The organism is Agrobacterium sp. ST15.13.015 (assembly GCF_027871645.1).
Classification (GTDB): domain Bacteria; phylum Pseudomonadota; class Alphaproteobacteria; order Rhizobiales; family Rhizobiaceae; genus Agrobacterium; species Agrobacterium leguminum.
The window spans coordinates 279,676-393,068 of record NZ_JAQAHF010000002.1; the positions used below are offsets into that span (position 1 = coordinate 279,676).

General features: G+C 60.2%; 109 protein-coding genes (2 of these 109 only partly in view). 67 read left to right on the forward strand and 42 right to left on the reverse strand.

Features of this window, described 5'->3' with window-relative positions; genetic code table 11:
- The 6 genes from PIB16_RS04610 to dnaE all read left to right on the forward strand — a co-directional run.
- Nucleotides 1–358, forward strand: the 3' end of a protein-coding gene (locus PIB16_RS04610; RefSeq protein WP_003521510.1) for a ribonuclease J. 1,310 nt of this gene lie to the left of the window's left edge; only the last 358 of its 1,668 coding nucleotides appear in the window; its start codon lies beyond the left edge, outside the window; it ends in the stop codon at nt 356–358.
- A gap of 132 nt (nt 359–490) precedes the next feature.
- Nucleotides 491–796, forward strand: a complete 306-nt coding sequence (locus PIB16_RS04615; RefSeq protein WP_065653980.1) for a DUF1467 family protein — start codon at nt 491–493, stop codon at nt 794–796.
- Nucleotides 797–1,453: 657 nt separating this feature from the next.
- Nucleotides 1,454–2,776: a proline--tRNA ligase gene (proS, locus tag PIB16_RS04620; RefSeq protein WP_271045079.1), complete on the forward strand. Its 1,323-nt coding sequence runs from the start codon at nt 1,454–1,456 to the stop codon at nt 2,774–2,776.
- Between the two features lie 124 nt (nt 2,777–2,900).
- Nucleotides 2,901–4,208 carry a lipoprotein-releasing ABC transporter permease subunit gene (locus PIB16_RS04625; RefSeq protein WP_003521507.1) on the forward strand — a complete coding sequence of 436 codons (1,308 nt, stop codon included), beginning with the start codon at nt 2,901–2,903 and terminating at the stop codon, nt 4,206–4,208.
- 15 nt (nt 4,209–4,223) lie between these two features.
- Nucleotides 4,224–4,907: an ABC transporter ATP-binding protein gene (locus tag PIB16_RS04630; RefSeq protein ID WP_003521506.1), complete on the forward strand. Its 684-nt coding sequence runs from the start codon at nt 4,224–4,226 to the stop codon at nt 4,905–4,907.
- Between the two features lie 540 nt (nt 4,908–5,447).
- The gene (dnaE, locus tag PIB16_RS04635; protein WP_271045080.1) at nt 5,448–8,948 is read left to right on the forward strand and encodes a DNA polymerase III subunit alpha; all 3,501 of its coding nucleotides are present in this window, start codon (nt 5,448–5,450) and stop codon (nt 8,946–8,948) included.
- Between the two features lie 22 nt (nt 8,949–8,970).
- Here the strand turns inward: dnaE and PIB16_RS04640 are convergent, their stop codons facing one another.
- The 3 genes from PIB16_RS04640 to PIB16_RS04650 all read right to left on the reverse strand — a co-directional run bounded on the left by PIB16_RS04640 (nt 8,971) and on the right by PIB16_RS04650 (nt 12,041).
- Complete coding sequence (locus tag PIB16_RS04640; RefSeq protein WP_271045081.1) at nt 8,971–10,209, reverse strand: L,D-transpeptidase family protein; 1,239 nt, start codon at nt 10,207–10,209, stop codon at nt 8,971–8,973.
- 169 nt (nt 10,210–10,378) lie between these two features.
- Nucleotides 10,379–11,662, reverse strand: a complete 1,284-nt coding sequence (locus tag PIB16_RS04645; RefSeq protein ID WP_104679371.1) for a DNA polymerase IV — start codon at nt 11,660–11,662, stop codon at nt 10,379–10,381.
- A gap of 70 nt (nt 11,663–11,732) precedes the next feature.
- Nucleotides 11,733–12,041, reverse strand: coding sequence for a DUF3572 domain-containing protein (locus PIB16_RS04650; RefSeq protein ID WP_003521499.1), 309 nt, complete (start codon nt 12,039–12,041; stop codon nt 11,733–11,735).
- Nucleotides 12,042–12,172: 131 nt separating this feature from the next.
- Here PIB16_RS04650 and PIB16_RS04655 point away from each other — a divergent pair, with 131 nt between their 5' ends.
- Both PIB16_RS04655 and PIB16_RS04660 read left to right on the forward strand, forming a co-directional pair.
- The gene (locus tag PIB16_RS04655; RefSeq protein ID WP_003521498.1) at nt 12,173–12,544 is read left to right on the forward strand and encodes a response regulator; all 372 of its coding nucleotides are present in this window, start codon (nt 12,173–12,175) and stop codon (nt 12,542–12,544) included.
- Nucleotides 12,545–12,562: 18 nt separating this feature from the next.
- Complete coding sequence (locus tag PIB16_RS04660; protein ID WP_020810655.1) at nt 12,563–13,933, forward strand: PleD family two-component system response regulator; 1,371 nt, start codon at nt 12,563–12,565, stop codon at nt 13,931–13,933.
- 892 nt (nt 13,934–14,825) lie between these two features.
- On the opposite strand, the gene rpmG is transcribed toward PIB16_RS04660, so the two are convergent.
- The 6 genes from rpmG to topA form a co-directional block, all read right to left on the reverse strand.
- Nucleotides 14,826–14,993: a 50S ribosomal protein L33 gene (gene rpmG / locus PIB16_RS04665; RefSeq protein WP_003496403.1), complete on the reverse strand. Its 168-nt coding sequence runs from the start codon at nt 14,991–14,993 to the stop codon at nt 14,826–14,828.
- A gap of 89 nt (nt 14,994–15,082) precedes the next feature.
- Nucleotides 15,083–16,249 (reverse strand): MFS transporter, encoded by a 1,167-nt coding sequence (locus PIB16_RS04670; protein ID WP_271045123.1) that lies wholly within the window; start codon nt 16,247–16,249, stop codon nt 15,083–15,085.
- Between the two features lie 17 nt (nt 16,250–16,266).
- A complete protein-coding gene (locus tag PIB16_RS04675; protein ID WP_271045124.1) occupies nt 16,267–16,893 on the reverse strand; it encodes an NUDIX hydrolase in 627 nt (208 codons plus the stop codon).
- 62 nt (nt 16,894–16,955) lie between these two features.
- Entirely contained in the window at nt 16,956–17,399 is a 444-nt protein-coding gene (locus tag PIB16_RS04680; RefSeq protein WP_059752697.1) for a DUF983 domain-containing protein, read from the reverse strand.
- Between the two features lie 44 nt (nt 17,400–17,443).
- Nucleotides 17,444–19,798: a ribonuclease R gene (gene rnr, locus PIB16_RS04685; RefSeq protein WP_271045082.1), complete on the reverse strand. Its 2,355-nt coding sequence runs from the start codon at nt 19,796–19,798 to the stop codon at nt 17,444–17,446.
- Entirely contained in the window at nt 19,795–22,479 is a 2,685-nt protein-coding gene (topA, locus tag PIB16_RS04690) for a type I DNA topoisomerase (RefSeq protein WP_174039080.1), read from the reverse strand. Before topA ends, rnr begins: the two co-directional genes overlap by 4 nt.
- Before the next feature lie 258 nt (nt 22,480–22,737).
- Here topA and PIB16_RS04695 point away from each other — a divergent pair, with 258 nt between their 5' ends.
- Nucleotides 22,738–22,971, forward strand: a complete 234-nt coding sequence (locus PIB16_RS04695; protein ID WP_271045083.1) for a hypothetical protein — start codon at nt 22,738–22,740, stop codon at nt 22,969–22,971.
- Here the strand turns inward: PIB16_RS04695 and dprA are convergent.
- The 5 genes from dprA to PIB16_RS04720 all read right to left on the reverse strand — a co-directional run bounded on the left by dprA (nt 22,924) and on the right by PIB16_RS04720 (nt 27,653).
- Nucleotides 22,924–24,066 carry a DNA-processing protein DprA gene (dprA, locus tag PIB16_RS04700; protein ID WP_271045084.1) on the reverse strand — a complete coding sequence of 381 codons (1,143 nt, stop codon included), beginning with the start codon at nt 24,064–24,066 and terminating at the stop codon, nt 22,924–22,926. The two genes, PIB16_RS04695 and dprA, sit on opposite strands and share 48 nt — an antisense overlap.
- 20 nt (nt 24,067–24,086) lie before the next feature.
- Nucleotides 24,087–24,704, reverse strand: a complete 618-nt coding sequence (gene plsY / locus PIB16_RS04705; protein ID WP_020808929.1) for a glycerol-3-phosphate 1-O-acyltransferase PlsY — start codon at nt 24,702–24,704, stop codon at nt 24,087–24,089.
- A 48-nt stretch (nt 24,705–24,752) separates the two neighbouring features.
- The gene (locus tag PIB16_RS04710) at nt 24,753–26,045 is read right to left on the reverse strand and encodes a dihydroorotase (protein WP_271045085.1); all 1,293 of its coding nucleotides are present in this window, start codon (nt 26,043–26,045) and stop codon (nt 24,753–24,755) included.
- Nucleotides 26,042–26,983, reverse strand: coding sequence for an aspartate carbamoyltransferase catalytic subunit (locus PIB16_RS04715; protein WP_003521487.1), 942 nt, complete (start codon nt 26,981–26,983; stop codon nt 26,042–26,044). The genes PIB16_RS04710 and PIB16_RS04715 overlap by 4 nt, the downstream gene beginning before the upstream one ends.
- Before the next feature lie 238 nt (nt 26,984–27,221).
- The gene (locus PIB16_RS04720) at nt 27,222–27,653 is read right to left on the reverse strand and encodes a hypothetical protein (RefSeq protein WP_031233434.1); all 432 of its coding nucleotides are present in this window, start codon (nt 27,651–27,653) and stop codon (nt 27,222–27,224) included.
- 324 nt (nt 27,654–27,977) lie between these two features.
- Between PIB16_RS04720 and PIB16_RS04725 the strand changes: the two genes are divergently transcribed.
- From PIB16_RS04725 to PIB16_RS04755, 7 genes are all read left to right on the forward strand, one after another.
- Nucleotides 27,978–29,630 carry an acyl-CoA dehydrogenase family protein gene (locus tag PIB16_RS04725; RefSeq protein ID WP_020808932.1) on the forward strand — a complete coding sequence of 551 codons (1,653 nt, stop codon included), beginning with the start codon at nt 27,978–27,980 and terminating at the stop codon, nt 29,628–29,630.
- Between the two features lie 137 nt (nt 29,631–29,767).
- Nucleotides 29,768–30,379, forward strand: coding sequence for a GNAT family N-acetyltransferase (locus tag PIB16_RS04730; protein ID WP_020808933.1), 612 nt, complete (start codon nt 29,768–29,770; stop codon nt 30,377–30,379).
- A 63-nt stretch (nt 30,380–30,442) separates the two neighbouring features.
- Nucleotides 30,443–30,739: a type II toxin-antitoxin system ParD family antitoxin gene (locus PIB16_RS04735; RefSeq protein WP_271045086.1), complete on the forward strand. Its 297-nt coding sequence runs from the start codon at nt 30,443–30,445 to the stop codon at nt 30,737–30,739.
- On the forward strand, nt 30,736–31,110 hold the full coding sequence (locus PIB16_RS04740) for a type II toxin-antitoxin system RelE/ParE family toxin (RefSeq protein ID WP_220318430.1): 375 nt from the start codon (nt 30,736–30,738) through the stop codon (nt 31,108–31,110). Before PIB16_RS04735 ends, PIB16_RS04740 begins: the two co-directional genes overlap by 4 nt.
- A gap of 121 nt (nt 31,111–31,231) precedes the next feature.
- On the forward strand, nt 31,232–31,876 hold the full coding sequence (locus tag PIB16_RS04745) for a TetR/AcrR family transcriptional regulator (protein WP_125145948.1): 645 nt from the start codon (nt 31,232–31,234) through the stop codon (nt 31,874–31,876).
- A gap of 272 nt (nt 31,877–32,148) precedes the next feature.
- Entirely contained in the window at nt 32,149–32,283 is a 135-nt protein-coding gene (locus tag PIB16_RS04750) for a hypothetical protein (protein ID WP_256366667.1), read from the forward strand.
- Nucleotides 32,280–32,597 (forward strand): DUF6105 family protein, encoded by a 318-nt coding sequence (locus tag PIB16_RS04755; RefSeq protein WP_003521478.1) that lies wholly within the window; start codon nt 32,280–32,282, stop codon nt 32,595–32,597. The genes PIB16_RS04750 and PIB16_RS04755 overlap by 4 nt, the downstream gene beginning before the upstream one ends.
- Here PIB16_RS04755 and ruvX read toward each other — a convergent pair.
- Both ruvX and PIB16_RS04765 read right to left on the reverse strand, forming a co-directional pair.
- Entirely contained in the window at nt 32,549–33,028 is a 480-nt protein-coding gene (gene ruvX, locus PIB16_RS04760) for a Holliday junction resolvase RuvX (RefSeq protein WP_065653965.1), read from the reverse strand. The genes PIB16_RS04755 and ruvX overlap by 49 nt on opposite strands.
- Nucleotides 33,029–33,042: 14 nt before the next feature.
- Nucleotides 33,043–33,345 (reverse strand): alkylphosphonate utilization protein, encoded by a 303-nt coding sequence (locus tag PIB16_RS04765; protein ID WP_065653964.1) that lies wholly within the window; start codon nt 33,343–33,345, stop codon nt 33,043–33,045.
- 83 nt (nt 33,346–33,428) lie between these two features.
- Here PIB16_RS04765 and PIB16_RS04770 point away from each other — a divergent pair, with 83 nt between their 5' ends.
- The 3 genes from PIB16_RS04770 (at nt 33,429) to gatA (ending at nt 36,081) form a co-directional block, all read left to right on the forward strand.
- Nucleotides 33,429–34,133, forward strand: coding sequence for a metal-dependent hydrolase (locus PIB16_RS04770; RefSeq protein WP_065653963.1), 705 nt, complete (start codon nt 33,429–33,431; stop codon nt 34,131–34,133).
- A gap of 124 nt (nt 34,134–34,257) precedes the next feature.
- Nucleotides 34,258–34,545: an Asp-tRNA(Asn)/Glu-tRNA(Gln) amidotransferase subunit GatC gene (gene gatC, locus PIB16_RS04775; protein WP_003521472.1), complete on the forward strand. Its 288-nt coding sequence runs from the start codon at nt 34,258–34,260 to the stop codon at nt 34,543–34,545.
- A gap of 54 nt (nt 34,546–34,599) precedes the next feature.
- Entirely contained in the window at nt 34,600–36,081 is a 1,482-nt protein-coding gene (gene gatA / locus PIB16_RS04780; protein WP_080856272.1) for an Asp-tRNA(Asn)/Glu-tRNA(Gln) amidotransferase subunit GatA, read from the forward strand.
- 58 nt (nt 36,082–36,139) lie between these two features.
- Here gatA and PIB16_RS04785 read toward each other — a convergent pair whose 3' ends face one another.
- On the reverse strand, nt 36,140–36,397 hold the full coding sequence (locus tag PIB16_RS04785; protein WP_003521470.1) for a YjhX family toxin: 258 nt from the start codon (nt 36,395–36,397) through the stop codon (nt 36,140–36,142).
- 274 nt (nt 36,398–36,671) lie between these two features.
- Between PIB16_RS04785 and PIB16_RS04790 the strand changes: the two genes are divergently transcribed.
- Nucleotides 36,672–37,181 carry a GNAT family N-acetyltransferase gene (locus PIB16_RS04790; protein WP_271045125.1) on the forward strand — a complete coding sequence of 170 codons (510 nt, stop codon included), beginning with the start codon at nt 36,672–36,674 and terminating at the stop codon, nt 37,179–37,181.
- Here PIB16_RS04790 and PIB16_RS04795 read toward each other — a convergent pair.
- Nucleotides 37,163–37,495, reverse strand: a complete 333-nt coding sequence (locus tag PIB16_RS04795; RefSeq protein ID WP_271045087.1) for a DUF1294 domain-containing protein — start codon at nt 37,493–37,495, stop codon at nt 37,163–37,165. The genes PIB16_RS04790 and PIB16_RS04795 overlap by 19 nt on opposite strands.
- Before the next feature lie 151 nt (nt 37,496–37,646).
- On the opposite strand from PIB16_RS04795, the gene gatB reads away from it, so the two are divergent.
- The 5 genes from gatB (at nt 37,647) to PIB16_RS04820 (ending at nt 41,404) form a co-directional block, all read left to right on the forward strand.
- Nucleotides 37,647–39,152 carry an Asp-tRNA(Asn)/Glu-tRNA(Gln) amidotransferase subunit GatB gene (gene gatB / locus PIB16_RS04800; RefSeq protein WP_078054000.1) on the forward strand — a complete coding sequence of 502 codons (1,506 nt, stop codon included), beginning with the start codon at nt 37,647–37,649 and terminating at the stop codon, nt 39,150–39,152.
- A gap of 206 nt (nt 39,153–39,358) precedes the next feature.
- The gene (locus PIB16_RS04805) at nt 39,359–39,856 is read left to right on the forward strand and encodes a GNAT family N-acetyltransferase (RefSeq protein ID WP_080856275.1); all 498 of its coding nucleotides are present in this window, start codon (nt 39,359–39,361) and stop codon (nt 39,854–39,856) included.
- Nucleotides 39,853–40,326, forward strand: a complete 474-nt coding sequence (locus tag PIB16_RS04810; protein WP_271045088.1) for a GNAT family N-acetyltransferase — start codon at nt 39,853–39,855, stop codon at nt 40,324–40,326. The genes PIB16_RS04805 and PIB16_RS04810 overlap by 4 nt, the downstream gene beginning before the upstream one ends.
- A 109-nt stretch (nt 40,327–40,435) precedes the next feature.
- Complete coding sequence (locus tag PIB16_RS04815; RefSeq protein WP_003521463.1) at nt 40,436–40,834, forward strand: NADH:ubiquinone oxidoreductase subunit NDUFA12; 399 nt, start codon at nt 40,436–40,438, stop codon at nt 40,832–40,834.
- Nucleotides 40,835–40,966: 132 nt separating this feature from the next.
- On the forward strand, nt 40,967–41,404 hold the full coding sequence (locus PIB16_RS04820) for a DUF2155 domain-containing protein (RefSeq protein WP_065653957.1): 438 nt from the start codon (nt 40,967–40,969) through the stop codon (nt 41,402–41,404).
- A 17-nt stretch (nt 41,405–41,421) separates the two neighbouring features.
- Here the strand turns inward: PIB16_RS04820 and PIB16_RS04825 are convergent, their stop codons facing one another.
- From PIB16_RS04825 to PIB16_RS04850, 6 genes are all read right to left on the reverse strand, one after another.
- On the reverse strand, nt 41,422–41,865 hold the full coding sequence (locus PIB16_RS04825; RefSeq protein WP_236780843.1) for a hypothetical protein: 444 nt from the start codon (nt 41,863–41,865) through the stop codon (nt 41,422–41,424).
- A gap of 79 nt (nt 41,866–41,944) precedes the next feature.
- Nucleotides 41,945–42,589, reverse strand: coding sequence for a leucyl/phenylalanyl-tRNA--protein transferase (gene aat, locus PIB16_RS04830; RefSeq protein ID WP_271045089.1), 645 nt, complete (start codon nt 42,587–42,589; stop codon nt 41,945–41,947).
- A 6-nt stretch (nt 42,590–42,595) separates the two neighbouring features.
- Nucleotides 42,596–43,942: an acetyl-CoA carboxylase biotin carboxylase subunit gene (gene accC, locus PIB16_RS04835; RefSeq protein WP_065653954.1), complete on the reverse strand. Its 1,347-nt coding sequence runs from the start codon at nt 43,940–43,942 to the stop codon at nt 42,596–42,598.
- Between the two features lie 12 nt (nt 43,943–43,954).
- Entirely contained in the window at nt 43,955–44,446 is a 492-nt protein-coding gene (gene accB / locus PIB16_RS04840) for an acetyl-CoA carboxylase biotin carboxyl carrier protein (RefSeq protein WP_059752742.1), read from the reverse strand.
- A gap of 25 nt (nt 44,447–44,471) precedes the next feature.
- Nucleotides 44,472–44,909, reverse strand: coding sequence for a type II 3-dehydroquinate dehydratase (gene aroQ / locus PIB16_RS04845; protein WP_065653953.1), 438 nt, complete (start codon nt 44,907–44,909; stop codon nt 44,472–44,474).
- A 125-nt stretch (nt 44,910–45,034) separates the two neighbouring features.
- Nucleotides 45,035–45,802 carry a DsbA family protein gene (locus PIB16_RS04850; protein ID WP_271045090.1) on the reverse strand — a complete coding sequence of 256 codons (768 nt, stop codon included), beginning with the start codon at nt 45,800–45,802 and terminating at the stop codon, nt 45,035–45,037.
- A gap of 173 nt (nt 45,803–45,975) precedes the next feature.
- Here PIB16_RS04850 and PIB16_RS04855 point away from each other — a divergent pair, with 173 nt between their 5' ends.
- On the forward strand, nt 45,976–47,133 hold the full coding sequence (locus PIB16_RS04855) for a pyridoxal phosphate-dependent aminotransferase (RefSeq protein ID WP_003521454.1): 1,158 nt from the start codon (nt 45,976–45,978) through the stop codon (nt 47,131–47,133).
- A gap of 38 nt (nt 47,134–47,171) precedes the next feature.
- On the opposite strand, the gene PIB16_RS04860 is transcribed toward PIB16_RS04855, so the two are convergent.
- Nucleotides 47,172–47,855 (reverse strand): ArsR/SmtB family transcription factor, encoded by a 684-nt coding sequence (locus PIB16_RS04860; protein ID WP_065653952.1) that lies wholly within the window; start codon nt 47,853–47,855, stop codon nt 47,172–47,174.
- Nucleotides 47,856–47,929: 74 nt separating this feature from the next.
- Here PIB16_RS04860 and PIB16_RS04865 point away from each other — a divergent pair, with 74 nt between their 5' ends.
- The 3 genes from PIB16_RS04865 (at nt 47,930) to PIB16_RS04875 (ending at nt 49,449) form a co-directional block, all read left to right on the forward strand.
- Nucleotides 47,930–48,256 (forward strand): NIPSNAP family protein, encoded by a 327-nt coding sequence (locus tag PIB16_RS04865; RefSeq protein WP_003521451.1) that lies wholly within the window; start codon nt 47,930–47,932, stop codon nt 48,254–48,256.
- Nucleotides 48,253–48,612 carry an antibiotic biosynthesis monooxygenase family protein gene (locus PIB16_RS04870; RefSeq protein ID WP_125145943.1) on the forward strand — a complete coding sequence of 120 codons (360 nt, stop codon included), beginning with the start codon at nt 48,253–48,255 and terminating at the stop codon, nt 48,610–48,612. The genes PIB16_RS04865 and PIB16_RS04870 overlap by 4 nt, the downstream gene beginning before the upstream one ends.
- A gap of 132 nt (nt 48,613–48,744) precedes the next feature.
- On the forward strand, nt 48,745–49,449 hold the full coding sequence (locus tag PIB16_RS04875; RefSeq protein WP_065653950.1) for an SDR family oxidoreductase: 705 nt from the start codon (nt 48,745–48,747) through the stop codon (nt 49,447–49,449).
- Nucleotides 49,450–49,594: 145 nt separating this feature from the next.
- Here the strand turns inward: PIB16_RS04875 and PIB16_RS04880 are convergent, their stop codons facing one another.
- Nucleotides 49,595–52,489, reverse strand: a complete 2,895-nt coding sequence (locus PIB16_RS04880; RefSeq protein ID WP_078053989.1) for an Rne/Rng family ribonuclease — start codon at nt 52,487–52,489, stop codon at nt 49,595–49,597.
- Between the two features lie 645 nt (nt 52,490–53,134).
- Here PIB16_RS04880 and PIB16_RS04885 point away from each other — a divergent pair.
- The 4 genes from PIB16_RS04885 to PIB16_RS04900 all read left to right on the forward strand — a co-directional run bounded on the left by PIB16_RS04885 (nt 53,135) and on the right by PIB16_RS04900 (nt 58,946).
- On the forward strand, nt 53,135–54,394 hold the full coding sequence (locus PIB16_RS04885) for an N-acetylmuramoyl-L-alanine amidase (protein WP_271045091.1): 1,260 nt from the start codon (nt 53,135–53,137) through the stop codon (nt 54,392–54,394).
- Nucleotides 54,395–54,722: 328 nt separating this feature from the next.
- Nucleotides 54,723–57,170, forward strand: a complete 2,448-nt coding sequence (locus tag PIB16_RS04890; RefSeq protein ID WP_065653947.1) for a penicillin-binding protein 1A — start codon at nt 54,723–54,725, stop codon at nt 57,168–57,170.
- 98 nt (nt 57,171–57,268) lie between these two features.
- Nucleotides 57,269–58,400, forward strand: a protein-coding gene (gene prfB, locus PIB16_RS04895; RefSeq protein WP_173999815.1) for a peptide chain release factor 2 whose coding sequence is annotated in 2 segments (ribosomal slippage) — nt 57,269–57,337 and nt 57,339–58,400 — 1,131 coding nt in all. Because the reading frame shifts where the segments join, the coding sequence is not laid out codon by codon here.
- 75 nt (nt 58,401–58,475) lie between these two features.
- Nucleotides 58,476–58,946: a cysteine hydrolase family protein gene (locus tag PIB16_RS04900; RefSeq protein WP_125145941.1), complete on the forward strand. Its 471-nt coding sequence runs from the start codon at nt 58,476–58,478 to the stop codon at nt 58,944–58,946.
- A 27-nt stretch (nt 58,947–58,973) separates the two neighbouring features.
- Here the strand turns inward: PIB16_RS04900 and PIB16_RS04905 are convergent, their stop codons facing one another.
- A complete protein-coding gene (locus PIB16_RS04905; protein ID WP_271045092.1) occupies nt 58,974–59,474 on the reverse strand; it encodes a hypothetical protein in 501 nt (166 codons plus the stop codon).
- Nucleotides 59,475–59,495: 21 nt separating this feature from the next.
- Nucleotides 59,496–60,269, reverse strand: a complete 774-nt coding sequence (locus tag PIB16_RS04910; protein WP_271045093.1) for an NAD kinase — start codon at nt 60,267–60,269, stop codon at nt 59,496–59,498.
- 303 nt (nt 60,270–60,572) lie between these two features.
- Here PIB16_RS04910 and PIB16_RS04915 point away from each other — a divergent pair, with 303 nt between their 5' ends.
- The gene (locus PIB16_RS04915) at nt 60,573–61,490 is read left to right on the forward strand and encodes a PhzF family phenazine biosynthesis protein (protein ID WP_065653944.1); all 918 of its coding nucleotides are present in this window, start codon (nt 60,573–60,575) and stop codon (nt 61,488–61,490) included.
- A 113-nt stretch (nt 61,491–61,603) separates the two neighbouring features.
- Here PIB16_RS04915 and PIB16_RS04920 read toward each other — a convergent pair whose 3' ends face one another.
- Nucleotides 61,604–67,957 carry a hypothetical protein gene (locus PIB16_RS04920; protein ID WP_271045094.1) on the reverse strand — a complete coding sequence of 2,118 codons (6,354 nt, stop codon included), beginning with the start codon at nt 67,955–67,957 and terminating at the stop codon, nt 61,604–61,606.
- Between the two features lie 479 nt (nt 67,958–68,436).
- Between PIB16_RS04920 and PIB16_RS04925 the strand changes: the two genes are divergently transcribed.
- Nucleotides 68,437–68,805 carry an Hpt domain-containing protein gene (locus tag PIB16_RS04925; protein ID WP_271045095.1) on the forward strand — a complete coding sequence of 123 codons (369 nt, stop codon included), beginning with the start codon at nt 68,437–68,439 and terminating at the stop codon, nt 68,803–68,805.
- Between the two features lie 130 nt (nt 68,806–68,935).
- On the forward strand, nt 68,936–69,256 hold the full coding sequence (locus PIB16_RS04930; RefSeq protein WP_003502527.1) for a 2Fe-2S iron-sulfur cluster-binding protein: 321 nt from the start codon (nt 68,936–68,938) through the stop codon (nt 69,254–69,256).
- A 303-nt stretch (nt 69,257–69,559) separates the two neighbouring features.
- Here the strand turns inward: PIB16_RS04930 and PIB16_RS04935 are convergent, their stop codons facing one another.
- The gene (locus PIB16_RS04935; RefSeq protein ID WP_003521431.1) at nt 69,560–70,186 is read right to left on the reverse strand and encodes a DUF922 domain-containing Zn-dependent protease; all 627 of its coding nucleotides are present in this window, start codon (nt 70,184–70,186) and stop codon (nt 69,560–69,562) included.
- A gap of 179 nt (nt 70,187–70,365) precedes the next feature.
- Here PIB16_RS04935 and folP point away from each other — a divergent pair, with 179 nt between their 5' ends.
- From folP to folK, 3 genes are all read left to right on the forward strand, one after another.
- Nucleotides 70,366–71,151 (forward strand): dihydropteroate synthase, encoded by a 786-nt coding sequence (folP, locus tag PIB16_RS04940; RefSeq protein ID WP_142845802.1) that lies wholly within the window; start codon nt 70,366–70,368, stop codon nt 71,149–71,151.
- 78 nt (nt 71,152–71,229) lie between these two features.
- The gene (gene folB / locus PIB16_RS04945) at nt 71,230–71,595 is read left to right on the forward strand and encodes a dihydroneopterin aldolase (protein ID WP_003502532.1); all 366 of its coding nucleotides are present in this window, start codon (nt 71,230–71,232) and stop codon (nt 71,593–71,595) included.
- A gap of 4 nt (nt 71,596–71,599) precedes the next feature.
- Entirely contained in the window at nt 71,600–72,115 is a 516-nt protein-coding gene (folK, locus tag PIB16_RS04950) for a 2-amino-4-hydroxy-6-hydroxymethyldihydropteridine diphosphokinase (RefSeq protein WP_271045126.1), read from the forward strand.
- A 14-nt stretch (nt 72,116–72,129) separates the two neighbouring features.
- Here the strand turns inward: folK and PIB16_RS04955 are convergent, their stop codons facing one another.
- From PIB16_RS04955 to PIB16_RS04970, 4 genes are all read right to left on the reverse strand, one after another.
- On the reverse strand, nt 72,130–72,690 hold the full coding sequence (locus PIB16_RS04955) for a hypothetical protein (protein WP_003521427.1): 561 nt from the start codon (nt 72,688–72,690) through the stop codon (nt 72,130–72,132).
- A 129-nt stretch (nt 72,691–72,819) separates the two neighbouring features.
- Nucleotides 72,820–73,899 carry a YcjF family protein gene (locus tag PIB16_RS04960; protein WP_271045096.1) on the reverse strand — a complete coding sequence of 360 codons (1,080 nt, stop codon included), beginning with the start codon at nt 73,897–73,899 and terminating at the stop codon, nt 72,820–72,822.
- Nucleotides 73,896–75,374, reverse strand: coding sequence for a YcjX family protein (locus PIB16_RS04965; RefSeq protein ID WP_271045097.1), 1,479 nt, complete (start codon nt 75,372–75,374; stop codon nt 73,896–73,898). The genes PIB16_RS04960 and PIB16_RS04965 overlap by 4 nt, the downstream gene beginning before the upstream one ends.
- A 129-nt stretch (nt 75,375–75,503) precedes the next feature.
- The gene (locus PIB16_RS04970) at nt 75,504–75,980 is read right to left on the reverse strand and encodes a SixA phosphatase family protein (protein WP_059753198.1); all 477 of its coding nucleotides are present in this window, start codon (nt 75,978–75,980) and stop codon (nt 75,504–75,506) included.
- A gap of 302 nt (nt 75,981–76,282) precedes the next feature.
- Between PIB16_RS04970 and dksA the strand changes: the two genes are divergently transcribed.
- Complete coding sequence (gene dksA / locus PIB16_RS04975) at nt 76,283–76,702, forward strand: RNA polymerase-binding protein DksA (protein ID WP_003496274.1); 420 nt, start codon at nt 76,283–76,285, stop codon at nt 76,700–76,702.
- A 109-nt stretch (nt 76,703–76,811) separates the two neighbouring features.
- Here dksA and PIB16_RS04980 read toward each other — a convergent pair whose 3' ends face one another.
- Both PIB16_RS04980 and PIB16_RS04985 read right to left on the reverse strand, forming a co-directional pair.
- Nucleotides 76,812–78,068, reverse strand: coding sequence for a flagellar biosynthetic protein FliO (locus PIB16_RS04980; protein ID WP_271045098.1), 1,257 nt, complete (start codon nt 78,066–78,068; stop codon nt 76,812–76,814).
- Nucleotides 78,069–78,248: 180 nt separating this feature from the next.
- Entirely contained in the window at nt 78,249–78,542 is a 294-nt protein-coding gene (locus PIB16_RS04985; protein WP_271045099.1) for a hypothetical protein, read from the reverse strand.
- 214 nt (nt 78,543–78,756) lie between these two features.
- Here PIB16_RS04985 and cckA point away from each other — a divergent pair, with 214 nt between their 5' ends.
- The 6 genes from cckA to PIB16_RS05015 all read left to right on the forward strand — a co-directional run bounded on the left by cckA (nt 78,757) and on the right by PIB16_RS05015 (nt 86,793).
- Nucleotides 78,757–81,342 carry a cell cycle histidine kinase CckA gene (gene cckA / locus PIB16_RS04990; RefSeq protein WP_271045100.1) on the forward strand — a complete coding sequence of 862 codons (2,586 nt, stop codon included), beginning with the start codon at nt 78,757–78,759 and terminating at the stop codon, nt 81,340–81,342.
- Between the two features lie 280 nt (nt 81,343–81,622).
- Nucleotides 81,623–81,979, forward strand: a complete 357-nt coding sequence (gene clpS, locus PIB16_RS04995; RefSeq protein WP_003521420.1) for an ATP-dependent Clp protease adapter ClpS — start codon at nt 81,623–81,625, stop codon at nt 81,977–81,979.
- 10 nt (nt 81,980–81,989) lie between these two features.
- Entirely contained in the window at nt 81,990–84,503 is a 2,514-nt protein-coding gene (gene clpA / locus PIB16_RS05000; protein ID WP_065653936.1) for an ATP-dependent Clp protease ATP-binding subunit ClpA, read from the forward strand.
- A gap of 169 nt (nt 84,504–84,672) precedes the next feature.
- Nucleotides 84,673–85,431, forward strand: a complete 759-nt coding sequence (locus PIB16_RS05005; protein ID WP_065653935.1) for an AzlC family ABC transporter permease — start codon at nt 84,673–84,675, stop codon at nt 85,429–85,431.
- Entirely contained in the window at nt 85,428–85,772 is a 345-nt protein-coding gene (locus PIB16_RS05010) for an AzlD domain-containing protein (RefSeq protein ID WP_198939204.1), read from the forward strand. Before PIB16_RS05005 ends, PIB16_RS05010 begins: the two co-directional genes overlap by 4 nt.
- Nucleotides 85,773–85,842: 70 nt before the next feature.
- A complete protein-coding gene (locus PIB16_RS05015; protein ID WP_271045101.1) occupies nt 85,843–86,793 on the forward strand; it encodes a phosphatase PAP2 family protein in 951 nt (316 codons plus the stop codon).
- Here PIB16_RS05015 and PIB16_RS05020 read toward each other — a convergent pair.
- Nucleotides 86,772–87,662 (reverse strand): LysR substrate-binding domain-containing protein, encoded by an 891-nt coding sequence (locus PIB16_RS05020; protein ID WP_271045102.1) that lies wholly within the window; start codon nt 87,660–87,662, stop codon nt 86,772–86,774. The two genes, PIB16_RS05015 and PIB16_RS05020, sit on opposite strands and share 22 nt — an antisense overlap.
- 110 nt (nt 87,663–87,772) lie before the next feature.
- Here PIB16_RS05020 and PIB16_RS05025 point away from each other — a divergent pair, with 110 nt between their 5' ends.
- Nucleotides 87,773–88,624: an urea carboxylase-associated family protein gene (locus PIB16_RS05025; RefSeq protein WP_271045103.1), complete on the forward strand. Its 852-nt coding sequence runs from the start codon at nt 87,773–87,775 to the stop codon at nt 88,622–88,624.
- A gap of 170 nt (nt 88,625–88,794) precedes the next feature.
- On the opposite strand, the gene PIB16_RS05030 is transcribed toward PIB16_RS05025, so the two are convergent.
- The 4 genes from PIB16_RS05030 to PIB16_RS05045 are packed head-to-tail and all read right to left on the reverse strand — an operon-like array spanning nt 88,795 to nt 91,646.
- Entirely contained in the window at nt 88,795–89,226 is a 432-nt protein-coding gene (locus PIB16_RS05030; protein WP_003496252.1) for an HIT family protein, read from the reverse strand.
- Between the two features lie 22 nt (nt 89,227–89,248).
- On the reverse strand, nt 89,249–90,442 hold the full coding sequence (locus PIB16_RS05035) for a GNAT family N-acetyltransferase (RefSeq protein ID WP_271045104.1): 1,194 nt from the start codon (nt 90,440–90,442) through the stop codon (nt 89,249–89,251).
- Nucleotides 90,439–91,179 carry a glycerophosphodiester phosphodiesterase gene (locus tag PIB16_RS05040; protein ID WP_065653930.1) on the reverse strand — a complete coding sequence of 247 codons (741 nt, stop codon included), beginning with the start codon at nt 91,177–91,179 and terminating at the stop codon, nt 90,439–90,441. The genes PIB16_RS05035 and PIB16_RS05040 overlap by 4 nt, the downstream gene beginning before the upstream one ends.
- Entirely contained in the window at nt 91,176–91,646 is a 471-nt protein-coding gene (locus PIB16_RS05045) for a RidA family protein (RefSeq protein WP_065653929.1), read from the reverse strand. The genes PIB16_RS05040 and PIB16_RS05045 overlap by 4 nt, the downstream gene beginning before the upstream one ends.
- A gap of 116 nt (nt 91,647–91,762) precedes the next feature.
- Between PIB16_RS05045 and PIB16_RS05050 the strand changes: the two genes are divergently transcribed.
- From PIB16_RS05050 to PIB16_RS05140, 19 genes are all read left to right on the forward strand, one after another.
- Complete coding sequence (locus tag PIB16_RS05050; protein WP_003521409.1) at nt 91,763–92,605, forward strand: cell envelope integrity EipB family protein; 843 nt, start codon at nt 91,763–91,765, stop codon at nt 92,603–92,605.
- A 192-nt stretch (nt 92,606–92,797) separates the two neighbouring features.
- Nucleotides 92,798–93,565 carry a 30S ribosomal protein S2 gene (gene rpsB, locus PIB16_RS05055; RefSeq protein ID WP_003496241.1) on the forward strand — a complete coding sequence of 256 codons (768 nt, stop codon included), beginning with the start codon at nt 92,798–92,800 and terminating at the stop codon, nt 93,563–93,565.
- A 358-nt stretch (nt 93,566–93,923) separates the two neighbouring features.
- Nucleotides 93,924–94,850, forward strand: coding sequence for a translation elongation factor Ts (tsf, locus tag PIB16_RS05060; protein ID WP_003521408.1), 927 nt, complete (start codon nt 93,924–93,926; stop codon nt 94,848–94,850).
- A gap of 97 nt (nt 94,851–94,947) precedes the next feature.
- Nucleotides 94,948–95,670 carry a UMP kinase gene (gene pyrH, locus PIB16_RS05065; protein WP_003502561.1) on the forward strand — a complete coding sequence of 241 codons (723 nt, stop codon included), beginning with the start codon at nt 94,948–94,950 and terminating at the stop codon, nt 95,668–95,670.
- A gap of 63 nt (nt 95,671–95,733) precedes the next feature.
- Nucleotides 95,734–96,291: a ribosome recycling factor gene (gene frr, locus PIB16_RS05070; RefSeq protein ID WP_003521407.1), complete on the forward strand. Its 558-nt coding sequence runs from the start codon at nt 95,734–95,736 to the stop codon at nt 96,289–96,291.
- 65 nt (nt 96,292–96,356) lie between these two features.
- Nucleotides 96,357–97,100, forward strand: coding sequence for an isoprenyl transferase (locus tag PIB16_RS05075; protein ID WP_065653927.1), 744 nt, complete (start codon nt 96,357–96,359; stop codon nt 97,098–97,100).
- On the forward strand, nt 97,100–97,933 hold the full coding sequence (locus PIB16_RS05080) for a phosphatidate cytidylyltransferase (protein WP_271045105.1): 834 nt from the start codon (nt 97,100–97,102) through the stop codon (nt 97,931–97,933). The genes PIB16_RS05075 and PIB16_RS05080 overlap by 1 nt, the downstream gene beginning before the upstream one ends.
- 49 nt (nt 97,934–97,982) lie before the next feature.
- Nucleotides 97,983–99,104 carry an RIP metalloprotease RseP gene (gene rseP, locus PIB16_RS05085; RefSeq protein WP_003521404.1) on the forward strand — a complete coding sequence of 374 codons (1,122 nt, stop codon included), beginning with the start codon at nt 97,983–97,985 and terminating at the stop codon, nt 99,102–99,104.
- Nucleotides 99,105–99,303: 199 nt separating this feature from the next.
- Complete coding sequence (gene bamA / locus PIB16_RS05090; RefSeq protein WP_125146968.1) at nt 99,304–101,628, forward strand: outer membrane protein assembly factor BamA; 2,325 nt, start codon at nt 99,304–99,306, stop codon at nt 101,626–101,628.
- Nucleotides 101,629–101,677: 49 nt separating this feature from the next.
- Nucleotides 101,678–102,745: a UDP-3-O-(3-hydroxymyristoyl)glucosamine N-acyltransferase gene (gene lpxD, locus PIB16_RS05095; protein ID WP_003521402.1), complete on the forward strand. Its 1,068-nt coding sequence runs from the start codon at nt 101,678–101,680 to the stop codon at nt 102,743–102,745.
- Nucleotides 102,738–103,205, forward strand: a complete 468-nt coding sequence (fabZ, locus tag PIB16_RS05100) for a 3-hydroxyacyl-ACP dehydratase FabZ (RefSeq protein WP_065653924.1) — start codon at nt 102,738–102,740, stop codon at nt 103,203–103,205. Before lpxD ends, fabZ begins: the two co-directional genes overlap by 8 nt.
- On the forward strand, nt 103,202–104,017 hold the full coding sequence (gene lpxA / locus PIB16_RS05105; RefSeq protein WP_003521399.1) for an acyl-ACP--UDP-N-acetylglucosamine O-acyltransferase: 816 nt from the start codon (nt 103,202–103,204) through the stop codon (nt 104,015–104,017). Before fabZ ends, lpxA begins: the two co-directional genes overlap by 4 nt.
- Before the next feature lie 3 nt (nt 104,018–104,020).
- On the forward strand, nt 104,021–104,887 hold the full coding sequence (locus PIB16_RS05110) for an LpxI family protein (RefSeq protein WP_161987963.1): 867 nt from the start codon (nt 104,021–104,023) through the stop codon (nt 104,885–104,887).
- Nucleotides 104,884–106,068: a lipid-A-disaccharide synthase gene (lpxB, locus tag PIB16_RS05115; RefSeq protein WP_271045106.1), complete on the forward strand. Its 1,185-nt coding sequence runs from the start codon at nt 104,884–104,886 to the stop codon at nt 106,066–106,068. Before PIB16_RS05110 ends, lpxB begins: the two co-directional genes overlap by 4 nt.
- Nucleotides 106,069–106,231: 163 nt before the next feature.
- On the forward strand, nt 106,232–106,942 hold the full coding sequence (locus tag PIB16_RS05120) for a GntR family transcriptional regulator (RefSeq protein ID WP_065653922.1): 711 nt from the start codon (nt 106,232–106,234) through the stop codon (nt 106,940–106,942).
- Nucleotides 106,943–106,948: 6 nt separating this feature from the next.
- Nucleotides 106,949–107,734: a transporter substrate-binding domain-containing protein gene (locus PIB16_RS05125; RefSeq protein WP_271045107.1), complete on the forward strand. Its 786-nt coding sequence runs from the start codon at nt 106,949–106,951 to the stop codon at nt 107,732–107,734.
- 82 nt (nt 107,735–107,816) lie between these two features.
- Nucleotides 107,817–108,488: an amino acid ABC transporter permease gene (locus tag PIB16_RS05130; RefSeq protein ID WP_035261720.1), complete on the forward strand. Its 672-nt coding sequence runs from the start codon at nt 107,817–107,819 to the stop codon at nt 108,486–108,488.
- Entirely contained in the window at nt 108,485–109,144 is a 660-nt protein-coding gene (locus PIB16_RS05135; protein ID WP_271045108.1) for an amino acid ABC transporter permease, read from the forward strand. The genes PIB16_RS05130 and PIB16_RS05135 overlap by 4 nt, the downstream gene beginning before the upstream one ends.
- Nucleotides 109,122–109,856 (forward strand): amino acid ABC transporter ATP-binding protein, encoded by a 735-nt coding sequence (locus PIB16_RS05140; protein WP_035217484.1) that lies wholly within the window; start codon nt 109,122–109,124, stop codon nt 109,854–109,856. Before PIB16_RS05135 ends, PIB16_RS05140 begins: the two co-directional genes overlap by 23 nt.
- A 76-nt stretch (nt 109,857–109,932) precedes the next feature.
- Here the strand turns inward: PIB16_RS05140 and gltA are convergent, their stop codons facing one another.
- The gene (gltA, locus tag PIB16_RS05145) at nt 109,933–111,222 is read right to left on the reverse strand and encodes a citrate synthase (RefSeq protein WP_003502585.1); all 1,290 of its coding nucleotides are present in this window, start codon (nt 111,220–111,222) and stop codon (nt 109,933–109,935) included.
- Between the two features lie 307 nt (nt 111,223–111,529).
- Here gltA and PIB16_RS05150 point away from each other — a divergent pair, with 307 nt between their 5' ends.
- On the forward strand, nt 111,530–113,393 hold the 5' portion of the coding sequence (locus PIB16_RS05150) for a ComEC/Rec2 family competence protein (RefSeq protein WP_271045127.1). It continues 566 nt past the right edge of the window; only the first 1,864 of its 2,430 coding nucleotides appear in the window; its start codon is at nt 111,530–111,532; the stop codon falls past the right edge of the window.

The window sequence follows — 113,393 nt, forward strand, 5'->3', positions numbered from 1 at the left end:
TGGCCGCGTCTTCAAGGATGGCAATCTCGTTGGCGATATGGACGAGATGGGCATCAGCAATCGCCGCAAGCTGTCCTTCGCCGGCCACGTCGCCGTCAACGTCGTGCTGGACAGCCGTTATGACTTCCTTGGCGACCCCGATGTCGTGCCTTTCGGCCTGCCGGAATTCGATGACGAGGACGAGGCGATGGAAGACACGCTTTATGACGCCGTTCTCGGCGCCGTAGAAAGCATTCCGCGTGCCCGCCGCAAGGATCTGGATCTGCTGCGTGAAGCCGTGCGTCGCGCCGTGCGTGCCGCCGCCAACCAGAGCTGGGGCAAGAAGCCGATCGTCACGGTATTTGTAACCAAGGTCTAAGCCGGGAGCTTACTGGCAATCGGCCGGGGCGTCTGCCTTTTTCCCGTTGATTCCAGGGCCGTGCCGCAAAGCGCGGCCCTTCTGTTTTCTTTTAGGGTTTCTTGCGGAGAAGTGATTCCGATCTGCGGATGAATGCGTTACAAAAAGCCCATTGTGCAGGAGGATCACATGCCGCTTCTTTCGGCCTTCGCCGTTTATTTCATCGTCTGGTGGACGGTGCTTTTCATCGTGCTGCCGATTGGCCTGCGCACTCAGGACGAGGAGGGCGATGTGGCGCTGGGCACGGTCGCCAGTGCGCCATCAAGGTTCAGGGGCGGGCGGATCGTTTTGTGGACGACCGTAATCTCGGCCCTGATCTGTGGGCTGTGGTACGGCGGAACCTGGTGGTTCGGCGTCAGCCTCGATGACCTGCCGAGAATTATTCCCGTTTTCGATTGAAAAGCTGCGCTGGTGATCGCCGTTCGCGCGCATCTTGCTCACTCAGACGGGCGGTGAGCCCATGGTCGCGGCAGTTTCCGGGGGATATGACCGGGATTCTGTCATATGGATGTCATATCTCTCGTGCACACAGCAGGAACGTGCTCAGTGCCTGATTCACCGCCATAATTTTACCGGAATATAGCGGCGGGGGCGGGGTCATTTGTGTAGAAGCAAAAAAAAACAAGGCCTTTCAGCCTTGTTTTCCAGGTTTCGCGTGATCTGTAACCGTTGCCGGGGCTGCGAACGAGCGCGCCTAAGATCTGATCCTCCCAAGACTGACCGCGAAAATGACAAGAATTTAAACTTCCTGCCTCTTTTGTAAGCTAAAGCTAGCTCAAACCCCCATGCTTGTCATCTCATTTTTTGCATATTTGTTACAGTCGGCAAAAAATTCTCCGTGGCGCAATTTGTCGCACCGGATCAAGAATAATATTCCGACCAAAGCGTTTTGACGCGAATTAGCTATCGCGAAAATACCGCAAAATCGCCTTTAACGCTCTTTTCATGGCGGGTTTTCATCTCGGCCGGAAACGGCTATATCCCGCGCCAATATCCCTCTATTCGGGGCGATTCCCGCGCCTTTGCGCGCTGTCGTCCGCATCAATGGAAGCCGTCATGCGTCTCAGCCGTTATTTCATGCCCATCCTGAAGGAAAACCCCAAGGAAGCGGAGATCGTCTCCCACCGCCTCATGCTGCGCGCCGGCATGATCCGGCAGCAATCGGCTGGCATCTATTCCTGGCTACCGCTCGGCAAGCGCGTGCTGGACAAGGTCAACAGGATCATCCGCCAGGAGCAGGATCGCTCCGGTGCCATCGAGCTTCTGATGCCGACGCTGCAATCGGCCGAGCTCTGGCAGGAAAGCGGCCGTTACGATGACTACGGCAAGGAAATGCTGCGCATCAAGGACCGTCAGGACCGCCAGATGCTCTATGGCCCCACCAATGAGGAGATGATCACCGACATCTTCCGTTCCTATGTGAAGTCCTACAAGAACCTGCCGCTGAACCTCTACCATATTCAGCTCAAGTTCCGCGACGAGGTACGTCCGCGTTTCGGCACCATGCGTTCGCGTGAGTTCCTGATGAAGGACGCCTATTCCTTTGACCTGACCAAGGAAGACGCGATCCATTCCTATAACAAGATGTTCGTTGCTTACCTGCGCACGTTCGAGCGCCTTGGCCTGCGCGCCATTCCCATGCGCGCCGATACCGGCCCGATTGGTGGCAATCACAGCCATGAATTCATCATTCTGGCCGATACCGGCGAATCCGAAGTCTTCTGCCACAAGAGCTTCCTCGACCGCGCCATTCCCGCCGAAAACACCGACTTCGACGACGTCGCAGCCCTGCAGGGCGTATTCGACGAGTGGACGGCTGACTATGCCGCCACGTCCGAAATGCATGACGAAGCCGCTTACAATGCCATTCCCGATGGCGAGCGCCTTTCCGCGCGCGGCATTGAAGTCGGCCACATCTTCTATTTCGGCACCAAATATTCCGAGCCGATGGGCGCGAAAGTGCAGGGTAAGGATGGCAAGGAACACCCTGTCCACATGGGTTCCTATGGTATCGGGCCGACACGCCTTGTTCCCGCCATCATTGAAGCATCGCATGACGAGAACGGAATCATCTGGCCGGCCTCGGTCGCTCCCTTCGATGTCGTGATCATCAACATGAAGGCTGGCGATGCTGCCTGTGATGCGGCTTGTGAAAAGCTGTATTACTTGCTCTCCAACGCCGGCAAGGATGTTCTTTACGACGACACGGACGACCGTGCAGGCCAGAAATTCGCCACGGCCGATCTGATTGGCGTGCCGCTGCAGATCATCGTCGGCCCGCGTTCGGTCGCGAATGGCGAAGTCGAAGTGAAGGATCGCAAGACCGGCGAACGGGAGACCGTGACGATCGAGGCGGCGATGAACAGGGTGCTCGGATAAGAGCGAGCCGAAGACGGAGCGGCTTCACCCGAAGTCCGCTCCGGTTTCGTAACGCAGATGCCGCAGAAATATGGGCCGGTTTTCGGAAAAGACCGGCCTTGCAGTTTGAGATCAGGGAGACGACATGGCACAAGCCGAGGCTGACAAGGGTGCGGCTGTTTCCGCCGGGGCAAAAACCGCCCGGCCGTTTTCCGCTTTTGAACGTATGGTGGCCTGGCGTTATCTGCGGTCGCGGCGCAAGGAAGCGTTCATTTCCGTCATCGCCGGTTTTTCCTTCGTCGGCATCATGCTGGGCGTGGCGACGCTCATCATCGTCATGGCGGTGATGAACGGGTTCCGCACCGAGCTCATTTCGCGCATTCTCGGCATCAACGGCCATATGATCGTGCAGCCTATCGACCAGCCCTTCAATAATTATGATGAGCTGGCGAAGAAGTTTGCCGCCGTTCCCGGCGTCACCATGGCCCTGCCGCTGGTGGAGGGCCAGACGCTCGCCTCCGGCCGCGGCGGCGCGGGCTCCGGCGCTCTGGTGCGCGGCGTTCGCCAGGAAGATATCGACAAGGTCAAGGAAGTAGCCACCAACATCAAGACCGGCGATCTGGTCGGCTTCATGGCCGGAGATGGCGTTCTCGTCGGCTCAAGGCTTGCCGCCCAGCTCGGCGTAACGGCCGGTGACGACATCACCCTCATTTCCCCGGAAGGCGACGTGACGCCGATGGGCGTCAATCCGCGCGTCAAATCCTACAAGATATCCGGCGTCTTCGAGATCGGCATGTCGGAATATGACGCCTCGATGATCTATATGCCCCTGTCCGAAGCCCAGCTTTATTTCAACGCCGAAGGCCTCGTGCAATCCATCGAACTTTATGTCAGCCGCCCCGACGATGTCGACGGAATCCGCCCGCTGGTGGAACAGGCCGCCGAACGGCAGATCTATATCACCGACTGGAGACAGCGGAACCAGACCTTCTTTTCCGCCCTGCAGGTGGAAAGAAACGTGATGTTCATGATCCTCACTCTCATCGTTCTGGTGGCGGCGCTGAACATCATTTCCGGCCTCATCATGCTGGTGAAGGACAAGGGCAGCGACATCGCCATTCTGCGCACCATGGGCGCAAGCTCCGGCTCCGTGATGCGCATCTTCTTCATGACCGGGGCGGCCATTGGCATGGTCGGCACCTTTGCGGGCGTGGCGCTCGGCGTCATCGTCTGCCTCAATGTGGAATCCATCCGGCAGTTCTTCTCGTGGATATCCGGCACGGTGCTGTTTGACCCGCAGCTTTATTTCCTGAGCCAGCTTCCGGCCGAAATGGATATCAGCGAGACCATTTCCGTTGTCATCATGGCACTGACGCTCTCTTTCCTGGCAACGATCTTTCCAGCATGGCGGGCTTCCAAGCTCGATCCGGTGCAGGCCCTGCGTTACGAATAAGGACCGCTTCGCAATATGGCAAAAAAAACAGTGCTGCGGCTTACTGGCGTCGAGAGAACCTATGGTCAGGGCGAGACGTCGCTTTCCATTCTGCGCAAGGCTGATTTCGAATTGAAGAGCGGCGAGATGGTGGCGCTGGTCGCCCCTTCGGGAACCGGCAAATCCACGCTGCTGCATCTGGCGGGACTTCTCGAACATCCAGATGCCGGCGAGGTCTATATCAACGGCGCACCCTGCAATGACCTGCCGGATGAAACGCGAACCGCGATCCGTCGCAGCGATATCGGTTTTGTCTACCAGTTCCATCATCTCCTGCCGGAATTCTCGGCGGTGGAAAATGTGATGATGCCGCAGCTCATCGCCGGTCTGACACAGGCCGAAGCCCACAAGCGCGCCAGTGCGCTGCTCGACTATATGCGGGTGGGGCATCGCGGTGAGCACCGCCCGGCGGAACTCTCCGGCGGTGAACAGCAGCGTGTCGCCATCGCCCGCGCCGTCGCCAACGCACCGCTTTTGTTGCTCGCCGACGAGCCAACCGGCAATCTCGATCCGGAAACAGCGCACTATGTTTTCGACGCGCTGGAGGCGCTGGTACGCCAATCCGGCCTCGCGGCGCTGATCGCCACCCACAATCACGAACTCGCCGCCCGCATGGACCGGCGTGTGACGCTCGCCGACGGCAAGATCGTCGATTTCTGAGCTGATGCGCGAGGCGCGAGCCTCGTGCGCCAATTTTTTCATAGCGCTGGAAATGATCGCTCTCGCCAATTGGGGTGAATGACGGCTCCGGGACGGATTGCGCCAAGCTGGCGAGTCGGTCCGCCCGATGCTCTCCAGAGAACGCCTGTTCTCCAAATTTGAGTTTTTTCCGAACCCGGGGGTGTTTTTACCTCCGGGTTTTTTCGTTTTGGAGTCAGTGGCTTGCTGTTCCCCACGCGGGAACCGAAGGCGATTCTGCGGCATTAGCAAGGGGAATATCAGCAAAACCCTGTTGACAATCGAACAAAATGAGAACAAAGTTGGAACATAACGAGTAAGGAGAGACCAATGACTGATTTCATCCGTGACGTTGCCGCTTTTGCCTCCATCGCTGTCTTCGTAGCCAGCTTTTCGGTGATCCTCACCGCCCTGTGAAGGGCACGCCGGCGCAGAAACCTGTATGGACGCCGTAAAGCGGTGGACTTTGAGCGCCGGAAATCGGAAAATCGCCCCCTCGATTCAGAATGACAGGATGATGACATGGGCGATGCGGTTGTGCGTGGAGAGACCTCTGGCGAAACGCTGAAAACTCCCGGTTTCGTCCATTTGCGGGTCCATTCCGCCTATTCCCTGCTTGAGGGGGCCTTGCCCCTCAAGAAAATCATGTCCAAGGCCGTCGCGGACGGCCAGCCGGCCATTGCCATTACCGATACCAACAACCTCTTTGTCGCGCTGGAATTTTCCGAAAAGGCGCGCGATGAAGGTTTGCAGCCCATCATCGGCTGCCAGTTGTCGATCGACATGCAGGATGCGGCGGAGGACCGCCGCAACCACAACAGCCACCTTCAGAAACTTCCCGCCATCGTTCTGCTGGCGGCCAATGCCGAAGGTTACGAGCGGCTGGTGGATATCGTCAGCCGCGCCTATCTGGAAGGCGAGGGCAGCGGCCATTCCGTGCATATTACCCGTGCATGGCTGGAGGAAGCCTCCAATGCCGGCCTGATCGCGCTGACGGGCGCTTCCGGCGGTCCGGTGGATATGGCCTTGAAGGAAGGTCATGCTGCCCAGGCGAAAGAACGGCTGCTGACGCTGAAGTCACTCTTCGGTGATAGGCTTTATATCGAATTGCAGCGCCAGTCCGGTTATGACCGTTCCCATGAGCGGCGCATGATTGGCCTTGCTTATGACCATGATATTCCGCTGGTTGCCACCAACGAGGCGTTTTTCCCCTCCAAGGCCGATTATGAGGCGCATGATGCGCTGATGGCAGTGGCGCATAACGCCATCGTCTCCGATGACAGCCGGTTCCGGCTCACGCCCGATCATTACCTCAAAAGTCGACAGGAAATGGCGGCGCTGTTTGCCGATCTTCCCGAGGCGCTGGAAAACACCGTCGAGATCGCGCTGCGCTGCTCCTATGTGCTGAAGAAGCGCGGGCCGATCCTGCCGCGTTTCACCGGCGCCAGCGACGACCCCGAGGCGGCGGAACACGCCGAAGCCGAAGAGCTTCGCCGCCAGGCGGTGGAGGGGCTGGATCAGCGGCTGGCGGCGCTCGGCATGGCGGCCGGCTATACCGAGCAGGACTATCGCGACAGGCTGGATTTCGAACTCGGCGTCATCTCGCGCATGAAGTTCCCCGGTTACTTCCTGATCGTTGCCGACTTCATCAAATGGGCCAAGCAGCACGATATTCCGGTCGGGCCGGGCCGCGGTTCGGGTGCGGGCTCGCTTGTCGCTTATGCGCTCACGATTACCGATGTCGATCCTCTGCGCTTCTCGCTGCTGTTCGAACGTTTCCTCAATCCCGAACGCGTTTCGATGCCCGACTTCGATATCGACTTCTGCCAGGACCGTCGCGAAGAGGTGATCCGTTACGTGCAGGCCAAATATGGCCGCGAGCAAGTGGCGCAGATCATCACCTTCGGTTCGTTGCAGGCGCGCGCGGCCCTGCGCGACGTCGGCCGCGTGCTGGAAATGCCCTATGGGCAGGTGGACAAGATCTGCAAGCTGGTGCCCAACAACCCGGCCAACCCGACACCCCTGTCGAAAGCGATCGAAGAAGAGCCGCGCCTGCAGGAAGAGGCGGACAAGGAGCCGGTGGTTGCCCGCCTTCTGGATATCGCCCAGAAGATCGAAGGGCTTTACCGCCACGCCTCCACCCACGCCGCCGGTATCGTCATCGGTGACCGCCCGCTGTCGAAGCTGGTGCCGATGTATCGCGATCCGCGCTCGGATATGCCGGTCACCCAGTTCAACATGAAATGGGTGGAAAGCGCCGGCCTCGTCAAATTCGACTTCCTCGGCCTGAAGACGCTGACGGTGCTGAAGGTGGCCGTCGATTTTGTTGCCAAGCGCGGCATCAAGGTCGATCTCGCGGCGATTCCGCTGGATGACGCCAAAACCTACGAGATGCTCTCGCGCGGCGAAACCATCGGCGTGTTCCAGGTGGAAAGTGCGGGCATGCGCAAGGCGCTGATCGGCATGCGGCCCGACTGCATCGAGGACATCATCGCGCTGGTGGCGCTTTATCGCCCCGGCCCGATGGAAAACATTCCGGTGTACAACGCCCGCAAACATGGCGAGGAGGAACTGGAATCGATCCATCCGACCATCGACCATCTGCTCAAGGAAACGCAGGGCGTTATCGTCTACCAGGAACAGGTGATGCAGATCGCCCAGGTTCTCTCCGGTTATTCACTCGGCGAAGCCGATCTTCTGCGCCGCGCCATGGGCAAGAAGATCAAGGAGGAGATGGACAAGCAGCGCGAACGTTTCGTGGATGGCGCCATCAAGAACGGCGTCTCGAAGCCGCAGGCCAACACCATCTTCGACCTTCTCGCGAAATTCGCCAATTACGGCTTCAACAAGAGCCATGCTGCGGCCTACGCCATCGTGTCCTACCAGACCGCCTATATGAAGGCGCATTATCCGGTGGAGTTCCTGGCGGCCTCCATGACGCTCGATATGGCGAACACGGAAAAGCTCAATGATTTCCGCCAGGATGCCGGCCGCCTTGGCATCGAGGTCGTGGCACCTTCGGTACAGACTTCTTTCCGGCAATTCGAGACGGGCGAGAACCGCATCTATTATTCGCTCGCCGCCATCAAGGGCGTGGGCGAGGGGGCGGTGGAACACATCGTCCAGGTACGCGACGGCAAGCCGTTCACGAGCCTTGAGGATTTCTGCCTGCGCATCGATCCCAAGCAGATCAACCGGCGTGTACTGGAAAGCCTCATCAATGCCGGCGCCTTCGATTGTTTCGGCCGCGACCGCGCCGAACTGATCGGCGGGCTGGATCGTATCATCGGTTATGCGCAGATGGCGCAGAACAACCGCGCCATTGGACAGTCGGACATGTTTGGCTCCGGTGGTGGAAGCGGCCCGGAAAAGCTCATCCTTCCCGCCTTCCAGCCCTGGCTTGCCTCGGAAAAGCTGCTGCGCGAGTATCAGGTGCTCGGTTTTTACCTCACCGCCCATCCGCTCGATACCTACCGCCCGGTGCTGGAAAAGCTGCGGGTGCAGAATTTCGCCGATTTTTCCGCCGCGGTGAAACAGGGCGCGACTGCCGGGCGTCTGGCCGGCACCGTGACAGGCAAGCAGGAGCGCAAGACCCGCACCGGCAACAAGATGGGCATCGTCACCTTCTCGGACGCATCGGGCCAATATGAGGCGGTGCTGTTTTCCGAAGGGCTCGGCCAGTTCCGCGATCTGCTCGAGGTCGGCAAATCGCTGGTCATCACCGTGCAGGCGGAGGAGCGTCCGGAAGGCATCGGTCTGCGTATCCAGACGGCGCAGTCGCTGGAAGAGAAATCCGTGCAGATGCAGAAGGCGTTGCGTGTTTATGTGCGCGATTCCGGCCCGCTGAAAACGGTGGCCCGCCACCTCAATACGAAAGGCGATGGCTCGGTCTATTTCATCGTCATCAAGGATGAGGGCAGCCGCGAGATCGAGGTGGAGCTGACGGAGAAATACCGCATCTCGCCGGAAATCGCCGCTGCGCTGCGCTCCGCGCCCGGTGTCGTCGATGTGGAACTGGTGTGAGGCCTCAAGCCTCACACGTCGCTCATACCGGCCCTTCTTTGGTCACGGTAATGAAGTCCGTTCCAGTGCCTGTCTCCAGCTGGTGACTGATATCGGAAACGGTGATCGAGCTGCCGCTTGAAAGCTCCTGCTCGATCCGGCTGCGTATTTCCGTGGGAATTTCGAGGCGGCCGAGCACGGCGCTCAATTGATCGAAACCGCCCGGGGCTTCGGTAACGGAGATGCCGAGCCGCTTGCGGGCCGCCGCCGGCAGATGGTTTTCCAGCGTCACGCCGTTCCATTCGGCAGTTCCGGCGGCGCGATCCACGGACACGGCTTCGAAGAAATGGGTTCCGAGCGCGACTTCCGGGTCCTTGATGTCGATGGCTGCTTCGAACAGCGGCTTGAAATCCTGCCGCACCATGATCTGGCCAGTCGGTGGGTGGTCCTCACCGGCCGAGGCATAAAGCGCCGTCACGAAGGCGTCGGTCAGAAGCGGGCCGGTGGTTTTCAGCCCCTTCCAGCGCTTGAAACCATTGATGGCGCTGATCGTCATTTCCCCGGCATAACCATCGGCTGAACCGGCATCGAAGCCGAGGCGGGTCAAAACGGTCTGAATATCCATCACCTTTTCCCGCTCGCCGCGCCGGGTGATGAGAATGCGCAGGGGCGAGGGCTCCCTGGTCTTTGCCGCCGGCTTGAGGGCCTGGGTCTTTTCATTGACGGCAACCTCGACCGTCCCCAAAGCCGCATCGAAAGTCGCCGGGCGCAATTCCACATCCGAAAGAAGCAGCTTGCCGTCATCGGCATCGTCGCGCGGCTGAAACAGCGCCGGATGCTGCACAAAGCGCAGCGAGACCGGCCGGTCGGTGATGATGACATGCACGCCGGTCTTGGTGTCTCCGAAGAGAGACTTCGCGAATTTGGACGGCAGGCGCACGCAGCCGTGCGAGGCCGGATAGTTCGGCACCTTGCCTTCGTGCAGCGCGATGCCGGACCATGTCAGCCGCTGCATGAAGGGCATGGGTGCGGCCGAGTAGATATTCGACTCGTGGTATTTGCGCTTTTCCAGAATCGAGAAGATGCCGCTCGGTGTCTCATGTCCGGCCTTGCCGGTGGAGACTTCCGAGGTGGCGACGATTTCGCCGTTCTCATAAAGCGAAAGCGACTGGTCGCTTTTCGATACCAGTATCTGCAGGGACCTGCTGTCAGCGGCAAGCGCCGGAAAGGCAAGAATGCTGGCCGACAGCATGCCAGCCATAAGACGGAGGCGGAGGGACATGACGCAATACACCACATGTACAAAACTTGCCTCACTCAATCACGCGAAGTTTAATGAAGTTTAAGGACCGCTCATTCGCAACATCACTAATTTGTGTAAAATCTAAAATATATCCGGCGCGAGGCGGCGAGCGCACGATTGCGCGACCTGTCACACAATCCCGCAACTGTTATTTGCGCGTTCCGAACGTATAGCCGGTCTCGACGCTGCCCTTGCCGAACTTGTCGCGCAGCTTGTCCATCGCCGCTTCCGCCGCAGCCCGGCGCCCCGCCTGTTTGTCGACGAGATCGGGCGGATCGGCGAGACCTGCATCGCGCAGATCGCTGACCCCGATGCCGATGAGGCGGAACTTGGTGCCGTCCGTTTCCTTTTCCAGCAGCGAAAGGCCGGTGCGGAAAATCCGGTCGGCAAGCTGCGTGGGGTCGTCCAGCTTGCGGTTGCGGGTGCGCAACTTGAAGTCTGCCGTCTTCATCTTCAGCACCACCGTCTGGCCGGCAATGCCGCTCTTCTTTAGCCGCCAGGCAACCTTTTCGGAAAGCGAGCGCAGGATCGGCACCAGATCCTCATGGCGGGAAATATCGTTGAAGAATGTGGTTTCGGAAGAGACGCTTTTGACGGGGTCGTTATTGTGCACATGCCGCTCGTCAATGCCGCGCGAAAGCCGGAAGAGGCGTTGCCCCATCACGCCATAGCGGCGCATCAGCTCGCTTTCCTCCATCTCCTGCAGCTGCGCGATCATGCGGATACCGTCCGCCTCCAGCGTCGCCGCAAAGGCCTTGCCCACCCCCCAGATGGTCGTCACCGGTCGTGTCGCCAGAAAGGACAGCGCCTCCGTTTCGCCGATCACCGAAAAGCCGCGCGGCTTTTGCAGGTCGGACGCGACCTTGGCCAGAAATTTGCAGTAGGAAAGCCCGGCTGAAACGGTCACGCCCACTTCCTTTTCCACGCGCCTAGCGAATTTTGCCAGCACACGGGCCGGTGGATCGTGATGCAGCTTCTCGGTGCCGGAAAGATCGAGAAACGCCTCGTCTATGGAAAGCGGCTGCACCAGCGGCGTCAATTCCTGCATCATCGCCCGGATTTCGCGTCCGACACGGCTGTATTTTTCCATATCCGGCTTGATGACGATGGCGTCAGGACAGGCTTCCAGCGCCTTGAACATGGGCATGGCGGAGCGAACGCCGTGAATGCGGGCGATATAACAGGCGGTGGAAACCACCCCACGTTTGCCGCCGCCAACGATCACAGGCTTGTCGGCCAGTTCCGGGTTGTCCCGTTTTTCAACGGAGGCATAAAAGGCGTCGCAGTCGATATGGGCAATGCTCAGATCGTAGAGTTCGGCATGATAAACAAGCCGCGGGCTGCCACAGGCGCGGCAACGCCTCAGCCCCTCTGGCTGGCCGGCCAGACAGTCGCGGCAAAAACCGGGATCATAAGGTTGCGACGTGGACATGGGGCGAAAACAAAACCAGAACGTTGCCGACCATACTCCGGCCGTGACAACGGCTCAAGGGGGCACCCCATCAATACACGCCTGAATCCAGCCCCGGCCCGGAAAAGTGGTGCCAGGCGGCCGCCACTGTTTCGGGAGAAGTATCGGTCGCGGCGCAAAACGCCATCAGGTCGGGTTCATGGCTCATCAGAAAATCGGTGAGGCCTGCAAGAAAGCCGGGGTCGTTGACGGCCTGGCGCAGCATATTGGCCTGCAACCCGCTCAGCGCCAGAAAACGCGCCAGCATTTCCGGCTCGTTTGCCAGCCAACCAAGTATGGCGGCTGCCGTTTCTTGCGGATCCTGGCCGGCATTGCCTTTGTTTTTCGTATCGCGCAGCATTTCTTCCCCGAAGTTACCTATTTTGAAACCAAATCCCTCTAGCCTTGCGCAACAAATGGACGATGGAATCGGTTCTCTGGCAACTTATATGTCTGGATGAAGGTTTCAAAGCGAAACGGGGACTGCTCACCATGCCCAAGCAGGTCATGATAGTCGAAGACAACGAGCTGAACATGAAGCTCTTTCGCGACCTGATCGAGGCGTCCGGTTATACGACCATCCAGACGCGCAACGGCATGGAAGCGCTCGATCTCGCCCGCAAGCACCGCCCGGACCTCATCCTCATGGATATCCAGCTTCCGGAAGTCTCGGGGCTGGAGGTGACGAAGTGGCTGAAGGAAGATGACGAGCTGCATGTCATTCCGGTCATCGCGGTCACGGCTTTCGCCATGAAGGGCGACGAGGAACGGATCCGTCAGGGCGGATGCGAGGCCTATGTGTCGAAGCCGATTTCCGTTCCGAAGTTCATCGAAGTCATCAAGACTTATCTGGGCGATGCGTGAGGCGACTGGGGAACGGTTATGACGGCGAGAGTTCTGGTTGTTGACGATATTCCGGCCAATGTGAAGCTTCTCGAAGCCCGTCTTCTGGCGGAATATTTCGATGTCGTCACCGCCGAGGATGGTTTCAAAGCGCTGGCGATCTGCGACGAAGAACAGGTCGATATCATCCTGCTCGATATCATGATGCCGGGCATGGATGGTTTCGAGGTCTGCGAAAGGCTGAAGGCCAATCCGAATACCGCCCATATTCCGGTGGTGATGGTCACGGCGCTCGATCAGCCGTCAGACCGCGTGCGCGGCCTCAAGGCCGGCGCCGACGATTTTCTCACCAAACCGGTCAATGACCTTCAACTCATCGCCCGTGTCAAAAGCCTCGTGCGCCTCAAGGCCGTCAGCGACGAATTGCGGCTGCGTGCCGAAACCGCACGCCAGATCGGCATCGAAGAAATGCTGCGCAGCGATGGCCTGATGCAGACGCCCGGCCGCGTGCTGGTTGCGGATGGCCGCGCCAGCTCGCAGGAACGTATCGTGCGGGCGCTGAAGCCGGTTGCCGAGGTCGATGCCGTCACAGAGCCGCAGGCGGCGCTGCTCAAAGCTGCGGGCAATCCGTTCGAGCTCGTCATCGTCAATTCCAATTTTGAGAATTACGATCCGCTGCGGCTGTGCTCGCAGCTTCGCTCGCTGGAACGCACCCGTTTCCTGCCGCTGCTTCTGGTGGCGGAGCAGGGGGCGGACGATATGGTGGCGCGGGCGCTCGATCTTGGCGTGAATGATTACATTCTCCGCCCGATCGATCCGAACGAACTCGTCGCGCGCTCGCTGACGCAGATCAGGCGCAAGCGCTACAACGAACATCTGCGGCTCAATCTCCAGCACACGATGGAACTCGCCATTGTCGACGGGCTGACTGGCCTCAACAATCGCCGTTACCTCGACAACCACCTCAAGATACTCTTCGACCGTGCTGCCGTTCGCGGCCGCCCGATTTCGATCTGCATGACCGATATAGACCGCTTCAAGCTGGTCAACGATACCTATGGTCACGATGTCGGCGATGAGGTGCTGCGGGAATTTGCAGCGCGCATCCGCAGCACGGTGCGCGGCGCGGATCTCGCCTGCCGTTATGGCGGGGAGGAGTTCGTCGTCGTCATGCCCGATACGCCGATGGAGCTTGCGGCAAGCGTCGCCGAGCGCCTGCGGGCGATAGTCGAGGACAAGCCTTTTTATGTTCGTTCCATCGACCGGGAATTGAGCATTACCGCCTCCCTCGGCATTGCGACCAGCAGCGGCGCCTTCGGCGCGCCGGACGAAATCCTGAAGCAGGCGGACAAGGCGCTCTACGAGGCGAAACACGCCGGCCGCAACCGCGTCGTTGCTGCCGCTGCCTGAGCGTTAGCGGCGGATTGCATAAAATATTGCGCAATCTCTCCGTCATATCCCGGCGAAATAGTTGTTCGGGAATACGGGGCGGCCGTCGCAAGACTGCAAGCCATTGACCTTGGACGTATTTTATCGCTTTGCAATGAAAAGATGTAGATTGACGATATAAATAGAGTTCAAGTTGAAAAATACGTTGAATTCAATCTCTCCGGCAACTATAGTGTACCAGCTTTGTATACTTAACCATGTTTCCCAGGTGATGTATCTCTGGCTTAAGAATTTGTTGATTTTTATTTTACTTCTGCGCACACTCCTATTGAGAGTAACAGTTCTTCCGGCGGTTTATCCGTCTTGTGATGATGAATGATAGCGGCTTTAGCCGTCGCGATTTCGCTCGTCAGGGGCTGGTATTGCGTAGTTTGAATGCCCCATGATGCTCAGGTCCGCCGCATCTCCTGAATCGTGGGGTCGGTCGGCTGACGATGTCCGAATCGGTTCCTCGTGCCGTAATCGCATCGTTGGCCGACCGCCTTCTTCCCGAAAATTGCCTCTTCGTGGTGTGCGTGTCGCAGCGTAGCGGCTTGTGCGGTCGTCTCCGTTCACGTCATGTGCGAGGTCGTGATACGGGGCAGGGGCGGATGTGTAGCCCTTGGGATACTTCTTCCTAGCATCTGAATGATTGCGGCGGCGGATGGGGCATCAGGCCATATGGTCGGACTTACCCATGGCTGATCGCGCGCTTTGCCAGTGACGGCGGCAATTTCCGGGGAAGCGGGGAGGCGGGCCTTATTGGCCGTCTGAAAAGCCTCTGGGCGCGACAAGGCTGATGGCAGCCTCTTCCTTCGGCACAAACAAAAAACGCGCCCGTTGGGCGCGCTTTTGTCGGAGACCGATCAAGAAATTACTTGATCTTGGTTTCCTTGAATTCAACGTGCTTGCGTACAACCGGGTCGTACTTCGTCTTCGTCATCTTGTCCGTGAACGTACGGCTGTTCTTGGTGGTGACGTAGAAGGTACCGGTGTCGGCTGTCGACAGCAGCTTGATCTTGATTGTTGTAGCTTTCGCCATGGTCGTCCTGCCTTTAAACAAAAGAGAAGCCGCAGGCGCTTCTCACCTCGGCTAAATCTGGCGCGAAACTACGTATCGCGCCTGAAAAGTCAAGCCTGTTTTGCCCGGAAAACAAAACGGACGATATAAAGCACCACGTAAAGCCCGAAAAATACCGCCAGCGACCAGGCAAAGCCGTCGGTTCCGGCAAGGTCCATGGAAATGCCCACGGCCTGCGGCCCCGCAATCGTGCCGACGGCGTAACAGAAGATGAAGGCGGCATTGGCGGCGACCAGATCGGCGCCTTTCAGGCGCGATCCGAGATGGGTGAGGCCGACAGTATACATGCCGGAGACCAGCCCGCCCCAGAACAGCAGCAGGGCCGCCACCAGAAGCCAGCTTTCCACCAGGAAAGGCAGCGCCAGTGTGCCGCAGACGCCGGCAAAGGCCATCAGCCCCAGCATCGTACGCCGGTCCTTCATCCGGTCCGAAAGCAGGCCGATCGGTATCTGGAAGACCATATTGCCGATACCCATCACGGTGAGGAGAAGCGCTGCCTGCGATTCGTTGAAGCCTTCCCGCGTCGCATAGATCGGAAACAGCGAAAGGCCGCCGGCCTGCACCGAACCGAAGACGAAGGCCGCCGCGGACGCCATGGGCACCAGCCAGACATAACGGACGAAATGGTGGTTGGGCCGTTCGTCCAGCTCCGGGCTTTCGCCGCGCGCCATGAAGATCGGGATCGCGGCGAGCAGGATGATCGCCGCGCCGACCAGAAACGGCAATATGCCTTCGCTGCCGACCACGGAAAACAGTAGCGGACCGACCGCGAAGCCGACCGCAAGGCCGGTGGCATAGATGCCGAGAACCATGCCGCGTTTTCTGGGCGGCGCGGTCATGTTGATCCAGTATTCGGAGAGAATGAAAAGCGTGGTGGTGGCGCCGTGGAAAACGATTCGCAGCGGAAACCACATCCAGAAGGCTTCGGCGAAGTAAAAACCGAGCGCGCTCAGCGCCGAAACGACGACTGCGAACAGCATGGTTCGCGCTACGCCGAAATCATGGGCGATCTTGGTGGTCACGGGGGCCGCCATCATCGCCGCGACGCCGGCCATGGCCGAATTCACCCCGATCATGGTGGAAGAGATGCCGCGCTTCTCAAGGATGATCGACAGGAGCGGAAGGCCAAGGCCGATGGCGACGCCCACCGCACTGATGGCGGAAATGGCGGCGATCAGTGAGGGCCAGTGAATGGCGTCCGCTTCTTCGCATTTCATTTGTGACATGACGGCCTTTATACAAAGTCTCGAATGAACCGGCCGTGGCGCGTGACATAGAGCCGCGCGGGGCTTTCAAAGGGCAATGAGGGATCACCTATCATGAGTTTTGTGACATCTTCGAGAACCGTGCGCGTGATTTTCGGCATGTTCAGACCGGAAAGGTCTGTCATGTCAAGCCATTGCACATTGTGCAACTCGTCGGAATCACGGGTTAGCCGGGTATCCAGCCGCAATTCGTCGGCATAACAGCAGAAGAATCGCGTGTCGTAGCGCCGCACATTGCCGGGTGGGGTGATGGCGCGGGCCACATATCGGAAACGGGAAAGATCGGGACCCCTGGTGCTCAAGCCGAGATCCACGCCGGTTTCCTCGAAAAGCTCGCGCGCGGCGGCAAGCGCCAACGCTCTCGCGCCGGCAGCGCTCAGCCGCCGCGCCGCGGAGGCGGTGAGGCTGTGGAGGACGGCGGGATGCAGATCGCTGGAAAAGGGCAGCGCATGGTCGCGCGGATCGCGTTTGCCGCCGGGAAACACATAGGCGCCCGGCATGAAGACATGGGCGCTGCTGCGCTGGCCCATCAGCACCCTGAGCTGCGAGCCGGAGCGGTCGAACAGAATGATGGAGGCGGCGTCGCGCGGCCGCATGGGCGCGCTCGCCGTTTCGGCACGCCGGGGAAGCTGAGTCACGTGCAAGATCCCGCCCGCCGTCAGTGAGACGAGCCGTCGATCTGCGCTTTTTGCTGTTTTCGGTCGAAGCCGTGCATCTTCAGCGCCCATTGCAGGCCAATGACACCGCCCTTGATGGGTTGCAGCGTCAAAAGTGCTGCGAGAATGGTGATCGGCACCCAGATGGCGAAATGCACCCACATGGGAACGGAAAACACCATATCGGTCATCATGAAACCGCCGACGGCAATATGGCCGATGATGACGATGGAAATATAGGGCGGCAGGTCATCGGACCGGTGGTGGTGCATTTCTTCGCCGCAGGCGGCACAGGCGTCCACCGGCTTCAGAAAGGCCCGGAACAGGCGTCCGCTGCCGCACGCAGGACAGCGATTGGCCATTCCCCGCATGATCGAGCGGCCAAGCGGCCGTTCCGCGCTATCGTCTCCGAAGGTGACTGTTTCCGAGCCCTGATGTGCACTCATCCTAAAGTCCTTCTCCCGTTTTTCAACCGCCTGAAGCGGTCTTGTTATCGTCGCCTTCTGGGCGGTCGCGTTCCGGGCTTTGCGGCAGGACGCGATGTCCGCCGGCCTGCCTTGTGGAACGACCGCGAGCCGACCGGCATCTTGCGCCCCGGGCTCAGCATATCGAAACGAAGCGCACCTGCCAAAGGCACCGCTTCCGCAAGCCGCACCTGAACCGTGTCGCCAAGTTGGTATCCGAGGCCCGTCTTCTCTCCTGTCAGGGCCTGATGGGCCTCATCGTAAAGGAAATAGTCGGTTCCGAGTGTAGATATAGGAACGAAGCCGTCCGCGCCAAATTGCGGAAGCGCGACAAAAAGTCCCGCCTTGGTGACACCGGAAACACGGCCCTCGAATTCTTCGCCCACCCGTTCGGAGAGATGATGCGCGATCAGCCGGTTGATGGTGTCGCGTTCGGCAGCCATGGCGCGGCGCTCAAAGGTCGAGATTTCGGCGGCGATATCGTCCAGCGTCGCCTCTTCCTGCGGCGTGATGCCGCCTTCGCCGAGGCCAAGCGACCCCACCAGCGCGCGATGCACGATGAGGTCGGCATAACGGCGGATCGGCGAGGTGAAATGCGCATATTTCATCAGGTTGAGGCCGAAATGGCCGATATTCTCCGGGCTGTAGATCGCCTGGCTCTGGCTGCGCAACACCATCTCGTTGACCATGATCTGGTGCGGCGTATCGAGCGCGCGGGCCAGAATGCCGTTGAAGGAATTGGCGCGCATCGCCGCACCCTTGGCCATGGAAATGCCGATGGTGCCGAGGAATTCGCGCAGCACTTCCTGCTTGGAAAGCGTGGGCGCATCGTGGACGCGATAGACCAGCGGCTGCTTCTTTTTTTCCAGCGTCTCGGCGGCGGCGACATTCGCCTGGATCATCATTTCCTCGATCAGCTTATGCGCGTCGAGGCGTTCGGGAATGACGACCTTGTCCACCGTACCGTCGGGCCGAAGCAGGATCTTGCGCTCCGGCATGTCGAGTTCCAGCGGCTGGCGGCGGTCGCGGCCGCGCTTCATCACCGCATAGGCGTGCCATAGCGGCTTCAGGATCGGCTCCAGCAGCGGACCTGTCTTGTCATCCGGCCGTCCGTCGATGGCCGCCTGAGCTTGGCTGTAGGAGAGCTTGGCAGCGCTCTTCATCATGATGCGGTGGAAGGTGTGGCCGGCCTTGCGACCTTCCTTCGAAAAGATCATCCGCACCGCAAGGGCAGGGCGGTCGACGCCTTCCTTCAGCGAGCAGAGATCGTTGGAAATGCGCTCCGGCAGCATCGGCACGACGCGGTCGGGGAAATAGACGGAGTTACCGCGTTTCAGCGCTTCGCGGTCCAGCGGCGAACCGGAACGCACATACCAGGAGACATCGGCAATGGCGACGGTGACGATGACACCGTCAGGATTGTCGGGCGAAGTGTCGGGCTCGGCATAGACCGCATCGTCATGGTCCTTGGCGTCGGCCGGATCGATGGTGATGAGCGGCAGGTCGCGCCAGTCCTCGCGGTGCGACATGCTGGCCGCCTTGGCGGCATCCGCCTCGGCAAGAACGTTCGAGGAGAAGATATGCGGAATACCGTGCGAATGGATCGCGATCATCGAGATCGCCTTTTCCGAGGCAACGGAGCCGATGACCGACAGAACCTTGGCGCGCGTCAGCCCGTAACGACCGCTGTTGCGCGAGGTTTCCACCTCGATCAGATCGCCGTCTTTTGCATCGCCGACGCCATCGGGGTCGATGACCATTTCCTCGCCGCGCCGGTCGATCGGCATCAGCCGTCCGCCGCCGCCGGCCGTCTCCTTGAACACGCCGAGCAGAGCATTCTGCCGGCGGTCGATCAGCTTTACGACGCGGGCCGTATAGGCCGGGCCGGAGCTTTCCTTGGAGGGGAAGATTTTCGCCAGAATGCGGTCGCCAAGACCCGCCGCCGGGGCCTTCTTGCCGCGATCCTGCGATGACTGGCGGATGAGCACGGCCGGCGCCGCGCCCTGATCCTCGGGCCATTCCGCCGGCCGGCCGATCAATTCGCCGTCCTTGTCACGGGTAGTGATTTCGAGAACCGTGACCGGCGGCAGGCCGCCCGGCCGCGTCAGCGACTTGCGGCTCTTCTGCACCATGCCGTCGGCTTCAAGCTCTTTCAGCAGCGCTTTGAGAACGACGCGGTTCTCGCCTTTCAGCCCGAAAGCCTTGGCGATTTCCCGCTTGGAGGCCTGTTGCGGATGGTCGGCGATGAATTTCAGCAGCACCTCGCGGGACGGCACCTCGCCATGGATGATGCCTTCACCTTCACTGACCCGCTTGCCGCGCCCGGTGCGTCCGAAACCGTCGCTGGCGGAACCCTGTCTCTGACGCGGCGCTTTGCTCACTCTGCTGCCTTCTTGGGTTTGGCCGCTGCCTTCGGCTTGGCGGCCGTCTTGCTCTTCGTTGCCGCCTTGGCCTTGGTCGCCTTGGGCTTTGCTGCGGCGTCACCATCGGCCTTCTTGGCAGTTGTCTTCCTGCCCTTGGCAGGCTTGCCGCCGGTGCCGGTCTTGGCGATGCGCTCGGCAATCAGCACCAGCGCCTCGTCCAGCGTCACGGAAGCCGGGTCCTGACCCTTCGGAATGGTGGCGTTGACCTTGCCCCAGTTGACGTAAGCGCCATAACGCCCGTCGCGAACGGTGATCGCGCCGCCATCGGGATGGTCGCCCAGCTCCTTCAGCGCCGCGGGCGTGCCGCTGCGGCCGCGACCCGGTCCCTTGCTCTGCTTTTCGGCAATGACAGTCACGGCACGGTTGAGGCCGATAGAGAACACGTCCTCGATGCTTTCGAGGTTCGCATAGGAACCGTCATGCAACAGGAACGGCCCGTAGCGGCCGAGGCCGGCGGAAATCATCTTGCCGGTTTCCGGATGCTTGCCGATATCGCGCGGCAGGTTGATGAGCGCCAGCGCCTTTTCGTGGTCGATATCTTCAGGCTTCCAGCCCTTGGGCAGCGAGGAGCGCTTGGCCTCCTTGCCGTCGCCGCGCTGGATATAGGGCCCGAAACGGCCGGACCGCAACGTCAGCTCCTCGCCGGTCATCGGATCGGCACCCAGCGCCTTCGGCTCGTTCGAAGCCGCAGCTTCGGCTTCCGAACCGTCCGAGGTCAACTGGCGGGTGTAGTTGCATTCCGGATAGTTGGAGCAACCGACGAAAGCGCCGTATTTGCCGAGCTTCAGCGAAAGATTGCCGGTGCCGCAAACCTGACAGATGCGCGGATCGGAGCCGTCCTCGCGCTTGGGGAAGACCAGCGGCGCCAGAACCTCGTTCAGCGCATCCAGAACGTTGGTGACACGCAGTTCCTTGGTGTCTTCGATCTGGGCGAAGAAATCCTTCCAGAAATCGCGCAGCACCTGCTTCCAGTCCAGTTCGCCGGCGGAAATCCGGTCGAGCTTTTCTTCAAGCGCGGCGGTGAAATCATATTCGACGTATTTGGTAAAGAAGCTTTCGAGGAAAGCCGTCACCAGCCGGCCGCGCGAATGCGGCACCAGCTTGCGCTTGTCGACGACGATATATTCACGGTCGCTCAGCGTCTTCAGCGTCGCCGCATAGGTGGAAGGACGGCCGATGCCGAGTTCTTCCATCTTCTTGATCAGCGAGGCTTCCGAATAACGCGGCGGCGGCTCGGTGAAGTGCTGGCTGGCATTGATCTTCTGCTTGGCGAGGTTCTCGCGCTCGTTGATCGGCGGCAGACGGCCTTCGTCGTCACCGTCATCGCTCTGTTCGCCATCTTCCTTCTGGTCGGTATAGGCGGCGATGAAGCCGTCGAAGCGGATGACAGAGCCGACGGCGCGCAGGCCTGCCTTTTCGCCGCCATTGCTGGCGAGGATTTCCACCGTCGTCCGCTCGATTTCCGCCGAGGCCATCTGGCTCGCTATGCCGCGCTTCCAGATCAGGTCATAAAGACGCAGCTGATCGGGATCGAGGTAACGCTTCACCTGATCCGGCGTGCGGTTGAAATCGGTCGGGCGGATAGCTTCGTGCGCTTCCTGGGCGTTCTTGGCTTTGGTGGAATAGAAACGCGCCTTTTCCGGCACGTAACGGCCACCGAACTGCTCGCCAATGGCGCGGCGGGCGGCATCGATCGCTTCCGGGGCCATCTGCACGCCGTCGGTACGCATGTAGGTGATCAGACCGACGGTCTCGCCGCCGATATCGATGCCTTCGTAAAGCTTCTGCGCCACCTGCATGGTGCGCGAGGCGGAAAAGCCCATGCGCGAGGAGGCCGCCTGCTGCAGCGTCGAAGTGGTGAAGGGCGGGCCGGGATTGCGCTTGACCGGTTTCGCCTCGACGCTTTCGACCACATAGCTCGCGCCTTCCAGCAGCGCCTTCAGCCGGTTCGCATCGTCTCCGGTCTTGATCGAGCGGCTTTGCAGGCGCTTGCCATCGGCCGAAACCAGCTTGGCTTCGAACTCGTCACCGCGCGGTGTCTTCAGAAGCGCGCTGATGTTCCAGTATTCCTCAGAGACGAAACGTTCGATTTCGGATTCGCGGTCGCAGACGAGACGCAGCGCAACCGACTGAACGCGGCCGGCGGAACGCGCGCCGGGCAGCTTGCGCCACAGCACGGGCGACAGGTTGAAGCCGACCAGATAATCCAGCGCGCGGCGGGCAAGATAGGCGTCGACCAGCGGCACGTCGATGTCGCGCGGGTTCGCCATGGCGTCCAGCACGGCCTTTTTGGTGATGGCGTTGAAGACCACACGCTTCACCGGCTTGTCACCGAGGACGCGCTTCTTCTTCAAAAGATCGAGAACGTGCCAGGAAATGGCCTCGCCTTCGCGATCCGGGTCGGTTGCGAGAATGAGGCCGTCGGAGGATTTTACCGCATCGGCAATATCCTTCATGCGCTTGGCGGATGCGCTATCGACTTCCCAGGACATTTCGAAATCCTGGTCGGGCAGCACCGATCCGTCCTTGGCAGGAAGGTCTCTGACGTGGCCAAAGGATGCAAGAACCTTGTAGCCCGAGCCAAGATACTTGTTGATCGTCTTGGCTTTGGCAGGAGATTCTACGACGACGACATTCATATTGTTTTTCTCTGGAACTGGTCCGTTAACGTGGCCGGGTCACGGCGCAATGCCGCAATTCGCCTTCTTTATATTTCGACATGGACAGGTAATGCGCGCGGGTCAAGAGGCAAGGCCGATTTTATCGCTTCAAGGTGATTGCAACCTATGGATAATCTATTGTTGTATTGCAATCTTTGGTAAATTGGTTATGATGGGCAACATCATTTGAATCGACTTATTGCTCTTCGTTTCAGGCAAATTTTGCAGGATAGATATATGGTCCCCAACGCAACAAACAATAATGCCGATAATGAAGGGACCAGAGAGAACTTGGCTTACATTCGCCAGATGCTCGCGGAACTGAGGCAGGTCGCAAGCCGTGAGGGGGCCGACATGCTGTGTTATCTGATCGAGATGGCCTATGTCGAAGTCGGCGATATCCAGAGCGGACGGCGCAAGCTGTCAATCCGCGATGAAGAGCGACACACGCCCCCCGGCACGCCGGTTTAGACGTCCGGCGATATCAAGCTCCAGCAGCACCAGGTGAACGGTTGCAGCGGAAAAACCTGTGTGACGGATGATATCGTCCGTTTCCACAGGCGAGGGACCGAGAGCGGCGGCGATGATGCTGCGCTCGTCGTCCCCTGGTGGTGACATCTCCGTGTCGGATCTCGGTTCCTCGATCTTGCGTTCATAGGGCAATTGCGGCTCCATCAGCGGCCGCAGCGCTTCCAGAATATCGGCCGCGCCCGTGGTCAGCATCGCGCCTTCCTTGATCAGCCGGTTGGTGCCCTCGCAGCGGGCATCGAGCGGGGAGCCGGGTACGGCGAAAACGAGCCGCCCCGCTTCTCCGGCAAGCCTTGCCGTTATCAGCGAACCGGAGCGCTCCGCCGCTTCGACGATGACGACACCGAGGGAGACGCCGGCGATCAATCGGTTGCGGCGGGGAAAATCGCGGGCGCGCGGTTCCCAGCCAAAGGGCATTTCGCTGATCGTCGCGCCGCCCTGGTCATATATCTCCTGCAAAAGCCCGAAATTTTCCTGCGGGTAGGGGCGGTCGAGACCGCCGGCCAGCATGGCAACCGTGCCGGTTGCAATGCTTGCCCGGTGTGCGGCCGCATCGATGCCGCGCGCCAGCCCCGAAGCGATGCTATAGCCGGCGCGGCCGCAATCGCGCGCCAGCATGGCGGCGAATTTCGCGCCGTTGATGGAGGCGTTGCGCGAACCGACGATGCCGATGCTCGGTCTTGTCGCGGTCGCTGCCGATCCTTTCATGGCGATCAGCGGCGGCGCGCCATCCAGCTGCCGTAGGGCAGGTGGGTAATCGGGCTCGCCGATGCCGACGAAACGCGCGCCGAATTTCTCCGCGGTCTCGATCTCGCGTTCCGCCTCCGCTTGCGTCGCGATGCGCGGACTGCGCGACGAGCCGCCGCGCCTTGAAAGCTCGGGCAGGGCATCGAGCGCCTTTTCGGCGCTGCCGAAATGATTGATGAGTTCGCGGAAGGTGACGGGACCGATATTGTCGCTACGGATCAGCCGGAGCCACGCGACCCGCTGCCGCGCGGAAAGCTCTATGCCCTGCCGTGTCGTTTCCTCATGCGGCATGGCACATCCTTAAATGGGCCTCAGCCCTTTTGCCCGATCCTGCTTTCAGTGCCCGCCAGCAGGCGCGCGATGTTCTCGCGGTGCTTCCACCATGAAATCGCACTCAGCAGCGTCACCAGCAGAGCCGTCTTTTCAGGTCCGAGCACCCAGAGGGCGACGGGAATGACCAGCATGGCCAAAAGCGCCGACAGCGACGAGTAGCGGGTGATGAAGGCGGTTGCGAGCCAGATGAGCGCAAAGGCCAGCATCATCAGCGGTGCGGCCCCCAAAAGCACGCCGATATAGGTTGCCACACCCTTGCCGCCCTTGAATCCGAGCCACACCGGAAACAGGTGGCCGAGGAAGGCGAAGAAACCGGCGACCAGCGACGCTTCGTAACCCCAGAGCGCATTCGCGACCAACACCGCCGCCGTGCCCTTCAGCGCGTCCAGCAGCAGGGTTGCGGCGGCGAGCTTCTTGTTGCCCGTGCGCAGCACATTGGTCGCGCCGATGTTGCCGGAGCCGATCTTGCGCACGTCACCCAGCCCCGCCATGCGGGTGAGAATGAGGCCGAAAGGAATGGAACCGAACAGATAGCCGATCAGCGCTGAAAGCGCGAGAAGGGCAGGCGCCGTCTGCCAGTCAGTCAAAGCACTCATTCAAACGTCCCCTCTGTCGCGCTGGCCGCGTGATCTCTGTCGGTGATCTTATGCCAAGGAATGAACGGCTTTGCCAGCCACATAAGTGGCAACCGCGCGGCCGCTGAAACGGGCATCCTCGAACGGGGTGTTCTTGGATTTCGAGACCAGCTGCTCCTTTGCCACGAGCCATGGCTCGTCGAGGTCGATCAGCGTGATATCGGCCTTCGCGCCCGCCTTCAGCGTTCCCGCATCCAGTCCGAAAATCTTCGCCGGGCGGGTGGAGAGCGCATCGATCAGCCGCATCAGCGGAACTTCGCCGCTGTGGTGCAGGCGCAGCGCCGCCGCCAGCAGGGTTTCAAGCCCGACCGCGCCGCTCGCCGCATCCGAAAACGGCAGCCGCTTGGTGTCGACATCCTGCGGGTCGTGCGAGGAGACAATAATGTCGATGGTGCCGTCCTTCAGTGCCTCCACCATGGCCTTGCGGTCGTCTTCGGCGCGCAGCGGGGGCGAAAGCTTGAAGAAGGTGCGGTACTCGCCGATATCGTTCTCGTTGAGCGTGAGGTGGTTGATCGAGATGCCGCAGGTGGCCTTAACGCCCCGCTGCCGCGCAACGCGGATCGCTTCCGCCGATTCGGGCACGGAAATCTTGGCGGCGTGGTAGATCGCCTGTGTCAGCCCGGCAATGCGCAGGTCGCGCTCCAGCGGGATGATCTCGGCTTCCTTCGGAACGCCCGACAGCCCGAGCCAGCTTGCGAAAAGCCCCTCGTTCATGTCACCGCCGCCGATATATTTGTCGCGCGTCTCAAGCGCGATCACTACGCCCAGTTCGCGTGCATAGGTCATGGCGCGGCGCAGCACCAGCGTGTCGGAAAGCGCCTTGCGGCCGTTGGTGAAGGCCACCGCGCCGGCTTCCTTCAGCATGCCGAATTCGGTCATTTCCTCGCCATTTAGACCCTTGGTGAGTGCTGCTGCGGGATGCACATTGACGAGCGCCTTGTCGCGCGCCGTCTTTTTCACATATTCGACCAGCGCGATGTCATCGATAACAGGATCGGTATCGGGCATGACGATGATGCTGGTGACGCCGCCGGCTGCTGCTGCGCGCGAGGCGGATTCGATGGTTTCGCGGTGTTCGGCACCAGGCTCACCCACGAAAACACGGGCGTCCACCAGACCGGGAACAGCCAGCAGACCCTTGCAGTCGCGAACGGTCGCCCCTTCGGGAGCGCCCTGATTATGCGCATCCTTGCCTGCCGCCAGAATGGTGCCATCAGCGCCGATGATCACACTGCCGGTCTCGTCGAGATTCCGGGATGGATCGACGATGCGGAGATTGTTGAGAACGGTAACGGCACTCATACGCGCTCACCCTGATTTTGCGAGACAAGCAGGGTTTCCATGACCGCCATGCGCACGGCAACCCCCATTTCCACCTGGCTTTCGATCACGCTCTGCGGACCGTCGGCCACGTCGGAGGCGATTTCCACGCCGCGGTTCATCGGGCCGGGATGCATGACCAGCGCATCCTCCTTCGCCGCTTTCAGCTTTTCGGCATCCAGACCGTAATAATGGAAATATTCGCGCACCGAAGGCACGAAGGAGCCGGACATGCGCTCGCGCTGCAGGCGCAGCATCATCACCACATCGGCGTTCTTCAGCCCTTCCTTCATGTCGTGGAAGACTTCGACGCTCATGTCGCGGATGCCGGAGGGCAGCAGCGTGGCGGGGGCCACGACGCGAACCCGCGCACCCATCTGGTTGAGCAGGATGATGTTGGAGCGGGCAACGCGCGAATGCAGAACATCACCGCAGATCGCCACGGTGATGCCTGATAGTTCGCCTTTGGCGCGGCGGATGGTCAGTGCGTCGAGCAGCGCCTGCGTTGGGTGCTCATGCTGGCCATCGCCGGCATTGACGACGGAGCAGGCGACCTTTTGCGCTAGAAGCGCTGCGGCACCGGCGGAAGAGTGGCGCACCACCAGCACATCCGGGCGCATGGCATTCAGCGTCATCGCCGTATCGATCAGCGTTTCGCCCTTCTTCACCGAGGAATTGCCGACCGACATGTTCATCACGTCTGCACCGAGGCGCTTTCCGGCAAGCTCGAAGGAGGACTGCGTGCGCGTCGAGGCTTCGAAGAACAGGTTGATCTGCGTCAGGCCCCGAAGCGTCGAGGTCTTTTTCTCCCGCTGGCGGCTGATTTTCACCGCCTCGTCGGCCTTGTCGAGAAGCAGGGTAATATCCTGATGGGAAAGCCCCTTGATGCCGAGGAGATGGCGATGGGGGAAGAAGACCATGCGGTTTGCCTCCTGACGGGCGCCGCATTTTCCCGTGAAAATGCCCGGAACGCCCGAATGCTGATCCGCGCGCTCCCATTCGCTGTGAACACGCCTCAGGAGTGCGGCGGAATTCGGTCCTGCGCTCTATAGAGACTGCATGGTCGCGGGGCAAGCGCCCGCAACTCCTGAAATGAAAACATGGCGACGTTTCCCCAACCCTCGAGGACAAACCGCCCGACGATGGAAGGCGCAGGCATCAGACGATGCCATGCTCCTTCAAAAGCGCCTGTTCGTCGCCTGACGCCCAGCCGAAAACTTTCGGCGCCCCATCCAGCCTCTGGACGAAGTAATGAACATCGAAATCGATTGCGACATCCGGTTGCCGCTTGCGATCAAAGGTCGCCGTCCAGGCAACATGGGCGAGGCAATGATGATCGTCGATGGGCGAGATACGGATGGCGCGTATCCGCATCTCCTTCGTTCCGATCGTTCGATAGCGCTCGTAGCCCTTCATCATGACCTGCTTCAAGTGGTCATCGTTCTTTCCGGTCATCACCCCGGCGGGGGAGGCGGCGATGAAGTCGGAGGCGTAGAGGGAGGCGACCTCCTCCATATCCATGTCACCCTTGAGGGACTTGTTGAAAAATCGCTCATATCGCTCGAAGAGCTTTCTTACGCTGGCCTCCATGGTCTCCTCCCTGTGCAGCCGTTCAGCAAAGTCGCCAACCGAAAAAGCCTGCCGCAGGTTCCACGTCAGGCCGCAGATTATGGAGAATGCGTTTATCCGCATGCCTGCCGGTTGCTGCCGCAACTTCTGCGCGGCTTTTTTGGGGACTGTCGTTGACCTTGCCGGAAACGTGTTTGGCATTCGCCGGGCCGGATACCTAAATCAGGATCACTCCCGAAAAATGCTGAAAGCGGCGGTTTAATCGTCTCAATCGCTTCCTGCGGGTGGAATTATGCAATATCACCCCACTATGCAACGCCAGTACAAAACAGCTAGAAGCAGCGGATGACCCAGAATTCCCGGACAGAAGAAACGCTCGCCGAACTGAACCAGCCAAGCCTCTGGTCCGGTATCAACGCCTATCGTTCCGATCCGCTGATCGTCGACCTCACTTCCGGCCTGTCGCGCAATCTAAGGGATGAGTTCGACCAGCTCGGCCGTTACGTCACGTCGCATGAGGCGCAGGAACTGGCGCGCATGGCCAATCAGGGCGTGCCGCAGCTGCATACCCACGGCCCACGCGGCGAGCGTCTGGATCAGGTGGAATTCCACCCCGCCTGGCATGCGCTGATGCGCCGTTCCATGTCGTCAGGCCTGCATTCCAGCGTTTGGGAAAATTCTCCTGATACGCGCGGCAATGAGCACAAGGCCCGCGCCACCAAATTCTACCTGACCTCGCAGCTTGAGGCCGGGCATCTTTGCCCGCTCACCATGACCAGCGCCTCCGTCGCCGCCATCATGGCTTCGCCGCGCGTGCAGAAGGAATGGGCGCCGAAGATTCTCTCGCGCAAATATGATTCCTCGCAGAAACCGGCCCTGCAGAAAACCGCCGTCACCATTGGCATGGGCATGACGGAAAAACAGGGCGGCACGGATGTGCGCGCCAACCGCACCACGGCGGAGCGGGTGGGCGAGGGCATCTATCGCCTGTCCGGTCACAAGTGGTTCCTCTCCGCGCCGATGAGCGACGGTTTCGTCATGCTCGCCCAGATGGGCGACGGCATGGGCTGCTTCCTCGTGCCGCGTTATCTGGAGGATGGCTCAAAGAACGGCCTGCATTTCCAGCGCCTCAAGGACAAGCTCGGCAACCGCTCCAACGCATCCGCCGAAGTCGAATTCACCGATGCCTTCGGTTATCTGCTGGGCGATCCCGGCAGCGGCATCCGTACGATCCTCGACATGGTGACGCTGACGCGGCTCGATTGCGCGCTTGCCTCCGCCGGCATGATGCGCGCCTCGCTAGCCGAAGCCGTGCATTATGCCCGAGGCCGTTCTGTTTTCGGCAAGATGCTGGTCACACAGCCGATCATGACGCGTGTTCTCGCCGACATGGCACTGGATGTGGCGGCGGCCACTGCGCTCTCCTTCCGGCTGGCGACCGCATTCGACGCCGCCCGCAACAATCCGGCCGAGGCCGCCTATGCGCGGGTGATGACGCCCATCGTGAAATACTGGTGCTGCAAGATTGCGCCGGCGCTTATCTATGAGGCCATGGAGTGCCTTGGCGGCAACGGTTACGTGGAAGAGCGGCCGATTGCCCGCCACTATCGCGAAGCGCCCGTCAACGCCATCTGGGAAGGCTCCGGCAACGTCATGGCGCTGGATGTGCTGCGGGTTCTCCAGCGCGGCAAGGATCTGTTCGATCTCGTCTTCCAGACGCTGGAGCGCGATCTGGGTGCAGCCGGCAAAAAGACCACCGACGTGCTGCGCGCCGCAATCGCCCTTGCCGAACGTGACGAGGGAGCGGCCCGCCTGCTGGTGGAGCAGTTCGCGCTTGCGGCCGCTGCCGCCGAGCTTTGCCGTCTCGGCGCCGGCAAGATTGCCGATGCCTTCCTCGAGACCCGTCTCGCGGGCGGCTGGCGGCATACTTACGGCATGCTCGATTCCCGCTTCGATCCGAATTATATAATCGATCTTCTTTATCCGCCTGCATCTTGACCGATGCTTGCGGATGAAGGTTTTGCAGTCCCGGCGGGAGGGGTCTCGGATTTGAAAAACAGCAATGGCGTAAAGCGTGTTCTGATCTGTCGTGACACTTTCGCGCATCGATGCGCGGCAAGGGAAGGCGGCTGCCAATGCTGACCTTCCGTTCCGCCCGCGCCGAGGATGAAGACGCGCTCTACGCCATAAGCCTTGCAACCGGCGATGCCGGGCAGGACGCCACCGCCCTTTACAATGACGGCCGCATGGTCGGGCATATCTATTCCGTCCCCTATCTGCATCTCTGGCCTGATGCCGTTTTCGTGGCGGAGGATGAGGAAGGTGTGTGCGGTTATATCGTCGGCGCACTCGATACGGCGGTGCACGAAGAGCGGCTGGAGCGGGAATGGTGGCCGCATCTGCGCAGCCTTTATCCCGATCCCGGCGGCGACCAGCAGACATGGGACGCCGACCAGCGCCGCGCCCAGTTCATCCACCATCCGCGCCGCACACCCGCCTGGCTCACCGATCCGTTTCCGGCCCATATCCACATGAACCTCCTGCCGCGCACGCAGGGCAAGGGCGGCGGCACCCGGCTTCTGTCGCGCTGGCTAGATATGGCGAGACAGAACAACGTCTACGGCATCCACCTCGGCGCCAGCGAACGCAACCATGCGGGCATGCGCTTCTGGGAAACCCGCGGGTTCAAACGCCTTGAAAGCCACGAAACGCCGGGCAGCGTATGGTTCGGCATGGCGCTGGAGTAATATTGGCAGATTATGCCAATCGGTGGTATTGTTGGACGTCGCTAATATCTGGTGGAGGCTCTGATGCCGACGCGTAACGTCGTTCTGACACAGCATCACGAAGAGATCATAGACGAACTCGTTAAATCTGGCCGCTATCAAAATGCCAGCGAAGTGATGCGCGAGGGCTTACGATTGATCGAAAGGCGCGAGCGCCTTGAGGTGACCAGATTGGAAGCCTTGAGGGCTGCGGCGCAACAGGGCTTCGCAGACCTTGATCAAGGCCGTTTTACGGATGTGGCGGATGATGATCTCGACGACTTCATTTCCGCTCTCGGGCGCGACGCTGAAGCGCGCCTTGCCAAATCTGATAAGGCATGACGAAGTATCGTCTGTCCGAAGCCGCGCAATCGGACATTATTGAAATTCTTGGATGGACCCACACGACATTTGGGGCCGCAGCTAGAAAACGCTACGAAAAATTGCTTGTCACGGCGCTGCGTGATGTTGCGCGGGATCCGTTTCGCTCCGGAACAAGTCTCCGCCCGGAAGTGGCAGACGATGTCCGCAGCTACCATCTCCGTTACAGCCGGGAAAGGGCGAGAAGTGAAACCGGCCTGGTTAAATATCCGAGGCATCTGTTGCTTTATCGCGTGTTGAATCCCGATTTGGTGGGCATCGGTCGCATTCTTCATGATTCCATGGAAATCGAGCGGCATCTCCCGGTTGACTATGGAGATGTCAGCGCCTGAAAACGCATGGCGTCACCTTCATCCACAAAAACCTTCTCCTCATCCGCCCCGCCGCGTTGTTCTTCCCTTCATGCTTTGTTAACCCGTTGAGAGAGGCCTTTCAAAACACGGGTAGGGAATCATGCTGGCGACCGCAGAGGCGATTTCAGCCGACAGACCGGAAAAACGCATCAAGGATCGCGCTCAGACCGAGAAGGCGATTTTTAATGCGGCGCGGTCGCTGCTTGCCGAAGAGGGATTTCAGGGTTTTGGCATCAATGCCGTTGCCCGCCGCGCCGGCTGCGACAAGCAGCTCATCTACCGTTATTTCGGCGGCCTCGACGGCCTGATCGAGGCGATTGGCGAGGACCTCGGTTCCTGGGTGAGGGATCGCATTCCGGAAGATACCGGCGGCATGTTCCTTTTGACCTATGGCGACCTCATGGAAAAGCTGGCGCTTTATTTCATGGATGCGCTACGCAGCGATCCTCTCGTCTGCAAGATCATTGCCTGGGAAGTGTCTGACGGTTCACCGCAGGTGAGACAGCTTGCCGAAGCCCGCGCCAAATCGCTGGGCAAGTGGCTGGAGCGGATGCGCGGTTCGCTGGCGGCGCCGAAGGGGGTGGATACAGCGGCCGTCAATGCCGTACTGTTCGCCGCCATTCAGCACCTCGTCATTTCCGCTGCCACCAGCGGCCAGTTCGCCGGTGTACCGCTGAAATCAGACCGGGACTGGGACAAGATCGCCACTGCCGTCAAAAGGCTGGTGCGCGGCGTTTACGGCTGAACCGGTTTCGCAGGCGGAAGACAGTCGCGCCTGGACCTGCGCATTAAAAAAATCAGTCATGTTTTCATCGGACCGGCAAATGCCCGACGCATCCGGCCGTCCACGCGATCACGTTCTTTTCCACATGCAGCCCGCCCGTCGTTAACCATAATGACAGCTTTCATTTGCCTCGCCATGGCTGCCGGTCCAGTGTGGATTAACGAAATGTTAACCATGCGCAATGACTGCGCGTAAGGGAGCCGCAAGTGAGCCGCTGGACAGCTTTAGGCGTCATGATGACGTTTTTTGTGATGCTGCCGTTGGATATCGACGCGCCGGCGCTGAACCTCTGCCTTATGGCCGTGGTGCGCTGGGCGGTGCTTGCCGGCGTTCCCGATACGATGTTTGTGCGGGGGCAGGCGGCATGAAGTGGTTTCTGATCCTCTGGGCAGGTCCCGTTGCGCTGCTGGGCAGCTGGTACTGGCTTTCCTATTACGACATGAGCTTCGGCTTCTACATGCTCACACGGCAGACCCATGATCTGGTGTTCGAGATTTACGGCAATATTCTCGGCCTGCCGCCGGAAAGCCTGCCGCCGCTGGTGGCACGCGCCATTGCCGTCGACAGCCTGATCGTTTTTGCGATTCTTGCCTTCCGCAAGAGAAAGCAGATTGCGGCCTGGTGGCAGGGCCGTCAGTCGGCCGCGCGGGTGAGTGCGGAAAGCCTGTCCAGCGCGCCCTGAAGAATGAAGCTCGCGGCGGCCGAATCGATGCGTTCGGCCCGCTTTGCGCGTGAGACGTCCATTTCCAGCAATGCGCGCTCGGCCGCGACCGTCGAAAGCCGCTCATCCCAGAAAATGAAGGGCAGGGCGGTTTTTTCGCTCATCGTCCGCACAAAGGCGCGCGTCGCCTGCACGCGGGGACCGGCCGAACCATCCATGTTCATCGGCAGGCCGATGATGAAGGCGAAAACTTTTTCCTTTTCGGCAAAGGCCAGCAGCACTTCCGCATCCTGCGTGAATTTCACCCGTTTGATGACGGGGCGCGGCGTTGCGAAACGCCGCGACAGGTCCGACATGGCAAGCCCGATCGTCTTCGTGCCAAGGTCGAGGCCGGCAATCGCCTGTCCCGGCTGAAGCGCCTGCGCCAGTTCCTCAATGGTGAGTGTTGCCATGTCGCGTGTTGTCCTTATCGTTTGCGGACGAATTCGGTGCGCAGCACCAGACCCTTCACCGCATCATGTTTGCAATCGATCTCTTCCGGATTATCGGTCAGGCGGATCGACTTGATGACGGTACCCTGCTTGATGACCGTGCTGGTGCCCTTGACCTTCAAATCCTTGATGAGGGTGACGGAATCGCCATCCGCCAGCACATTGCCCGCCGCATCGCGCACTTCATTCGTACGCGCCGCTTCTGCAGCCAGCTCGGAGGCCGGTCGCCATTCACCGGTCGCCTCGTCATACACGTACTCGTCATCATTTGCGGCCATGTCGCCTCTCTTAAATATTGGTAGTGCGGTTGTTCAGGCCGTCCTATGTCATAATATACCGGCAATACAAAGGAGAACTTCCCATGAAAATCACCTGGCTCGGCCATTCCGCCTTCCGCCTCGAAAACGGCAGCGCGAAGATACTCATCGATCCGTTCTTCACCGGTAACCCCGGTTTTGTCGGACAGGATGGAAAGTCGGCAGCCGAAGGCATCACCCATATTCTCCTGACCCACGGCCATGGCGACCATGTCGGCGATACCGTCCAGCTTGCCCGCGAAACCGGCGCGACGGTTCTTGCAAATGCCGATCTTGCCGCCTGGCTTTCCGCCAAGGGCGTCGCGAAGGTCGATATGGGCAATACCGGCGGCACGGTGCATTTCGATGGTTTTTCCGTCACCTTCACCAATGCGCTGCATTCCTCCGCCCAGATCACCGAAGACGGCGTCTCCCATTCGCTCGGCAATGCCAACGGTCTGATGCTGCATTTCGAAGACGGCCCGGCCGTCTATCACATGGGCGATACCGACATCTTTTCCGACATGAAACTCATCAATGAACTGCATCAGCCGGATATCGGCCTTGTGCCGATCGGTGACCGCTTCACCATGGGCGGAGCCGTCGCCGCGCTCGCATGCCAGCGCTTCTTCAATTTCGGCAATGTCATTCCCTGCCATTACGGTTCCTTCCCGATCATCGACCAGACGCCGGAGAAGTTCGTGGCTGGCATGGAAGGGGCGCAAGCGCGCGTCCACACGCCGAAGGCCGGCGATACGCTGTCCTTCTGACATTTTGCCCGTGCATGTCGCGACCGCAAACCGCCATACAGTTTGGCGCGACATGCTTTCTACCGTTGCGAATGACGGACATGGTGATTATAGCGAATGGGAAATATCCCATCGGAGTAGAACCATGTCCGTCGATCTCGCCACCGTAAAGCGCGTTGCGCGCCTTGCCCGTATCGCAGTCAGCGAAGAAGAAGCACAGAATATGCTCGGCCAGCTGAACGGCATACTCGGTTTCGTGGAGCAGCTTTCGGAAGTGAATGTCGACGGCGTTGAGCCGATGACCTCGGTGACCCCGGTGGACATGAAAAAACGCGCCGACGTGGTGACCGACGGCAACAAGGCGGAAGACATTGTCGCCAATGCGCCTGCGACCGACCGGGACTTCTTCATGGTCCCGAAAGTGGTCGAATAAGCCGACCACCTCTGCCGCCCGATTTTTCCAAGATTTCGAAAGCCGTTGCCGACCATGACCGACCTGACGAGCCTGACCATTGCCGAAGCCCGCGAGAAGCTGAAGGCCAAAGAATTTTCCGCCCTCGAGCTGACCGACGCCTATCTCTCCGCCATCGATGCGGCCAACGGCGCGCTGAACGCCTATGTGGCGACGACGCCCGAAAAGGCGCGCGACATGGCGAAAGCCTCCGACGACCGCATCGCCGCCGGCAAGGCTGGCGAGCTGGAAGGCGTTCCGCTTGGCGTGAAAGACCTTTTCGCCACCCGTGACGTGCACACGCAGGCGTGTTCGCATGTTCTCGACGGCTTCAAGCCGAAATATGAATCCACCGTTACCCAGAACCTCTGGGATCAGGGCGCCGTCATGCTCGGCAAGCTCAACATGGACGAATTCGCCATGGGCTCGTCCAATGAAAGCTCCTGGTACGGCCCTGCCATCAACCCTTGGCGCGCCAATGGTTCCGACCAGAAGCTGGTGCCCGGCGGCTCCTCCGGCGGTTCGGCCGCAGCCGTTGCCGCGCATCTCTGCGCCGGCGCCACCGCAACCGATACCGGCGGCTCCATCCGCCAGCCGGCCGCCTTTACCGGCACCGTCGGCATCAAGCCCACCTATGGCCGCTGCTCGCGCTTCGGCATCGTCGCTTATGCTTCCTCGCTCGATCAGGCAGGCCCGATTGCCCGTGACGTGCGTGATGCCGCGATCCTGCTGAAGACGATGGCAAGCGTCGACGCCAAGGACACGACCTCCGTCGACCTGCCGGTGCCGGACTACGAAAAGGCCATCGGTCAGTCGCTCAAGGGCCTGAAGATCGGTATTCCGAAGGAATATCGCGTCGACGGCATGCCGGAAGAAATCGAAAAGCTCTGGGCCAAGGGCGTCGAGTGGCTGCGTGATGCCGGTGCCGAGGTCATCGATATCTCGCTGCCGCACACCAAATACGCGCTGCCCGCTTATTACATCGTCGCGCCGGCGGAAGCCTCGTCTAACCTTGCCCGTTATGACGGCGTCCGTTACGGTCTGCGCGTCGACGGCAAGGACATTGCCGACATGTACGAAAAGAGCCGCGCCGCCGGTTTCGGTAAGGAAGTGCAGCGCCGCATCATGGTCGGCACCTATGTGCTGTCCGCCGGTTATTATGACGCCTATTACCTGAAGGCGCAGAAGGTCCGCACCCTCATCAAGCGCGATTTCGAAAACGTCTTCCACGAAGGCGTCGACGCCATTCTGGCGCCGATCACCCCGTCTTCCGCCTTTGCAGTCGGTGACGAGGAACTCGCTTCCGATCCGGTGAAGATGTACCTGCAGGACGTTTTCACCATCACGGTCAACATGGCCGGTCTTCCTGGCCTCTCGGTTCCGGCCGGCCTCGACGGCAAGGGCCTGCCGCTTGGCCTCCAGCTCATCGGCAAGCCTTTCGAGGAGGAAACGCTGTTCAAGACGGCGCATGCCATCGAGCAGGCAGCCGGTAAGTTCACCCCTGCCAAGTGGTGGTAAGCGGATTCACCAAGCTCTCTACACAAACGGGCGGCATTGAATGCCGCCCGTTTGTTTTTCATCGATTGTCCAGCTCGCCCCGCACGAGTTCCAGCCCGCGCGTCGTGATGCGGTAGGGTTTGCCGCCGGAAGAGGCGATGGCTCTCTTCCGTTTCAGTTTGCGGAAGGTGAGGAGATCGAGGCCGCTGAAAATCCAGCCGTCACGCGTGTAGAGCGCGAGTTTTTCGATTTTGTGGGCGTCGTCTCGAACGAGTTCAATTCTGCCGCCCTGGGCGAGCAGGTGAAGAATGCGCTGTTCGGCGCGGGAAATGTCCATTTTTGGAAGTCCGGTCGGCGTCATATAGACGCGTGAAAGCAAATCCGGGTGCGGTTAGGGCATCCGGCTCGGTTTCAGCATGGCCCGGCGCGCAATAAACTTGCGGGCAGGGCCTTTACCGGGACTCCGATTGAGCGAACATAAAAACTCCGTTCTTGCTCCTTTTGGGTAGCGGGCAAAGCCGAGGCGGTCAAGTCCCGCCAGGCGCGAGAAAACCATGCTGGTCGAATCGCCTTGGCAATGGTTTAATTTCAACGGCCATGGAGGGCGCGGCTTGATCGTCATTCGCAATGCGCATGAGCAGGAAGCGGAGGTTCTGGCGGCCATCGGCCTCAGGGCATGGCGACAGGCAACCGCGGCTCTCGGCATCACCCCGACCCTTTACGACAATGCAGCCAGCGCCTTTTCCAATTTTACCCGCTCGTCATGGCTGGCGATCAGGGTGGCGGAGTTTGGCGGCTCGGTTGCGGGTTGGGCGGCGAGGGAGCATTTCGACGAGACGATTTCCGATTTCTGGATCGATCCTGATTTTCACCGCCGAGGTGTCGGCGGTCACCTGCTGGGCGATGTCGAAAGGCTGATTGAGGACAGGGGGTTCGAGACCATACGGCTTGAAACCCATGCCCAGAATGAGCCGGCCGTCGCCTTCTTCCGCCACCATGGCTATAGCGTCCGCTGGCTCTCCGTCTCCTATGCGCCGAAACTCGACCGCGAAGTGCAGTCGGTAGGCCTGCAGAAGCAATTGGCCGAGGTCGAGAGCGGTCTTTATGGGCCGGCTTTCTGAGACAGAGTTTGCAGAGCCTCCACCAGCCGCATCGGCCAGTCCGGCGTGATGGCGAGCGATGCGACAAGGCCAATCTGCAATATCACGATCGATATCAGGATGCTGCGGAACGGTTCCTTGCGTGTTTTATGCCGGAGCAGCCGTTGTGCCGAGATCGCGCCCAGGCTGCCGCCGATGAGTGCAAGCGATAACAGCGTGCTTTCCCGGATGCGCCATCCGCCATTTCTCGCCGCTTCCTTGTCCCACCAATAGACAAGAAAGACGAAAAGATTGAAGGCGATATAGGTTATGAAACAGAGAGCGACCGTCACCATGATGTGAATTGAAACCGGGAAGCGTAAAAAACGCGTATCCTCTATCGGCGAAAATCCCGGGCCTGGCGTGAGAGGGTGCAAGATGTCTTGCGCCCGCGCTCCATTTGTTCTACCCACCAAGGCCAAAGAACCCGTATATCGTGAGCTTCAGATGACCCTTGTAGACGTGCGCACCCCCGACCCGAAACGCTTCATTCCCGGCGCCACCGGCGATTGGGAAATCGTGATCGGCATGGAGGTGCATGCGCAGGTTCTCTCCAATTCCAAGCTGTTTTCCGGTGCATCGACCACCTTCGGCAATGCGCCGAATTCCAACGTGTCGCTGGTGGATGCCGCCATGCCGGGCATGCTGCCCGTTATCAACGAGGAATGCGTGAAGCAGGCGGTGCGCACCGGTCTTGGCCTGAAGGCGAAGATCAACCATCGCTCGATCTTCGACCGCAAGAACTACTTCTATCCGGACCTGCCGCAGGGCTACCAGATTTCGCAGTTCAAGGACCCGATCGTCGGTGAGGGCACCATCACCATTTCGCTCGGTCCGGACCGTCAGGGCAATTTCGAAGATATCGAAATCGGCATCGAGCGTCTGCATCTGGAGCAGGACGCCGGCAAGTCCATGCATGACCAGCACCCGACAATGTCCTTCGTGGACCTGAACCGTTCGGGCGTGGCGCTGATGGAAATCGTCTCCAAGCCGGATATGCGCTCGTCGGACGAAGCCAAGGCCTATCTCACCAAGCTGCGTTCCATCGTGCGTTATCTCGGCACCTGCGACGGTAATATGGATGAAGGCTCGATGCGCGCCGACGTCAACGTCTCCGTGCGCCGTCCGGGCGAAGGTTTCGGCACGCGCTGCGAAATCAAGAACGTCAACTCCATTCGCTTCGTCGGTCAGGCCATCGAATATGAGGCGCGTCGCCAGATCGCCATTCTGGAAGATGGCGGCGTGATCGATCAGGAAACCCGCCTGTTCGACCCCGGCAAGGGCGAGACGCGGTCCATGCGCTCCAAGGAAGATGCGCATGATTACCGTTATTTCCCCGATCCGGACCTCTTGCCGCTCGAATTCGACGATGCTTTCGTCGAGGCGCTGAAGGTCGACCTGCCGGAGCTTCCCGACGACAAGAAAGCCCGTTTCGTGGCCGATCTCGGCCTGTCGGTCTATGACGCCTCGATCCTCGTTTCGGAAAAGGCGATTGCCGATTATTACGAGGCCGTCGCCGCCGGCCGCGATGCGAAGGCTGCCGCCAACTGGGTCATCAACGATCTGCTCGGCGCGCTGAACAAATCGGGCAAGGATATCGAGACGACGCCGGTTTCGCCCGAACAGCTCGGTGGCATCATCGATCTCATCAAGGCCGAGACCATTTCCGGCAAGATCGCCAAGGACCTGTTCGAAATCGTCTGGAACGAGGGCGGCAACCCGGCGGAAATCGTTGAAGCCCGCGGCATGAAGCAGGTGACCGATACCGGCGCCATCGAAAAGGCCGTCGACGAGATCATCGCCGCCAACCCGGATCAGGTCGAGAAGGTGAAGGCAAAGCCGACGCTTGCCGGCTGGTTCGTCGGTCAGGTCATGAAAGCGACGGGCGGCAAGGCCAACCCGCAGGCGGTGCAGGCGCTGGTGAAGGCCAAGCTCGGTATCGAGGAAGAGTAAGCGGGCGCTGCCTTGTGCTCACAGGTATCGAGGCAGAAAGCTCTCATCTGTCATCCTCGGGCTTGTCTCGAGGATCTAACGACCCACAAGGTCCAATGTGCTCAGATCCTCGGGACAGGCCCGAGGACGACGTCGGGCACGAGGGACTGACATCACTTCTGCCGGGATCAACGCCCGGCATTTCTGTTTCAAGACGGAGCCAAATCATGTTCTTCATCCGCACGGCAAGCCTGCGTGACATTGAGCCGGTGCGCAACCTGCTCGCCACGACGTGGCACGCGACCTATGATGCGATCTATGGCGTGGACAAGGTCAACCAGCTGATCCTCGCATGGCATTCGCCGCAGGCCATGAAGGACCGCATCGAGAAAAAGGGCGGCGAGTTTCTGGTGGCTGACGACGGCAAGCGGATTGGCGGCATGGCCTATGGCTCCATGTCCACCAAGATGGCGAAGACGGCCCTGCTGCACCAGCTCTATGTCGCGCCTGACCTTCAGCGGCAGGGCGTCGGCCGCGATCTCTTCGCCGAACTGGAAACCTGTTTTCCGGATGCCGAAATCATGCGGCTGGAAGTCGAGCCTAAAAATACTGTCGCAATCGCCTTTTATGAAGGCGTCGGATTTGTCGAGGTCGACCGAATCGAGCGCATGGCGGGCATCGAGGGTCTGCCCGGCGTCGTTATGGAAAAGAGCCTGACCCGATGAATGAGACACTTCAACAACTGATCATCCGCACGGCGCGCGAAGACGATCTTCCGGCACTCGCCGCCATTTTTGCCGCCGACGAGATCGGCGGCCACGGGGATACGGCGGAAGAATCGGCACAGCCGGATTATCTCGCCGCTTTCCGCGCCATCGAAGCGTCGCCGAGCGAAACGCTCTATGTGGCGGAACTGGATGGCGAGGTGGTCGGCACCTTCCAGACGGCGATCCTGACCAAGCTCGTCGGGCGAGGGGCAAAGTCCATGGTGATCGAGGCGGTGCAGACGCGTGCCGACATGCGCGGTCGCGGCATCGGCGCGGTGATGATCAATCATTGCCTGGAAGAAGCCCGCCGTCAGGGCCTGAACGCCGCGCAGCTGACGTCCAACATGGCCAGGCTGGACGCTCACCGCTTGTACGAGCGGCTGGGTTTCGAGAAGCGGCATTTAGGCTTCAGGATGAAGCTGAAATAGCGCGGATATATCTCGAAATGCTGGACAATTGCCGTGAGGGGCGGCATAAGCATGTCTTGTGCCGTGCACGGAAAATCGCTGCGGCGCATTCAAGCCCGAGGAACGTAGAATGAAGACTCTCCTGACGCAAATCTTCACCTGGTGGAACGGCCAGACGATCGGAACGCGGTTTCATACCTGGCGTTTCGGAAAGAAGGTAGGACAGGACGAGTTGGGCAACACCTATTACGAAGGCGGCACCACTTCCTGGGGCATGCCGCGCCGCTGGGTCATCTACAATGGTTATGCCGAAGCGTCGGCCATTCCGCCCGGCTGGCATGGCTGGATGCATTACCGCACCGACGTGCCGCCGAGCCAGGAAAGCTACGTTGCCCGCGACTGGCAGAAGCCGCATCAGCCGAACCTCACCGGTTCCTCCAAGGCCTATCGCCCGCAGGGATCGTTGGCCGTGGCTGGCGAGCGCCCGCGCGTGACCGGCGACTACGACGCCTGGACCCCCGGCAACTAAGCATCTTGCGATGCGCGGTGTTGTGCAAAACACCGCGCTTGCATCCGGCCTCACCGGTTTTTGCCACATTCCGCCCTTAGGCGTTGATCCGGTCGGCGGTTCGACACAGGCAAATATTTGGAGACATATCGTATGAGGAAATTCACGCGGGATCGTTCTTTGCGTGCGCTGACAGTCTCGCTGTTTGCAGCGGTCTCTGCTGTCATCCTCATTTCGCCCGTTTCTGCTGCTCGTCTTGAAAACCGCGTGGCGGTGTTTTCCGGCATCGACAAGATCACCGGCCGCATCACTTCCTTCGATGTTTATATCGATGAGACGGTGCAGTTCGGCGCGCTTCAGGTGACGCCGAAAGTCTGCTATTCCCGCGACCAGACGGAAGCGCAGAAGATCGATGCCTTCATCGAGGTGGATGAAATCACCCTCGACCGCAAGATCAAGCGGATTTTCACGGGCTGGATGTTCGCCGACAGCCCCGGCCTCAACGCCGTGGAACACCCGATCTACGACGTGTGGCTGACGGGCTGCAAGCAGGACTCGGAAGTTCCCGCTCCTTCAACGGCAAGCAAGTAATTAACCCACGACCGCGCCTATTTCTGGCGTCTGAGCTTCTCGGCCAAATCGGCCAGGGCTTTGCTTTTGCTTTCCAGTTGTTCGATCATTTCCTCCCGTGTCAGTTCAGGCTCGATCACAATCGGAACGGTGAACTTGTTGGGCTGATCGCCGGCGGGAGGTGAGGGGAACCTGATTTCGGAAAATGCCCTCTTCACGGCCGTTCTTGTCTGATAGGTACTATCCCTTATGTTTTTGACCTGAATAGCCTGCATCTTTCCCGCCGGGTCAACGCGGAAAGTAACAAGGAGTACCTGCTTCTTGTTCGTCCGCACGACCTTGAATTCCGGGCGGCCGGTTACGCCCGTCAAGGCTCGGGAAATTTCGCTTCGCCAGGCGGCCTGCGGGTTCGGGCGCTGTTCGGCAGCGGTGACATTCGCCGCCGGCGTCAACATCAATAACAAGGCCGCAATCCAGCGCATGGCCATTCGCCGGTGAACCGTATATCATGATCGGATAAGTCATGATTTTGAGGGTTGCAAGCAAAATCTCAGGTTGTTTTCAGCGGGGATTTTCTTGCGCAGACAATTTTACGAAGGGTACGTCCGGCCTGTCGACAGCCGCTTCAAGTATCGTGGCATATTCCGACTTTGGAATATCGATTGCCCCAAATGTCTTCAGATGTTCGGTCGTAAATTGCGTGTCGAGCAGCGTAAACCCCTGCTGCCGCAAACGCTCGACCAGATGCACGAGGCAAATCTTCGATGCATTGGTGCGGCGGGAAAACATGCTCTCGCCGAAGAAGGCGGCACCCAGCGAGACGCCGTAGAGCCCGCCGACGAGCTCCTCGCCCTCCCATGCCTCGACGCTATGGGCATGGCCGATCTGGTGCAACTCGGTATAGAGTCTGCGGATGGTGGCATTGATCCAGGTGCTTGGCCTGTCCGGCGCTTCCGCCGCACATCCGGCCATCACCGCTTCGAAGGCGGTGTTGAAGCGAATCTCGAACGGCTTCCTGCGCATCGCCTTGGTGAGGCTTTTGGAAACGTGAAAACCATTGAGGGGGATGATCCCCCGAATTTCCGGCTCGACCCAGAAAAGCTCGGGATCGTCAGCCGAATCGGCCATTGGGAACAGGCCGGCGGAATAGGCGCGCAGCAGGATATCGACCGTTATGCCGTTATTTCTGCTGCGCCGCCCAACCATATCGTCTTAGTGAGACGCGTCACCGGCCAGATATTTTTCCAGCCAGTGAATGTCGTAATCGCCCTTCAGGATATCTTCGTTCTGAAGGAGATCCTGGAAAAGCGGCAGCGTGGTCTTGATGCCATCAACGACGAATTCGTCGAGCGCCCGACGCAGGCGGCGAATGCATTCGTCACGGTCGCGGCCGTGAACGATCAGTTTGCCGATCATGCTGTCGTAATAGGGCGGGATCTTGTAGCCCTGATAGGCACCGGAATCGACGCGCACACCAAGACCGCCCGGTGTGTGGAAATAGGTCAGCGTGCCCGGTGAGGGAACGAAGGTGCGCGGGTCCTCGGCATTGATACGGCATTCGATGGCATGGCCATGGAATTCGATATCGTCCTGCGTGACCGACAGGCCCTGGCCGGAAGCGACCCGGATCTGTTCCTGCACGAGATCCATGCCGGTGATGGCTTCCGTCACCGGATGCTCCACCTGCAGACGGGTGTTCATTTCGATGAAATAGAACTCGCCGTTTTCATAAAGGAACTCGATGGTGCCGGCGCCGCGATATTTCAGCTTGCGCATGGCGCTCGCGCAAATCTCGCCGATCTTCATGCGCTGTTCGACGGTCAGAGCCGGCGAATTGGCTTCTTCCAGCACCTTCTGGTGGCGGCGCTGCAACGAGCAATCGCGTTCGCCGAGGTGAACGGCATTGCCTTCGCCATCGCCGAAAACCTGCACTTCGATATGGCGCGGTTTGCCGAGGTATTTTTCCATGTAGACGGCGTCGTTGCCGAAGGCTGCTGCCGCTTCGGATCGGGCCGTCGCAACGGCCTCTTCCAGATCGGCTTCGGTCTTGGCCACCTTCATACCGCGACCACCGCCGCCCGCCGTCGCCTTGATGAGGACCGGGAAGCCGATCGTCCGGGCGATTTCGAGCGCGTTTTCAGGCTTCACTTCGCCATCGGAACCGGGAACCACGGGAATGCCGAGTTCCTGCGCCGTCTGCTTGGCGGTGATCTTGTCGCCCATGATGCGGATATGTTCGGCGGTCGGCCCGATGAAGGTGATGCCGTGCGCGTCGAGAATGTCTGCGAACTTGGCATTTTCCGACAGGAAGCCGTAACCCGGGTGAACGGCGTCCGCACCTGTGATTTCGCAGGCCGCAACGATCTGGTGGATGTTGAGGTAGCTGTCACGCGAGGGCGGCGGGCCGATGCACACACTTTCGTCGGCAAGGCGCACATGCATGGCGTCCGCGTCGGCCGTGGAATGCACGGCCACCGTCGGAATGCCAAGCTCCTTGGCGGCGCGCAGGACGCGTAGCGCGATCTCGCCGCGGTTGGCTATGAGGATCTTCGAAACCATGCTGAACCGCCTTTATTCGATGACCACGAGGGCTTCGCCATACTCCACGGGCTGAGCGTCGTTGACGACGATTTCCACGACCTTGCCGGACTTGGGAGCCGGGATCTGGTTCATGGTCTTCATGGCTTCGACGATGAGGATGGTCTGGCCTTCCTTGACGGTTGCACCCACTTCGATGAAGGGACGTGCGCCCGGGGCAGGCGACAGATAGACCGTACCGACCATCGGCGAGGACACGGTGTTGGCCGGGTTGCGGGCAGGCGCTGCGGAGGCCGCAGGGGCGGCCGGCGCGGCTGCGGCCGGTGCAGCAACGGGGGCTGCTGCCGGTGCGGGCGCATAAGCAGCAGGCGCTGCGGCATAGACCGTGGCGGCGGGAGCGGCGCGGGAAACGCGGATGCGCAGGTCGTCCTGCTCCACTTCGATTTCCGAAAGGTCGGTATCGTTGAGGATATTCGCGAGTTCGCGGATCAGTTCCTTGTCGATACCCTGTTTCTTTTCAGACATGACAAACCCTATTCTTTGTTTCTTTTTATGCCGTGATGTTTTTCAGCGCGTGAAGCGCCATGATGTATCCATATGGTCCGAAACCGCAGACCATGCCCTTTGCCGCGGGTGATACCATCGATTTGTGACGGAACTCTTCGCGGGCGTGGATGTTGGAAATGTGCACTTCCACGACGGGCGTGGAAATCGCTCGAATGGCGTCATGCAACGCGATGGATGTGTGGCTGTAGGCGCCGGGATTGATGACGACGCCTACCGCCCGCTCGCCCGCCTCCTGCAACCAGTCCACCAGCACGCCTTCGTGGTTGGACTGGCGGAATTCCACTGCGAAACCGAGATCGGCACCGGCTTGAAGGCAATCATTCTCGATGTCCTTCAGCGTCTTGCCACCATAGATACCCGGTTCCCTTTTTCCCAGCATGTTGAGATTGGGGCCGTTGATGACGATGATGATGTTGCTCATTCACGTTTCCATAAGAAAATCAGCGACACCTATAGACTGCGCAGCCGTCAAGGAAAAGCCCCCGCAAGCCCTAAACCGGCCGCTTGGCAGGCATCTCACAGGGAATGCAGTGGCTTTTTTGGCAATCAGGAGCAGGTGGCTTTTCCACAGCTGCGCATATTGGCGATTTTTTCCTTCAGCGGGTCAGCGCCGACCGCGCCGAAAACCGCCTCGTCGCCGACGATATAGGACGGCGTTCCGGTGATGCCGAGGCTGGTTGCCAGCTTGTAAGTCTCCTGCACCTGCTCGTCATTGGGGTTTTCCGCCATCGATTTGCGGATGTCGGCTTCCTTGAGACCGAGCGAGGTCGCGACCTCCATGGCGCTGTCCTCATTCGCGCGCCCGCGGCCGCCGAGGAGCGTGCGCTGGAATTCGGGATACTTGGCCGGCGCCAGCAGCTTCACGGCATTGGAGACACGGTGGGCCGCAACCGATTCCGGTCCGAGGATCGGGAATTCCTTGAGGACGACACGCACCTTCTTGTCGCTCTTCAGAATATTGTCCATGTCGCCCATGGCGCGTTTGCAATAACCGCAATTGTAATCGAAGAACTCGACCAGCGTGACGTCGCCATCCGGGTTGCCGAGCGCCAGATCGAATTTCGATTCGAAGATGGCCTTCTTGTTGTCCGCGACGGCTTCCGCCGCCTTGGCATTACGCGCCGCATATTGCTTGCGCTCAAGCGCATCCTGAACCTCGAGCATGATTTCCGGGTTCTCGATCAGATATTGCTTGATGAACTCGCCCATTTCCTTCTTCTGCTGCTCGTCGAACGCATGGGCGGGCAGGGAGGCGAATACCGTCGAAAGGGCCGTCACGCTGGCGAGAAGGGTGGAACGGAGAAAATGCGCCATATCGGTCCTCATTCTGTGCGGCCGGAGCCTCTTGAAATCTTATGAAGGCAATTACCTTACTTTAAGCCAAATGCCATACGGCAAAAATACTTGTCCGCATTATGATCGCATGATTGTGAAGATTGTGATTCTGCGGCAAGTCTCTGAAATACGGTTCAGGAAAGAGCATGCCCTTGATTACGATGTCGAAGCGGAGCGCAGTCGAACCCTTTCACGCCATGGATATTCTGGCGGAAGCGAATCGGCGCAGGCAGGCGGGCCGCCCCGTCATTTCCATGGCGGTCGGCCAGCCCTCGCATCCCGCGCCGAAAGCCTCGCTTGCGGCGGCTGAGGCGGCGCTGAAGCATGGGCGGATCGGTTACACAGATGCGCTGGGTCTGCGCGAGCTGCGGGAGGCGATTGCCGGCCATTACCGGCTGCGCCACCAGGTCGCCATCGACCCGGCTCGCATCGCCGTGACCACGGGCTCTTCTGCCGCCTTTAATCTCGCTTTCCTCAGCCTTTTCGATGCGGGCGATTATGTCGCCATCGCAAGGCCCGGCTATCCGGCCTATCGCAATATTCTGAAAGCTCTCGGCCTCAATGTCGTGGAAGTGCCGGTCACGGCGGAAACCGGCTATACGCTGACGCCGGCAAGTCTGGAGCGGGCGGAGACAAAGGCCGGCTGCAAGCTGAAGGGTGTGCTTCTGGCAAGCCCGGCCAATCCGACCGGCACGGTTACCGGCCGTGAGGCGCTGAAGCGGCTTGCGAGCTACTGCGAAAGCCGCGACATGGCTTTCATTTCCGACGAGATTTATCACGGCCTTACCTTTGTCGGCGAAGAGACGAGTGCGCTCGAAATCACCGACAATGCCGTGATCATCAACTCCTTCTCCAAATATTATTGCATGACCGGCTGGCGCATCGGCTGGATGGTGCTGCCCGAAAATCTGGTCCGCCCAGTCGAGTGTCTGGCCCAGAGCCTTTATATTTCCGCGCCCGAACTGTCGCAGCTTGCGGCGACCGCAGCCTTTTCGGCGGCGGAGGAACTGGATGTCTACCGGGAAAGCTATCGCACCAATCGCGATTTCCTGATGGCGCGCCTGCCGGAGATCGGCCTGCCGCTGGCATCCCCCATGGATGGCGCTTTTTACGCCTATGTCGATACCAGCCGTTTTTCCAATGACAGCATGGATTTTGCCAAGCGCATGCTGGCGGAAATCGATGTGGCGGCGACGCCCGGCATGGATTTCGATCCCGAGGAAGGCCACAGGGCGCTGCGCATTTCCTATGCGGGTTCCGTGTCGGATATCGCCGAGGCCGTTGGACGTATTGCCGGCTGGCTGAAATAAGCCGGGGTCATCCGCTCGGGGAAATCAGGTAAGGGAAATCAGGCGGGCGTGCAGCCGAAGGTGCTGTTGAACGCCTTTTCACCCTTTGCAGTGAAGGTCAGCACACGGCCGTTTCCGCGCCGCAGCCAGTCGCGCTGCTGCATGGCTTCGAGAAGCGACGCGCCAAGCCCGCCGCCGAGGTGATGGCGACGTTCGCTCCAGTCCAGGCAATGCAGGCAGACCGGGCGACGGGCCTTTTCGAGTGACGAAAGGTCGATGCCGAAGCTTGAGAAGAAGTCGCGTCCGCTCTCCGTTAGGGCAGGATCGTCACCTAACGTCACGAGCCCTTTTGCGGTGATGGCGGCAAGCAGCGCCACGCCGCTCTCCCCCGCCAGATGATCGTAGCAGATGCGCGCTTCCCGCAGCGCCTTGTCCTTCGGTCCCGTGCGAACGCGGACTGCGCCCGTGCGCTGGGCAAGACCCATCAACGCTTCCAGAACATGCGCCACATCCTCGTCGGAAAGACGGAAATAGCGGTGACGCCCCTGTTTTTCCGCTTTCAGGAGTTGCGCCTCGGAAAGCTTCGATAGATGCCCGCTGGCGGTCTGCAGGGTCACGCCAGCGGCTTCGGCAAGCTCGCTTGCGGTCAGCGCACGTCCGTCCATCAGCGCCGTCAGGATGTTGGCGCGGGCAGGGTCGCCGATCAGCGCGGCGACATTGGCGATCAGGGGTCCGTCTTTCATGCTTCGATGGTAGCCGAAGCATTGATGCAAGGCAATGGCTTAAAAGAGAGAGGCAAACCACGAGGAGACAAACGATGCTGACCTGTTTCATCCGCTACGAGATCGATCCTTTCAAGGTTGATGCCTTTGAGCGATATGCCCGCACATGGGGTGAAGCGATACCGCGCTGCGGGGCCGATCTGATCGGCTATTACGCTCCGAAGGAGGGATCGAGCACCATTGCTTACGGTGTCTACAACATCGAAAATCTCGCCGCCTACGAAGCCTACAGGGCACGGCTCGCCGCCGATCCTGCAGGGCGGGAAAATTACGAATTCGCCCGCCGCGAGCAGTTCATCCGCCGCGAGGACCGGCTTTTCCTGCGTCTCGCCTCCGCTCCGCACGCCGGAGGCGGACAATGATCGCCGTTATCTTCGAGGTCTGGCCCGCTGAAGGCGAGAAGCAGCATTATCTCGACATCGCGGCAGGCCTGCGGGCTGAGCTGGAAACCATCGACGGCTTCCTGTCCGTCGAGCGGTTTCAAAGCATCGGCAATCCGGACAAGATGCTCTCTCTGTCCTTCTTCCGGGATGAGGAGGCGGTGAGGGCATGGCGCAACACCATGCCGCATCGCGCCGCGCAGTCGCTGGGCCGGTCCGGTGTTTTTTCCGATTACCGGCTGCGTATCGCGCAGGTGATCCGCAACTATGGCCTGGAGGAGAGGGAGGAAGCGCCAGCCGACAGCCGGAAAGCCCATCCGGGAGAGGGAACAGCTTAGGCTGATATTTCCAGCATCAGTTTTTCTGCATGCCGCTGCAAGGCTTTCTGGTTCGAACTCGCCTTTGAAACCCGTTATAGATGGGCCAATGTGGTGCGGGACACCCTTAAGGTTAGGACAAGGAGAAAAGCGATGTCGGCAGAAAAAGTAGCGATTGTAACGGCAGGCGGCAGCGGCATGGGGGCCGCCGTGGCAAAACGTCTGGCCGCGGATGGCTACAAGCTCGCGATCCTGTCTTCTTCCGGCAAGGGAGAGGCGCTGGCGCAGGAGCTGGGCGGCATCGGCGTCACCGGCTCCAACCAGTCCAATGACGATCTCCAGCGGCTCACGGATCTGACAATCGAAAAATTCGGCCGCATCGATGTGCTGGTCAACAGCGCCGGCCATGGCCCGCGCGCCTCCATTCTCGATATTACCGATGAGCAATGGCACACCGGCCTCGATGTCTACCTCATGAACGTCATTCGCCCGACGCGGATCGTTGCCCCCGTCATGGTGAAACAGAAGGCGGGCGCCATCGTCAACATCTCGACCGCCTGGGCTTTCGAACCGAGCAGCATGTTCCCGACATCCGCCGTGTTCCGCGCCGGCCTTGCCTCCTACACCAAGATTTTCGCCGATACCTATGCGGCCGACAATGTGCGCATGAACAATGTTCTGCCCGGCTGGATCGACAGCCTGCCGGCGACGGAGGAGCGCCGCGAGAGCGTGCCGATGCAGCGTTACGGCAAGAGCGAGGAAATCGCCGCCACCGTGGCATTCCTTGCCTCTGATGGGGCCGGTTATATTACCGGTCAGAATATCCGCGTTGATGGCGGGCTGACGCGGTCTGTTTGACGGGTTGGCCTTTCCCACTACTCATCCCTGTGACAAGCGCAGGAATGAGGAAATGTCAGCAGCTCAAAAAACCGCTCTTTGCGCCGACAAAAGAAAACGCCCGCAACATCGTTGCGGGCGTCTTTTATTCAGGATGTGGCTTCTCTCAGAAGAAGCCCTTGCGCTGCCACCAGCCACCCTTGCGGGGCTTCGGCTCCTCGCCATCGGCGGGGGTGGAGGAACCGGAAGAGGTGACCACCGGCTCCGAGCTCGAGACATTGCTGCCCCGGTTCGCGCGGACCTTTTCTTCCGTGGCCGGTGCTTCCGCTTCCGAAGCCAGATCGGCCGAAGCCTCACCCGCTTCTTCAATCGCGACGTCCACCACGGTTTCCTCAACGATCACCGGCTCCACCGTTTCAACGGCTTCGGCCTTCGGCGCTTCCTCGGTTTCAGTCTTGGCTTTCGCCTTGCGGGTGCGGCGCGGCTTTTTCGGCACGTCCTCTTCCGCGACCTCGGCAACCGCACCTTCCACCACCTCGGCGGCGGTCGGCTCTTCGGTTACGGATGCTTCGGCGGAAGCCTCTTCGCTTTCACCTTCGGCTTCCGAGCCGGCGGCATCGAGAGCCTCGTCTTCCGCACGGTTGCGACGTCCGCCGCGCTTGCCGCGACGGCGGCGCTTGCGCTTGCCGTCCTCTTCGGAGGTTACGGCTTCCGTTGCACCGTTTTCGGTTTCAGCATCGGCTTCATCGGTTTCGACGCCATCGTCATCACCTTCGGCATCATCGCCTTCCGCATCGCCGGACTGGGCGTCGAGCGCGCCGTTCTGCTCGCCCTGACCGCCCTTGCCGCGACGGCGGCGGCGACGCTTGCGCTTGCGCTTGCCTTCCTCGCCATTGTCGCCCTGCTGCTGCTGGCGTGGCTCGGCGGTCTGCGCCTTGACGATTTCTTCCTCGTCTTCGTCCTCTTCCACCTCGGCGACGAAATCGTCTTCCTCTTCCACGAAGTTCGGCAGCATCTGGATGAGGCTTTCGATCTTCACCGGATTTTCGACGGCTTCACCGCGATCGATGGCGAAATGCTGCGCACCGACGCCGGCGTCAGCAGCGATGATGATCGACACGCCGAAGCGGCCTTCATAATCGACGATCGTGCCGCGCTTGTGGTTGAGCAGGTAGAGCGCCGTTTCCGGCGTGCAGCGCACCGTGATGTTGTGGGTGGTGTTGCGCAGCAGATATTCCTCGACGCCGCGCAGCACATGCAGCGCGATGGAGGATTCCGAGCGAACATGGCCCGTGCCGCCGCAATGCTGGCAGACCTGCGTGGTCGATTCCAGCACCGAAGCGCGGATGCGCTGGCGCGACATTTCCAGTAGGCCGAAATGCGAGATACGGCCGACCTGGATGCGCGCGCGGTCGTTCTTCAGGCAATCCTTGAGCTTCTTCTCGACAGCGCGGTTGTTGCGCTTTTCTTCCATGTCGATGAAGTCGATGACGACAAGGCCGGCAAGGTCGCGCAGGCGCAGCTGGCGCGCCACTTCTTCCGCCGCCTCGAGGTTCGTCGTCAGCGCGGTTTCCTCGATGGAATGCTCGCGGGTCGAACGGCCCGAGTTGACGTCGATGGAAACCAGCGCTTCCGTCTGATTGATGATGAGGTAACCGCCCGACTTCAGCGTGACCTGCGGCTGCAGCATCCGGTCGAGTTGGGCTTCGATACCGGAGCGCGAGAAGATCGGGTGAATGTCGCGGTAAGGCTGAACCACCTTCGCGTGGCTCGGCATCAGCATCTTCATGAAGTCTTTGGCTTCACGATAGCCGTCTTCGCCAGAAACGATGATCTCGCCGATATCCTTGTTGTAAAGATCGCGGATCGAACGCTTGATGAGCGAGCCTTCCTCGTAAACGAGGCAGGGGGCGGTGGAATTCAGCGTCAGCGTGCGGACATTTTCCCACAGGCGCATCAGATATTCGAAGTCGCGCTTGATTTCGACGCGGGTGCGGTTTGCGCCGGCGGTGCGCAGAATAACGCCCATGCCCTGCGGCACTTCCAGATCGCGCGCGATTTCCTTCAGGCGCTTGCGGTCGGCCGGCTGTGTGATCTTGCGGGAAATACCGCCGCCACGCGCCGTATTCGGCATCAGAACGGAATAACGGCCGGCGAGCGACAGGTAAGTGGTCAGCGCCGCGCCCTTGTTGCCGCGCTCTTCCTTGGCCACCTGCACCAGAAGAATCTGGCGGCGCTTGATGACTTCCTGAATGCGATACTGCTTGCGCGGCTTGCGGGCGACGCGGTCCGGAACCTCTTCCATGGCGTCTTCGGCGCCGACAGATTCGATCACTTCCTTTTCGTGGTGATCGTCATCGTCGTCGTCATCATCGTCATTGCCGCGGCGAAGACCCTCGACTTCCTCGGAAATCGTGTCGGTATCGACCATGGCGGCCATTTCACCACCGGCGCTGCCATCGTCTTCGGAAGACGCTTCGGCGGCCTCGGCCGCTGCGGCTTCTTCTTCTGCCGTCTTCTTCTTGGCGCGGGGGCGGCGGGTGCGCTTCTTCGGCTTTTCTTCCTCGGCGGGCGCTTCTTCGGCTACGGCCTCGACGGCCGCTTCTCCGGAAACCTCTTCCGCGGCAGGCGCAGTCTCTTCCACGACGACCGTTTCAGTGGTTTCGCTGGCGGAAACAATGCCGACATCCGGCTGATCCACCTGCGAAAGGTCGATCATGGGGGCGCCGGGCTCGGGTGCGTCAGCGGATTCGAAATCGTCGCTGCGGCGATGATCCTCGGCTTCCGCTTTCAGGAGGGCCTGACGGTCGGCGAGCGGAATCTGGTAATAGTCCGGATGGATTTCCGCAAAAGCGAGAAAGCCGTGGCGGTTTCCACCGTAATCGACGAAGGCCGCCTGAAGCGAGGGTTCAACCCGCGTGACCTTGGCAAGGTAGATATTGCCGCGGATCTGTTTCTTGTGCTCCGATTCGAAATCGAATTCTTCGATCCGGTTCCCACGGACAACGACTACGCGTGTCTCCTCTTCGTGGGAGGCGTCGATAAGCATTTTGTCTGCCATGTAAGCTGTGCTCCTCGGCGCAGCCTTGTTTTATACGAGAACAGGCCCGCCACACGGACGAGCCTTTCATATGAGTTCAAGGATGTGCCGGAAATGAAGTCTCCTGCCGGGCGTCTGTAAACTGGCAGCATCCGGACCGACGGCGAGGCGCTTGGCCTGCTCCTGGTATCCGGTTCATGTGAAAACTGCTGCGACATCATTGGCCAGGCGGAACGACAATAATATATAGACCCCTTGGGATCCGATGAATTTGCTCTCCTCAGAGCGGCGGTGGCAGCGCCACCGGGTAGGTCTCCGGCCACGGCCGGAATTGATCGAGTTTCAGGATAAATGTAACGACGGCAGATGATTGCCCGATTTGCAGCGCCAGCGTCTTTTTCGATTGGCAGCCGGCGGGCATCTATCCCGTCAACACTTTTAACCCTCATCCGTGTTGTATGTTTTCTCTGTCATAATAGCAATAGGCTGGCTAAATATGCCATATTATTGGTGGAATTTCCGGGTTAACAATTGGTTCACCAAGGCCTGCGATTGTGGGGCGCAAACGCGCAAACTATCGTACGGCGTGGTCGAAACGGCACTGTTGCCGGCGTTTTTCCTCGCCCTTTATCGAAAATGACTGAAATACGGAATTTCTTGAAGACCATGAATTTCACGCGCAACGCAGCGATATTCGGTGGGAGAGGGCGGCTTGGCGCGCGAATCGCGCGGCTTGCGGCGGCTCTGGCATTTTCCGTCGTCGCCTCTATTTCCGCCGCGCCGGCAGCCCATGCCGTGGAGCCGCTCGTCGTTCATCAGGCGCGGATCATCGGCGATGAGGCGCGCACGCGCATCGTTCTCGACTTCGCCGAAGAGCCGGAATTCGACGTTCACTATCTCGATTCGCCCGCCCGCATCGTTGTGGACTTTCCGGCGGTGAATTTCAGCTTTCCCGCATCCGACCTGAAGCCGACCGGTCTTTTTTCGGATATCCGTTTCGGCAGCATGGGGCAGAACAGCGCCCGCATCGTGCTGACGGCGAAAAAGCCGGTTCAGGTGGCGGTTGCCGAAACCAAAAAGACCGATAACGGCCAATCTTTCCATTTCGTGCTCGATACGGAAATCACCACCAAGGGCAAGTTCGCGGAACTGGTGAAGGATCAGCAGTGGCAGGCGCCAGCCCCGGTGACGACTGCCGCGATCACGCCGGATGACAAGACGTCGCGGCCAGCGGAATTCGTCATCGCTGTCGATGCCGGCCATGGCGGCATCGATGCGGGCGCCACCGGCGGCACCACCGGCACCGAGGAAAAGGTCATTACGCTGACTTTCGCCAAGGAACTTGCCGAGCGGCTGAACCGCGAGCCAGGCATCAAGGCTTTCCTGACGCGCGATTCCGATACCTTTCTCGCCTTGTCGGAACGGGTGACCATCGCGCGGCAGAACAATGCCAACCTCTTTATTTCCCTTCATGCGGATACGTTGAAGCAAAAGGGCATCCGGGGCGCGACCGTCTATACATTGTCGGACCGGGCATCGGACCGGCAGGCGCAGGAACTGGCGGAGCGCGAAAATAAGTCCGACCAGATCGCGGGCGTCGCTGCCTCCAGCGAGCCGCCGGAAGTGGCCGATATTCTTCTTGATTTCACCCGCCGTGAAACGCAGGCCTTTTCGGTGACGCTGGCTGAAAACATCGTCTCCTCCTTCGAGGGGCAGGTGGGGCTCATCAACAATCCGCACCGTTACGCCGGTTTCATGGTGCTGCGCGCCCATGATGTGCCGTCGGTGCTGCTGGAACTCGGTTTCCTCTCCAATCCGGAAGACGAAAAGCTGCTTCTCGATGGGGAATGGCGCAAGAAGGTGGCCGATACGCTGGCAACCGCCGTTGGGCGATACCGCGCCAAGGCCATGGCAAATGGCGGCTGAGAGGACAGCCGGCAGAGCGGCAATGCTGTTGCCGCCTTGCCATTGACCGCCGAAAAGCTGTTCAATTCTTGGGTCTTGCGGACGATTACGAAGGCGAAGCCCTATTTTACTCACATTCGCCGCGTTACTCGGAAAGCGGATTCGGTGGCGATCCGCAAAGCGTCCGCAGCGCGATTGCGGGCCTGCCGCCCGGTAACATATCAGCGAATGCTGCCGTATCCGGCTTGTCATCGAAGGTATGGTGTGCAAAACGGCACGCGATATGCAAGGATGCGCCCGTAAATCGTCGGGCGTTGATGGTTACGATTCGAATTATCGGTAGCTTGGTATGATCAGACTGATTGGATATTTTTTCGGCTTGGCCAGCGTGCTCTTCCTGTGCGCCGCCGCCGCCGGTGCGATTTATTTGCACGGCGTGACGAAGGACCTGCCGGATTACGCAGTTTTGAGCACCTATGAGCCGCCGGTGACGACCCGCGTGCATGCCGGCAACGGCGCGCTGATGGCGGAATATGCGCATGAAAAACGCCTGTTCCTGCCGATCCAGGCCATTCCCGACCGGGTGAAGGCTGCTTTCCTTTCGGCGGAAGACAAGAATTTCTACAACCATCCGGGTGTGGATGTCTTCGGCCTCGGCCGCGCCATTCTCGTCAATATCCAGAATTTCGGCTCCGGCCGCCGTCCGGTCGGCGCCTCCACCATCACCCAGCAGGTGGCGAAGAACTTCCTTCTGACCAACGACCAGACCATCGACCGCAAGCTCAAGGAAGCCATTCTGTCCTTCCGCATCGAGCAGACCTATTCCAAGGACAAGATTCTCGAGCTTTATCTCAACGAGATTTTCTTCGGCCTGAATTCCTACGGCATTGCCGGCGCGGCGCTCACCTATTTCAACAAATCGGTGACGGAACTGACGATTGCGGAAACCGCCTATCTCGCATCGCTGCCGAAGGGTCCGGCCAATTACCATCCGATCCGCCGCGAAAAAGCGGCTCTTGAGCGTCGCGACTGGGTGATCGACCGCATGGCCGAAAACGGCTACATCACGGTCGCCGACGCCACGGACGCCAAAAAGCAGCCGCTTGGCGTCAATCTGCGTCGCGGTGGCGCGCATATCTTCGCGTCTGACTACTTCGCGGAGGAAGTCCGCCGCCAGATCGTCGAGAAATACGGCGAGGAAGCGCTTCTCGAAGGCGGGCTCTCGGTCCGCACCTCTTTCGATCCGCAGATCCAGATGGAAGCCCGCAAGGCGCTTCAGGACGGTCTGGTGCAATATGACGAGCGTCGCGGTTTCCGCGGACCCGTAGAAAAGATTGAGACTGCGGGTGACTGGACGGCGGCGCTCGCCAAGGTCAAGGGCCTGCGCGACGTTCCGGAATGGAAAGTCGCTGTGGTTCTCGCTGTCGCTGCCGATGGCGTCGACATCGGCGTGCAGCCGGACACGGAAACGGAAGATGGCGACAAGCGCACGCGCGGCCATATCTCCGCTGAAAACATGCGCTGGGCTTTCCGCGATGCGACCGGCAAGAAGGCCACCGCCAAGTCGCCGGTTGGCGTCCTCTCGGCCGGTGACGTGGTTTATGCGCAGCCGCTTTCCAACTCTGGTAATGAATATCGCCTGCGCCAGCCGCCGAAAGTGCAGGGCGGCATGGTGGTGATGGACCCGCATACCGGCCGTGTTCTGGCCATGGTCGGCGGTTTCTCCTATGCGCAGTCGGAATTCAACCGCTCGACACAGGCGATGCGCCAGCCGGGCTCCTCCTTCAAGCCGTTCATCTACGCGGCGGCACTCGATAACGGCTATACGCCAGCGTCGGTCATTCTCGATGCGCCGATCGAGGTCGTTTCCGGCAATCAGGTTTGGAAGCCGCAGAATTACGGCGGCGGTTCCGCCGGCCCGTCGACCCTGCGTCTCGGTATCGAGAAATCCCGTAACCTCATGACGGTGCGTCTGGCGCAGGATATGGGCATGAATCTGGTTGCGGAATATGCCGAACGCTTCGGTATCTACGACAAGATGCCGCCGCTTCTGTCCATGTCGCTGGGTTCCGGTGAAACGACCGTGATGCGTATGGTCTCGGCCTATTCGGTCATCGCCAATGGCGGCAAGCAGATCAAGCCGACACTGATCGACCGCATTCAGGACCGCTACGGCAAGACGATCTTCCGGCATGAGGAGCGCGCCTGCGAGGGCTGCAACGCGACAAGCTGGCAGAACCAGGATGAGCCTGTCATCGTTGACAATCGCGAACAGGTTCTCGACCCGATGACTGCCTACCAGACGACCTCGATGCTGGAAGGCGTCGTGCAGCGCGGCACGGCGGCGGGCAAGATCAAGGTCGATCTGCCGGTTGCCGGCAAGACGGGCACCACCAACGATGAAAAGGATGCCTGGTTCGTCGGTTACACGCCGGACATGGTCGCCGGCCTCTATATCGGTTTCGATTCGCCGGCGCCTCTCGGCCGTGGCGGCACGGGTGGCTCGCTGTCCGCGCCGATATTCGGTGAGTTCATCTCCGATGCGGCCAAGCACATGGAGCCAAGCAAGTTCATCGTACCTGCCGGCATGAATTTCGTCGCCGTCAACCGCAAGACCGGCATGGCGGCGGTCGAGGGCGAGCCCGATACCATCATGGAAGCCTTCAAGCCCGGCACGGGTCCTGCTTCCACCTTCTCTGTCATCGGCGATGACGGATACATGTCGCAGGAAGACATTCTGAAGACCTCGCCGCAGGCGCAGCAGGCCATCACCGGCGGTGGCGGCGGTCTTTATTGATATCACTCCTGACGTTTGGCGGGGGCGCGGGTCTTTACATCCGCGCCCCCCGCATTTATTTGAGCAACGAGTTTCAATGAAGGTGAAGAACCAGCGAAATGCGCAATGAAATCGTGAACGTAGTCGACGAAATCAAGCAGGCCATAAGCCTGCTGAGGAGGCATCTTTGACTGGGACCAGGCGATAAGACGACTGGACTGGTTGAACAACAAGGCAGAGGACCCGACCCTCTGGAACGATGCCACCGAAGCCCAGAAGCTGATGCGCGAACGCCAGCAGCTGGACGACAGCATCAATGGCGTCAAGGCGCTGGAGCAGCAGCTCAAGGACAATATCGAGCTGATCGAACTCGGCGAGATGGAAGGTGATGACGAGATCGTCAAGGACGCCGAAGACGCATTGAAGGCGTTGAAGAGCGAGGCGAACCGCCGTCAGGTGGAAGCCATGCTGTCAGGCGAAGCCGATACCAACGATACCTATCTCGAAGTGCATTCCGGCGCCGGCGGCACCGAAAGTCAGGACTGGGCGAACATGCTTCTGCGCATGTATACCCGCTGGGCCGACCGCGAAGGTTTCAAGGTCGAGGTGCTCGAAGTTCACGACGGCGAAGAAGCCGGCATCAAGTCCGCGACGATCCTCGTCAAGGGCCACAATGCCTTCGGCTGGCTGAAGACGGAATCGGGCGTGCATCGCCTCGTTCGTATTTCGCCCTATGACAGCAATGCGCGTCGCCACACATCGTTCTCTTCCGTCTGGGTTTACCCCGTCGTCGACGATTCGATCCAGATCGACATCAACGAGAGTGATTGCCGCATCGATACCTATCGTTCGTCCGGCGCAGGCGGCCAGCACGTCAACACCACCGACTCGGCCGTGCGTATCACGCATATTCCGACCGGTATTGCCGTTGCCTGCCAGCAGGAGCGTTCCCAGCACAAGAACCGCGCCAAGGCGTGGGACATGCTGCGCGCCCGCCTCTACGAGGTGGAGCTGCAGAAGCGGGAAGAGGCGGCCAATGCGCAGGCTGCATCCAAGACCGATATCGGCTGGGGCCACCAGATCCGTTCCTACGTTCTGCAGCCCTATCAGCTGGTCAAGGACCTGCGCACCGGCGTGGAAAGCACCGCACCCAGCAACGTGCTGGACGGCGATCTGAACGAGTTCATGGAAGCGGCCCTCGCGCATCGCATCAGCGGCGGCGCGGATGTGGAAGTCGCGGATATCGACTGACGCGCCAAGTGCGTCGATTGAAAAAGATTACCCCTCGCAAACCCATTGCGAGGGGTTTTTCGTTGGAGGACAAGCATGAAACAGGCGCTCTATATCGTTGACGTCCAGCCAAGCTTCAATCCGCCGGCTGCGCTGGTGGCGGAAATATCCGCTCTCGCCCTGACAATGCCCAGCATCGCCACTGTCGAGCGCCATGATGAAAGCGTAACACCCTTTGAGCGGCAACTCGGCTGGAAACCGGGCAGGGATGACGAGTCGCTTGTTGCGGCAGATCGCATATTCGTCAAACACGGTTATGCGCCACCCCGGGAGGTCATCGACCACCTTCTGTCGCTGAAACTCGATAGGGTGCTGGTCTGCGGCATTCAGGCCGATACCTGCGTGCTGGCCGCCGGTTTTGCGCTCTTCGATGCGGGGCTGCATCCCACGCTGTTGCCGTGGCTTACGGTGGGCTCCAGTCTCGACCGCAGCGGTGAACTCGGTGCGAGATTGTGGAAACATCATTTCGGTGCGGTTCTTGTCGGGCCGGAGGCGCTGCAAGCGTAACCTTGCCCGAGCCGCGCATCTGGCCGATCAGTTGGACGCTTTCTCGATCTTCATCTCGCCCAGCTCGTCGATCAAGATCGTCCAGCTTTCCGCTTCCTTGGCTATCGGGTCCGTCTTCAGGTAGACGGTCACGAACAGGCCGGGCGAGGTGGGTGCGCCATTCGAGCTTTCGGGACGAATATCCGTGACATAGGATTTCATCTGGCTGAATTCTTCCAGCTCGATGTTTTCCAGGAGATTCGGCCCATCGGCGGTAAAGACGATTCGCTGCAGGTAGATTTTCGCCGTGCCGTCGCCCTGGCGGATGGCGATGACCTTGTAATAGCCGCGCGTGGGCGAGGCAGGCGGCGGCCGCAACTGTCCGTCTGGGCCTTTCACCGGTTCAAGATTGCGATCTTCCCACATGCCGCTGCTGACGACGAAGATTGCCGAAACCGGCAGCGCGTCAATCGCTTCCGTCTGCGCCCGCGCGGGAAGCACGGCGGCGGCGAAAAGAAAGGCAGCGAGGATAGGTCTTGTCAGTTGCATGGCCATTGTCGATTGTGGGCGTCAATTGTTGAACTGTTCGGCGAGAACCCGGTCCGACCATGAACGATCCGGATCCGAGAGAATTCTGGCCGTCCTGTCCTGCGATTGTGCGATCCGAACGTGACGAACGGATTTCACCTCGGTGTGGTCGGCCACCGCATTCACCGGGCGCTTGTCCCGTTCGAGAACATGAATATCGACCGTTACCTTATTCGGCAAAAGCGCGCCGCGCCAGCGCCGCGGCCGGAAAGCGCTGACCGGGGTGAGCGCAAGCAGCGGCGATTCCAGCGGCAGGATGGGTCCATGGGCGGAGAAATTGTAGGCTGTCGACCCTGCCGGGGTCGCCACCATCATGCCGTCGCAGATCAATTCTTCCAGCCGCACCTTGCCGTCCACCTCCACACGAAGCTTGGCTGCCTGATGCGACTGGCGAAACAGGCTGACCTCGTTCATGGCAAGTGCCGTGAATTCGTCGCCGTCGGAATCCGTCGTCGTCATGCGCAGGGGATGGAAATCGTTGCCGCTCGCCACCGCGATGCGCTCCAGCAGGCCGTCCACCCGGTAGTCATTCATCAGGAAGCCGACGGACCCCCGGTTCATGCCATAGACCCGCTTGCCGGAATTCATCGTTTCGTTGAGAATCTGCAGCATGAAGCCATCGCCGCCGAGCGCGACAATCACTTCCGCCTCTTCGAATGGCGTATCGCCGTACATGCATTTCAGCTCTTTCAGCGCCGTCTGGGCCTCCTCGGTTGCCGAGGCGACAAAGGACAGTGAATAGGTAGAATGCGACATCCGCTTCCCTCGACAACGCGCAGACCGGAAACCGTCCACGCAAGGCGCTGTAACCCGTTGAAGCGGCTCGAAATCTTGAAACCTCGACAGGGAGGTCGATAACAAGCCGCCAGACGCACCCTTGGTACATGAAGACGGCGGCTGGCGACAAGGCCTTTCGAAGACGCAGGCGTTCCCTGGCGGCGGAGCGCACCGCTCCGGTCCACAGCTTCTTGATTTGCACCCGCCGACAAGGGTTGCGATGCGGAACGGCCTGATGCAGTTTGCCAGGGCAGTCGGAATGACGAGTGGCAGGAGACGGATGTGGCGCTGAACTACGATATCTACGATGTCTTTACCGAGACGAAAATGGCGGGAAACCCGCTGGCGGTCATGTATGACGCCGATGATCTTCCCCAGGCCACGATGCAGGCGATCGCGCGGGAGATGAATCTCTCCGAGACGGTTTTCGTCAACCGGTCCAGCAATCCGGCCCATGCGGCTTCGCTGCGCATCTTCACGCCATCGGGTGAATTGCCCTTCGCAGGCCATCCGACAGTCGGCGCGGCGGTGGCCATTGCCGAACGAAATCGCGGCGAGGGCGATGACGATATCGATATGGTCTGCGTGCTGGAAGAGCAGGTGGGTCCGGTGCGTTGCGCGGTGAAGATGCGTGCCGGCGCGGTCAGCTTCGCGGAATTCGACCTGCCGCGCAAATCGTCCCGCGTGGAACTACCGCTCGATCATACCGCGCTTGCCGATGCGTTGGGCGTCAGCGAGGCGCATCTCGGCTTTGAAAACCATGTGCCGTCGATCTGGACGGCCGGGGTGCCGTTCCTCATCGTACCGCTGCACAATATCGCCGCCATCAGGGACATGGATTTCGACGCCAATCTTTGGCTGCGCACGGCGCCGCTGGTGGAAGGACGCCTGACGGCGGCCTATATCTACTGTCGCGGCGGCGTCAATCACGCTGCGAAGTTCCACGCCCGCATGTTCTCTCCGGATATGGGCATTTCGGAAGACCCCGCCACCGGTTCCGCCGCCGCTGCCCTTTCCGGTGCCATCCACCATTTCGATGGCCTGACCGATGGCCATTATCCTCTGCTGATCGAGCAGGGCGTGGAGATGGAACGACCGTCCCATATCCACCTGCGTATGGACGTCAAGGACGGCGAAATCGCCCGCGCCCGCATCGGCGGCCACGCGGTGCGCGTTGCTTCGGGCACGTTCGAGATTTGATTTCAGCGTCACCCGCTCAGTTCGCTGTCTTCGAGGAGCGATGAAACAGCGAGCAGAGCCAAAAGAAAAACCCCGGTCTTGACCGGGGTTTTGTCATTTCAGCGTCACTCGGCTCAGTTGAACCGGCCCGCCGCATGGGCAAGCATCGTATAGACCTTGCCGGTATCGGAGGTGAGGTAGGACTGTGTCACGGTCCGGTCGCGGTCGGTGCGGGCCACGTCGGCAAGCAGCTTCTCGAAATCGGTAATGTAGCGGTCCACGGCGGTGCGGAATTCCGCTTCCCGCTCATATTTGCGCTTGATTTCGTCGAAGGTGGTCTGACCCTTCAGCGTATAGAGGCGACGGGTGAAGACGTCGCGCTCGCCGCGCTGGTAGCGCCGCCACAACTCCACGGAGGCGTCGTGATCGATGGCGCGGGCGATATCGACCGAGAGCGAGTTCAGCGATTCCACCATGTGGCGTGGATTGCGGGTGTCGGCCGCACGGGTCGGCTGCTGTTCCGCGCCGGCGCGTGGTGCGGATGCCGCTGGCGTTTCCTGCGATGCGCCGCGCAGCAAATCGCTGATCCAGCCGCCGCCTTCGTCGCGGCGTCCGGCCGGAGCACCCGGCTGAGCCGGGGCAGGCGCCTGACGGTTCTCGACCTGACGGTTCTCAAGCGGCAGGGTACCGCGCAATGCGGCCGGTGCGGGAGCGGGCTGCGGCTGAGCCGGGCGCTGCTGCTGAACCGGAGCCGGAGCTGCCGGCTGAGGACGCGTTTCGACACGGCGCTCGGCCGCTGGCTGGGTTGCGGCGATGGCGCGGGCAACCGGTTCGGAGACTTCCATCTGGTGGGTCGAACGACCAACGAGCTGGGAAATATCCTGCAGGGCCTTGATCTGTTCGGAAACGGCGCGACGCATGGCGGCAGCGCTTTCCTTGGCTTCTTCCGGCAGGTCGAAGGCGCCGCGCTTCAGTTCCGCACGGGTCGCATCCAGTTCGCGGCGGATATCGTGGCTCGAGCGGCGGATTTCGTCCGTCGCGCCGGCGAAGCGGCTCACCGCTTCTTCCACGGCCTGACGCAGCGTCTCTTTGAGGCTGGCTGCGGCGGCATTCGATTTTTCCGAGGCGCTGCCGAGAAGATTGTCGACTTCCGAAAGTGAGGATTCGACACCGCCACGCAGGCGATTGACCAGCTCGTCGGAATATTTCTGCGCGTCGGACAGCGTGCTTTCAATCGAGCGGCTGGCATCCTGACCGGCGGAGAGCAGGGCGCCCCGCATGGTCTGTGCCGCCGAACGGGCGCGCTGTTCGGTTTCATCGAGCGAGCGACCGATATCGGAGAAGGAGGCCTGCAGATTGTCGCGCAGATTGCCGGCGACGTTCTGCGAGCGCTCCTCGGCCTCGTTGAGCGTGGTTTCCACCACGCCGATGACGTTGCGCATGGCGCTTTCGATTTCCTCGGAACGCTTGACGAGGCCGACCGACAGGCTGCGCAGCGCGTCCTGGCGCTCTTCCAGAGTGCCGACGAGGCTCGACTGTGCGGCATTGAGAAGCTCGGAAGCCTGGCTCAGCACCTTCGAATGTTCCTCGAAACGGCCGACGATGCCGGCAACCTGCGCCAGCGTCTGGCCGGAAATATTCGACAGGCGGTCGATCTTTCCTTCGAGCAGACGGCTGGAGCTGGACACCATGTCGGCGGCCTGCGAGGCGGATTCGGAGAAGCGCGTCGCCGAGGCGTTCAATGCCTCGTCTGCCGCGCCGAAGCCCTGTGCGGCGCGCTCGACAGCGGAGTTGAAGTTGGTTGCCGACTGTTCGACGATCTCCGCCATGCTGTTATGGGTCTGCGACAGCATATCCGTGCTCTGGCGGGTGGCGGCCACCAGCTTGTTGGCCGCATCGCTGCCGGCGCGGGCATATTTGTCGATGCCCTGTTCGACGGCGTCCGCCATGGCCGTATGCGTTTCGGACAGCATGTCGGTGCTCTGGCGGGTCGCGGCGACGAGCTTGCTTGCCGCATCCGTTCCGGCAGCGGCATAATCGCTGATCGCCTGTTCCACCATGCCGACCATGCCGCTGTTGCTCTGCGACAGAAGGTCCGCGCTCTGCTGGGCTGCGGAAACGATCTTTTCGGCGGCTTCGCGGCCGATGGTGGCGTATTCGTCGACGACAGGCTTGGCTTTCTCCTCGATCAGGCGCGAAAGCTCGGCGGAGCGGCTGGCCAGCATCGAGTTGAGTTCGCGGGTGCGGTTGTCCAGCGCCGAGCGGATGGATTCGCCGCGGGCGTCGAGGGCGGATTCGACACTGGTGAGTGTCTCGGAAATGACGCCGACCTGAGAGCGAACGACGGCTTCAGCCTCGGCAACCTTGTTGACGATGATGTTGCCAGCCTCGGAGAAGGTCTGGGCCACGGCGGCGGCCTGACCGGAGAGACGGGTCTGCGCATCCGAAATGCGGTTGACGATCTCGCCGGAGCGTTCCTCGATGGCCTTGGTGAAGGCCTCGTTCTGCGCCTGCACCTGTTCTGCGAATTCCGAACCGGACTTGGCGAGAAGGGAGGTGGAGCGCACGGCTTCTTCGCCGATGCTCTGGGTGGCGGAGGTGACCGCGCCGCGCAGGCTGACGGCGAGATCGCTCGCCTTGCCTTCAATGGTGCGGTTGACGTTTTCAAGACCGATGGTCAACGCCCGGTCCATGGTGCCGAGGCGTTCATCGATACGGGCCGTGCCGGTATCGAAGGTTTCTGCCAGGCGGCTGGTCCGGTTTTCGAACGTGTCTGCGACACGTGTGGTCTGTTCGTCCAGAATGCCCGTGATACGCTCGGCCGCCTCGTCGCTGGCGCGGGCGAACACGGCCGTCTTGTCTTCCAGCGCTTCGGCAAAGCGGCGGCCGGCGTCCTCGATCGAGGTGTTTACATTGGCCAGATCGCCGCCGACGCGAGCCTGCAGCGTATCGAGCGAGGTCTCGATACGGGCGCCGGTCTCATCGAGACGGGTGGTGACATTGCCGATGGAGGTCTCGATTTTCGAGGACAGGGCATCCGTCGCACCGCCGATTTCGCGGGCAGCTTCGCCGATCTTGACGGCGATGTCGCCGGCGCTGTTGCGCAGGCGCTCTTCCAGCGTCTGCGCACTGCCGTCGATCGCCTTCTGCAGCGCTTCCTGCTGGGTTTCGAGAGACAGTTCGAGCATGCTGGCGCTGGAGGCGACCGTGGTGCCGATCATCATCGCCTGTTCGGAGAGCATGTCGCCCATCTGGGTCGTGGCGGAGCTGAGCGTCGCGGCAAGATCCGCCTGGCGCTGATCGAGCGCGGTGCGAATATCCTTATGCGATTGCGACAGATTGCTTTCGAGGCGGGACACACCTTCTTCCACCGTCTGGGCAAAACGGGTGCTGCCGTCTTCAACGACGCTTTCAATGCGGTTGGCCGCACCCGAGACGCTCTGCTCGATCAGGCCGCTATTGCGCTCCAGCGATCCGGCAATGCGTTCAGCCTGCGAACCGAGCATGGTTTCGAGCCGCTCATGGCCGCTGGCAAGCGCGTTTTCAAGCGTGAATGCGGTGGCTTCGAGGCGCTGGCCGACGCCGGCTGCCGCAAGCGAAAGCGACGATGCTCTGGCATCCATAGCCTCGGCAATTCGGTCCTCGACGCCGGAAATCGCCATGTCGAGCGCCATGGTGCGGCTGTCGAGCGCGTCCGCGATGCGCTCCTCCGCACCGGAGACGATGCCAGAGAGGGCCGCAGTACGGCTATCGAGCGCGCCGGCAATGCGGTCTTCGACACCGGAAACGGCATTCTGCAGCGCTGTGGTGCGACCGTCGAGAATATCGGCGATCTTTTCCTCGACACCGGAAAAGCTCATATCGAGCGCCATGGTGCGGCTGTCGAGCACATCGGTGATCCGCTCTTCCGCGCCGGAAACGACGGTCTTCAGCGACTCGGTTCGGCTGTCGAGCGCCCCGGCAATACGGGTCTCGGCGCCGGCAACCAGCTCGCCAAGGGCTGCGGTGCGGGTGTCGAGCGCTTCGGCGATTTTTTCTTCCGCGCCGGAGAATGCCATGTCGAGCGCCATGGTACGGCTGTCGAGCGCATCGGCGATGCGTTCTTCGGCACCGGAGACCACGGCGTTGAGGGCTGCGGTGCGGCCATCCAGCGTTTCCGCAATGCGGGTTTCAGCACCGGCGACCACGTCTCCGAAGGTGGCCGTGCGGCTGTCGAGCGCGCCGGCAATCTTTTCCTCAGCACTTGCGACAATGCCGGTGAGGGCAGAGGTGCGGTTGTCGAGCGTCTCGGAAAGTCTTTCCTCGACATTGGCAAAGGTCATGTCGAGCGACAGCGTGCGGCTGTCCATCGTGTCGGCAATACGTTCCTCGACGCCGGAAATGGCGCTGGAAAGCGCGGCCGTGCGGCCGTCAAGCGTATCGGCGATACGGCTCTCCGCGCCGGAGACGACGTCATGCAGGGCAGCCGTACGACTTTCCAGCGTGTCGGAAATGCGGTCCTCGATGCCGGAAACCGCGCCGGTGATGGCTGCTGCCCGGGTTTCGAGCGTTTCGGCAAGACGGCGCTCGACATCAGCGACGACGCTGTTGATCGCGGCGGCACGTTCGTCGAGCATGGCGGCGAGACGTTCGGCCGTGCCGGAGACGGAGCCGGTAATCGCCATCGAACGGCTGGCGAGCGCTTCGTCGAAACGGTTCTGGCTGGCCGAAAGCGCGCCGAACAGGGCATTGCTGCGCTCCGCCAGCACGGCGTCGATCTTCTCGTGCGAACTGGTGAAGGCATCGGTGATTTCGGCGGTACGCTGGCCAATTGCGTCGCTGAAGGCCTGTGTCCGGCTTTCAAGCGCGCTTTCCAGCATTTCCTGACCCGTGCCAAGCGCGGTTGCGAGCGCCAGCGATTGATCGGTCATGGTGGTGCCGATGCGCTCCAGACCGGCGCTCAGCATGGTGTCGAGCGCTTCGGAGCCGCCGGCAACGGTTTCGTTGATGCGGGCGAGGCTTTCCATCAGCTTGCTGTCGAGGCTGCCGGCGCGCTGGTCGAAGGCGCTGGCGAACTGCGCGACATGCTCGTCGAAGGCGGAGTTGACCTGGCCGACCGTCGCCTGCATCCGCTCTTCGTAGAGGCCGGAGCGAAGGTCGAGATCCATGATCGCATCGTCCGCCGTGCTCTGCAGGCTCTGGCGGAAGGAGAGACCCTTTTCCTCAAGCGTAGTGGACAGCTTGTCGAGAACGGTATCCAGCGAACCGCCGATGATCTGCTGGCCGCGGTCGATATTGCGGTTGAGTTCGAGCGTGCGCGTGGACAGCGTCTCGTTGAGCTGGCGAGTGCGCTCTTCAAGCGCGCTGTTGAGGCTTTCCGCACCGCTATCCAGCGTCGACGCATGGATTGCGAAACGCTCGAGCAGGACTTCACCGCGCTCATCCAGCGTCGAGGTGAGGTTGTGCAGGCGCATGTCGAATTCGTTGGACAGCGTCGCGCCGGAGGAATTCAGCGCCCGAAGCAGGTTTTCGGTCTTGGCGGCGATCAGGCTGCCCATCGCTTCGGTCGAGGCGCGCGATTTTTCCAAAAGCGCGGCCGAGCGGGTGTCGATCATCGAGGCGAAAGCCTCGCCGGTGGTGGCGATCCGCATCGAAAGCTCTTCACCGACGATGGAAAGCTCTTCCTTGATCTGTTCCTGCGCGCCGACGATGGAGGAGCGGATACGCTCGGCGTGATTGACGATGGCGTCTCGCTCGGCGGTCAGTTCCTGCACGAGGCTGCGCACGCGCAGTTCGTTGTCGGCATAGCTGCGCTCAAGTGCGTTGACCTCGGAATGCACGAGGGTTTCGAGTTCCGTCGCGCGGGCGATTGTGCGCTCGATACCGTCATTCATGGCCGAGACTTCACGGCGAACCGCCTGGCCGACGGACATGATGCGGTCAGACGCGACCGTTTCCGGCTCGGCAAGGCGAAGGGCGACTTCGGCCATGGAGCGGGCGGCGTTGCGCAGATCGCGGGCGCGCGCCATCATGATCGCAAAGGCGAAGAACAGCATGATGGGAACGAGGATGCCGACGACGATAGCCATCAGGCCGGGGATCGCGGTGAGATCGGCCAGCGAGGCGATGTTCCACAGCGCGTTGCCATAAAGAAGATGAGCGATGCCAAGACCGCCGAGCGCCCAGATGACCGACATGATCGTGGCGTTGCGCAGCGCGCCGCCGATGGAGCCGCCTTCCAGCGATTTCAGGATCATGGCCGGGCTGCGCTTGGAGCCGTCATTGGCCGCTTCGAGATTGGGCGATCTGGGCGTCTGTTCGGCAGGCGCGCGGGCGGCCTCTGGAGCAGGGGTCGGTCTGCTTGCTTCCTTCAATCTGGCCTCCGGCTGCTTCGGCGCTGCAGTTTTCCGCGTCTCCGGCTTTTCTTCGAAAGCGCCAAGCTGCAGGGCGTCTTCCAACGCCTGAAATGCAGTCTCGTCGACAGAGTCGCTGATCTTGTTATTCGCCATGCGGTTACGCCTCGTTACACATACGCCCGGCTTCATGCCGTTGACCACTTGCGTTCCGCAAGCGGACTGCCGCCATCATGCCAGCGGAACATTATCCCTTGAAGAGAGAACAATTCCGCCATTTACCAAATCCCGAATTGCTGGTGGTCCAGCTTTCGGGCGAAATTACATCACTGTGCCGCAATAACAAAGCTTGAGCTTAAGCCTCGTGAGAACGGCAGTACCGTAGTGACACATTTAGGTGTTCGAAACAATTAATGCGGATTTGCGGCGGTGGCGAAGTGTCGGCTTTTTAACAGTTTTTAAACCTGAGTTTCACGCTGAACGCCTTGTTTCGCATAAGTTTAACATAAATTAACCATAGCAGAAGATTTTCGCCTGCGTCACGCCGTAATTTAAGCCGATAGCAGCGGCCCGGATGCGTGAATACGACACAGATGTGACACGAAACAGGAAACGGCGAGACAGGAATTTCAGCCATGGCAGCGGTCAGTATTGCTTTCGAAGCTCCCGACAATTGCGGCGGTGCGCCCGCCGCCGGTAAAAAACCGATCGATTTCGATCATCTCGCCCGGCAGACGATGGGCGACAAGGATCTGGAGATCGAAGTGCTGCAACTCTTCAGCCGCAACGCCCGCGCCGCTCTGCATGAAATGGCAGGCGCCGACGACAAGGCTGTCATGGCGACGGCCCATCGGTTGAAGGGGTCTGCGCAGGCCGTCGGCGCCTCGGCCGTTTCCGCGGCCGCAGCCGCGGTGGAGGACAAGGGCAATGACAGCGCGGCGATAGCAAAACTCGCGGCGACCATCGTCGAGGCCGAAAATTTCATCCTCAAGCTCTGCCGCTGAGGCGCAACATATCAAATTTGGCATTTTGCAAGGCCGGTTGCGTCTGTGCGCCCTTGAAGCGGGTTGCCAAGGCGGACCGGCCTTTCTATGTGTTTAGAACAGTTCTTAGATCACATTTTGGATTTCCGGCATGACAAAACTGACCATCGTTGCCTTTGATGGCACGCCCCATGAACTCGACGTGAGCAATGGCTCCACCGTCATGGAGAATGCGGTGCGCAACTCCATTCCCGGCATCGATGCCGAATGCGGCGGCGCCTGCGCCTGTGCGACCTGTCATGTCTATGTCGACGACGCCTGGGCCGAGCGCGTCGGCGGCCCGGAACCGATGGAAGAAGATATGCTGGACTTCGCCTTTGACGTGCGCCCCACCTCGCGCCTTTCCTGTCAGATCAAGATGAACGACGAGCTCGATGGTCTCGTCGTTCATGTTCCCGAACGTCAGGGCTGACATCTTTCGTCATTGCTAAACGCAGAAAAAGCCCCGCTCACCTGGTAGCGGGGAGCGGGGCGAGGCGGGTACGCAGCATGCAGGCGAGGGAGGAAACACCTGCGAGCCCTCAAGTGCGCACCGGGAGAACCGGAGACGGCTGGAGCCCTCAAGCCGCTTGGCCGAATGGTCCGATACCGTACGAAGAACGTACAATGAGTCTTGGCGACGGCACCATCACGAGAATTCACGGGTGATATCGGACATGACGTAACGTCATGTCCGCGCTTGATGTTAAGGGAATGAGATGGGGTATAAGACCGCTCAGCGGCGGTTCTGGCCCTGCTCGAGCCGGTTTTTCAAAAGCCGTGTCATGCGGGCATCGAAATTTTTCGATTCCACCACATCGAAGCGCATCTGGTCCTTGTCATGCTCGTCCATCACCGTCTGGGTGATCTTGCCGACCATTTCCTGCAGCGTCTCGCAGCTTTTCTGCGGGCGAAGCGACGTCAGCTGTCTTTCAAGCGAGCGGGCGTGGGTGCGGGCGATTTCCGCGTGGCGCTCCTCGTGGCGCTTGATATCGGCAAGCAGCGTATCCCAGATGAAGGCCAGTTCCGCCGTGGTGCGGCGACGGTTTTTCCATTGCGGCAGGAGAATGCGGGTGTTCAGCACCACTTTGGCCGTACCGACGCTGCAAAGGCCGTTTTTCTCGACATAGGTGAGCTCGCCGCCGAATTTGATTTCCGTGGCGCCTGGATGGCGCGCGCCGGTATTGCGCGTCAGCGGGCCGTGCCTGGAAAGCTGCTGGTCGAGGTCAGCGGCGGTTTTGCCGCTGATCGAAAAATAGGAATAGGTCTTGCGGACGATGGTTTCGGAAAAAGCCGATCCGGGTAGGGAAAGTGCCACCGCGGCCGCTAAAGCGGCGCAAAGAGCACGTGATGATTTGGTCATGACCCGGCCTTCCGGTTGAACTTGAAAAAGGTTTGCTGCATAGGCGGAGCGGAACTTATAAGAATTGGCATAACACTCCGTTATTCCCGAAAGGCGCGTGTTACGTGATAACAGCCGGCAGCAACGCGTGGCAAGCGGCTCATGGCCGCTCCCTGAAACTTGATGGGCGTGGCCGTATTATGGCCATCGTCAATGCAACCCCCGATTCCTTTTCCGATGGCGGCCGTTATCTCGCCGTCGATGCGGCTTTTTCCCATGCGCTGACCTGCGTGGAGGAAGGCGCTGACATCATTGATATCGGCGGCGAATCCACCCGGCCGGGAGCGGCTGCGGTAACGGAAGCCGAAGAACAGGACCGGGTGCTTCCCGTCATCGAAAAATTGCGCCGCGAAACGGATGTGCTGATTTCCGTCGATACCTATCGCGCCTCCACAGCGCGGCTGGCGGTCGGGGCAGGCGCACATATCGTCAATGACGTCTTCGGCCTGCAGAAAGACCCGGAGATGGCCGGTGTGGTCGCCGCCACCCGCGCCGGCGTATGCATCATGCATACCGGCCGCGACCGGCAGAAGCTTGCGGATGTCATCGCCGACCAGTTCGTATTCCTCAATCGCTCGCTGGAGATCGCCGAGGATGCGGGTATTGCCCGTGACGCCGTCGTGCTCGATCCCGGTTTCGGTTTCGCCAAGGACGAGAGCGAAAATGTCGCGCTGATGGCGCGTTTCGGCGAACTTGCCGCCTTCGGCCTGCCGGTTCTGGCCGGCACGTCGCGCAAGCGTTTCATCGGGTCGCTGACGGGCCGGGATGCGGCCCATGAACGCGATATCGGAACGGCTGCGACAACCGCGATCCTGCGGCTTGCCGGCGCTTCGATTTTTCGCGTGCACAATGTCGCCGCAACCCGCGATGCGCTGGCAATCGCCGATGCGGTTCTTGCCAAAACGTCGGCAAAGGCCGATGCGTAGATCAACGAGTGCCGGAATGCCGTGTCCGGAAGGTGGCGCGGCTTTTTGGCGAAACAGTCCTGCCATGGAGGCGATGCGATGAGCCGCTATACCATCATCCTGAAAAACTGTTCCTTTTTCGCCCGTCATGGCCTTCTTGAGCAGGAGGAGGTGCTGGGCCAGCGCTTTTTCGTCGATGCCGAGATGGAAGTCGAGGCGGGTGATGCGCTGGAAACCGACGATATCGAAAATACCGTCGATTATGGCGTGGCTTTCGCCGTCATCGAAAAAATCGTCGTCGGCCAGCGCCGTTATCTCATTGAGGCGCTTGCGAACGACATCGCCAAGGCGCTTCGCGCCCGTTATCCGCAGATCGTCTGGCTCAGGATCACGGTACGCAAACCCTCGGCGCCGGTTCCGGGCATTCTCGATTATGCGCAGGTGAGCGTTGAACACCGTGCCTGAAAAGATGACCGTCGCCGCCTTGGGGCTCGGCGGCAATATCGGCGATCCTGCCGCCGCCATGGCAAGCGCACTGCGCGAACTCGATGCGCGTGACGATTGCCGCCTGCTGGCCGTGTCCGACCTTTACCGCACGCCGCCCTGGGGCAAGACGGATCAGGCGGATTTTTTCAATTGCTGCGCCTTGGTCGAAACCTCGCTTTCAGCGCCTGGGCTGCTGCAATTATGCCTCGACATCGAAAAGGGTATGAAGCGGGTGCGCACGGAGCGCTGGGGGCCGCGCACCATCGATATCGATGTGCTGACCTATGGGAATGAATCTCTCGTAACGGAAAGCATCGAGGTGCCGCATCCGCGCATGACGGAGCGCGCTTTCGTGCTGATACCGCTTGCCGATATCGCGCCCGACCTTGAGGTAAAAGGCAGGCCCGTGCGGGAATGGCTTCAGCAGGCGGACAAGACCGGCATTGTCAGCGCAAACGAAAAACGGGAGTGGTGGACACTCCCGCTTGGCGATGGCTGAGAAGAGTATGGCTTTTACGGCTTGATCGAACCAACGGCGAGCTGGTCGATATCGCGCGCCAGCGTCACGCCGATGACCGGGATCATCTGGTCGGCGACCTTGACCGAAATGGTAATGTTCATCGAATTGTCGTTCGAGACGCGGGCGACCATTGCACCGTTGAGCTTGGCGCGGTTGATGCCGACGACGACCTTGTCGCCGCTGACCTGTCCGGAGGTGATGTCCAGTCCCTTGCCTTCAGCACCGTCGAGGAATTTGCCCTCGTAAGAGTTGCCCTTCTGGCTGATGACGGCAGACATGGGCTGGCTGAAGACGCCGACGCGGCAGGTGCCGCCGAGCTTGATGCCGGTCTGCTTGTCGTCGAGCGGCTCGCCCGTCAGATCGCAGGTGAACTTCGTGCCCTTGTATTTGCCGGCGACGATTTCGCCCGGGCCTTTCCACACACCGGCCACGGAGCGGAAGAACACGTCGTCGCGATCGCGTGATGCGGCATGGACGTCAGACATGCCGAAACCGCCGCTGACGGACAATATGGCGGCAAGTCCGCCCACAAGCGAAAAGAAGCGCGAATACATGATACTTTCCCCGGCGAAGATGCCTGTTCGATAGGCTGCAATCTACCGGCGGAATGGTTAATGCTTGGTTTATTTTGCTCTCATTTGCGGCTTCGTTCGTAACCTTTTGAACCGCCCAAGCCCGGGCAATCAGGCTTTTTCACCGGTTTTTCCACCGCTTAAATCGGGTGTGAGGTCGGACATGAAATCGCCGATCCCCGGCCGCTTCACCGCCCGGAACGGCAGCGGACGGCACAGATCCATCGCGGCAATGCCGATTCGCGCCGTCATCAGGCCGTTGATGACGCCTTCGCCGAGTCGCGCCGAGAGTTTCGAGGCAAGACCGTGGCCGAGAACCTGCTGGGCGAGCCCGTCGCCAACGGCGATCGAGCCCGTGACGGCAAGATGGGCGACGACATCGCGCAGGAGCTTCAGCATACCGAGTGTGCCGGGACGGCCGCCATAAAGCTCCGCCATGGCGCGCACCAGCCGCGTCACTTCAAACAGCACATAAGCGAGATCGACCACCGCGCGCGGGCTGACGGCGGTGACGACGGAGACGCGCTTGGACGAATTGAGAATGAGGGCGCGGGCCTGCCTGTCGAGCGGCACGAGCAACTCACGTTCGGCAAGCTCGATCAGATGCGGGCCGTCGATGACATCGTTTTCCGTTTCCTTCAGCGCCGCACGCCCCTTGGCCGTTTCGGCCCTGTGGGAGAGAACGGCATTCAGGCGGGTGACGATGGCGCGTGCGGGTTTCGGGCTCTTGTCGAGGCTCGCCGTCTCGGCATCGGCCTTCAAGGATTGCACGGCGTTAAGCCGCATGATGCCGAAGACTTCCCGGCCGACGAGAACGAGAACGGCGAAAAGCGCCACAATAAGAGCGATAGTGGCCGTGTAACCCAGCCAGTCGGAACGGGAAAACAGGTTGCGGATGAGCTGATCCGCCCAGAGCCCGAAGGCGAGCGAGAACAGGACGCCAAGCGCGCCGAGCGCAAGTTTGCCGAAGGAGAAGCGGCTTTTCTTCGGAGACGCCACCGGCAGCGCGGCGGCATCGATCTCCTCAGGCGCCAGAAACGGATCGTCCTCGTCGGGCGTCAGCGAAATCTTGGCGTCGAAGCTGCGCGGCGCGCGTTTCTGTGCGGCGGACGGTCGTGCCGTCTCTTCGGTTTCAAGCGTGAAAGCCGCCGGGCGGCGCGCCTGCGGATCGTTTTGTGTGGGAAGCTTCATGCGAGCTTGTCTCCGAACAGGAACTGCATGGCGCGGTCGAGCCTGATATGGGGAACGGAAAGGCGGATGCCGCCGCTGCCCGGCTCGTCTATATTCGGCGGGCGGAAGCGCACGACATTGATGTCCGGCAGCGACGCCTTGTCGCCATCCCTGTCGATGCTGCGGAAAAGCGGTTCTGGATCCTCGGGCAGATCGCCGGGAAAGATCGCCGTCTTGCGATTGCCGTCGAAGGTCTCGCCATTGATGGTTTCACCGGCCATGGGCGTGCCGACGATAACGGGCAGCTCGTGGCCATCCTGTCGCACGCTTGCCTCTCTGGTGGCGCGCACGGAAGCGAGCGCCATGACCTCGATGCCGGCGCCATTCATGCCGATGGTGGTGATGGCGCGGTCCACCAGACGGCGGGTCAGGCGCTCCAGCCGGTCGTGGCTTTCGTGATGCAGATGATCGGCCTTGGTGGCGGCAATCAGCACCTTGTCGATACGCCTGCCGATCAGCGACGACAGCAGACTGTTGGTGCCGGGGCGGAAACAGGCAAGGACATCGCCCAGCGCCCGCTCCAGATCCTGCACGGCTTCAGGGCCGCGATTGACCGCCTGCAGCGTGTCGATCAGAACGATCTGCCGGTCGAGGCGGGCGAAATGCTCGCGGAAGAAGGGTTTGACCACAATCGACTTGTAGGCGTCATAGCGCCGTTCCATCATGGCGCGCAGCGAGCCTTTCGGCGCTTTCTCATCCGTCAGGCCGGGAAGCGGTGCGAAGGTCAGCGCGGGCGACCCTTCCAGATCGCCGGGCATCAGGAAACGGCCGGGCGGCAGGGTGGAAAGCGATCTTTCATCGGATTTGCAGGCCTTCAGATAGGCTGCGAAACTTTCGGCCAGACGTCGGGCCGTCATCTCGTCGGCCGGTGCGTTGATATCGAGCGAAGAGGCGATCGCCAGCCATTCCTGCGCCAGTTCGGCGCGGATGCCGCTTCCGGCAAGGGCGACGGTCGCGTCGCTGAACTGTTTATAGTCCTGCGACAGAAGCGGCAGGTCGAGCAGCCATTCGCCGGGATAATCGACAATATCGATGGAGAGCTTACCGGCCGAAAACCATCGGCCCCAGCCGCTGGCGCTCTGATAATCCAGCGTTATCCTGAGTTCCGAGATCGCCCGTGTCGAATCCGGCCACAGCCGGTCGCGCACCAGCGCCTGAATATGATCCTCATATTGAAAACGCGGAATGGCGTCATCCGGCTGCGGCTCCAGCCGCACATTCGAGACACGTCCGGACCGCATCGCCTCGAACAGCGGCAGCCGGCCGCCGTTCAGGAGATTGTGGACGAGGGAAGAGATGAAAACCGTCTTGCCCGCCCGCGAAAGGCCGGTGACGCCAAGCCGCAATGTCGGGTGGGTGAGGTTGCTCGCACGGTCGGCCAGATTATCGAATGCGATAAGCGCGCTGTCTGTCAGGGACGTAAGAGAAGGCGGCAATGGCAGTTTCCTGGCTGTGTTTAACGGTCACGGCTGCAATATAGGAAGGTATGGCTGCCCAAAAAAGAAGCGCTCCAGCGGATTTTCAGCAGGGCGGCTTTGCAAAATTCGTAGGAAGGGCCGCAGCGATTATTTGCCCGGCGCGAGAAAATCGACCAGCCGCCAGCTGTTTTTACCGTTTGCGGCGCTGTCATCATGGTCGAGAACCGCAAGGCCCGATGTCGGAAAACCCGAGGGCAGGGCGGCATGCAGCAAATCTTCGCCGATCATCGCTTCCAGCGTCGCCTCCATGGTGGGGTTGTGGCCCACCAGCATCACCGATTGCGCCTGCGCCTGCGCGGCGATGAGGGAGAGGTAGGTTTCGCTGCGCGCATTATACATTTCATCGACGTAGAAGATGTCTATGCCTTCGTTGAACGCCCGCTGCCAGGCCTGCGTGGTCTGCCGGCAACGCGCGGCCGTGGATGACAGAAGCAGATCGGGGCGGTAATGCCGGTCGGCGGCAAGGTCGGCGATGACTTCCGCCTCGGCAAAACCGGCTTCGTTCAATCCCCGGTCGAAATCCCGTTCTCCCGGCGCCGCCCAGGCGGCCTTGGCGTGGCGCAGAAGATAAACTCGGCTCGGGGAAGATGCTGTCAAGGGCGGGGACCGGCGTTCGAATGTCAGGGCACGGGTTGAATGCTACAGGATAGGGTTGCAGGACCGCAAGTCCTCTTTCCTGTTGGTAAGTCGCGTTGAAGTGATTGAAGAAGAGTTCGCTTCAATACGAATAAAGGATAAAAATTAGTCATTTAGATGATTTTTGTGTCAGTTTTAAAAATGCCTGAAAACTGATCTGCAGACTTGAATCGGCCACTATCATTGGAGTATACACCGCCGCATTGAGATGTTCTTCGAGGAGAATCGCGTTGAGTGAGAAGATCGATCTTAGCAAATATGTGCTCTCGGAAGACGATGAGTTCATGAATGCCAGCCAGCGGGCTTACTTCCGCGCGAAGCTGGTCGCCTGGAAAAATGACATCCTGAGAGAAGCGCGCGAGACCCTCGGACATCTCGCCGAAGAAAGCGCCAACCACCCCGATCTCGCCGATCGGGCTTCCTCCGAAACGGACCGGGCGATCGAACTTCGCGCCCGCGACCGTCAGCGCAAGCTGATTTCAAAGATCGATGCAGCTCTTCAGCGGATCGAAGACGGCACTTACGGTTACTGTGAGGAAACGGGCGAGCCTATCGGCCTCAAGCGTCTGGACGCCCGCCCGATTGCAACGCTTTCCATCGAGGCGCAGGAGCGTCACGAGCGTCGCGAAAAAGTCTATCGCGACGAATAAGGCGCTGCGGCCGAGAGGTCGGCAAATCGCATGACAAATAATAAGGGCACGGAAATCGTTTCCATGCCCTTATTCTATTTCGAATTTCTTGTCGGAAGACCCGCGCGCGTCAGCGGTCGCGGGTCACGGAAAGCTCTCCGAAAATACGCGCCATTTCCTTCTGCATGTCTCCATCCGGTGAAGCGCCGGTGACAGGCGGGGAAGCTGGCTGCGGCTTGATCTGCTTTTCCGCGACAGGGGCGATGGACGGTTCGTTATCCGCCTCCTTGCTCTTGGCGATCTCCGCCTCAAGGAAGCTTTCGAAATCACTGGCGAGCTCGTCGGAAAATTTCGGCTCAGCGTCGTTCGAAGCCACAGCCGGATTTTCAGGCTTGGGCGGGAAAGGTGCGGGCGGCGTTGTCTGTCCCGGCTTCAGGTCGGGAAGAACGCGCTCCCGTGCGGCGTCGAGAAAATCGGCGGCGATGGATTGGTCGATCACCGGCTCGCGCGCGGCAAAGACCGGCGGAGCGAATTCCGCAGTCCGTTCTTCCGCCTTTGCCTCTAACGGCGCCTGTGCAGGGATCGGCGGTGCGACCGGTGCCGGAGCCGGAGCGGGCACGACGGGCTCGGCACGCCTGGGTTCCGTTCGGGCCGCAGCCATATCGAGCGATGCCGCCGCCAGGGGCAAGACCGCAGCGACCGGAGCCGCTGCAACCGGTATTGGCGGTGGCGTGGGGCGCGCTATCTCCCGCTCGGGTGCCGCCTGTCTTGCCGGCGGCGCGGTTTCGCGCGCCGTAGAAGGCGTGGGTACGGGTTGCGGCGGGGTCGATGGGCGTGGCGGAACCTGAGCGGCGGCCGCCGCAACGGGTGCTGGACGCGGGGACGCCACAGGTGCCGGCGGCTCCGGCCGCTGTGCTTGCTTGACGGGTTCTTCAGGCACGGAAACGGGAGCCGCAGCCACAACGGGCTGCTGTTGCGGCAGGGCGGAGCGACGCTCCTGCTTGATCGCGGGCTCGGCTCTCTTCTGCTCGCTTTCGTGGCGCGGCAGCGCCTTCAATTCCGGCTCCTGCACGTCCCTGACAATGGGGATCGCGCCTATACCGCTTTCGATGACGATATCCGTTGGGCCGCCGATCATGACGAGATGCTCGACATTGTCACGGCGCACCAGCACCAGACGGCGGCGTGCGTCCACGGCCGTTGCATCGAGAACCTGCAGGCGCGGCTGCCGGTTGCGCCCGCCGCGGATGAAAGGGGCAGAACCGCTGCGCCTGCGCAGAAGCCACAGCGCAATCGCCAGAACAAGCAGGGCCACACCCACACCGACGACAGCGACGATGAGACGGTTTCCATAAGCGCCGATAAAATCTTCCATCATGGAGATCATCCCTTCAGATTTTCTGGCTTTTTCGTTTCTTGGGCAATTAATATTGCCGTGGTTCTTATAAAGTGAACGTCAAGCAGGAAAAGACGATTTTTTTGGGCGCGATACAAGGTTTATTCATTTCGCCCCACAGGATTGCCGCCTCAACCGTAACGACGCCACCAAAGCGCCATATCTCGTCCTTCAATGCTGAAAGACAGTGAAAGTTGCAATTCTTTTGCCGAAGGAGCGTTCCGGAATGTTCCAGTCATTGCGCATTGACGGCTCCTCCGCACGGCATTTGATGCGTGTCGTTTTGCTGTTGCCACCGTTTTTCGCGTTTCCGTATTCGATAGACGGGGCCGAAGAAAAGGTGCCGGACAACGCCGCGACCATGGCGGAGTTCGTGCGCGACAATCCTTCCTGCGTCGACTTCACGGACGGATGCTCGGTTTGCACCGTCGCTGACGGCAAGATCGTCTGTTCCGCGCCGCGCATTCAATGTCAGGTGAAGGAGCTGACCTGTACCAGGCCGTAGTCTTTTAAGGCTTTTATACACCTTTCAGGCCGTTTTCGCTGTGCGTTTTTAAGCCTTTGTGTCCTGGCGGAGCTTTTTGCCGGTCAAGCGAGTTGCTACAAGAAATTTTACTGCCCGATTCCGTCAGGGAAATAGGGCTGACCGAATGACGACCTGCACGACTGCGAGGCCAAGATGACACGGGTGCGCGAGACAAGCGACAACGACCTTCCGCTGGTGGACAGGCGCGCCCGTTCCGGCACGGTCCTGCGCATTCTGCTTCTGGCGCTGGTTCTGATCGCCGCCGCTGCCGCCTTCGTCTATTTCAAGGATTCGCTCGAAAACGAAATCGTGCTCGGCATTCTCGGCGTGCTGGCCATGATGGGCATCTTCTTTCTGGTCTCGTCGATTATCGGTTTCATCGAGGTCATGCCGCAGTCGCAATCCGACGGGCTTGCCCGCCGGTTTCTCTCGGCTCATCCCGAAGGCACGCTGATCACCGACGCCAAGGGGCATATGGTCTATGCCAATGCCACCTATTGCCGGATGAGCGGCACCACCAAGGCGAGCGATATCCAGAGTCTCGAAACGCTCCTGTCGCGCAGCCGGGAATCGACCGAGGCGCTTTACCGGCTCATCAACGTGTTGCGCGAAGGCCGCGACGGTTACGAAGAGTTCCGCTTGCTCAAACCGCTGGGTGAGGACGCTAACACCGGGCCGCACTGGTACAGGCTGAAGGGCCGGGTCCTGAAGGACGCGGGCGGCGAGGGGCTGCATGTCTTCCAGATCGCCGACATCACACCCGAGCGCGAGGATCAGGAGCGCTTTTTCCGCGAATTGCAGAATGCCATCGATTACCTCGATCACGCCCCGGCCGGTTTCTTTTCCGCCGGGCGCAAGGGCGAGATCGTTTATCTGAACGCCACCCTGTCGGAATGGCTCGGCATCGATCTGGCGCAGTTTTCGCCCGGTTCGATGACCGTTTCCGATATCGTCGCCGGCGAGGGCATGGCGCTGATCGAATCGGTGCACCCGCAGGGCACGGCGAAGCGCACTGAAATCCTCGATCTCGACATGCGACGGGTGAACGGCCAGAGCATGCCGGCCCGCCTCGTGCATCAGGTCACCTCGAAAGATGGCGCGCCCGGCGAGAGCCGCACCATCGTCCTGATGCGCCCAAAGGGGCAGGAGGATACGGAATCCTCCTCCGCCATGCGTTTCACCCGCTTTTTCAACAACACGCCGATGGCGATTGCCTCGCTCGACGGCGAAGGCCGCATCCTGCGCATCAACGCGCCCTTCCTGAAATTGTTCTCCGGCGTTGTCGGACGCGATGATATCGATCGCGGCGTGGCGCTTGAGACGGTCATCCATGACAATGAGAAGCCGCGGCTCGAACAGGCGCTGGCCGAAGCCAAGGACCGTCAGGGCGATATAGCGCCTTTCGATTCCCGCCACCCGAGCGACGAGGGCCGGCATTTCCGCTTCTACGTCAACGCCGTCATCGATCAGGACGATGAAGCGCCGGAAGAGGTGGCTATCGTTTATGCCATAGAAGTGACCGAGCAGAAGGCGCTCGAGACCCAGATGGCGCAGACGCAGAAGATGAATGCCGTTGGCACGCTGGCGGGCGGCATCGCCCACGATTTCAACAACGTGTTGACCGCCATCCTGCTGTCGTCGGACCATCTGCTGCTACAGGCGCGGCCTGCCGATCCGAGCTTCGCCGACCTCATGGAGATCAAGCGCAACGCCAACCGCGCGGCGGTGCTGGTGCGCCAGCTTCTGGCGTTCTCGCGCAAGCAGACCATGCGTCCTGCCATCCTCAACCTGACGGATGTGATTGGCGATCTGCGCATGCTGGTGGACAGGCTTATTTCCGGCACCAATGTCAAGCTGGAGGTCGATTACGGCCGCGATCTATGGCCGGTGAAGACGGATCTGTCGCAATTCGAGCAGGTGCTCATCAATCTCTGCGTCAATGCACGCGACGCCATGCCCGACGGCGGCAAGATCACCATCAGGACGCGCAACGTCGACGCGAAGGAAATCGCAGCGCTTGGCCGTCCGGAATTCCCGGCCGAGGACATGGTGATGGTGGAAGTTGCCGATAACGGCACGGGCATTCCGCCCGAGATCATGGACAAGATTTTCGAGCCCTTTTTCACCACCAAGGAAGTCGGCAAGGGCACCGGCCTTGGCCTGTCGATGGTTTATGGCATCGTCAAGCAGTCGGGCGGTTATATCTATCCCGAATCGGAAGTGGGCAAGGGAACCGCCTTCCGCATCTATCTGCCGCGCCATGTGGTGGAGGCCGTTCAGAGCAACGGGCAGTCCGGCGAGGCGGCGCTTGCTCCGGTCATCGCAGCCGAGCCGGTTAAGGAAGAGCCGCTGGATCTCACCGGCAAATCCGCCGTCGTGCTTCTGGTGGAGGATGAGGAAGCGGTGCGGCGCGGCGGCAAGCGCATGCTGGAAACCCGCGGCTACACCGTGCACGAGGCCGGGTCCGGCACCGAAGCCCTGGAGGTGATGGAGGAGCTGGAAGGCAAGGTCGACATCGTCGTTTCCGACGTCGTGATGCCGGAAATGGACGGTCCGTCGCTGCTGAGGGAACTGCGAAAGTCCTATCCGGACCTGAAATTCATCTTCGTTTCGGGTTATGCCGAGGATGCTTTCGCAAAGAACCTGCCGGCCGACGCCAAGTTCGGTTTCCTGCCGAAACCCTTCTCGCTCAAGCAGCTCGCCATCGCCGTTCGCGAAATGCTCGACGACAAGGAGTAAGGGCGGCGGCGAACCGGATTCGGACTGCGCCGCGACCTGTCGCATCCATTGCATCAGGCCTGAAAAATGCGCCGCTACTGCTGGTCCGTGTCTTCCTGCGCCCTGGCTGCCTCCATATCCGCACTTTTCCCGAGGTTTGCCTCTTCGCAAACGCAATAGTGATTGCACCGTTTCGCAAGGGGCTTAAAATCGCGTCTTAACGACCTAGATATGAAGAGGCGAAGTTCTCCCTCCTGGCAAAGAACTGTCGGTTTGAGAACGGTTTGGAGAATGATGAAAGATGATCGCTAGGCCGATCTACATGCAGGGCGAGGGCGAAGGGGAAGACGGCGGCGGCACCAACCGCGGAACGTCTGTTATCACCCGCGTCAAGCCAAAAACAAAAAGACCGAATTTGTACCGTGTTCTTTTACTGAATGACGACTACACTCCCATGGAATTCGTCATCCACATTCTGGAGCGTTTTTTCCAGAAGGATCGCGAAGCGGCAACCCGCATCATGCTGCACGTGCACCAGCACGGCGTGGGCGAATGCGGGGTGTTTACATATGAGGTCGCAGAGACGAAAGTAAGCCAGGTCATGGATTTCGCCCGACAGCACCAGCATCCGCTGCAATGCGTCATGGAAAAGAAATGAGGATCGCAACGTGCCAACTTTTTCCCCAAGTCTCGAGAAGGCGCTGCACCAGGCACTGACCTTTGCAAATGAGCGTCACCACGAATATGCGACGCTGGAACATCTCCTTCTGGCGCTGATCGACGACGCGGATGCCGCAGCCGTCATGGGCGCCTGCAATGTCGATCTCGATGCGCTTCGCAAGACTGTCAGCGATTACGTCGACAATGAACTGACGAACCTCGTCACGGGTTATGACGAGGATTCCAAACCCACATCCGGCTTCCAGCGGGTTATCCAGCGGGCCGTCATCCATGTTCAATCGTCCGGCCGCGAGGAAGTGACCGGCGCGAACGTGCTTGTGGCCATTTTCGCCGAGCGCGAAAGCCACGCCGCTTATTTTCTGCAGGAGCAGGAGATGACCCGTTACGACGCGGTCAACTACATCTCCCACGGCATCGGCAAGCGCCCCGGCACGTCGCAGACGCGCACGCCGCGCGGTGCCGATGAACCGGAAAGCGAAAACAAGGCGAGCCGCAGCAATCCCGAGGAAGACGGATCGTCCGCCAAGAAGCAGCAGGATGCGCTGAAGGCTTACTGCATCAACCTCAATGAAAAGGCGAAAAACGGCAAGATCGACCCGCTGATCGGCCGCCACGACGAGGTCAACCGCACGATCCAGATCCTCTGCCGCCGCTCCAAGAACAACCCGCTTTATGTGGGCGATCCGGGCGTGGGCAAGACGGCGATTGCCGAAGGTCTCGCCAAGCGCATCGTTGAAGGCAAGGTGCCGGAAGCGCTCGCCAATGACACCATCTTCTCGCTCGACATGGGCACGCTGCTTGCCGGCACCCGCTATCGCGGCGATTTCGAAGAGCGGCTGAAGCAGGTCGTCAAGGAACTTGAGGAATATCCGGGCGCGGTTCTGTTCATCGATGAAATCCACACCGTCATCGGTGCGGGCGCGACCTCGGGTGGCGCGATGGATGCATCGAACCTCTTGAAGCCTGCTTTGTCTTCGGGTGCGATCCGCTGCATCGGCTCGACCACCTATAAGGAATATCGGCAATTCTTCGAAAAGGATCGCGCGCTTGTGCGCCGTTTCCAGAAGATCGACGTCAACGAGCCGTCCATCGATGACGCCATCGCGATCATGAAGGGGCTGAAGCCCTATTTCGAGGACTACCACCACCTCAGATATTCCAACGAGGCGATCAAGGCTGCTGTCGAGCTGTCGGCCCGCTACATTTCCGACCGCAAGCTGCCGGACAAGGCGATCGACGTGATCGACGAGACCGGTGCGGCGCAGATGCTGCTGCCGGCCTCCAAGCGCCGCAAGCTGATCACCGAGCGGGAAATCGAGGCCACCATCGCGACGATGGCCCGCATTCCCCCGAAGACGGTCTCCAAGGATGACGAGATGGTTCTCGCCAACCTTGAAAAGGAACTGCGCTCGGTCGTTTATGGTCAGGACATCGCCATCGAGGCGCTTGCCACGGCCATCAAGCTGGCGCGTGCGGGCCTGCGCGAACCGAACAAGCCGATTGGCTCCTATGTCTTCTCCGGCCCGACGGGCGTGGGCAAGACGGAAGTGGCCAAGCAGCTTGCCGCCTCGCTCGGCGTCGAGATGCTGCGCTTCGACATGTCGGAATATATGGAGCGTCATACCGTGTCGCGCCTGCTCGGCGCACCTCCCGGTTATGTCGGCTTCGATCAAGGCGGTCTGTTGACCGACGGAGTCGACCAGCATCCGCATTCCGTGGTGCTGCTGGACGAAATCGAAAAGGCGCATCCGGATATCTACAACATCCTGTTGCAGGTGATGGACCACGGCTCGCTGACCGACCATAACGGCAAGAAGATCGACTTCCGCAACGTCATCCTCATCATGACGACGAATGCGGGTGCATCCGAAATGGCGAAATCCGCCATCGGTTTCGGTTCTTCGCGCCGTACGGGTGAAGATGAAGAGGCAATCAACCGCCTGTTCACGCCGGAGTTCCGCAACCGTCTGGACGCGATCATTCCGTTCTCGCCGCTGCCGACCGCTGTCATCCACAAGGTCGTGCAGAAGTTCGTCATGCAGCTGGAAACCCAGCTCTCCGAACGCAACGTCACTTTCGATCTGCATGAAGATGCGATCTCCTGGCTGGCGGAGAAGGGTTACGACGAGAAGATGGGCGCCCGTCCTCTGTCGCGCGTGATCCAGGAAAACATCAAGAAGCCGCTCGCCAACGAAATCCTCTTTGGCAAGCTCAAGAAGGGCGGCGTCGTCAGCGTCACCGTCGGCAAGAAGGATGACGGCTCCGATGGTCTCATACTCGAGGTCCTGCCGGAGACGGCACCCGTGAAGCCGCAGCCGGAGGCCGAACTGAAGGCGGCCAAATCGCCCGGCAAGGCGAAGGCCAAAACGAAACCCGCTTCCAAGGCGGCGAAGGCCAATGAAGAGGCGGATGTCCTTGTTGCCGAGGCCGATAAGTCGGACGAGGACAGCAAGCCACGGCGCAAGACCAATGCGGTGCCGAAAGTGCCGAAGAAGAAATGACCAAGGTCTTCGACCGATAAACCGATGCCGGGCGAAAGCCCGGCATTTTCATGTATGAAGCGCGTCGCGTTTTCCCTGATACCTCCGGCGCGTTTCATTTTTTGTTTATGCATGACGTTACCCCGAAGCTACGGCACAGTTTCGGGTGACATGCACAAGTGGGTCAGCAATGCAGACTGCCGACAGCGATACCATCCCCCTGAGCGGCTGGTTTTTCCGGGGAATGCGGGGCATATTTTCGCTGCCCTCGCTCATTCTGATGACATCTTTCGTCGGTTTCAGCGCTTTCGCGCTGGAATCGGGCGTCGCGCGCGGTGAAGCCGTGTTCATGACGCTGATGATCTGGGCCCTGCCGGCCAAGATGATCCTGATCGGCTCCATGGTCGGCGGCGCCAATCTTGCCGCCTGCTTTCTGGCGGTGACGCTGTCCTCGGTCCGGATGATGCCGATGGTCGCCTCCATCGTGCCAGAAATGCGCGGCGCGAAGACGCCGACATGGATCTTGCTGTTTCTCTCCCACTTCGTCGCAATCACGGCCTGGGTTTTTGCCACGCAAAATCTTTCCAAGGTGCCGCGCGAAGCACGCGCCGCCTGGTTCGCCGGTTTCGGCATGACGCTCACCGTGGTCAATGCCATCATCGTCGGCCTGTGTTACGGCGTTGTCGCCGCCTTTCCGCCGCTTGTCGCCGGCGTGCTGTTTTTTCTCACGCCGGTCTATTTCGTGGCATCGATCTGGGCTTCGGCCCGTCATTCCGTTGTCAAGGTCGCCTTCGTCATCGGTGTTATCGCCGGGCCGGCCTTCGCGGTCATCGCACCGGAATTCGATATTCTCTATGCCGGGATCGGCGGGGGCACGGCGGCCTATCTGATCGACCGCCTCGTGTTCCGCCGTCGGATAAAACCCGTCTCACCGGAGAGCGAACCATGATCACCGAACATTGGTGGGCGCCTTATCTCTTCATCGCGATTGCCGGCTGGCTGGCGACCGATCTCTGGCGCTGGCTCGGCGTTCTCGCCGGTAACCGCCTGAAGGAGGATTCCGAAGCGCTGCACTGGGTAAGGGCGGTCGCCACCGCACTCGTCATGGCCGTCACCGCCAAGCTGATCGTCTTTCCAACCGGAACGCTGGAAGCATCGCCCCTGTGGCTGCGCATCGGCGCTGCCACACTCGGTTTCATCGCTTTTCTGATGGCAGGCCAGCGGGTCATCGTCGGCGTGGCTGTGCCGATCCTGCTTCTGGCGGGTGGGTTGTTCGCGCTCGGTTTCTAGTGCACGCTTTATCCGAATATTAAGGCCGTTGCCCTACTTTGCCGCTGATTGAAACAGGGGCAGCAATTCAATGCGACTCTTTGCGGCAGAGCGTTTTGTACTTGGCATTATCGCCATATTATTCGTTGTCGATGCGGTATTGATTGCGGCCAAAGGCATTCAATTCGACTACGCAGGATATCTTCTGTGCGTTCTGGCAGGCGTCGGTGTTTTTATCCTCGGCCAGGTTTATCGCACTACCGGGCGCGATCTTCGCATTGCTGCCGCCCTGATTTCTGGCGGGTTATTCATCCTGTTCACGCTTGTTGCTTCGGTTTTCAACTACATGTTCCTACCCGTGGCCTTTCCGGCGGTTGATCATATGCTTTTCAGTGTGGATGCGGCGTTTGGCTACAGCTGGACAGGCATCGTCCTGTGGGCGGCAGCCCACCCATGGATCGGAACCGGCCTGTTTTTCGTCTATGCCTCATCGTTGCCGCAGCTTTTGGTGATCGTCCTGACGCTTGGATTTACCGGCAACGAGCGGATGCTGCACCATTTCCTCGTGACGGGAGTACTGGGTGCATTTGCATGCATCGTCTTTTGGATATTCTTGCCGACATTCGGACCTTCGGCCTATGTGCAATTGCCGCAATGGGTATCGCAGGCCATTCCGTTGGCCGTCGATAATACCTACGGTCAGGAGTTGAACCGCCTCATAACGGAGGGAGTGGTCTATCTTTCGCCTAAAAATGTGCTGGGGTTGATCGGCTTTCCATCGTTTCACATCTTCATGGCGGCAATGTCAGTCTGGTTCATACCGCGTCACTGGGCGGTGATGGCGGTGATCTTGCCGATAAACCTCTTGATGCCGCTGGCCGTTCTTGTTCAGGGTGGACACCATCTTTCGGATGTTTTCGGTGGTCTCGCTGCTTTTGTTGTCATTTGTGCTGCATCCGCCCGCTTGCTCAACTGGCTGTCGGCGAGGGAACGGATGGAAGAGGCGGCAGCCTCTCGTGTTCAGATCGTCGCGGCGGAATAACTGCCACGCATTTCGCTCCCTCGGGCCTCTGCAAGAAGCCAGTCCGACAGGATGCGGGATGGTGCCGTCATCTCTTCGGCTTCCATCAGCCAGTAATATTTCTCCCTATCGGCCGCCCGGTCGAAGAGCACGGTCAGTTGACCTTCGGCGATCTCGTCGTGAAGCAGCGCCGTCGGGCAGAGGCCGATGCCTTGACCGGCTTTGAGAGCGGTCACGAGCAGATTGAAATCCGCGAAAACCGGACCGGCGTTATCGGGCAGGGATATTCCCCCGGCTGCGAACCAGTCCTGCCACGCCGCCTCGGTGTCGTCATGCAGCAATTCCGTTCGTAACAGGCTGTCAACATTGTCGAAAGGACCGAATTTAGCGACGTAGTCCGGCGCGCATGTCGGCCGTGTCTCTGCGCTGAAAAGCGCGACCGCGTTTTCCTCGGATGCGATGCCATGTCCTATGGTGAGATCGGCTGGTATCGCGTGATGCGCGCCGGAATAGCTGATGGATACCTGTATATCGGGGTAAAGCGCCCGAAAGCGAGGCAAGCGGGGCGTCAGAAAATGCGCCACGACAGAGGGCAGGCTGGCAAGGCGGACGACCATGCGGTCATGGCCCTGACGGATCCGGGCGGCGCCAGAGGCAATCTGGCGTAAGGAGGTCGAAACCGTCGTGCCGAATTCCTTTCCGGCCGGGGTAAGCCTCACACCCCGTGCGTGCCGCTCGAACAGCGCCTCACCGAGCCAGGCCTCCAGATTGCGCACGTGCTGGCTGACAGCAGTTGCCGTCATGCCGAGTTCCTGCGCAGCCAGAGAAAAACTTGTTCTTCTGGCTGCGGCTTCGAATGCCCGGAGAGTGGTGAGCGGCGGTAATTTCATGATGCCTCAAGGGTAAGTAAGACTTGGCCTGAGCGCAAGAAAAACCCGTCTTGTCAGGCGAGCAGGCATGGCGCAATTTCGCCTCGAGATTTTGATTGCCCGAGGATTTCATGACCCCCATGCCCGCCGCCGAACCCGTCGACGCCGCCGCACGCCGCGCCGTCCGTCCTGTTGTCGTTTATCCGAACGGGACGCTTGAAATGCCAGACCTCGCGCGTCTGGAAGAAGCCAAACGAAGCATGAAAAAAATCGATGAGGTCATCGTGCCGCCGCGTGACGGCCGCAGCTTTCATGTGCCAAAGGGGCATTTCTTTCGCATCGTAAGCGTTGAAGGTGCGCAGGTGGGAGACCTGAACCTCTGGAACGCCCATGATCTGACCGAGCGGTTTTTCAGCGGCAAGACCCGTGCCCTGCACGCCACCCATGTTTCAGTCGGCAACCGGCTGTGGAGCAACCTGCCGTCCCTGCGGCCGATGGCGACGATCACACATGATACGCTGTCATGGTATGGCTTCGACGAAGACGGCGGCGGTGTGCATGACGTGATCGGCACACGCTGCGATCCCTATACCAATAAGCTCCTGAGCGGCGGCGACTACCACCATTGCTGCCATTCCAATCTGACCAATGCGCTGGCCTCCGCCAAGGGCCTGTCATTCCGGCAGGCGGAACAGCATGTGCATGACGTCCTCAACGTCTTCATGTGTACTGGTTTCACCCGCGACACACACCAATATTTCATGAAGGCGAGCCCGGTGCGGCCGGGCGATTATCTGGAGCTTTTTGCCGAGATCGATCTTATCGGCGCGCTTTCCGCCTGCCCGGGCGGTGACTGCAGCGCCACGCATTCGAGCGATACGGCGGCCTGTTATCCGCTGAAGGTGGAAATATTCCGGCCGGATTTGGCGGTGCTTGAAGGCTGGCCCTGGCCGGAACGGAATGCATATCTGCCTGTGGAATGATGAGAAACGACACAGTCGGACACGATCTGGCATCCAGTCAATGGGCGTCTGCGCCGTAAGAAGACTCTCTCGCGATCAAGGACTTGATCGCACTGGACCCCGGACCAAGTCCGGGGTGACGACGTGGAGATGTGCTACGCTTTGCAGGATACGCGCGTGCTAGGCAACCATCACGAAGCAAGCGCGGCCTTTATCTTCTCCGCGTGGGCCTTCAATACCTCGCCATCGGCCATCACGCCGGAATGCGGCTTCAGCGGCTCGCCTTCCTTGCGCGGAATGACGTGGAAATGCAGGTGAAAAACGGTCTGGCCAGCCGCCGGTTCGTTGAACTGGGCGATGAAGACGCCATCGGCATCGAAGGCTTCCTTGGCCGCCACGGCCAGTTTCTGCACCACGGGAATGGTCCTCGCCAGCACTTCAGGGTCAGCATCGAGCAGGTTGCGTGAACCGGTTTTCGGAACGACCAGCAGATGGCCGGGGGCCTGCGGCATCACATCCATGAAGGCTAGCGTGTGCTCGTCCTCGTAAAGCTTGTGGCTCGGAATTTCGCCGCGCAGGATTTTTGCGAAGATATTGTTGTCGTCATAGGCGCTGGCCGTCATCGTGTTCTCTCCTCATGGCGGACTATACGTCCGGTTCCTGTCTCTCGCCCTTGCGGAAGGGCGTGTGTTCATCAAGATAATCGCCGATATGCTCGACTTCCTCGCGCTCGCGCTGAAGATAATCGGCAATGGCGCGGCGCAGGCCTGGGTGGACGATGAAATGCGCCGAATGGGTGGTGACGGGCATGTAACCGCGCGCCAGCTTGTGTTCGCCCTGGGCGCCGGCTTCCACCCGTTTCAGTCCCCTGGAAAGCGCGAAATCGATCGCCTGATGGTAACAGACCTCGAAATGCAGAAAGGGGTGATCCTCGATACAGCCCCAGTGGCGGCCATAAAGCGCGTCCGAGCCGATGAAATTGATCGCACCGGCAATATAGCGTCCCTCGCGTTTCGCCATCACCAGCAGCACGTCATCGGCGATGCGCTCGCCGATCAGTGAATAAAATTCCCGCGTCAGATAGGGCCGGCCCCATTTGCGGCTGCCGGTATCCATATAGAAGGCGAAGAACTGGTCCCAGATATCCTCGGTCAGGTCGCTTCCCGTCAGCCAGTCGATCTCGATGCCCTTTTCGAGTGCGGCGCGGCGTTCCTTTTTCAGGCCCTTGCGCTTGCGCGAGGAAAGGGCGTCGAGAAAATCACCGTGATCGCGATAACCGTCATTGATGAAGTGGAACTGCTGGTCGGTCCTGTGCAGGAAATCGCGCGGCAGAAGGGCGGAGAGATCGTTCTCTTCCAGAAATGTGACATGTGCCGACGAGACGCCGATCTTTTCCGTCACCTGCGCGAGACCGGAGGCCAGGAGCGCTTTGAAACGTGTCTCGTCCTCGTTCTTGCAGACGAGCAACCGTGGTCCGGTTGCAGGCGTGAAGGGAACCGAGCACTGCAGTTTCGGATAATAATGCCCGCCGGCCCGCTCGAAAGCATCCGCCCAGCCGTGGTCGAAGACATATTCGCCCTTGCTGTGGTTCTTCAGATAGGCGGGCACCGCGCCGACCAGAGCTCCGGAGGCGTTTTCGAGAAGCAGATGGTGCCCCAGCCAGCCGGTTTTCGCTGTCGCCGATCCCGATTCTTCCATGGATGATAAAAATTCATGGGAAATAAACGGGTTGTAGGTTTTTCCTGACGTATTGCGTGAGGTTCCGGAAAGCCGTTTCCAGCTTTCCGGATCGATATCCCTGAAGGATTGCGCAACGCGAATGGAATAGTCTTCTGTCATGCCGTGGCGGACGGGTTCTCTCTCGGGTCGAAACCTTCGAATGTCATCTGGTCCGCATATTTATAGGTAGTCTCGCGCGCATTTTCATCCCTAACCGTCCAGGTAATCACCGGAAGGCCAAGTTTTCTTTGCGCCTCGATGAAGCTGTTGGGCAGATGACCCCAATGATAGGAGATAAAATCGAGCCCGAACTGCATCGCTTCGTCATGTTTGAAGAAGTCTTCCGGCTTGTCGCCTTCGGCCGTCAGTCCCAGCGGCCAGGGCGAGCCGGCCGCCTTCAAATCCTTCAGCAGATGGTGGTCGAAGCTCATCAGCGCCACATGGCCCTTATAGTCCTCAAGGTCTTCCAGCACCGCCTCGGCAAAACCGTCGTCGACGCCTTCACCGGCGCGGCCTTTAAGCTCGATGACCAGCGGCACCTTGCCGGCGCAGAACGTGAGAAGCTGCTTGAGGGTAGGGACCCGATCCCCGGTCTGGCCGACGGCAAGAAGCGACAGCTCGGCGGATGTGCGTTCGCGCACATCGCCCTTGATGCCGGTCAGGCGGGCCATGTCGTCGTCGTGAAAAATCACCGGCACACTGTCGGCCGCCAGCTGCACGTCGCATTCGATGGCGAAACCGGCTTCGATGGCGCGGGAAAAGGCGGAAAGCGTATTTTCCCAGACCGCCTTATTGAGATCGTGATAACCGCGATGGGCGACGGGCTGAGCTGTCAGCCAGGAGAGTTTCAGCGTCATACGTCGATTTCCACGATGGCGTCTATTTCGACGGCGGCATTGAAGGGCAGGCAGGCCATGCCGACGGCGGCGCGGGCGTGTTTGCCGGGCTCACCGAGAACATTGGCAATGAGGTTGGAAGCACCGTTGATGACGAGGTGCTGTTCCACGAACTCCGGAACCGACGCAACAAAGCCATTCAGCTTGACGACACGGCGGATTTTCGAGAGATCGCCATTCAAAGCGGCCTTGACCTGTGCGAGAATGTTGACGGCGCATAATTCGGCCGCGCGCTGGGCGCCTGGCACGTCGACATCGCGGCCAACGAGGCCCGTCACCGCAATCTTGCCCGATTCCATCGGCAGTTGACCCGATACATAAAGCAGATTGCCGCTGATGGTGAATGGAACGTAGTTTGCGGCTGGTGCTGCGGCTACGGGGAGCGTAAAGCCAAGTTCCTTGAGGCGGCCTTCGATGACGTCCGACATTTTCGTCTCCGGTTTTGTTGTAAATCCTTCAAGAATCCGGCATTCAGAAGATGTTGATCCAAAAGCCGGGCGGTTGCTTGTACAATATGAGCGGCGAGTCCAACAGGAGATATTGCATGTTTGTCAGGACGCTTGGTTTCGTTGCCGCAACAGGGCTTATGACCGGCCTGTCGAACGCTGCCAATGCCTTGCCGGTCACGGTTCCCGATCTCGTCGCCCACCGCGCCGTCTACGATCTCGAACTCAAGGATGCGTCCGATCGATCCGGCATCGAGGGCATGACGGGCCGCATGGTCTATGAATTCACGGGCTCGGCCTGTCAGGGCTACAAGACGGATTTCCGTTTCGTGACGCAGATCAACACCGGCGATGCCGTGCGCATGACCGACCAGCAGACCACGACCTTCGAGGATCTCACGGCCAAGAAATTCACCTTCGAGACCAAGTCCTACACCGACGACAAGCTGGACAAGGAAGTGCAGGGCGCTGCGACCGACGGCACCGATGGCGTGAAGGTCGATCTAACCCGCCCGGATGCCCGCCAGGTCAGTCTCGTCGCCAGCGAATTCCCGACGCAGCATATGTTTCAGGTCATAGAACATGCGAAACAGGGAAAGCGCATCTTCGAATCCCGCATATTCGACGGTTCGGACGATGGCGATGAAAGCCTGATCACCTCCACCCTCGTCGGCAAGTCGCAGATGCCGAAGGATGGCGATGCCGACGCCGGCAAGGCGGGCGAATTCGCCAAGGCGGCATTCTGGCCGGTAACGATCGCCTATTACAACGACAAGACCGGCACCGACGCGCTGCCGATCTACCGCATGTCGTTCAAGCTTTACGAAAACGGAATCACCCGCGATCTGACGATGGATTACGGCGATTTCGTTCTGACGGGAAAGCTTGCGAAGCTCGATATTCTCAAGCCCGAGACCTGCGAAAACAAGCCTGTCCGCTGAAACGCGGCTGTTTCTGCGGTTTTTTCGCATAAATGCTTGCATTTTCGTGCGGGCGACTGTATGCGGCTCACCATTCCACACGCGAAGCTTGGGATGTTCCGGGAGAAATCCGGTCCGTTCCGCCCGGTGGTATCGATGAAAATCGGTGCTGTTCGCTTCGTGGGGGTTAAACCGGAAAAGGAGTAACAAGGCATGGCATTGCCCGATTTTTCTATGCGCCAGCTTCTGGAAGCTGGTGTTCACTTCGGCCACCAGACGCACCGCTGGAACCCGAAGATGAAGCCGTACATCTTCGGCGACCGTAACAACATCCACATCATCGACCTGGCTCAGACCGTTCCGATGCTGTCGCGCGCCCTTCAGGTCGTGTCCGACACCGTCGCTCGTGGCGGCCGCGTTCTGTTCGTCGGCACCAAGCGCCAGGCGTCGGAAATCATCGCCGACAGCGCAAAGCGTTCGGCCCAGTACTACGTCAACTCCCGCTGGCTCGGCGGCATGATGACCAACTGGAAGACCATCTCCAACTCGATCCAGCGCCTGCGCAAGGTCGACGAGATCCTGAACTCGGAAGCTTCCGGCTACTCCAAGAAGGAACGCCTGAACCTCGAGCGCGAACGCGAAAAGCTTGAAAAGGCTCTCGGCGGTATCCGCGATATGGGCGGCGTTCCGGACCTGATGTTCATCATCGACACCAATAAGGAAAAGATCGCGATCGAAGAAGCCAAGCGTCTTGGCATTCCGGTCGTTGCTATCATCGACAGCAACTGCGATCCGGACCACATCGATTACCCGATCCCGGGTAACGACGATGCGTCGCGCGCCATCTCGCTTTACTGCGACCTGATCGCCCGCGCTGCCATCGACGGTATTGCCCGTCAGCAGGGCGCTTCCGGTCGCGACATCGGCGCTTCGGAAGAAGCTCCGATCGAGCCCGCTCTCGAAGACGAGGCTGGCGCCTGATATAGGCCCTGTCTGGCGGCGATCTCGGTCGCCGTCTCCTCGACCAGGATATGACAAGGCCGTCAAAGACCTTCAATGGGTTGACGGCCTTGTTCGTTTCAAGCGCTCCGCCACGTTTTTATGAAATCGCTGGCGTCCGATGCGGTTGAAACGGAAGGCAGTCTTCATAACGCTGTCATACTTCAGCGGCACCCATCATCTCGATGCATGGAGACGCCGCAGCACTTGGGAATGCGCATGCCCCTTTCCTGAAATCCTCTCCGGTTTCAAAGGGTGTGCGGCCGGGTACAGTCATCACCCAGAACTTCGGCACGGCAAATTCCGCCGGCTGACCGATCGAACCGATAAGAGGCACACAATGACCGAAATCACAGCCGCAATGGTGAAGGAACTGCGCGAAAAGTCTGGCGCAGGCATGATGGACTGCAAGAAGGCTCTTGCTGAGACCAATGGCGACATGGAAGCGGCGATCGACTGGCTGCGCGCCAAGGGCATCGCAAAGGCCGACAAGAAGTCCGGCCGCACGGCTGCCGAAGGTCTGGTCGGCGTTGCCACCATGGGTCACAAGGCTGTCGTCGTTGAGCTGAACTCCGAAACCGACTTCGTTGCCCGTAACGATGCGTTCCAGGACCTCATCCGCGGTATCGCCCAGGTTGCCCTCACCACCAACGGCACCGTTGACGCTGTTTCCGCTGCCACCTATCCGGCAACCGGCAAGTCCGTTGCCGACAGCATCAAGGACGCGATTGCCACCATCGGTGAGAACATGACGCTCCGCCGCTCGGCAGCGCTCGAAGTTCCGCACGGCGTTGTTGCGACCTACATCCACAACGCTGCCGGCGACGGCATCGGCAAGCTCGGCGTTCTCGTTGCCCTGAAGTCGGAAGGCGACAAGGCCGTTCTGAACTCCATCGGCCGTCAGGTTGCCATGCACATCGCTGCGACCAACCCGCTCGCCATCCGCGCTGAAGAAGTCGACGCCGCCGTTGCCGAGCGCGAGCGCAACGTCTTCATCGAACAGGCCCGCGAATCCGGCAAGCCGGAAGCCATCATCGAAAAGATGGTCGATGGCCGTATGCGCAAGTTCTTCGAAGAAGTCGCCCTTCTGTCGCAGGCTTTCGTCATCAACCCGGACCTGACTGTCGGCGCTGCTGTCAAGGAAGCCGAAAAGGAAGCCGGTGCTTCCATCGAAGTGACGGGCATGGTTCGCCTGCTGCTCGGCGATGGCGTCGAGAAGGAAGAAAGCGATTTCGCAGCCGAAGTCGCAGCCGTCGCCAAGGGCTGATTATATTTACCCAATCTTGGGAAAACGGGAGGGCATCGCGTGACAACGCGGTGCCCTTCGTGTATCCGCGTTTCGGTTACATTTCCGAGGAGTCATGATGTCTTCCAAGCCGATCTACAAACGCGTTCTTCTCAAGGCTTCCGGCGAAGCCCTCATGGGCGATCAGGGTTTCGGTATCGATGTGGCGGTGGCTGATCGCATCGCTTCCGATATCGCCGAGGCGAGGGCGATGGGCGTCGAAGTCGGCGTTGTCGTCGGCGGCGGCAATATTTTCCGCGGCGTTGCCGTGGCCTCCAAGGGCGGCGACCGCGTGACCGGCGACCATATGGGTATGCTGGCGACCGTCATCAACGCGCTGGCGCTCGCGACCTCGCTGCGAAAGCTCAGCATCGACACCGTCGTTCTCTCCGCAATCGCCATGCCTGAAATCTGTGAGAGCTTCTCGCAGCGCGCGGCGCTCCATCATCTCGCGCAGGGGCGTGTGGTGATCTTCGCTGGCGGTACGGGCAACCCCTTCTTCACCACTGATTCTGCCGCAGCCTTGCGCGCTGCGGAAATGGGCGCCGAAGCGATCTTCAAGGGCACACAGGTGGACGGCATCTATTCCGCCGACCCGAAGAAGGACCCGACGGCAACCCGTTTCGACGAATTGACCCACAGCGAAGTGCTCGGCAAGGGACTGGCGGTCATGGATATCGCCGCCGTTGCGCTTGCCCGCGAAAACCACATTCCGATCATTGTTTTCTCGATCCACGAGAAGGGCGGTTTTGCGCAGATATTGACCGGCGGCGGCCGCAAGACCATCGTGCACGACAAATAATCAAAACGATGCCGCCTCAAGGGGCGATTACGGCCGGCTTGGCCGACAAGATGGAGTATCAAGATGAGTGGTGTTGACCTCAACGATATCAAGCGCCGTATGGACGGCGCCATCAATGCATTCAAGAGCGATATCGCATCGCTTCGCACCGGCCGCGCTTCGGCCAATATTCTCGATCCGGTCACCATCGAGGCTTATGGCTCGCGCGTACCGCTCAATCAGGTTGCGAATATCACCGTTCCGGAGCCGCGCATGCTCGGCGTCAACATCTGGGACAAGTCGATGGTCAACGCCGTCGACCGTGCGATTCGCGAATCCAATCTCGGCCTCAACCCCATCGTCGACGGCCAGAACCTGCGTATCCCGCTGCCTGAACTCAACGAGGAGCGCCGCAAATCGCTCGTCAAGGTCGCCCATGATTATGCCGAAAAGTCCAAGGTGGCGATTCGCCATGTGCGCCGCGATGGCATGGATGGTCTGAAAAAAGCCGAAAAGGACGGTGACATCGGTCAGGACGAAAGCCGTGGACAGTCGGAAAAGGTTCAGAAAATGACCGATGACACGATTTCGGAAATTGACCGCTTGCTTGCCGAGAAGGAAAAGGAAATCATGCAGGTCTGATATCGCTTGCGATAGACCTGTATTTTATTCGTTTTAATTCCGCGCTGCCCTGTTACTGGATCGATATGCCGACGACGACACGTTCCTCCATACCCGAGCACGTCGCCATCATCATGGATGGCAATGGACGCTGGGCAAAGCAGCGCGGTCTTCCGCGCGTGATGGGGCATCGCCGCGGTGTGGAGGCCGTGCGCGAGACCGTGCGCGCGGCCGGCGATTGCGGAATACGCTATCTCACGCTCTTTGCCTTCTCGTCGGAAAACTGGCGTAGGCCCGAATCCGAGGTGAGCGATCTGATGGGGCTTTTGAAAGCCTTCATCCGGCGTGACCTTGCGGAACTGCACCGCGAAAATGTTCGCGTGCGGATCATCGGCGACCGGCAGGGGCTGAAGCATGACATACGCTCTCTCCTCGAAGAGGCGGAGCAGATGACGGCGGGCAATACCAAGCTGACGCTGGTGATCGCCTTCAACTACGGAAGCCGCGACGAGATTGCGCGTGCGACAGCGGCGATAGCGCGCGATGTCGCCGAAGGCAGGCTTAATGCCGAATCCATTACGCCGGAGATGATTTCGGCCAGACTCGACACGTCGGGTATGCCGGATCCGGATCTCATCATCCGCACCAGCGGCGAAGAGCGCCTGTCGAACTTCCTGCTCTGGCAGGCCGCTTATTCCGAGTTCCTGTTCGTTCCCGAATATTGGCCGGACTTCGACCGCCAGCGATTCTTCTCCGCAATCGAGCAATATGCAACGCGTGACCGCCGCTTCGGTGCACTCACCGAGCAGGTTGCCGTGGCAGGCGCCTGATGAGCCGTGAACTCAGACTGCGGATCGTGTCCGCAATCGTCATGGCGGCGGTCATTCTGGCCGCGACCTGGTATGGTGGCATTCTGTTTCGCATCGTCGCGGGCCTTCTGGCGATCCTCATCTATTATGAATGGTCGACGATTACCCGGCTGTCGGAGACCAATTCGACCGGCAATGCCTGGGGATGGTTCGCGGTCGCCGTCATCGCCGGCAATACGATATTCGGCGAATCCTCGCTCGATCTGCCGCTCTTATCCGGCTTCACGCTGACGGCGGCGCTGTTTCCAATTTTGCGCGGCAGAAACTGGTGGCTGGTGGGCGGCATTTTTTATGCGGGCCTGAGCGGCATATCGCTGGCAGCCATCCGTGGTGACGAGCTGACCGGCTTCGTGTCCATCCTGTTTATCTTCGCCGTTGTCTGGTCGACGGATATTCTCGCCTATTTCGTCGGACGCGCCATTGGCGGGCCGAAGCTTGCGCCTTCGATCTCGCCCGGCAAGACCTGGTCCGGCGCGATCGGCGGGGCGGTGGCGGCCGTGGTCGGCGGCGGCGCGGTGTCCATGGCTTATCACGGCAGGATCAGCGTGCTGGTGCTGGGGCTCGCCCTTATCCTTTCGGTGTTCAGCCAGATCGGCGATCTCTTCGAATCTTTCGTGAAACGGCGTTTCCAGGTCAAGGATTCCAGTCATCTCATTCCGGGCCACGGCGGCTTCATGGACCGTGTCGACGGTCTTGTTTTCGCCTGCTTTACGGTATTCCTCATTGCTTTCGTGCATGCGGCGGCAACCGGCGACGTGCCCGGATCGGGCGGCGGTCTGTTGCCGGGTTTCTGAGCGGCGCGAAGGGTCACGACACAAAGGGCAGATTGTCATGAACACAGTAATGGCGGCGACCGGCTTTCTGACCGGCTATATCGTGCCCTTCATCCTGGTGCTGTCGCTGCTCGTTTTTGTCCATGAAATGGGCCATTATCTGGTCGGTCGCTGGTGCGGCATCCGCTCCACCGCATTCTCCATCGGCTTCGGCCCGGAACTGATCGGTTTCACCGACAAACGCGGCACGCGATGGAAGATTTCGGCGATCCCGCTCGGCGGTTACGTCAAGTTCTTCGGCGATGAGGATGCGGCGAGCAAGCCGGATAGTTCCGGCCTGTCGCATATGTCGCTGGAGGAGAGGGCGCAGACGCTTTCCGGCGCAAAGCTGTGGAAAAGGGCGGCCACGGTTGCCGCAGGCCCGATCGCCAATTTCATTCTCGCGATTCTCATCTTCGCGGTGCTCTTCGGCATTTACGGCCGGATGATCGCCGATCCGGTCGTGGCGGAAGTCCGTGAAAACAGCGCGGCGGCTGCCGCCGGCGTGCAGCCCGGCGACCGGCTCATCGCGATCGATGGCGAAAAAGTGATGACCTTCGAGGATGTCCGCCGTTACGTCGGCATCCGGCCGGGCACGCCGATCACGGTGACGGTCGAAAGGGCGGGCGAGGAGCTGAAGCTGCCGATGGTCCCGACTCGCACCGAAACCACAGACCAGTTCGGCAACAAGCTGGAAATGGGCATTATCGGCATCGTCACCGACCAGACCAGCGGCAATTTCCGCCATATCGAATATTCGCCGTCCGAGGCGCTGGTCGAAGGCGTGCGGGAAACTGGCCACGTCATTACCGGAACATTCAACTATATCGGCAATCTCGTGACAGGGCGCATGAATGCCGATCAGCTTGGCGGTCCGGTGCGTGTGGCGCAGGCGTCCGGCCAGATGGCGACGCTCGGCATTTCCGCCGTTATCCAGCTTGCCGCCGTTCTTTCCGTCTCCATCGGTCTTTTGAACCTGATGCCTGTGCCGGTTCTGGACGGCGGGCATCTGGTGTTCTACGCCATCGAGGCCATTCGTGGCAGGCCGCTTGGTGCGGGCGCGCAGGAAGTCGCGTTCCGTATCGGGATGATGATGATTTTGGGTCTTATGGTTTTTGCAACATGGAATGATATCAGCAGCTTGATCGGCTGAGGATTGTGTTTTAACGGTTTTGTTAGTTATTTGTTTACCTTGTTTTTATGCCGAAGTGGCGAATGAGCCACTCTGGAGCACGAAGTAAACAGAATTTAACGTTCGCGCTTGCTTGTAGGGGAAAAGCAGGTAAAACGACGCACATGGCCGGAGTCGGGTTCCGCCCGCTGAGGGACAACGTAAAAAGGTAAGAATTGAAATGAAGGCTGGTTCAAGATTTTTGAACGCTGTGTCGGCGGTTGCTCTGTCTGCCGGTGTTGCTTCGGTTGCGGGCCTTGGCGTGCTTGCCTCTGCTGGCGCTGCAAATGCGGCCGTCATCAGCAGGATCGATGTTCGCGGGGCCGACCGGTCCGGTGCGGACTCCGTGCGTTCCAACATCACCATTGCGCCGGGTAAGAACTTTTCCAATTCGGACATCGATGAATCGGTGAAGCGTCTTTACGCCACCGGTTACTTCTCGAATGTTTCCATGCGCGTTTCCGGCAGCACGCTGGTCGTGACCGTCAATGAGAACCAGCTCGTCAACCAGGTGGTCTTCAACGGTAACCGCAAGATCAAGGACGACAAGCTCGCCGGCGTCGTGCAGACCCAGTCCCTCGGCCCGTTCAATCAGGCCATCGTGACTGCGGATATTGCCCGCATCAAGGAAGCCTACGCCGCCATCGGCCGTAGCGATGTTGAAGTCACTACGCAGACCGTTTCCGTCGGTCAGGGCCGTGTGAACATTGCTTTCGTCATCAATGAAGGCGAGCGCACGAAGATCGGCCGCATCGATTTCATTGGCAACAATGCCTATAGCGATGGCCGTCTGGCCGCCGTTATCAACACCAAGAAGTCCAACATGCTGTCGTTCCTGACGCGTAAGGACGTCTATAACGAGGACAAGCTGCGCGCCGACGAAGAGGCGCTGCGCCAGTTCTACTACAACCGCGGTTATGCCGACTTCCGGGTCGTGTCCTCCGAGGCTGTGCTGGACGAGTCCAAGAACGAATACACCATCTCCATCACGGTCGATGAAGGTCAGCGTTACAACTTCGGCAACGTCGCGGTCGAATCGACCGTTCCGGGCGTCGATGGTTCGGAACTTCAGGGCCTCGTGGAAACCCACCAGGGCGGAAGCTACAGCGCCAAGGAAGTTCAGCAGAGCATGGAAGCGATTTCCAAGCGCGTGGCCGGCGAAGGTTATCCCTTTGCCCGCGTAACGCCGCGCGGCGACCGCGACATGGCTGGCAACACCATCGGTGTGACCTATATCGTCGATCAGGGCGAGCGCGCCTATGTCGAGCGTATCGAAATCCGCGGCAACACCCGTACGCGTGACTACGTCATTCGTCGCGAGTTCGATATTTCCGAAGGCGATGCATTCAACCAGACGGTCATCACGGCTGCAAAGCGCCGTCTCGAAGCGCTCGGCTATTTCTCGAAGGTCAATATTTCGACCGCCGGCGGCAGCGCGCCTGACCGCGTCGTTATCGTTGTTGACGTAGAAGATCAGTCGACGGGTTCGTTCGGTATCGGCGCCGGCTACTCGCAGAACGACGGTGTGCTGCTCGAAGCCTCCATCGAAGAGAAGAACTTCCTCGGCCGCGGCCAGTACATCCGTCTCGCCGCCGGTGCGGGTGAAGATGATGCGCGCAGCTATACGCTGTCCTTCACGGAACCCTATTTCCTCGGCTACCGTCTTGCCGCAGGTTTCGACCTGTTCAAGAGCCAGAGCCGCAGCGAAGACTATTATGACTACGACGAGCAGGGCTTCTCGCTGCGCGTGACCGCGCCGATCACCGAAGACCTCTCAACGACGTTCAAGTACACCTACAAGCAGCTCAATTATGACGGCGAAGGCGACTGGGAAACCGGCAGCAACCTTGCCGCTCCCTACAAGGACCTGATCCGTGGCGGTGACTGGACGCAGTCCATCATTTCGAACACGCTGAACTACAATACGCTCGACGACCGCAACATGCCGCGCGAAGGCTGGCAGGCTGCTCTGACGAACGAATTTGCAGGTCTCGGCGGCGATTCCGAATATTACAAGATTTACGCCAAGGCTCGCTTCTTCTACACGCTTTCCGATGAGTACGATGTCATCGGCTCGCTCACCGGCCAAGCTGGTCATGTGATGCCGACGGGCGACAATCTGCTGGTATTCGATCAGTTCAAGTTTGGCGGCCGTCAGGTTCGCGGCTTCAAGAACGATGGTATCGGTCCGCGCATCGGTTCCGACTCCATCGGCGGCACCACCTATTTCGCCGCTTCTGCTGAAGTCACGGCTCCGATGCCTGGCGTTCCGGAAGATTTCGGCCTTCGCCTTGCTGGCTTCGTGGATGCCGGCACGCTCTATGGCAACAAAGTTGCCAACAGCGCCGGTGTGAAGGACGACAACTCCATCCGCGCATCCGCCGGTATCGGCGTGATGTGGGCGTCGCCCTTCGGTCCGATCCGCGTCGACTACGCCGTGCCTTTCGCCAAGGAAGACTACGACGAGGAACAGCGTTTCCGGTTTGGCATGTCCAACACTTTCTGATATCGGCAGTCCAGAACTGCAACTTTGAACGTTCTGGAGTTTCCGGCTGATGGAATACAACGCCTTTTTTCCGCCCCACGAGGGACTGCGATTGAAAGATATCGCAGACCGTTTTGGGGCGGAACTGTCTGATGACGCGGCGGGAGAGCGGATCATTCGGTCCGTTGCGCCGGTCTACCGGGCAAAACCCGATCAGCTCTGCTATATCCTTTCGCGCAAGAACCGCGATGAGCTGCAGACCTGCGACGCTGGCGCCGTCATTTGTGACGCCGCACTTGTAGACATGCTTCCGTCTCACACACCTGCGCTGATATCGAAAAACCCGCACACGCTTTTCGCGCAGGTGGGTGCCTTGCTGCATCCTTCCGCCATGCGGCCTGGTCCGATTGCGCGAATGGAAGCTGAAATTTCCCATGCTGCGCATGTCGATCCATCCGCGAAGCTGGAGGCGGGTGTCATCGTCGAGTCGCTCGCCGTGATTGGAGCTGGCGCCCATATCGGCGCGGGCACGCGCATCGGTCCCGGCGTCATCATCGGGCAGGATGTGCAGATCGGACGCGATTGCACCATTGCCGGGGGCGCAAGCGTTCTTGCAGCCCTCATCGGTAATAATGTGATTATCCATAACGGTGCGCGCATCGGTCAGGACGGTTTCGGTTATGCTCCCGGTCCGCGCGGCATGCTGAAGATCGTGCAGATCGGCCGGGTCATCATTCAGGACAATGTCGAGATTGGCGCCAACACCACGATCGATCGCGGCACCATGGATGACACGGTCATCGGCGAAGGCACCAAGATCGATAATCAGGTCCAGATCGGCCACAACGTCCGCATCGGCCGCCATTGCGGCATCGTCAGCAAGGTCGGCATTGCGGGCAGTACCCGCATCGGCGACGGTGTGATGATTGGCGGCGCGGCCGGCATCAATGGCCATATCAACATTGGCGACGGCGTACAGATCGCGGCGATGAGCGGCGTTGTGGCGGACGTTCCGGCAGGCGCCCGTTATGGCGGCACGCCCGCGCGTCCGATGAAATATTTCCTGCGCGACATGGCCGAAATTCTGGCGCGCGCTGAAGGGCGTGATAAAAAAACAGGAGAGAAAAACAATGACTGAAGAAACGAAGACGGCGCTCGGCGCGGCTGACATTCTGGAAGTCATGAAGCTTCTGCCGCATCGTTACCCATTCCTGCTGATCGACAAGATCATCGAGATCGACGGTAACAACTCGGCGATTGGCATCAAGAACGTCACCGTCAACGAACCGCATTTCACCGGCCATTTCCCGGACCGGCCGATCATGCCGGGCGTTCTGATCGTCGAAGCCATGGCCCAGACGGCAGGTGCGATCTGCGCTCGCAGTCAGGGTGAGGGCGGTCACCTGGTTTACTTCATGACAATCGACAATGCGCGGTTCCGCAAACCCGTAGTCCCCGGTGATCGTCTGGAAATCCATGTCGTCAAGCAGCGCCAGCGCGGTAATGTCTTCAAATTCCATTGCGAAGCGAAGGTGGACGGCGCGCTGGTGGCGGAGGCCGATGTCGGCGCCATGATGATCCCCGAGGATCAGCAATGAGCACGATTGCCGCCTCGGCCAGAATTCACCCGAGCGCCGTGATCGAAGACGGCGCGGTGATCGGTGAAAACGTCGTCATCGGCGCGCTGAGCTATGTCGGCGCGAAAGTCACGCTGCATGACGATGTTCAGCTGCACAATCACGCCGTTGTTTCCGGCCTGACCGTGATCGGCCGTGGCTCGGTCGTCCATCCCATGGCGGTCATCGGCGGCACGCCGCAGGCAATTCGCCATGACGGTTCGGAAACGACCCTCGAGATCGGTGAGCGCTGCATCATGCGTGAAGGCGTGACGATGAACGCCGGCAGTTCCGATGGCAGCAGCAAGACCATTATCGGTGACGATAATCTCTTCCTCGCCAATTCGCATGTGGCGCATGATTGCCGCCTCGGCAGCCACATTGTGCTTTCCAACAATGTGATGCTGGCGGGCCATGTCACCATTGAGGACCGCGCTATTCTCGGCGGTGGCTGCGCCGTGCACCAGTTCACGCGCATCGGCCGCCAGGCCTTTATCGGCGGACTTTCGGCGGTCAATTACGATGTCATTCCCTATGGCATGCTGAATGGCAATCCCGGCATCCTCGGCGGCCTGAACGTCGTGGGCATGACCCGTGCCGGCATCGAGCGCGCCGATATCCATAAGGTCAGACGCGTCTACAAGGCGATTTTCGAGGCCGAAGGCACGATCCGCGGCAATGCGGCGGCCATCGACCGTAACGACTATCTGGATTGCCCGCAGGCGCTTGAAGTCATCGACTTCATCGGTGCGGATAGCGACCGCGCGATCTCTTCGCCCAACCGGGGCAAGTGAGCCGTGACAGGCGGCGGGCGTCTCGCCATCGTGGCCGGCAGCGGCCAGCTGCCGCTTTATGTGGCGGCCGCTGCCCGTGAGATGGGCGAAAACCCTTTTATCGTGCGCCTGCGTGATGATTCCCGTTTCGACTGGAGCGGTTTCGACAATGCCGTCATCAGTGTCGGCGATGTCGCCGGGCTTGGCCGTCTGCTGCGCGAAAACCGGGTAGACCGCGTCGTGCTGTCCGGTGGTGTGGCGCGGCGGCCGGAATGGCGCGAGATCCGCCCCACACTCGGCATCCTGCTCAAACTGCCGTCCATTGTCAGGACGCTGCTGTCGAGCGGCGACGACGCCGTTCTGCAGATGGTCATCAAGATCATCGGCACGCTCGGCGCAAAAGTCATCGGCGCTCACGAGATCGCGCCCGGCCTGCTGGCCGCTATAGGCCCTTTCGGTGCGCAGAAACCTGCCGAGGATGATCTGCGCGATATACGCAAGGCGGCTGAGGCCGCGCTTGCACTCGGCAAGCTCGATGTGGGGCAGGGCGCCGTCGCCGTCGGCGGCCGCATCGTCGCGCTGGAAGGCGTCGAGGGCACGGATGCCATGCTGGGGCGCGTCGCGGCATTGCGCGCCGAAGGACGGATATCCCCGCGCCGCAGGGGTGTGCTCGTAAAGCTGTGCAAGCCGCAGCAGGATGTGCGCGCCGACCTGCCGACAATCGGTGTGGAAACGGTGGAGAATGCGCGAAAAGCCGGGCTGGCGGGTATTGCCGTCGAAGCCGGGCGGGCGCTGGTGCTTGATCGCGAGGCGATGTTGAAAGCGGCCGATGAGGCGGGCATATTCGTCTGCGGCATCGATACATCACTTGGCGGAGACATGATCGGATGACGGCGGCATTAAAAGTGGCGGTCATAGCCGGGGAAGTATCCGGCGATCTTTTAGGCGCGGATCTGATCCGCTCGCTTAAGGCCCAATATACGGGGCCTGTCGAGTTGGTCGGTGTCGGCGGCGAAGCGCTGGAAGCGCAGGGACTGGTTTCCCTGTTCGACTATTCCGAACTCTCCATCATGGGCTTTACGCAGGTTCTGAAAAAACTGCCGAAGCTCATTGCGCGGATCAACCAGACCGCTCAGGCAATCGCCGCCGCAAAGCCCGATATTCTGCTGATCATCGACAGCCCGGATTTCACCCATCGCGTTGCGAAAAAAGTCCGGCAGCAATTGCCGCATCTGCCGGTCGTCAATTACGTCTGCCCCAGCGTCTGGGCGTGGAAGGAATATCGCGCCACCGCGATGCTCTCCTATGTCGATCACGTGCTGGCTCTGCTGCCCTTCGAGCCGGAAGCCATGCGCCGTCTCGGCGGTCCGCCGACAACTTTTGTCGGTCATCGCCTCAGCGTCGACCCCGATGTGCTGGCAGTGCGCCAGAGGCGGGCGGAACGTTTTCTGCCGGCGAATGGCGAACCGAAGACCATTCTCCTCCTGCCAGGGTCGCGTTCCACTGAAACGACGCGGCTGATGGAGCCGTTTCAGGCGGCGGCGAGAGCTTTTGTGGAGCGCAACGGTCCGACGCGGTTCCTGTTGCCCACCGTGCCGCGTCAGGAAAAACGCATCCGCGAACTGGCGGCCTCATGGCCGGAGGATATCAGGCCCGAAATCGGTATCGATTCCGCTTTCAAATGGAACGCGTTTGCTGAAGCCGATGCGGCGATTGCCGCTTCCGGCACGGTCATTCTGGAGCTCGCACTCGCGGGCGTTCCGACGATCTCGGTCTACAAGACGGACTGGATTTTCACCATGCTGAGCAAGCGGGTGAAGACGTGGACGGGGGCGCTGCCGAACCTGATTGCCGATTACGCCGTCGTGCCGGAATATTTCAACGAGGTGGTAAGGGCAGGTTCGATGCTGCGCTGGGCAGAGCGTCTGTCTTCCGACACCACTGAGCGGCGGGCGATGCTCGAAGGTTATGCACTCGTGCAGCAGCGTTTGCATACGGATGTGCCTCCGGGCGAAACCGGTGCGCGCATTCTTCTGGATGTCCTGAAGAGCAAGGCTCGTCCCTCACAATAATCATGTAAGCACTCTCTCCCACGGGCTGTCGTCCTGCTGCCGATGCAGGCAGGCGAGGGCGCGATTTTACTGCATTTGATCGTTAGGGCGGCAAACGGCTGACCATCGAATGGCTCCCGGCCCATAAATTTCCGTCTGGCACACCTCTTGCTTTCAATCTTGTATGCAAGATAGCCATACATCAGAAAGCGCCCAGAGCGCGGTAGAAGATGCCATCATCTCCGGCATTCTTTCCGCGCGCATTCGTCCGGGAACCCGCCTCAGCGAGAACCAACTCGCCAGCCTCTTCAGCGTGTCGCGCACGCGCATTCGCGAAGCGATGATGAGGCTGGAGACGCGCGGCATCGTCACCGTCAGCCCGCGCCGGGGCTGGTTCGTGGTGGAGCCTTCCGCCGAAGAATCCATCAAGGTCTATGAAGCACGGCGCATCATCGAATATGGGCTCCTGCGCAATCTTTCCGGCGTCAGCCCGGAAGGCATCGCCATCCTCGCCGATCATCTCGATGAGGAGAAGGCGGCGATTGCCAAAGGCGACCGCCAGCGCCTGACCTGCCTGATGGGCGACTTTCACATTCGCATCGCTGAAATCGCCGGCAACGACATCATCGTCGAAACGCTGCGCGACCTGACGGCCAGAACCATCCTCATCTCCATGCTCTATCAGTCCGATTTCCATGCGCAGCAATCGCATGACGGACATTGCCGTATCTTCGAAGCGATCAAGGCTGCCGATTTTCATGGCGCCGCCGAACTCGCCATCCGCCATCTCGACGAAGTCGAAACCGGTCTCGATCTCACCCGCAGGCCGGACCCGCTCTACGAGCTTCGCAATTCCCTTTCACTTCAGCCTCTTTCCTCAAGCCCCAAGGAGTAATTCCCAATGTTTTCCAGACGTTCATTGCTTGCCATTGCCGCGATTTCCGCAACGCTCGGCTTTTCGCCCGCAGCCTTTGCCGATGCGCTCGGTGATATCACCTCCCGCGGCACGATCCGCGTTGCCGTCCCGCAGGATTTCCCGCCTTTCGGCAGCGTCGGCACGGATATGGCCCCGCAGGGCTACGATATCGACGTCGCCAATCTGATCGGCGAGAAGCTGGGCGTGAAGGTCGAACTCGTGCCGGTCACCAGCGCTAACCGCGTACCCTATCTCCAGACCAACAAGGTCGATCTCGTCATTTCGAGCCTCGGCAAGAATCCGGACCGTGAAAAGGTCATCGACTTCTCCACCGCCTATGCGCCTTTCTTCAACGGCGTGTTCGCTCCGGATTCTGTTGCCGTCACCAAGGCGGAAGATTTGTCCGGCAAGACCATCGGTGTCACCCGTGGCGCTGTCGAGGATCTGGAGCTGACGAAGGTGGCGCCTGCCGATACGACCATCAAGCGCTACGAGGACAATAACGGCACGATCTCCGCCTTCCTCGCCGGCCAGGTGGAAGCCGTCGCCACGGGCAATGTCGTAGCCGCCGCCATTCTCGCCAAGAACCCACCGAAGCGTCCCGAGCTGAAGTTCCTGATCAAGAATTCGCCCTGCTATATCGGCCTGAACAAGGAACAGCCGGCGTTGCTTGAAAAGGTCAACGCCATCATCGCCGCCGCAAAGACCGATGGTTCGCTGAACACGATCGCGCAGAAGTGGCTGAAAACCGACCTGCCTAAGGATCTCTGAGCAACCCGGCAAAATGCATGCGCCGGCCTCGCCTTGAGGCGGGACCGGCGCGTGGTTTGTCCTCGCCGAAAGGAAGCATCGGGTGAAATACACATTCGATTTTGGATGGCTTCTCGACTATTACCCGCAGATCGCCAAGGGCATCGCCGTTACGCTGGAACTGATTGCCATTGGCGGCGTTCTCGGCATCGCACTCGGCATCGTCTGCGCCTGGGTGCGCGCGCTCGGGCCCAAATGGCTGCGGCCGCCGGTCGCGACCTATGTGGAGCTCATTCGCAATACGCCATTCCTCATACAATTGTTTTTTATCTTTTTCGGCCTGCCATCGCTTGGCCTGCAATTGTCGGAACTGACCGCCGCCAATATCGCCATGGTGGTCAATCTCGGGGCCTATAGCTGCGAAATCATCCGCGCCGGCATCCAGGCGACGCCGAAGGGGCAGTTCGAGGCGGGGGCAAGCCTTGCCATGACCCGTTTCGAAACCTTCCGGCATGTGGTGCTGGTTCCCTCACTGCAACGCATCTGGCCCGCTCTTTCATCGCAGGTGGTAATCGTCATGCTCGGCTCGTCGGTCGTCTCGCAGATCGCCGCCGAGGATTTGACCTTCGCCGCCAATTTCATCCAGTCGCGCACCTTCCGCGCCTTCGAAGCCTATATGGTCTCCACCGTCATTTATCTCGTGCTGGCCATCCTTCTCCGGCAGGTGCTGGTGATGGGCGGCAACCTCATCTTTCCGCGCAGGAGTGTCCGATGATCGAATTCTCCACCTGGGATATTCTCAGAAACCTGCTGCTCGCCACGCGCTGGACGGTGTCGCTGTCGCTCGTCTCCTTTGCCGGCGGCGGCATGGTGGCGCTGCTTCTGCTGTTCATGCGCATTTCCCGGAAAAAATCGATGCGGGCTTTCGCACGCTATTATGTCGAGCTTTTTCAGGGCACGCCGCTTTTGATGCAGCTCTTCATCGCCTTTTTCGGCCTCGGCTTGTTCGGCATCGATGTGCCGGCCTGGCTGGCGGCGGGCTTGACGCTGATCCTGTGGGCAGCTGCCTTCCTCACCGAAATCTGGCGCGGCTGCGTTGAATCCGTCGCCAAGGGCCAGTGGGAGGCATCGGCAAGCCTTGCCATGGGACGCCTGCAGCAGATGCGTTATGTCATCCTGCCGCAGGCCATGCGGGTCGCCATTCCGCCAACCGTCGGTTTCTTCGTGCAGGTCATCAAGGGAACGGCCGTGACCTCGATCATCGGTTTCGTGGAACTGTCCAAGGCCGGCACGGTCGTTACCAACGCCACCTTCCAGCCCTTCACCGTTTATGGCCTCGTCGCCCTCATCTATTTCGCGCTGTGCTGGCCTCTGTCGAAGAGCAGCCAGATCCTCGAAAGGAAGCTCAATGTCGCTCATCGAAATCACTGAAGTCCGCAAAAGCTATGGCAGCAACGAGGTACTGAAGGGCATCAACCTCGATGTGGAGCCCGGTGAGGTCATCGCCATCATCGGCAAGAGCGGATCGGGAAAATCGACCCTGCTTCGCTGCATCAACGGGCTGGAGACGATTTCGGCCGGTTCCATATCGGTCGCCGGCGCGCAGCTTCTCGAAGACGATCTGCATCTGAAAGCCCTGCGGTTGAAGGTCGGCATGATCTTCCAGCAGTTCAATCTCTTCCCGCACCAGACTGTTGGCGGCAATGTCATGCTGTCGCAGACCGTGGTGAAAAAGACGCCGAAACCGGAAGCGGAAGCCGTTGCCCGCAAGATGCTGGAACGGGTCGGGCTGGCGCATAAATTCGATGCCTATCCCGATGAATTGTCCGGCGGCCAGCAACAGCGCGTCGCCATTGCCCGCGCGCTCGCCATGCAGCCCATCGCGCTGCTATGCGACGAAATCACCTCGGCGCTCGATCCCGAACTTGTCGCGGAAGTGCTTGCCGTGGTGCGCGAACTTGCCGCTGAAGGCATGACGCTCTTGATGGTGACGCATGAAATGAAATTTGCGCGCGACGTCTGCTCCCGCGTCGTCTTCATGCATGAGGGCAGGGTGCATGAAATTGGCCCGCCGGAAGAGGTCTTTTCCAATCCCGCGACACCCGAACTCAAGCAGTTCCTGGGCGTTGCGGCGCGCCACTGAGAACCATTCGGATGCCCAACAAAAAAGGCCGGCGGGTGAAAACCTGCCGGCCTTTGATCTTATAGGGTTTAGCGGCTTAGCGCTTGGAAACCGGAACGTAATCGCGCTTGCCGGCGCCCGTATAGAGCTGGCGCGGACGGCCGATGCGCTGCTGCGGATCTTCGATCATTTCGTTCCACTGTGCGATCCAGCCGACGGTGCGGGCAAGAGCGAAGAGAACGGTGAACATGGTCGTGGGGAAGCCGAGCGCCTTCAGCGTGATGCCGGAATAGAAGTCGACGTTCGGGTAGAGCTTCTTCTCGACGAAGTATGGGTCGGAAAGGGCGATCTTTTCCAATTCCAGCGCGACCTGCATGATCGGATCGTCGGAGTTACCGGTGGCTTCCAGCACTTCGTACATCGTCTTCTGCATGATCTTGGCGCGCGGGTCGTAGTTCTTGTAGACGCGGTGACCAAAGCCCATCAGGCGGAACGGGTCGTTCTTGTCCTTGGCGCGGGCGATATATTCCGGAATGCGGTCAACCGTGCCGATTTCGTTGAGCATGTTGAGCGCCGCTTCGTTGGCGCCGCCGTGAGCCGGGCCCCAGAGGCAGGCGATACCAGCCGCGATACAGGCGAACGGGTTTGCACCCGAAGAACCGGCAAGACGCACCGTGGAGGTGGAAGCGTTCTGCTCGTGATCGGCATGCAGGATGAAGATGCGGTCCATGGCGCGGGCCAGAACCGGATCGACCTTGTAATCCTCGCAGGGCACGGCAAAGCACATGTGCAGGAAGTTCGAGGCGTAATCGAGGTCGTTCTTCGGGTAAACGAAGGGCTGGCCGATATGGTACTTGTAAGCCATGGCGGCGATCGTCGGCATTTTCGCAATCATGCGCAGCGAAGCGACCATGCGCTGGTGCGGATCGGTAATGTCGGTCGAGTCGTGATAGAAGGCCGAAAGAGCGCCGACCGTGCCGCACATGACGGCCATCGGATGCGCATCGCGACGATAACCGGTGAAGAAGCGGCTCATCTGCTCATGCACCATGGTGTGGCGCGTGACGCGGGTGTCGAAGTCCTTCTTCTGAGCCGCGGTCGGCAGTTCGCCGTAAAGCAGAAGGTAGCAGGTTTCCAGGAAGTCGCCCTGTTCGGCGAGTTGCTCGATGGGGAAACCACGATGCAGAAGAACGCCTTCATCACCGTCAATATAGGTGATCTTGGATTCGCAGGAGGCCGTCGACGTGAAACCCGGGTCGTAAGTGAAAGAGCCCGTGTGCTTGTACAGCGTGGCGATATCGACGACGCTTGGTCCGATCGTGCCTTCCCTGACCGGGAGTTCGACCTGCTTTTCGCCAAGTGTCACTGTAGCGCTTTTTTCCGTCATACTGATCCTCCGAAAACATGCGGGTGGGGGCGTTGAGACACGCCCCGCGGTTAAGCGTCTACCGATTAGCTATATGATCCTTGCGCAGATGCCAAGCTATCCAAAGGTCAAATTGTGCATTGCGGCAAACGCAATTGCCTCGCTTTCGTCTTTCCCGGCGATGGCAATTCAATCTCAGTCAACGCAGGGTTAAAGGAAAGGATTGCAATCCCTCGCATCCGCCTGCAAACCTGTTCCCGGTGCGGCAGGGGCGCGGCGCGGATTGCTCGGTCAAGGGGAAAAACAGCATTTCAGATATGCCGAAACGATGCAGGGCGATTTGCCCGGCACGGCGGAAATCCTGTTTCCCGTTCACCGTGCCGGCGATCTTGTGGCTTATGATCTGCCCACACTTGTCGGCAAGCCGAACCTGCGAGCTGTCGCCTCCCAAAAAATCGCCGTATGCGTCGCCGAGGAGCGCGCATTCGGCCACGATTTTCTTTTCGTTCCGGTTTTCATCGGCTGCGGTGCGATCCTCTGGTTTTCCCTCAACACCTCGCCTTCATTCTCCGTTCTGGCGATCACATGTCTTATCGCCACCGGTCTGGCGTTTTTCGCGAAATATCGCTCGGGCTTTGCAGCCACGGCGTGTGGCCTTCTCGCGCTGCTTTTGCTGGGCATGCTTTTCGCCGGGGTCGAAACGTGGCGTGCGGGAACAGTGGTGCTGGATACGCCCGTCACCACCACCATCACCGGCACGGTGACCCGAAGGGAGGTGGATGCGCGCGGGGACTGGCGATATGTGGTGCAACTCACCGCAACGGAAGCGCCGGGATTGTCACGCCCGCCGGGGAAGGTCTCGCTCCTGTCACGTGGGGGAGGCGAGCCCGCCGCCCTCGGCGCGACCATTCGTGGCAAGGCGCGGCTTTCGCCGCCATCCGGCCCGGCTCTGCCGGGCCTCAACGATTTCGCCTTCGCCTCCTATTTCAGGGGCATAGGCGCGACCGGATTCTTCTATAAGCCGCCACAGACGGTAACTCCACCCGGCATCGACGCGAAGACGGGCTGGCTGGAATGGGCCGACATGCGGCTCTATGGCCTTCGCACCGCCATTGCCGAGCGCATCCGCAACACCATCGGCGGCGATGCCGGCGCCTTTGCCGCCTCCATCGTCACCGATGAGAGACAGGCCATATCCGCCGAAACGATGGAAGCGTTGCGGCTCTCAGGCCTTGCCCATATCGTCGCCATATCCGGGCTCAACATGGCGCTGGCGTCGGGCATATTCTTCGTGGGGCTGAGGCTTGCCTTCAGCCTTTTTCCGGCATTTGCGCAGCGCTGGCCCGTGAAGAAGATTTCGGCCTTCGCCGCGCTCTTGATGACGCTCGCCTATTACCTGATTTCAGGTTTCGCCGTCTCCGCCGAACGCGCCTGGCTGATGATGTCGGTGATGCTGATCGCGGTACTGTTCGATCAACCCTCGCTCAGCCTCAGGAATGTTGCGCTTTCCGCTTTGGTCATTCTCGCTTTTTCGCCCTCGGAAATCATGGGTCCGAGCTTCCAGATGTCTTTTGCCGCGACCATCGCGCTCGTCGCCTCCTATGCCGCCTGGAGCCGCTGGTGTATCGATCGCGAGCGTCTGTTTATCGGGCGCAAACCGGCATGGATGACGGTGGCGCAAACGGCGGGCGCCATCGTTGGCGGTGTCATCACGACGTCGCTGATCGGCGGTCTTTCGACGGCGATCTATTCGGTCGAGCATTTTCAGCGTGTCACCACCTATGGACTTTTCGCCAATCTGGCTGCCATGCCGCTGATGTCGCTGATCGTCATGCCTTTCGGCCTTGTCGCCATGCTGCTGATGCCTTTCGGGCTGGACGCGCCATTTCTAAAGGTCATGGGGTACGGCATGGCTCTCGTCATCGAGGTTGCGCAGGAGGTGGCGTCCTGGGGCGGAAGCGCTGCGACGGGCCGGCCGCACGGGTGGTTTCTGGGGCTCGCCTCGGCTGGTTTTCTGCTGCTGACATTGCTGCGCAGCCGGCTTGCGCTTCTGGGCATGCCGCTTCTGCTCCTTGCCTTTGGCCTGTCAGCCGCCACGGCCTATCGCGATCCGCCCGATTTGCTTGTTCATGAGGATGGCGAGCTGGTGGCGCTGCTGGAGGACGGCAAAGCCTACACGACGAAGGCTCAGC

Bases quoted from the DNA above. Each gene is read 5' to 3' on its own strand.
- PIB16_RS04730 (WP_020808933.1), top strand. From the start codon at position 29,768: ATGCTGACCTTCCGTTCCGCCCGCGCCGAGGATGAAGACGCGCTCTAC.
- gatA (WP_080856272.1), top strand. From the start codon at position 34,600: ATGACCGACCTGACGAGCCTGACCATTGCCGAAGCCCGCGAGAAGCTG.
- PIB16_RS04910 (WP_271045093.1), bottom strand. From the start codon at position 60,269: ATGTCGCATTCTACCTATTCACTGTCCTTTGTCGCCTCGGCAACCGAG.
- PIB16_RS05075 (WP_065653927.1), top strand. From the start codon at position 96,357: ATGCCGACGACGACACGTTCCTCCATACCCGAGCACGTCGCCATCATC.
- PIB16_RS04865 (WP_003521451.1), top strand. From the start codon at position 47,930: ATGCTGACCTGTTTCATCCGCTACGAGATCGATCCTTTCAAGGTTGAT.
- PIB16_RS04740 (WP_220318430.1), top strand. From the start codon at position 30,736: ATGACGAAGTATCGTCTGTCCGAAGCCGCGCAATCGGACATTATTGAA.
- aroQ (WP_065653953.1), bottom strand. From the start codon at position 44,909: ATGAGCAACATCATCATCGTCATCAACGGCCCCAATCTCAACATGCTG.
- folB (WP_003502532.1), top strand. From the start codon at position 71,230: ATGAGCCGCTATACCATCATCCTGAAAAACTGTTCCTTTTTCGCCCGT.
- gatC (WP_003521472.1), top strand. From the start codon at position 34,258: ATGTCCGTCGATCTCGCCACCGTAAAGCGCGTTGCGCGCCTTGCCCGT.
- PIB16_RS04880 (WP_078053989.1), bottom strand. From the start codon at position 52,489: ATGGCAGACAAAATGCTTATCGACGCCTCCCACGAAGAGGAGACACGC.
- PIB16_RS05080 (WP_271045105.1), top strand. From the start codon at position 97,100: ATGAGCCGTGAACTCAGACTGCGGATCGTGTCCGCAATCGTCATGGCG.
- PIB16_RS04785 (WP_003521470.1), bottom strand. From the start codon at position 36,397: ATGGACATTTCCCGCGCCGAACAGCGCATTCTTCACCTGCTCGCCCAG.
- PIB16_RS05025 (WP_271045103.1), top strand. From the start codon at position 87,773: ATGACCCCCATGCCCGCCGCCGAACCCGTCGACGCCGCCGCACGCCGC.
- PIB16_RS04680 (WP_059752697.1), bottom strand. From the start codon at position 17,399: ATGAGTGCACATCAGGGCTCGGAAACAGTCACCTTCGGAGACGATAGC.
- PIB16_RS04795 (WP_271045087.1), bottom strand. From the start codon at position 37,495: ATGGTGACGGTCGCTCTCTGTTTCATAACCTATATCGCCTTCAATCTT.
- PIB16_RS04930 (WP_003502527.1), top strand. From the start codon at position 68,936: ATGACAAAACTGACCATCGTTGCCTTTGATGGCACGCCCCATGAACTC.
- gatB (WP_078054000.1), top strand. From the start codon at position 37,647: ATGACCCTTGTAGACGTGCGCACCCCCGACCCGAAACGCTTCATTCCC.
- PIB16_RS04850 (WP_271045090.1), bottom strand. From the start codon at position 45,802: ATGGCGCATTTTCTCCGTTCCACCCTTCTCGCCAGCGTGACGGCCCTT.
- PIB16_RS04710 (WP_271045085.1), bottom strand. From the start codon at position 26,045: ATGAGTGCCGTTACCGTTCTCAACAATCTCCGCATCGTCGATCCATCC.
- PIB16_RS05050 (WP_003521409.1), top strand. From the start codon at position 91,763: ATGTTTGTCAGGACGCTTGGTTTCGTTGCCGCAACAGGGCTTATGACC.
- PIB16_RS04955 (WP_003521427.1), bottom strand. From the start codon at position 72,690: ATGTATTCGCGCTTCTTTTCGCTTGTGGGCGGACTTGCCGCCATATTG.
- PIB16_RS05140 (WP_035217484.1), top strand. From the start codon at position 109,122: ATGTCGCTCATCGAAATCACTGAAGTCCGCAAAAGCTATGGCAGCAAC.
- PIB16_RS05015 (WP_271045101.1), top strand. From the start codon at position 85,843: ATGCGACTCTTTGCGGCAGAGCGTTTTGTACTTGGCATTATCGCCATA.
- cckA (WP_271045100.1), top strand. From the start codon at position 78,757: ATGACACGGGTGCGCGAGACAAGCGACAACGACCTTCCGCTGGTGGAC.
- accC (WP_065653954.1), bottom strand. From the start codon at position 43,942: ATGGTTTCGAAGATCCTCATAGCCAACCGCGGCGAGATCGCGCTACGC.
- pyrH (WP_003502561.1), top strand. From the start codon at position 94,948: ATGTCTTCCAAGCCGATCTACAAACGCGTTCTTCTCAAGGCTTCCGGC.
- folK (WP_271045126.1), top strand. From the start codon at position 71,600: ATGACCGTCGCCGCCTTGGGGCTCGGCGGCAATATCGGCGATCCTGCC.
- PIB16_RS04905 (WP_271045092.1), bottom strand. From the start codon at position 59,474: ATGCAACTGACAAGACCTATCCTCGCTGCCTTTCTTTTCGCCGCCGCC.
- PIB16_RS04900 (WP_125145941.1), top strand. From the start codon at position 58,476: ATGAAACAGGCGCTCTATATCGTTGACGTCCAGCCAAGCTTCAATCCG.
- PIB16_RS05020 (WP_271045102.1), bottom strand. From the start codon at position 87,662: ATGAAATTACCGCCGCTCACCACTCTCCGGGCATTCGAAGCCGCAGCC.
- PIB16_RS04615 (WP_065653980.1), top strand. From the start codon at position 491: ATGCGTTACAAAAAGCCCATTGTGCAGGAGGATCACATGCCGCTTCTT.
- gltA (WP_003502585.1), bottom strand. From the start codon at position 111,222: ATGACGGAAAAAAGCGCTACAGTGACACTTGGCGAAAAGCAGGTCGAA.
- topA (WP_174039080.1), bottom strand. From the start codon at position 22,479: ATGAATGTCGTCGTCGTAGAATCTCCTGCCAAAGCCAAGACGATCAAC.
- aat (WP_271045089.1), bottom strand. From the start codon at position 42,589: ATGGTTGGGCGGCGCAGCAGAAATAACGGCATAACGGTCGATATCCTG.
- PIB16_RS04660 (WP_020810655.1), top strand. From the start codon at position 12,563: ATGACGGCGAGAGTTCTGGTTGTTGACGATATTCCGGCCAATGTGAAG.
- PIB16_RS04670 (WP_271045123.1), bottom strand. From the start codon at position 16,249: ATGAAATGCGAAGAAGCGGACGCCATTCACTGGCCCTCACTGATCGCC.
- lpxD (WP_003521402.1), top strand. From the start codon at position 101,678: ATGGAATACAACGCCTTTTTTCCGCCCCACGAGGGACTGCGATTGAAA.
- PIB16_RS04985 (WP_271045099.1), bottom strand. From the start codon at position 78,542: ATGCGCGGCGCGGAACAGACGATCTTGCCGTCAGCGACGGTGCAAACC.
- PIB16_RS04630 (WP_003521506.1), top strand. From the start codon at position 4,224: ATGGCAAAAAAAACAGTGCTGCGGCTTACTGGCGTCGAGAGAACCTAT.
- PIB16_RS04805 (WP_080856275.1), top strand. From the start codon at position 39,359: ATGTTCTTCATCCGCACGGCAAGCCTGCGTGACATTGAGCCGGTGCGC.
- PIB16_RS04810 (WP_271045088.1), top strand. From the start codon at position 39,853: ATGAATGAGACACTTCAACAACTGATCATCCGCACGGCGCGCGAAGAC.
- PIB16_RS04920 (WP_271045094.1), bottom strand. From the start codon at position 67,957: ATGGCGAATAACAAGATCAGCGACTCTGTCGACGAGACTGCATTTCAG.
- fabZ (WP_065653924.1), top strand. From the start codon at position 102,738: ATGACTGAAGAAACGAAGACGGCGCTCGGCGCGGCTGACATTCTGGAA.
- rpmG (WP_003496403.1), bottom strand. From the start codon at position 14,993: ATGGCGAAAGCTACAACAATCAAGATCAAGCTGCTGTCGACAGCCGAC.
- PIB16_RS05045 (WP_065653929.1), bottom strand. From the start codon at position 91,646: ATGTCGGACGTCATCGAAGGCCGCCTCAAGGAACTTGGCTTTACGCTC.
- PIB16_RS04655 (WP_003521498.1), top strand. From the start codon at position 12,173: ATGCCCAAGCAGGTCATGATAGTCGAAGACAACGAGCTGAACATGAAG.
- PIB16_RS04725 (WP_020808932.1), top strand. From the start codon at position 27,978: ATGACCCAGAATTCCCGGACAGAAGAAACGCTCGCCGAACTGAACCAG.
- PIB16_RS04825 (WP_236780843.1), bottom strand. From the start codon at position 41,865: ATGCGCTGGATTGCGGCCTTGTTATTGATGTTGACGCCGGCGGCGAAT.
- rseP (WP_003521404.1), top strand. From the start codon at position 97,983: ATGGCGGCGACCGGCTTTCTGACCGGCTATATCGTGCCCTTCATCCTG.
- plsY (WP_020808929.1), bottom strand. From the start codon at position 24,704: ATGAGTGCTTTGACTGACTGGCAGACGGCGCCTGCCCTTCTCGCGCTT.
- PIB16_RS04820 (WP_065653957.1), top strand. From the start codon at position 40,967: ATGAGGAAATTCACGCGGGATCGTTCTTTGCGTGCGCTGACAGTCTCG.
- PIB16_RS04925 (WP_271045095.1), top strand. From the start codon at position 68,437: ATGGCAGCGGTCAGTATTGCTTTCGAAGCTCCCGACAATTGCGGCGGT.
- PIB16_RS04650 (WP_003521499.1), bottom strand. From the start codon at position 12,041: ATGCTGCGCGATACGAAAAACAAAGGCAATGCCGGCCAGGATCCGCAA.
- PIB16_RS04625 (WP_003521507.1), top strand. From the start codon at position 2,901: ATGGCACAAGCCGAGGCTGACAAGGGTGCGGCTGTTTCCGCCGGGGCA.
- PIB16_RS04695 (WP_271045083.1), top strand. From the start codon at position 22,738: ATGGTCCCCAACGCAACAAACAATAATGCCGATAATGAAGGGACCAGA.
- PIB16_RS04765 (WP_065653964.1), bottom strand. From the start codon at position 33,345: ATGGCCGCAAATGATGACGAGTACGTGTATGACGAGGCGACCGGTGAA.
- PIB16_RS05005 (WP_065653935.1), top strand. From the start codon at position 84,673: ATGCAGACTGCCGACAGCGATACCATCCCCCTGAGCGGCTGGTTTTTC.
- PIB16_RS05040 (WP_065653930.1), bottom strand. From the start codon at position 91,179: ATGACGCTGAAACTCTCCTGGCTGACAGCTCAGCCCGTCGCCCATCGC.
- ruvX (WP_065653965.1), bottom strand. From the start codon at position 33,028: ATGGCAACACTCACCATTGAGGAACTGGCGCAGGCGCTTCAGCCGGGA.
- PIB16_RS04745 (WP_125145948.1), top strand. From the start codon at position 31,232: ATGCTGGCGACCGCAGAGGCGATTTCAGCCGACAGACCGGAAAAACGC.
- PIB16_RS05010 (WP_198939204.1), top strand. From the start codon at position 85,428: ATGATCACCGAACATTGGTGGGCGCCTTATCTCTTCATCGCGATTGCC.
- PIB16_RS04770 (WP_065653963.1), top strand. From the start codon at position 33,429: ATGAAAATCACCTGGCTCGGCCATTCCGCCTTCCGCCTCGAAAACGGC.
- PIB16_RS05030 (WP_003496252.1), bottom strand. From the start codon at position 89,226: ATGACGGCCAGCGCCTATGACGACAACAATATCTTCGCAAAAATCCTG.
- PIB16_RS04960 (WP_271045096.1), bottom strand. From the start codon at position 73,899: ATGAAGCTTCCCACACAAAACGATCCGCAGGCGCGCCGCCCGGCGGCT.
- PIB16_RS04715 (WP_003521487.1), bottom strand. From the start codon at position 26,983: ATGGTCTTCTTCCCCCATCGCCATCTCCTCGGCATCAAGGGGCTTTCC.
- PIB16_RS04750 (WP_256366667.1), top strand. From the start codon at position 32,149: ATGATGACGTTTTTTGTGATGCTGCCGTTGGATATCGACGCGCCGGCG.
- frr (WP_003521407.1), top strand. From the start codon at position 95,734: ATGAGTGGTGTTGACCTCAACGATATCAAGCGCCGTATGGACGGCGCC.
- PIB16_RS05120 (WP_065653922.1), top strand. From the start codon at position 106,232: ATGCAAGATAGCCATACATCAGAAAGCGCCCAGAGCGCGGTAGAAGAT.
- PIB16_RS04890 (WP_065653947.1), top strand. From the start codon at position 54,723: ATGATCAGACTGATTGGATATTTTTTCGGCTTGGCCAGCGTGCTCTTC.
- rpsB (WP_003496241.1), top strand. From the start codon at position 92,798: ATGGCATTGCCCGATTTTTCTATGCGCCAGCTTCTGGAAGCTGGTGTT.
- PIB16_RS04815 (WP_003521463.1), top strand. From the start codon at position 40,436: ATGAAGACTCTCCTGACGCAAATCTTCACCTGGTGGAACGGCCAGACG.
- PIB16_RS04860 (WP_065653952.1), bottom strand. From the start codon at position 47,855: ATGAAAGACGGACCCCTGATCGCCAATGTCGCCGCGCTGATCGGCGAC.
- PIB16_RS05035 (WP_271045104.1), bottom strand. From the start codon at position 90,442: ATGACAGAAGACTATTCCATTCGCGTTGCGCAATCCTTCAGGGATATC.
- proS (WP_271045079.1), top strand. From the start codon at position 1,454: ATGCGTCTCAGCCGTTATTTCATGCCCATCCTGAAGGAAAACCCCAAG.
- PIB16_RS04935 (WP_003521431.1), bottom strand. From the start codon at position 70,186: ATGACCAAATCATCACGTGCTCTTTGCGCCGCTTTAGCGGCCGCGGTG.
- PIB16_RS04675 (WP_271045124.1), bottom strand. From the start codon at position 16,893: ATGCGGCCGCGCGACGCCGCCTCCATCATTCTGTTCGACCGCTCCGGC.
- folP (WP_142845802.1), top strand. From the start codon at position 70,366: ATGGCCATCGTCAATGCAACCCCCGATTCCTTTTCCGATGGCGGCCGT.
- accB (WP_059752742.1), bottom strand. From the start codon at position 44,446: ATGTCTGAAAAGAAACAGGGTATCGACAAGGAACTGATCCGCGAACTC.
- PIB16_RS04720 (WP_031233434.1), bottom strand. From the start codon at position 27,653: ATGGAGGCCAGCGTAAGAAAGCTCTTCGAGCGATATGAGCGATTTTTC.
- PIB16_RS05135 (WP_271045108.1), top strand. From the start codon at position 108,485: ATGATCGAATTCTCCACCTGGGATATTCTCAGAAACCTGCTGCTCGCC.
- PIB16_RS04645 (WP_104679371.1), bottom strand. From the start codon at position 11,662: ATGTCCACGTCGCAACCTTATGATCCCGGTTTTTGCCGCGACTGTCTG.
- lpxB (WP_271045106.1), top strand. From the start codon at position 104,884: ATGACGGCGGCATTAAAAGTGGCGGTCATAGCCGGGGAAGTATCCGGC.
- PIB16_RS04870 (WP_125145943.1), top strand. From the start codon at position 48,253: ATGATCGCCGTTATCTTCGAGGTCTGGCCCGCTGAAGGCGAGAAGCAG.
- PIB16_RS04875 (WP_065653950.1), top strand. From the start codon at position 48,745: ATGTCGGCAGAAAAAGTAGCGATTGTAACGGCAGGCGGCAGCGGCATG.
- lpxA (WP_003521399.1), top strand. From the start codon at position 103,202: ATGAGCACGATTGCCGCCTCGGCCAGAATTCACCCGAGCGCCGTGATC.
- bamA (WP_125146968.1), top strand. From the start codon at position 99,304: ATGAAGGCTGGTTCAAGATTTTTGAACGCTGTGTCGGCGGTTGCTCTG.
- PIB16_RS05125 (WP_271045107.1), top strand. From the start codon at position 106,949: ATGTTTTCCAGACGTTCATTGCTTGCCATTGCCGCGATTTCCGCAACG.
- PIB16_RS04885 (WP_271045091.1), top strand. From the start codon at position 53,135: ATGAATTTCACGCGCAACGCAGCGATATTCGGTGGGAGAGGGCGGCTT.
- dnaE (WP_271045080.1), top strand. From the start codon at position 5,448: ATGGGCGATGCGGTTGTGCGTGGAGAGACCTCTGGCGAAACGCTGAAA.
- PIB16_RS04980 (WP_271045098.1), bottom strand. From the start codon at position 78,068: ATGATCTCCATGATGGAAGATTTTATCGGCGCTTATGGAAACCGTCTC.
- dprA (WP_271045084.1), bottom strand. From the start codon at position 24,066: ATGCCGCATGAGGAAACGACACGGCAGGGCATAGAGCTTTCCGCGCGG.
- PIB16_RS04735 (WP_271045086.1), top strand. From the start codon at position 30,443: ATGCCGACGCGTAACGTCGTTCTGACACAGCATCACGAAGAGATCATA.
- PIB16_RS04640 (WP_271045081.1), bottom strand. From the start codon at position 10,209: ATGTCCCTCCGCCTCCGTCTTATGGCTGGCATGCTGTCGGCCAGCATT.
- tsf (WP_003521408.1), top strand. From the start codon at position 93,924: ATGACCGAAATCACAGCCGCAATGGTGAAGGAACTGCGCGAAAAGTCT.
- clpS (WP_003521420.1), top strand. From the start codon at position 81,623: ATGATCGCTAGGCCGATCTACATGCAGGGCGAGGGCGAAGGGGAAGAC.
- PIB16_RS04755 (WP_003521478.1), top strand. From the start codon at position 32,280: ATGAAGTGGTTTCTGATCCTCTGGGCAGGTCCCGTTGCGCTGCTGGGC.